Annotated in this window: 82 protein-coding genes and 3 pseudogenes; 32 read left to right on the top strand and 53 right to left on the bottom strand. The window is 66.3% G+C overall.

Going from position 1 to position 92647, the window contains the following annotated elements; genetic code table 11:
- Positions 1–513: 513 nt before the first annotated feature.
- On the bottom strand, positions 514–1413 hold the full coding sequence (gene lpxO / locus Q7C30_RS03685) for a lipid A hydroxylase LpxO (protein ID WP_029614357.1): 900 nt from the start codon (positions 1411–1413) through the stop codon (positions 514–516).
- A 204-nt stretch (positions 1414–1617) separates the two neighbouring features.
- On the opposite strand from lpxO, the gene thpR reads away from it, so the two are divergent.
- Entirely contained in the window at positions 1618–2166 is a 549-nt protein-coding gene (thpR, locus tag Q7C30_RS03680; protein WP_317870704.1) for an RNA 2',3'-cyclic phosphodiesterase, read from the top strand.
- On the opposite strand, the pseudogene Q7C30_RS03675 reads toward thpR, so the two are convergent.
- Positions 2127–2618, bottom strand: a pseudogene (locus Q7C30_RS03675) (NAD(P)H-dependent oxidoreductase); the annotation flags it as partial. The gene thpR and the pseudogene Q7C30_RS03675 overlap by 40 nt on opposite strands.
- Here Q7C30_RS03675 and Q7C30_RS03670 point away from each other — a divergent pair.
- Positions 2618–3169, top strand: a pseudogene (locus Q7C30_RS03670) (TetR/AcrR family transcriptional regulator); the annotation flags it as partial. The pseudogenes Q7C30_RS03675 and Q7C30_RS03670 overlap by 1 nt on opposite strands.
- Before the next feature lie 9 nt (positions 3170–3178).
- Here the strand turns inward: Q7C30_RS03670 and Q7C30_RS03665 are convergent.
- Positions 3179–4084 (bottom strand): AraC family transcriptional regulator, encoded by a 906-nt coding sequence (locus Q7C30_RS03665; protein ID WP_039577408.1) that lies wholly within the window; start codon positions 4082–4084, stop codon positions 3179–3181.
- A gap of 180 nt (positions 4085–4264) precedes the next feature.
- On the opposite strand from Q7C30_RS03665, the gene Q7C30_RS03660 reads away from it, so the two are divergent.
- Both Q7C30_RS03660 and Q7C30_RS03655 read left to right on the top strand, forming a co-directional pair.
- A complete protein-coding gene (locus Q7C30_RS03660; RefSeq protein WP_039577411.1) occupies positions 4265–5317 on the top strand; it encodes an NAD(P)-dependent alcohol dehydrogenase in 1053 nt (350 codons plus the stop codon).
- Between the two features lie 202 nt (positions 5318–5519).
- The gene (locus tag Q7C30_RS03655; protein ID WP_317870703.1) at positions 5520–6746 is read left to right on the top strand and encodes a sugar transporter; all 1227 of its coding nucleotides are present in this window, start codon (positions 5520–5522) and stop codon (positions 6744–6746) included.
- On the opposite strand, the gene Q7C30_RS03650 is transcribed toward Q7C30_RS03655, so the two are convergent.
- Together Q7C30_RS03650 and Q7C30_RS03645 are read right to left on the bottom strand one after the other, a co-directional pair.
- Positions 6729–7319 (bottom strand): LysE family translocator, encoded by a 591-nt coding sequence (locus Q7C30_RS03650; RefSeq protein ID WP_317870702.1) that lies wholly within the window; start codon positions 7317–7319, stop codon positions 6729–6731. The two genes, Q7C30_RS03655 and Q7C30_RS03650, sit on opposite strands and share 18 nt — an antisense overlap.
- Positions 7320–7367: 48 nt before the next feature.
- A complete protein-coding gene (locus Q7C30_RS03645) occupies positions 7368–8198 on the bottom strand; it encodes an AraC family transcriptional regulator (protein WP_295485315.1) in 831 nt (276 codons plus the stop codon).
- Positions 8199–8404: 206 nt separating this feature from the next.
- Between Q7C30_RS03645 and Q7C30_RS03640 the strand changes: the two genes are divergently transcribed.
- The gene (locus Q7C30_RS03640) at positions 8405–9205 is read left to right on the top strand and encodes a glycoside hydrolase family 16 protein (protein WP_317870701.1); all 801 of its coding nucleotides are present in this window, start codon (positions 8405–8407) and stop codon (positions 9203–9205) included.
- On the opposite strand, the gene Q7C30_RS03635 is transcribed toward Q7C30_RS03640, so the two are convergent.
- Entirely contained in the window at positions 9187–10101 is a 915-nt protein-coding gene (locus tag Q7C30_RS03635) for a LysR family transcriptional regulator (RefSeq protein ID WP_317870700.1), read from the bottom strand. The genes Q7C30_RS03640 and Q7C30_RS03635 overlap by 19 nt on opposite strands.
- Positions 10102–10203: 102 nt before the next feature.
- Here Q7C30_RS03635 and nfsB point away from each other — a divergent pair, with 102 nt between their 5' ends.
- On the top strand, positions 10204–10854 hold the full coding sequence (gene nfsB, locus Q7C30_RS03630) for an oxygen-insensitive NAD(P)H nitroreductase (RefSeq protein WP_116888110.1): 651 nt from the start codon (positions 10204–10206) through the stop codon (positions 10852–10854).
- Between the two features lie 45 nt (positions 10855–10899).
- On the opposite strand, the gene Q7C30_RS03625 is transcribed toward nfsB, so the two are convergent.
- From Q7C30_RS03625 to Q7C30_RS03610, 4 genes are all read right to left on the bottom strand, one after another.
- A complete protein-coding gene (locus Q7C30_RS03625) occupies positions 10900–11445 on the bottom strand; it encodes a cupin domain-containing protein (protein ID WP_039577429.1) in 546 nt (181 codons plus the stop codon).
- Between the two features lie 88 nt (positions 11446–11533).
- Positions 11534–12748: an MFS transporter gene (locus tag Q7C30_RS03620; RefSeq protein ID WP_317870699.1), complete on the bottom strand. Its 1215-nt coding sequence runs from the start codon at positions 12746–12748 to the stop codon at positions 11534–11536.
- Positions 12749–12824: 76 nt separating this feature from the next.
- The gene (locus tag Q7C30_RS03615; protein ID WP_317870698.1) at positions 12825–13358 is read right to left on the bottom strand and encodes a cytochrome b/b6 domain-containing protein; all 534 of its coding nucleotides are present in this window, start codon (positions 13356–13358) and stop codon (positions 12825–12827) included.
- Positions 13355–14401, bottom strand: a complete 1047-nt coding sequence (locus tag Q7C30_RS03610) for a catalase family peroxidase (protein WP_317870697.1) — start codon at positions 14399–14401, stop codon at positions 13355–13357. The genes Q7C30_RS03615 and Q7C30_RS03610 overlap by 4 nt, the downstream gene beginning before the upstream one ends.
- A gap of 129 nt (positions 14402–14530) precedes the next feature.
- Between Q7C30_RS03610 and Q7C30_RS03605 the strand changes: the two genes are divergently transcribed.
- From Q7C30_RS03605 to Q7C30_RS03595, 3 genes are read left to right on the top strand one after another with little or no spacing between them, the layout of a single operon-like run.
- Complete coding sequence (locus Q7C30_RS03605) at positions 14531–15052, top strand: sigma-70 family RNA polymerase sigma factor (RefSeq protein ID WP_039577439.1); 522 nt, start codon at positions 14531–14533, stop codon at positions 15050–15052.
- Positions 15049–15801, top strand: coding sequence for an anti-sigma factor (locus tag Q7C30_RS03600; protein ID WP_317870696.1), 753 nt, complete (start codon positions 15049–15051; stop codon positions 15799–15801). The genes Q7C30_RS03605 and Q7C30_RS03600 overlap by 4 nt, the downstream gene beginning before the upstream one ends.
- Positions 15802–15852: 51 nt before the next feature.
- Positions 15853–16269 carry a hypothetical protein gene (locus Q7C30_RS03595; RefSeq protein WP_317870706.1) on the top strand — a complete coding sequence of 139 codons (417 nt, stop codon included), beginning with the start codon at positions 15853–15855 and terminating at the stop codon, positions 16267–16269.
- Between the two features lie 3 nt (positions 16270–16272).
- Here the strand turns inward: Q7C30_RS03595 and Q7C30_RS03590 are convergent, their stop codons facing one another.
- The 3 genes from Q7C30_RS03590 to Q7C30_RS03580 all read right to left on the bottom strand — a co-directional run bounded on the left by Q7C30_RS03590 (position 16273) and on the right by Q7C30_RS03580 (position 21199).
- On the bottom strand, positions 16273–17541 hold the full coding sequence (locus Q7C30_RS03590; RefSeq protein ID WP_317870695.1) for a carbohydrate porin: 1269 nt from the start codon (positions 17539–17541) through the stop codon (positions 16273–16275).
- Positions 17542–17648: 107 nt separating this feature from the next.
- Complete coding sequence (locus tag Q7C30_RS03585; RefSeq protein WP_039577447.1) at positions 17649–20066, bottom strand: glucose/quinate/shikimate family membrane-bound PQQ-dependent dehydrogenase; 2418 nt, start codon at positions 20064–20066, stop codon at positions 17649–17651.
- Positions 20067–20284: 218 nt separating this feature from the next.
- Positions 20285–21199: an AraC family transcriptional regulator gene (locus Q7C30_RS03580; protein ID WP_317870694.1), complete on the bottom strand. Its 915-nt coding sequence runs from the start codon at positions 21197–21199 to the stop codon at positions 20285–20287.
- A 101-nt stretch (positions 21200–21300) separates the two neighbouring features.
- Between Q7C30_RS03580 and Q7C30_RS03575 the strand changes: the two genes are divergently transcribed.
- From Q7C30_RS03575 to Q7C30_RS03555, 5 genes and pseudogenes are all read left to right on the top strand, one after another.
- The gene (locus tag Q7C30_RS03575; RefSeq protein ID WP_317870693.1) at positions 21301–21861 is read left to right on the top strand and encodes a carboxymuconolactone decarboxylase family protein; all 561 of its coding nucleotides are present in this window, start codon (positions 21301–21303) and stop codon (positions 21859–21861) included.
- Between the two features lie 42 nt (positions 21862–21903).
- Positions 21904–22971 (top strand): annotated as a pseudogene (locus Q7C30_RS03570) (acyl-CoA dehydrogenase family protein); the annotation flags it as partial.
- Positions 22968–23789 (top strand): ABC transporter ATP-binding protein, encoded by an 822-nt coding sequence (locus Q7C30_RS03565; RefSeq protein WP_317870691.1) that lies wholly within the window; start codon positions 22968–22970, stop codon positions 23787–23789. The pseudogene Q7C30_RS03570 and the gene Q7C30_RS03565, both read left to right, overlap by 4 nt.
- Positions 23776–24981 carry an ABC transporter substrate-binding protein gene (locus Q7C30_RS03560; RefSeq protein ID WP_317870690.1) on the top strand — a complete coding sequence of 402 codons (1206 nt, stop codon included), beginning with the start codon at positions 23776–23778 and terminating at the stop codon, positions 24979–24981. The genes Q7C30_RS03565 and Q7C30_RS03560 overlap by 14 nt, the downstream gene beginning before the upstream one ends.
- A complete protein-coding gene (locus tag Q7C30_RS03555) occupies positions 24981–25736 on the top strand; it encodes an ABC transporter permease (RefSeq protein WP_116888118.1) in 756 nt (251 codons plus the stop codon). The genes Q7C30_RS03560 and Q7C30_RS03555 overlap by 1 nt, the downstream gene beginning before the upstream one ends.
- A 3-nt stretch (positions 25737–25739) precedes the next feature.
- Here the strand turns inward: Q7C30_RS03555 and Q7C30_RS03550 are convergent, their stop codons facing one another.
- Complete coding sequence (locus Q7C30_RS03550; RefSeq protein ID WP_317870689.1) at positions 25740–27005, bottom strand: D-amino acid dehydrogenase; 1266 nt, start codon at positions 27003–27005, stop codon at positions 25740–25742.
- 49 nt (positions 27006–27054) lie between these two features.
- The gene (locus tag Q7C30_RS03545; RefSeq protein ID WP_317870705.1) at positions 27055–27909 is read right to left on the bottom strand and encodes an EcsC family protein; all 855 of its coding nucleotides are present in this window, start codon (positions 27907–27909) and stop codon (positions 27055–27057) included.
- Between the two features lie 201 nt (positions 27910–28110).
- On the opposite strand from Q7C30_RS03545, the gene Q7C30_RS03540 reads away from it, so the two are divergent.
- The 4 genes from Q7C30_RS03540 to Q7C30_RS03525 are packed head-to-tail and all read left to right on the top strand — an operon-like array spanning position 28111 to position 30746.
- Positions 28111–28332: an MbtH family protein gene (locus tag Q7C30_RS03540; protein ID WP_029614377.1), complete on the top strand. Its 222-nt coding sequence runs from the start codon at positions 28111–28113 to the stop codon at positions 28330–28332.
- 3 nt (positions 28333–28335) lie between these two features.
- Positions 28336–29055 (top strand): alpha/beta fold hydrolase, encoded by a 720-nt coding sequence (locus Q7C30_RS03535; protein ID WP_039577466.1) that lies wholly within the window; start codon positions 28336–28338, stop codon positions 29053–29055.
- A 60-nt stretch (positions 29056–29115) separates the two neighbouring features.
- On the top strand, positions 29116–29667 hold the full coding sequence (locus tag Q7C30_RS03530; protein WP_317870688.1) for a hydrolase: 552 nt from the start codon (positions 29116–29118) through the stop codon (positions 29665–29667).
- Entirely contained in the window at positions 29664–30746 is a 1083-nt protein-coding gene (locus tag Q7C30_RS03525) for a DUF1615 domain-containing protein (protein WP_304485145.1), read from the top strand. Before Q7C30_RS03530 ends, Q7C30_RS03525 begins: the two co-directional genes overlap by 4 nt.
- A 102-nt stretch (positions 30747–30848) precedes the next feature.
- Here the strand turns inward: Q7C30_RS03525 and Q7C30_RS03520 are convergent, their stop codons facing one another.
- From Q7C30_RS03520 to Q7C30_RS03500, 5 genes are all read right to left on the bottom strand, one after another.
- Complete coding sequence (locus Q7C30_RS03520) at positions 30849–32363, bottom strand: DHA2 family efflux MFS transporter permease subunit (RefSeq protein ID WP_317870687.1); 1515 nt, start codon at positions 32361–32363, stop codon at positions 30849–30851.
- Positions 32353–33495, bottom strand: coding sequence for an HlyD family secretion protein (locus Q7C30_RS03515; protein ID WP_317870686.1), 1143 nt, complete (start codon positions 33493–33495; stop codon positions 32353–32355). Before Q7C30_RS03515 ends, Q7C30_RS03520 begins: the two co-directional genes overlap by 11 nt.
- Complete coding sequence (locus Q7C30_RS03510; RefSeq protein WP_317870685.1) at positions 33492–34937, bottom strand: TolC family protein; 1446 nt, start codon at positions 34935–34937, stop codon at positions 33492–33494. Before Q7C30_RS03510 ends, Q7C30_RS03515 begins: the two co-directional genes overlap by 4 nt.
- Positions 34938–35041: 104 nt before the next feature.
- Positions 35042–35767: a helix-turn-helix transcriptional regulator gene (locus Q7C30_RS03505; protein ID WP_116888125.1), complete on the bottom strand. Its 726-nt coding sequence runs from the start codon at positions 35765–35767 to the stop codon at positions 35042–35044.
- A gap of 145 nt (positions 35768–35912) precedes the next feature.
- Entirely contained in the window at positions 35913–37139 is a 1227-nt protein-coding gene (locus tag Q7C30_RS03500; RefSeq protein ID WP_317870684.1) for an MFS transporter, read from the bottom strand.
- Positions 37140–37324: 185 nt separating this feature from the next.
- On the opposite strand from Q7C30_RS03500, the gene Q7C30_RS03495 reads away from it, so the two are divergent.
- A complete protein-coding gene (locus Q7C30_RS03495; protein WP_317870683.1) occupies positions 37325–37525 on the top strand; it encodes a hypothetical protein in 201 nt (66 codons plus the stop codon).
- Here Q7C30_RS03495 and Q7C30_RS03490 read toward each other — a convergent pair.
- The 8 genes from Q7C30_RS03490 to pnuC all read right to left on the bottom strand — a co-directional run bounded on the left by Q7C30_RS03490 (position 37516) and on the right by pnuC (position 43782).
- Positions 37516–38808: a transporter gene (locus tag Q7C30_RS03490; protein WP_317870682.1), complete on the bottom strand. Its 1293-nt coding sequence runs from the start codon at positions 38806–38808 to the stop codon at positions 37516–37518. The two genes, Q7C30_RS03495 and Q7C30_RS03490, sit on opposite strands and share 10 nt — an antisense overlap.
- 46 nt (positions 38809–38854) lie before the next feature.
- The gene (locus Q7C30_RS03485; protein ID WP_317870681.1) at positions 38855–39601 is read right to left on the bottom strand and encodes a hypothetical protein; all 747 of its coding nucleotides are present in this window, start codon (positions 39599–39601) and stop codon (positions 38855–38857) included.
- A gap of 38 nt (positions 39602–39639) precedes the next feature.
- Positions 39640–40320, bottom strand: coding sequence for a C39 family peptidase (locus Q7C30_RS03480; protein ID WP_029614381.1), 681 nt, complete (start codon positions 40318–40320; stop codon positions 39640–39642).
- Between the two features lie 60 nt (positions 40321–40380).
- Complete coding sequence (locus Q7C30_RS03475) at positions 40381–41316, bottom strand: heme utilization protein (RefSeq protein ID WP_304485117.1); 936 nt, start codon at positions 41314–41316, stop codon at positions 40381–40383.
- A gap of 51 nt (positions 41317–41367) precedes the next feature.
- Positions 41368–41949 (bottom strand): adhesin, encoded by a 582-nt coding sequence (locus Q7C30_RS03470; protein WP_317870680.1) that lies wholly within the window; start codon positions 41947–41949, stop codon positions 41368–41370.
- 1 nt (position 41950) lies between these two features.
- Positions 41951–42400, bottom strand: coding sequence for a hypothetical protein (locus tag Q7C30_RS03465; RefSeq protein ID WP_317870679.1), 450 nt, complete (start codon positions 42398–42400; stop codon positions 41951–41953).
- A gap of 294 nt (positions 42401–42694) precedes the next feature.
- Positions 42695–43219, bottom strand: a complete 525-nt coding sequence (locus tag Q7C30_RS03460; RefSeq protein WP_317870678.1) for an AAA family ATPase — start codon at positions 43217–43219, stop codon at positions 42695–42697.
- Positions 43216–43782, bottom strand: coding sequence for a nicotinamide riboside transporter PnuC (pnuC, locus tag Q7C30_RS03455; protein ID WP_317870677.1), 567 nt, complete (start codon positions 43780–43782; stop codon positions 43216–43218). The genes Q7C30_RS03460 and pnuC overlap by 4 nt, the downstream gene beginning before the upstream one ends.
- Positions 43783–43943: 161 nt before the next feature.
- On the opposite strand from pnuC, the gene Q7C30_RS03450 reads away from it, so the two are divergent.
- Entirely contained in the window at positions 43944–45227 is a 1284-nt protein-coding gene (locus Q7C30_RS03450) for a DUF2599 domain-containing protein (protein ID WP_317870676.1), read from the top strand.
- Between the two features lie 51 nt (positions 45228–45278).
- Here Q7C30_RS03450 and Q7C30_RS03445 read toward each other — a convergent pair whose 3' ends face one another.
- Positions 45279–47024, bottom strand: a complete 1746-nt coding sequence (locus Q7C30_RS03445) for a DUF2599 domain-containing protein (protein ID WP_317870675.1) — start codon at positions 47022–47024, stop codon at positions 45279–45281.
- 91 nt (positions 47025–47115) lie between these two features.
- The gene (locus Q7C30_RS03440) at positions 47116–48750 is read right to left on the bottom strand and encodes a methyl-accepting chemotaxis protein (RefSeq protein ID WP_317870674.1); all 1635 of its coding nucleotides are present in this window, start codon (positions 48748–48750) and stop codon (positions 47116–47118) included.
- Between the two features lie 300 nt (positions 48751–49050).
- Between Q7C30_RS03440 and Q7C30_RS03435 the strand changes: the two genes are divergently transcribed.
- Both Q7C30_RS03435 and Q7C30_RS03430 read left to right on the top strand, forming a co-directional pair.
- Complete coding sequence (locus tag Q7C30_RS03435) at positions 49051–49884, top strand: undecaprenyl-diphosphate phosphatase (protein WP_295485254.1); 834 nt, start codon at positions 49051–49053, stop codon at positions 49882–49884.
- Entirely contained in the window at positions 49881–50306 is a 426-nt protein-coding gene (locus Q7C30_RS03430) for a DUF1294 domain-containing protein (protein ID WP_295485253.1), read from the top strand. Before Q7C30_RS03435 ends, Q7C30_RS03430 begins: the two co-directional genes overlap by 4 nt.
- Before the next feature lie 25 nt (positions 50307–50331).
- Here Q7C30_RS03430 and Q7C30_RS03425 read toward each other — a convergent pair whose 3' ends face one another.
- Together Q7C30_RS03425 and Q7C30_RS03420 are read right to left on the bottom strand one after the other, a co-directional pair.
- Positions 50332–50694 carry an MmcQ/YjbR family DNA-binding protein gene (locus tag Q7C30_RS03425; RefSeq protein ID WP_317870673.1) on the bottom strand — a complete coding sequence of 121 codons (363 nt, stop codon included), beginning with the start codon at positions 50692–50694 and terminating at the stop codon, positions 50332–50334.
- Positions 50687–51589: a LysR substrate-binding domain-containing protein gene (locus Q7C30_RS03420; RefSeq protein ID WP_039577497.1), complete on the bottom strand. Its 903-nt coding sequence runs from the start codon at positions 51587–51589 to the stop codon at positions 50687–50689. Before Q7C30_RS03420 ends, Q7C30_RS03425 begins: the two co-directional genes overlap by 8 nt.
- Before the next feature lie 132 nt (positions 51590–51721).
- On the opposite strand from Q7C30_RS03420, the gene Q7C30_RS03415 reads away from it, so the two are divergent.
- The 5 genes from Q7C30_RS03415 to yiaY all read left to right on the top strand — a co-directional run bounded on the left by Q7C30_RS03415 (position 51722) and on the right by yiaY (position 57032).
- Positions 51722–52330, top strand: a complete 609-nt coding sequence (locus tag Q7C30_RS03415; protein WP_039577502.1) for an FMN-dependent NADH-azoreductase — start codon at positions 51722–51724, stop codon at positions 52328–52330.
- Positions 52331–52461: 131 nt separating this feature from the next.
- The gene (locus tag Q7C30_RS03410; protein WP_295485251.1) at positions 52462–53493 is read left to right on the top strand and encodes a dienelactone hydrolase; all 1032 of its coding nucleotides are present in this window, start codon (positions 52462–52464) and stop codon (positions 53491–53493) included.
- A gap of 66 nt (positions 53494–53559) precedes the next feature.
- Positions 53560–53997, top strand: coding sequence for a PACE efflux transporter (locus tag Q7C30_RS03405; RefSeq protein ID WP_029614385.1), 438 nt, complete (start codon positions 53560–53562; stop codon positions 53995–53997).
- Between the two features lie 188 nt (positions 53998–54185).
- The gene (ilvA, locus tag Q7C30_RS03400) at positions 54186–55748 is read left to right on the top strand and encodes a threonine ammonia-lyase, biosynthetic (RefSeq protein WP_317870672.1); all 1563 of its coding nucleotides are present in this window, start codon (positions 54186–54188) and stop codon (positions 55746–55748) included.
- A 135-nt stretch (positions 55749–55883) separates the two neighbouring features.
- Positions 55884–57032, top strand: coding sequence for an L-threonine dehydrogenase (yiaY, locus tag Q7C30_RS03395; protein WP_039577513.1), 1149 nt, complete (start codon positions 55884–55886; stop codon positions 57030–57032).
- Positions 57033–57085: 53 nt separating this feature from the next.
- Here yiaY and Q7C30_RS03390 read toward each other — a convergent pair whose 3' ends face one another.
- The 19 genes from Q7C30_RS03390 to Q7C30_RS03300 form a co-directional block, all read right to left on the bottom strand.
- Positions 57086–58276, bottom strand: a complete 1191-nt coding sequence (locus Q7C30_RS03390) for a hypothetical protein (RefSeq protein ID WP_317870671.1) — start codon at positions 58274–58276, stop codon at positions 57086–57088.
- A 76-nt stretch (positions 58277–58352) separates the two neighbouring features.
- On the bottom strand, positions 58353–59972 hold the full coding sequence (locus Q7C30_RS03385; RefSeq protein ID WP_039577519.1) for an NADP-dependent glyceraldehyde-3-phosphate dehydrogenase: 1620 nt from the start codon (positions 59970–59972) through the stop codon (positions 58353–58355).
- Positions 59973–60146: 174 nt separating this feature from the next.
- Entirely contained in the window at positions 60147–63974 is a 3828-nt protein-coding gene (locus tag Q7C30_RS03380; RefSeq protein ID WP_317870670.1) for a DUF6543 domain-containing protein, read from the bottom strand.
- 78 nt (positions 63975–64052) lie between these two features.
- Positions 64053–64820 (bottom strand): ChbG/HpnK family deacetylase, encoded by a 768-nt coding sequence (locus Q7C30_RS03375; protein ID WP_317870669.1) that lies wholly within the window; start codon positions 64818–64820, stop codon positions 64053–64055.
- Entirely contained in the window at positions 64792–65934 is a 1143-nt protein-coding gene (locus Q7C30_RS03370; RefSeq protein WP_317870668.1) for a GNAT family N-acetyltransferase, read from the bottom strand. The genes Q7C30_RS03375 and Q7C30_RS03370 overlap by 29 nt, the downstream gene beginning before the upstream one ends.
- A 3-nt stretch (positions 65935–65937) precedes the next feature.
- Positions 65938–66627, bottom strand: coding sequence for an N-acetyltransferase (locus Q7C30_RS03365; protein ID WP_295485241.1), 690 nt, complete (start codon positions 66625–66627; stop codon positions 65938–65940).
- Between the two features lie 34 nt (positions 66628–66661).
- Positions 66662–68572, bottom strand: a complete 1911-nt coding sequence (locus Q7C30_RS03360; protein ID WP_317870667.1) for a hypothetical protein — start codon at positions 68570–68572, stop codon at positions 66662–66664.
- Positions 68569–69873, bottom strand: a complete 1305-nt coding sequence (locus Q7C30_RS03355; protein WP_317870666.1) for an oligosaccharide flippase family protein — start codon at positions 69871–69873, stop codon at positions 68569–68571. Before Q7C30_RS03355 ends, Q7C30_RS03360 begins: the two co-directional genes overlap by 4 nt.
- On the bottom strand, positions 69870–70880 hold the full coding sequence (locus tag Q7C30_RS03350) for a polysaccharide deacetylase family protein (RefSeq protein ID WP_317870665.1): 1011 nt from the start codon (positions 70878–70880) through the stop codon (positions 69870–69872). Before Q7C30_RS03350 ends, Q7C30_RS03355 begins: the two co-directional genes overlap by 4 nt.
- A gap of 9 nt (positions 70881–70889) precedes the next feature.
- Positions 70890–72026 (bottom strand): glycosyltransferase, encoded by a 1137-nt coding sequence (locus Q7C30_RS03345; RefSeq protein WP_317870664.1) that lies wholly within the window; start codon positions 72024–72026, stop codon positions 70890–70892.
- Entirely contained in the window at positions 72019–72984 is a 966-nt protein-coding gene (locus tag Q7C30_RS03340; protein ID WP_317870663.1) for a glycosyltransferase, read from the bottom strand. Before Q7C30_RS03340 ends, Q7C30_RS03345 begins: the two co-directional genes overlap by 8 nt.
- Positions 72981–74351 carry an O-antigen ligase family protein gene (locus tag Q7C30_RS03335; protein ID WP_317870662.1) on the bottom strand — a complete coding sequence of 457 codons (1371 nt, stop codon included), beginning with the start codon at positions 74349–74351 and terminating at the stop codon, positions 72981–72983. Before Q7C30_RS03335 ends, Q7C30_RS03340 begins: the two co-directional genes overlap by 4 nt.
- Positions 74348–75466 (bottom strand): glycosyltransferase family 4 protein, encoded by a 1119-nt coding sequence (locus Q7C30_RS03330; protein ID WP_317870661.1) that lies wholly within the window; start codon positions 75464–75466, stop codon positions 74348–74350. Before Q7C30_RS03330 ends, Q7C30_RS03335 begins: the two co-directional genes overlap by 4 nt.
- Entirely contained in the window at positions 75463–77037 is a 1575-nt protein-coding gene (locus Q7C30_RS03325; protein ID WP_317870660.1) for a lipopolysaccharide biosynthesis protein, read from the bottom strand. The genes Q7C30_RS03330 and Q7C30_RS03325 overlap by 4 nt, the downstream gene beginning before the upstream one ends.
- A gap of 17 nt (positions 77038–77054) precedes the next feature.
- On the bottom strand, positions 77055–78122 hold the full coding sequence (locus Q7C30_RS03320) for a polysaccharide biosynthesis/export family protein (RefSeq protein ID WP_052192030.1): 1068 nt from the start codon (positions 78120–78122) through the stop codon (positions 77055–77057).
- Positions 78123–78135: 13 nt separating this feature from the next.
- A complete protein-coding gene (locus tag Q7C30_RS03315) occupies positions 78136–78783 on the bottom strand; it encodes a CpsD/CapB family tyrosine-protein kinase (protein ID WP_116888151.1) in 648 nt (215 codons plus the stop codon).
- A 1-nt stretch (position 78784) separates the two neighbouring features.
- Positions 78785–79531 carry a sugar transferase gene (locus tag Q7C30_RS03310; RefSeq protein ID WP_039577551.1) on the bottom strand — a complete coding sequence of 249 codons (747 nt, stop codon included), beginning with the start codon at positions 79529–79531 and terminating at the stop codon, positions 78785–78787.
- Positions 79528–80592 (bottom strand): NAD-dependent epimerase, encoded by a 1065-nt coding sequence (locus Q7C30_RS03305; protein ID WP_317870659.1) that lies wholly within the window; start codon positions 80590–80592, stop codon positions 79528–79530. The genes Q7C30_RS03310 and Q7C30_RS03305 overlap by 4 nt, the downstream gene beginning before the upstream one ends.
- Positions 80589–81953 (bottom strand): UDP-glucose/GDP-mannose dehydrogenase family protein, encoded by a 1365-nt coding sequence (locus Q7C30_RS03300; RefSeq protein WP_039577554.1) that lies wholly within the window; start codon positions 81951–81953, stop codon positions 80589–80591. The genes Q7C30_RS03305 and Q7C30_RS03300 overlap by 4 nt, the downstream gene beginning before the upstream one ends.
- 381 nt (positions 81954–82334) lie before the next feature.
- Here Q7C30_RS03300 and Q7C30_RS03295 point away from each other — a divergent pair, with 381 nt between their 5' ends.
- Positions 82335–84035 (top strand): sulfatase-like hydrolase/transferase, encoded by a 1701-nt coding sequence (locus tag Q7C30_RS03295; RefSeq protein ID WP_317870658.1) that lies wholly within the window; start codon positions 82335–82337, stop codon positions 84033–84035.
- A gap of 43 nt (positions 84036–84078) precedes the next feature.
- On the opposite strand, the gene Q7C30_RS03290 is transcribed toward Q7C30_RS03295, so the two are convergent.
- Positions 84079–85398, bottom strand: coding sequence for an MFS transporter (locus Q7C30_RS03290; protein ID WP_295485215.1), 1320 nt, complete (start codon positions 85396–85398; stop codon positions 84079–84081).
- A 161-nt stretch (positions 85399–85559) separates the two neighbouring features.
- Between Q7C30_RS03290 and Q7C30_RS03285 the strand changes: the two genes are divergently transcribed.
- Positions 85560–86657, top strand: a complete 1098-nt coding sequence (locus tag Q7C30_RS03285) for a sugar diacid recognition domain-containing protein (RefSeq protein WP_317870657.1) — start codon at positions 85560–85562, stop codon at positions 86655–86657.
- Between the two features lie 122 nt (positions 86658–86779).
- Positions 86780–87922 carry a glycerate kinase gene (locus Q7C30_RS03280; protein ID WP_116888154.1) on the top strand — a complete coding sequence of 381 codons (1143 nt, stop codon included), beginning with the start codon at positions 86780–86782 and terminating at the stop codon, positions 87920–87922.
- 45 nt (positions 87923–87967) lie between these two features.
- Here Q7C30_RS03280 and Q7C30_RS03275 read toward each other — a convergent pair whose 3' ends face one another.
- Positions 87968–90112: a methyl-accepting chemotaxis protein gene (locus Q7C30_RS03275; protein WP_317870656.1), complete on the bottom strand. Its 2145-nt coding sequence runs from the start codon at positions 90110–90112 to the stop codon at positions 87968–87970.
- 254 nt (positions 90113–90366) lie between these two features.
- On the opposite strand from Q7C30_RS03275, the gene Q7C30_RS03270 reads away from it, so the two are divergent.
- Positions 90367–91686 carry a Na+/H+ antiporter NhaC family protein gene (locus Q7C30_RS03270; RefSeq protein WP_317870655.1) on the top strand — a complete coding sequence of 440 codons (1320 nt, stop codon included), beginning with the start codon at positions 90367–90369 and terminating at the stop codon, positions 91684–91686.
- 129 nt (positions 91687–91815) lie between these two features.
- Positions 91816–92436, top strand: a complete 621-nt coding sequence (locus tag Q7C30_RS03265; RefSeq protein ID WP_317870654.1) for a pentapeptide repeat-containing protein — start codon at positions 91816–91818, stop codon at positions 92434–92436.
- Positions 92437–92647 lie beyond the last annotated feature (211 nt).

Below are 92647 nucleotides of genomic sequence, written 5' to 3'. Positions count from 1 at the left end.
CCGGGGGTACCGCGCTTAGGGGCCATCCATGGCCCCAAGCGCTTGACGGGCATCCATGCCCGTCAACCCCCTCCATGCCACCTCTGCTCGGCCTCCTGAGGTCGCGATGGGCGGCGTCTGAACTGGCGCGCGCTTAGAAGCAGAGCGGTAGGGCAGATGTTCGGGAGCGCTGCGCGCTCAAATCGCCGTTGCCGTTGCCGTTGCTTTTGATCTTAGTTCGCGGTAGCCCAATCACCGCCAACCGCGACCTCAGGAGGCCGAGCAGAGGCGTTGCGCAGGGAGGTGACGGGCATGGATGCCCGTCAAGCGCTTGGGGCCAGGACGGCCCCTAAGCGCGGTCCTCCCGGAGCGACGCCGGCGCGAGGGAACCCCGAAGCGCAGCGTAGGGGCCGGATGCGGGAGCAAGCGGTTTTTGCCCCCTTTTTTCCAAGAAAAAAAGGGGGTCGCCGTAAAGGCGAAAAGGTGACTAAGCATCACCCCAAAATCCGGATAATCACCCAATCACCCAACAAGTCAAATATAAATAAACACCAAAACCAACCCAGCCACCACCGCCCACTTCTCGAGGTAATACCGCGTCCGATTCCGCTTCTTCAGCGCCTTCCCCCGCTCCCGAATCCTGTAAATCCGAGTAAAGAGCCGGTTGATCCCCCCAGTCTTGTCATTCGCATCATTAGGCGCCGCCGCCGCCGCCATGACATTACGACTGAACCACCGGTTGAACGCGCCGGCCCAGCGATACTTCAGAGGCCGCTCCACATCACAGAACAGAATGATCCGATTCTGTTCGGTGGTATTGGCCGCATAGTGGATATAGGTCTCGTCGAACACCACCGCCTCACCATCGCGCCAGGAATACTTCTCCCCGTCGACGTCGATGTAACAGCCATCGTCGTTAGGCGTTTGCAGCCCCAGGTGATAACGGTACGACCCCGCATAAGGATCGCGATGACGCACCAGCTTGGCCCCAGGGGGCAGGGTGGCGAACATCGCTGCCTTCACCGTGCCGATGCCTTGCAGCAACTCGGTAGTACGCGGGCACAGACTCATCGCCGACGGATGACTTTCGCCATACCACTTCAAATAGAAACGCTTCCAGCCCGTCTTGAAGAACGAATTGAAGCCAACATCGTCATAGTTATCGGACTTCTTGATCTCCCCCGCCTGCAGCAGTTGCACCGCCTCTTCGCGGATTTCCTGCCAGTGGTCCTTCAACGGTTGCAGTTCCGGGAACGACTCGACCGGCAGGTAGGGCTTGGCCGGTAGCTTGGAGAACAGGTAGAGGAAGCTGTTCACCGGCGCCAGGAAGCTGGAGTGATCGCCCAACTGACGGGTCAGCTTGTGACGGACCCGGCCGCGCAAGTGAACATAGGCGATCGAGAGGACGAAGATCAGTACGAGAGCAATTTTCATGGACGGTTACTTGTCGAATAAAAATGGCCATGCGCCATGGCCGTAGCCTGCCAGCATAAACAATCGTGCGGACGGTTTGTACCTATTGTTGCTGCGTGACGTGGCTGGCTGGCACGATCCGCCGCTGTCAGCGCAAACGATTCAACCTCGCGCGTTTCTCCCTGTTAGTCAGCCGAAGCACTTCGAGCCAGGAGGCCAGTTCCAATGATTCAGGATGTCCGGTCGGGGGGCGAGCCCTTCAAACGACTGTTTTTCGCATTCTCTTTGGCTGAGCCGCAACGCCGTGCCATAGCCCAATGGCGGCGTGCGCTCGGACTGCGGGCCGGTAAACCGGTGCCCGTTGAGAACTTCCATGTCACGCTGCTGTTTTTGGGCGATGTACCGGCCGCCCAGGTGCCGGCGCTGTGCGCGGTGGTCGAGGGTCTGAAACGCCCGGCAGCGCCTGTGCGTCTACTGCTCGACCGCCTCCAGACCTGGCGGCGCCCAGGGGTGCTGGTACTCGAGCCGAGTGACACGCCCGTTGCACTGCGCCAATGGGTCTACGCCCTGCACCAGGCACTGCTGCCGCTGGGCATCGCCGACCAGGCCCGCGATTACCGTGCACACCTGACCCTTTCCCGCGACTACCCAGGCGAGCCGCCCGAAGCAGGCGTCGCGCCCGACTTTTACCTCAATGTACGCCAGTTCGGCTTGTACGAGTCGCGCAAAGGGCGCTACCTGCCGCTGGCCGAATGGCCGCTGAGCGGCGCTTGAGCCCCGAGGTCGAACAGCGAGCGACCCAACTGATGGGCCTGCTGAAGATGCCGCGCGGCCTCGGGGCCTTCACTGTCATCGAGCAGCAGCGAAGTCGAGACCTGCGCGCCGCACCAGTCGAAGATGCCGTGCTCGATTTGCGTGCGCATGGCGCGGTCATAGCCGTGCCGCGCGAACAGGCCCTGATCGGCGCCACCGAGGGCGAGCAGATGCACGGTGAGGTGCCCGAGTCGCTTGGTGGTTCTGCCCTCGGCATCGTAGTCGAAGGCCCAGCCGTTGCTGAACACTCGGTCGATCCAGCCCTTGAGCAAGGCAGGAAACGACCACCAGTAGACCGGGTACACCAGTACCAAGGCGTCCGCGCCTTCGATGCGCCGTTGCTCGGCGACCACTGCAGCGCTGGGTGGGCCCAGGCGACGATGTACGGCCAGGTCGGCGGGGGTGAAACTCCGAACGCCGACGCCAACTGATAGCCGTGGCGTGGCAGATGGTTCGAGAGGAAGGCACCGACGCCCTGAGTCTGGGGCGACTGGCTGAACTGGCGGGCGTTACGAAACCGGTGGTGTACGACCACTTCGGTACCCGAAACGGCTTGCTGGTCGCGCTCTACGAGGAGTACGACACGCGTCAGAGTGCGCTGCTCGACAGGCTGCTGGCCGACTGTGAAGCGACGCTCCAAGCGCGTGCGGCAGTGATTGCCGCCGCTTACGTCGATTGTGTGATGACCCAGGGCCAGGAGATGCCCGGGGTGGTGGCGGCACTCGCCGGCTCACCCGAGCTGGAGGCGCTCAAGCGCGGCTATGAAGATCCTTTTCTGGACAAGTGCCGCCAGGCGTTGGCGCCGTTCGCGCCGACTGGCGATATTGGCGTTGCGGGCCTGCGCCTGCTGGTCGGAGCCGGCGATGCCTTGGCCCAGGCAGCGGCCAGCGCAGAGGTCGAGCCGGGGCTGGCGAAGGAGGAACTGAGTGCGGCGATCAGCGCGATGGTGCTTCGCCAGAGATGACCCGGGTCGTTACACCGGCAGACTCTGATAAGGCAGTTCATCGCCCGGGCTGCGGGCGAACTGGCGCTTGTACTCGCGGCTGAACTGCGAGGTGCTCTGGTAGCCCACACGATGCGCCACCTGGGCCACGCCCAGGCGCTCGCCGATCAGCATCTGCTGCGCCTTGAGCAGGCGCAGACGCTTGAGGTACTGCATCGGTGCAAGCTCCGTGCAGCGCTTGAAGTGGTCGTGGAAGGTCGACACGCTCATGTTGGCGCGGCTGGCCAGCGCCTCCACGCTCAAGGGCTCGGCATAATGTTCACGCAGGTAGGCCAGCGCCGAGCCGATGCGGGCGAAATGGCCCTGCTGTTCCACCAGCGCCCTCAGCACGCCCGCCTGGGGACCGCGCAGGGCGGTATAGAGCACTTCGCGCACCCGGGTCGGGCCCAGCACCTTGGCATCCATCGGGTCTTGCAGGCATTCGAGCAGGCGCTCCACGCTGGCGCGCATGGCGGCGTCCAGCGCCGCCGAGCTCATCGACTGTGGCGTCTGCACCTGCACCGCCGGATCCGGCGGCAGCGCCATGCTTTGCACCAGTTCGCCAAGCACCGCGCGGTCGATGTCCACCGCCACGCCGAGCATCGGCGCCTGCGCGGTGGCGAAGGTCTCGCACATGAACGGCACCGACAGCGCCTGGATCAGGTAATGCCCTGCGCCGTATTCCAGCGTGCGCGGGCCCAGGCGCGCCAGCTTGCTGCCCTGGGCGAGGATGATCAGGCTCGGCTCGTAGATCTGTGGGCTGCTGGCCACGTAATGGTCCCAGGACAGGACCTGCACCTGCGGCAAGTGTGTGGCAACGAAGCCGGGGCGCGAGGCGAGGGCGCGAATCAGTGCGCACAAAGGCGCATTGGCATCAACGTGGTGGGTCAGGTGCATGGCAAACCGCAGGCAGAGGATCAGACAGTTGGATGATCGCAGATTGACAGTCTAGCGCCAGATCGCGGTGAGCAGGTTCGGAGAATCAGGCACGAATCCCGGAGGATCGACCGTGGTCCGCGCGGTCTGAGGTGCGCAAAATGGCACGCCTGAATCGTTTCAATCTGCGAGGTCCAGAGCATGTACACCGCCATCGGCTACGCCGCCCAATCCTCCACTGCGCCCTTGGCGCCCATGACCTTCCAACGCCGCGCCCTGCGCGCCGATGACGTCGCCATCGACATCCTTTACTGCGGCGTGTGTCACTCCGACCTGCACCAGGCCCGCAACGAGTGGGGTATCGCTGTGTATCCGCTGATGCCGGGTCATGAAATCGTCGGCCGCGTCACGGCGGTGGGCGACAAAGTGGGCAACTACCAAGTCGGCGATCTGGTCGGCGTCGGCTGCATGGTCGACTCTTGCCGTCAGTGCGAAGCGTGCCACAAAGATCTGGAACAGTATTGCCTTGAAGGCCCGACCATGACCTACGCCACGCCCGACCGCGTGGACGGCAGCAACACCATGGGCGGCTACTCCAGCAGCATCGTGGTCAGCGAGCACTTCGTCCTGCGCATGCCGCAGGGCCTGGACCTGCCGAGCGCAGCACCGATCCTCTGCGCTGGCATCACCACCTATTCGCCGCTCAAGCACCACGGCGTCGGCCCTGGCCACAAAGTGGGCGTGCTGGGCATGGGCGGTCTGGGCCACATGGGCATCAAGTTCGCCAAGGCCCTGGGCGCTGAAGTCACCGTGTTCACCCGTTCCCAGGCCAAGGCTGAAGAAGCGCGTCGTCAGGGTGCCGACCAGGTGATCGTGTCCACCGACGAGGCGCAGATGCGCGCGGCAGCCGGGCGTTTCGACTTCCTGCTCGACACCATTCCGGTGCAGCATGACCTCAACCCCTACCTGGAAACCCTGAAGTTCGACGGCGTGCACATCCTGGTCGGGCTGATCGAGCCGATCGACCCGCCGGTGCACGCGGCCAACCTGGTGCTCAAGCGTCGCGTGGTCGCAGGTTCCTTGATCGGCGGCATCGCCGAAACCCAGGAAGTGCTGGATTTCTGCGCTGAGCACGGCATTACCTGCGACATCGAGATGCTCGACATCCGCAACATCAACGAAGCCTTCGAACGCATGCACAAGGGTGACGTGAAGTACCGCTTCGTGATCGACATGGCCACGTTGCACGCCTGATACGGGCTGTCCGACCGGCCTTCGGCGCTACGCCACTGCCCTGTGTGGCGCCGCAGCAGACTCCTGCGGTTGTGGCGCCTGGCCACGCCGCGTACCATGGCCGTCATTCCCCCTAACAAGAAAAACCGTGCAGCCGCCGCCCTGAACCTCGGGCGGCGCTGTGCGTCCTATCGCTTTGCCTGCGGAGAATGCAGTGGCCTCCATGAATGCACCCCTACCCGAATCCCTACCTGCTCCGGCAGGCGGCGGCAGCTGGCTGAGCGTGATCGCGCTGGCGCTGGCGGCCTTCATCTTCAATACCACCGAGTTCGTTCCGGTGGCACTGCTCAGTGACATCGGCCGCAGCTTCGACATGACCACCGCGCAGGTCGGCTTGATGTTGACCATCTATGCCTGGGTGGTGGCCCTGGCCTCGTTGCCGCTGATGCTGCTCACCCGCAACATCGAACGGCGGCGCCTGCTGCTGCTGGTGTTCCTGGTATTCATCGTCAGCCACTTGATGTCATGGCTGGCGCAGAGTTTTGCCATGCTGTTGCTGAGCCGCATCGGCATTGCCCTGTCGCATGCCGTGTTCTGGGCCATCACCGCTTCGCTGGCGGTGCGTGTGGCGCCGGCCGGCAAGCAGGCCAAGGCGCTCGGATTGCTGGCGACCGGTACGACTCTGGCCATGGTGCTGGGCATTCCACTGGGGCGGGTGGTGGGCGAAGCGCTGGGTTGGCGCGTGACCTTCCTCAGCATCGCCGGCGTGGCCCTGGCCACCATGTTGTGCCTGATGAAGTCGCTGCCGCTGCTGCCGAGCCAGAACTCCGGCTCGTTGCGCAGCTTACCTGTCCTGTTCCGGCGTCCGGCACTGGTCATCACCTACCTGCTGGTCACCTTGGTGATCACCGCGCAATTCACCGCCTACAGCTACATCGAGCCGTTCGCCCTGCACGTGGCGCAGATCAGTGGCGACCACACCACGCTGGTCCTGCTGCTGTTCGGCGGCGCCGGTGTGTTCGGCTCGGTGCTGTTCAGCCGCTACAGCGATCGCTTCCCCCAGGGCTTCCTGCTGGGTTCGATCGCCTGCCTGGCGCTGTGCCTGCTGTTGTTGCTGCCGCTGGCCGGCAGCTTCACGGCATTCGCCGTGCTCAGCATGTTCTGGGGTGTGGCGATTCTCAGTTTCAGTCTGGCGCTGCAATCGAAGACGCTGAAACTGGCGTCCGATGCCACCGATGTGGCCATGGCGCTGTTCTCCGGGATCTACAACATCGGTATCGGCGGCGGCGCACTGCTGGGCAGCATCGTCAGCAGCCAAGTGGGCGTGGCCTATATCGGCCTGACCGGCGGCGCGGTGGCGCTGATCGGCCTGGTGATTGCGGTGACCAGCGCCCAGCGGTTTCGCCAGGCCTTGGCGGCGCCTGCGGCGGCGTCAGGCTCCGCTCAGTAGTGCCGACCACGCCGACACCAGCAGCACGAGCGCCAGCAGCTGGTTGAACCGCCGCCATTGCGGCGCTGCACCCAGCCAGCGGGCGCTGCCAACGCCGAGCAGCGCCCAGGCGCCCATGCAGGGCAGGGCGACCAGCAGAAACACCAGCGCCAATTGCCATACCGGCCACTGCGGTGCGGCGAACACCCCGATCACCGCCACCGCCATCAGCCAGACCTTGGGATTGACCAGTTGCAGCGATGCTGCGCTGCCCGCGCCGAAGCGCCGGGTAGTCGAAGCCTGAACCGGCTCGCCGGCAGCGCGAAACAACTGCCAGGCCAGCAGACTCAGCCACAGCGCACCGACCCCACTCATCACGTGCTGCGCCAGTGGATAACGCAGCAGCACCTCACCCAAGCCCAGCCCGACCAGCCAGACGATACCGGCCGCCGCCGCACAGGCCGAGACGATCGGTGCCAGGCTGGCGCGCAGGCCATGTTGCGCGCCGTGGGCGAGGATCAACAGGTTGGTCGGGCCAGGGCTGATGCTGGCGACCAGGGCGAAGAGCATGAAAGGCAGCAACGAGGGCGACATGAGCGAACTCCAGAAAGACCAGTCACCAGGGTGCAGGGTGAGCGCGGTTCAGTCTGGAAGGTTTGAGCAGCGGCGGCGGTAGTCGGCCGGGGTCAGCCGGTAGGCGCGGCGGAACCAGCGCCCCAGGTGGCTCTGGTCGGCGAAGCCCAAGGCCATGGCCACCTCGCTGGGCGTGTCGCCTCGGGCCAGCAGGCGCCGGGCGCGGGTCAGGCGCAACTGGATCAGGTAGGCGTGCGGGGCCAGGCCGAACGCCGCCTTGAACGCGCGCGTCAGGCGGAAGCGGTCGACACCACAGGCCTGCGCCAGGTCGCTCAGGCCGATGTCGCTGTCCATGTGAGCGTGCAGGTAGTCCCGCGCGCGCTGGGCGCTCAGCGGCAACCGTGGGTCGGGGTTGAGCCGCTTGCGCCAGTGCAGGTGGCGCGTCAGGCAGGCCAGTAGATCGTCCAGGGCAGTCTGGCGCACGATGCGCAGTTCCCCGCCGTGCAGGGCCTGAAAGGCGCGGCTGGTCGCCCCGGCCAGGCGCGGGTCGGTGCACAGGGTATCGGCGAACGAGGGCAGGCACCCGGCCGGTGTGCTGTCGAACAGCGCATGCACCTGGTTTTCCAGCCAATGGCTGTCCAGGTACAAGGTGCAGTAGGTGAACCCCTCGTGCGTGGGCGCCTCGCCATCATGCAGATCGCCGGGTTCGAGCAGGAACACCTGTCCCGGTGTACTGCAGTGGCGCACCCGGCGGCAGTTGAACTGTTGCACGCCCTGTTCGGTGACGCCCACCAGAAAACTGTCGTGCCAGTGCGGGTCGTAGGCGTGGCCGGTGAAATGCGCGCGGACCGACTCGATGCCCGTGTCGGCGTCCTGCTTGAGGTCGATCCAGTTGCTCATGGCTGTGGCTGTCCGGAGGCGTGGTGAACTAGCGTAACTCAGCGCCGAGGGCGGTGCTTAGAACGCCTGTGCAGCGCGGCGACCTGTGGGCCTTTGCAGATTTTGTACGGGCTGTCATCTGGTAATTCTGTCAGTTTCCAACGCCTCGGTCCGGTACATAGATTTCCGCTACGGCCTTGCATCTTCAAGGTAGTCAGGGGAATCGCATGAAAAAGCTCGTTTCGCTAGGCGTTGGTGCAGCCTTCGTCCTGCATCTGCACGTTGGATCGGCCCAGGATTATTTCGTACCACCGGGCGTGTCGCCGACACCGATCTTCGTCGAGGACTTCGAGGGTGTCGAACTGGACGCGCAGCGTTGGAGTCAGCGCGTGCCAGGCCGAAAAGACCAGTGCATCAACGAGCCTTCGGCGGTGACCGTGGACAGCGGCTACTTGACCATCCGCACCTATTCGCAGGCACACGCCGACGGCGAGGTCCGACACCACTGCGGCATGATCAGCACCCAAGACGAATTCATGGCCACTTACGGCTACTGGGAGGCAGCGGTGAGGTTCAAGCACGCCCCAGGCGTGAAGGTGGCGTTCTCGGTGCAATCGCCAACGATGGGCAGCGTGATCGGTGATGCCGAGAAATCCGGCGTAGAGATGGGTGTCTTCGAGCATCTTTCCGACGTGGAGCAGAGTCAGTACGCGCATGCGCTGCAGTGGGATGGCTACGGCGCCGAGCATAAAGCCTGGTCGCACCTCGACCAGCTCCTGACCCTGGCAGACGGTGAGTTTCACACCTTCGGCCTGTTGTGGGCCCCGGACCGTTATGAGTTCTACGTCGACGGTCAACTGAGCCAGCGCGTTTCCGCCAACGTGCCTATTTCACGCACCCCGCAGGCTATCAGGTTGAGTTCGGACATTGCGCGAGCCGATGCCCCGCAAGCCGGCTATGGCGATCGGCACACGGCACAGACCGACTTCGACGTCGACTACGTCCGGGTCTATCCGTTGCTGCCCTGATCTGCGTTGCACGGACGCATCTGCGCGAACCTGTCATAGAGCCACTGGTGCAGCCTCGTCACTGCCGCAGACAACTGCTTGCGGTGGGGGCAGACCAGCACCAGCGGCCGCAGATCCCCCGGAAAGTCCGGCATCAGCACGTCGAGTTCGCCAGCCGCCACATTGGCACTGACATCCAGCCAGGACTTGAAGGCGATGCCTTCGCCGGCCACCGCCCAGCGCCGGACCACGTCGGCATCGTCACAGAACAGCGGCCCACTGACCTGCACGGTCTGATCGCCCAACTGCCACCGATCGAACACCCGCGACTGCTGCAGGTACAGCAGGCAGTCGTGGCGCTTGAGGTCCTCCGGGGTGTGCGGGCGGCCGCGCCGCGCCAGATAGGCTGGCGAGGCCACCACCACCCGGCGATTCCAGGGCACCAGCGGCAGGGCGATGTAGTTGGCGTCTTCCTCGACGCCGTAGCGGATACCGACATCCACCGGGTCGCGGAAAAAGTCGGCCAGTTCATCGGAGAGGAAGAAGCGCAGGTTCAGGCTTGGGTGCTCGCGGCGAAAGGCGCTGAGCCAGGGCAGCAGCAGGTTGCGCCCGACGTCCGAGGGCGCCGACACCTGCAGCACCCCGCGCAGTTCGCTGTGGTCGCCATGCAGGCTTTCGCGGCCCTGGCGCAGGGTTTCCAGCACGCTGTGCGCGGTCGGCAGGTACAGCTCGCCCTCGGCAGTCAGGCGCAGGCTGCGGGTGGTGCGGGCGAACAGACGCACGTCCAGTTCGCGCTCCAGGCGCTTGATCGCCGCCGCCACCTGGCCGGGCAGTACGCCGGCCTCCTGGGCGGCCGCGGTGAAACTGCCGAGCACGCTGGAGCGGATGAACAGATGGAGGTCGTCGAGGCGCAGCATTTTCACTCCAGTGATGAAAGTGTTGCTGCATTCTGCCGGTTTTTCTGGCTGACAGAAAAGATAAGATACACGCCATCACTCTCCCAGACTGGAGCCGTACCGATGGATACCGTCACCCTGGCCAAGCGCCGCTATACCACCAAGGCCTATGACGCCAGCCGCATCATCCCCCAGGCCACCCTCGATGCCCTGCTCGAACAACTGCGCCATAGCCCGTCTTCGGTCAACTCACAACCCTGGCACTTCATCGTCGCCGGCAGCGCCGAAGGCAAGGCGCGCCTGGCCAAGGCCACCGAGGCGTTTGGTTATAACACCGGGAAGATTCTCAACGCCTCGCACGTGATCGTGTTCGCCACCCGCACCTCGATGAGCGAAGCGCATCTGAACGCCGTGCTGGACCAGGAGGCTGCCGATGGTCGTTTCCGCGATGACCAGGCGCGTGTCGGTCAGGACCAGACCCGCCGTGGCTACGTGAACCTGCACCGCTACGACCTCAAGGACGAGCAGCACTGGATGGAGAAGCAAACCTATCTGGCCCTGGGCACCGCCTTGCTCGGCGCTGCGGCCCATGGTCTGGATGCCACGCCGATCGAGGGTTTCGACAGCAAGGCGCTGGATGCCGAGCTGGGCCTGCGCGAACAAGGCTTCACCAGCGTGGTGCTGCTGGCGCTGGGTTATCACAGCGAAGACGACTTCAACGCCGGCCTGAGCAAGTCGCGCCTGCCGGCCGAGACCGTGTTCACGTACCTCTGATCGACCGCGCCGGGCCCTGTGTGCCTGGGCCCGGCGCCGCATCGATCAGAAGTTGGCCGGGGTATTGGCGCTGATGATTTCCGCCTCGTCCGGGCCGATGTTCTTGAAGCTGTGGGGCAGGGTGGTGGGAATGTAGTACCCATCGCCGGCGTTGAGCACACTGACCTGGCCATCGACCCACAGCTCGACCGTCCCGCGCGTCACCAACCCGCATTCCTCGCCTTCGGCGTGCACGATCGGTTCGCCCGAATCGGCGCCCGGTGCGTACAGCTCGCGCAACATGCGCATCTGCCGGCCTTCGACGCTGGCGCCCACCAACAGCATGCGCAGACCATTGCGGCCCAGATCGGGCTGTTCACTGCCGCGAAAGACATAGCGTTCTTCGCGCGCCGGCTCATCGAAGCTGAAAAACTCGGCGAGGCTCATGGGGATGCCTTCGAGGAGTTTTTTCAGGGAACTGACCGAAGGACTGACGCGGTTCTGTTCGATCTGCGAGATCGTCGAGTTGGTCAGGCCACTGCGGCGGGCCAGCTCGCGCTGGGAGAGGTTGTTGCGTTCACGCACCAGTTTGAGTCGTGTCCCCGTGTCCATAGCCGCCTTGTGAAGTGAGTGATCGGAGGTGTCAAAAATAATGGGCAGCGCATTAGAACACACTCTGATCCGCCGCGCGCTTGGCGCGTCAATCGCTGCGCGCAGCGGGTGCTGGCCAGAGCCCGACCAACAGCAACAACGCCGCCACGGCCAGGAACGGCAGGCGCGGATCGAGGGCGTAAACCAGCGTGCCGGCCAGCGGGCCGATCACCGCGCCCATGCCTTGCGCGGCGCTGATCGAGCCTGCCGTGGCGCCTTGCTCGCTCGGCCCCATGGCGTTGGCCGCCAACGCTGAGAACGCTGGGAAAACGAAGCCCATGCCGCCTGCGGCGATGAAGAAGCACGCCCACAAGGTCGGCGCGCTATTGGCCAAGGCGGCTGCCGCAAAGCCCAGGGCGCTGACGCTGGCGCCGACACGAATCATGCGCAGCGGCGGCCACTGCAAACGACGCAGCAGCAATTGCGCGCCGATCAGCGCCACGCCGACCATCGTCAGCGCGATACCGGCGGCCTGGGCGGCATCGGTGCTGTTCAGTTGCAGGCGGTCGAGGGCGAAGAACCCTACGGTGATCTGCGACACGGTCACGCTCAGCATCGCGCTGAAGGCCACCAACAAGGGGCGACGCAAGCGTGGATCGCCCAGGCGCACCGCACTGGACACGTGGTTGTGCGGCAGCGGCCGAGGTTTGAGCTTGAGCAGCAGGACCACGAAGGCGCAGGCTGGCAGCAGCGACAGGGCGAAGAACGGCAGGCTCAGACTGTAGCGGGCGAGCAGGGCGGCGAGCGCTGGGCCGAGCACCAGGCCGACTGCGTTGGCAGCGCCCAGCAGGGCCATGGCCCGAGCCCGCTGCTGCGGCTCGACATGGTCGGCGATCAAGGCATTGCCGCCCACCGGCAAGGCGGCGTAGAAGGCGCCGATCAAGCCCCGGGCGAGCATCAGCCCGATGAACGCCAGGGTTGCGCCGGGCAGCAGGCGCAGGGCGCTGTCGATGAATAGGCACAGCAACCAGTAGGCCACCGTGAAGCCGGCACTGCCCAGCAACAGGATGCGCCGTCGGCCCAGGCGGTCGGCTGCCCGGCCCCAGGGGCGGGCGAGCAGCACCCAGACCACGCCGGACACGGTGACCGCCGCGCCGGCCTGCCAAGTGGCCATGCCCAGCAGGCGGGCAATGGGGCCGATCAGCACGACGAAGGCCATCATCGCCATGGTGCAACCCATGTTCGCCAGCAGCAGCGGTCGAAGGTCGAGCGAGTCCCGTGCGCTGTGCGGTGAAGCGGAGGCGGTATCCTGTGCAGTTGTCATCGGTACAGTCCATTGGCAAGTGAAAAAGTCGGCAATGGTAGTAAGAACGAATTAGCCACGCCGACCGTCACATGCGTCAGTCGCCGCGACGCAAAGGCCCAGGCCACATGCTGCGCATCACCCCGTCGCGGCGCACCAACGCGTGCATCAGTGCTGCGGCGATATGCAGCACAACGGTGGCGAACAGCAGATAACCGGCCCAGCCATGGGCCTGGCGCAATACGGCATACAGTTGCAGGTCATGCGGTGCGATGGCCGGCAGTTGCAGTGGCCGGGGATAGCCGCCCGCCGAGAGCATCGCCCAGCCCAGCAGCGGCATGGCCAGCATCAGGCCGTACAGCGCCAGGTGCGAGGCCGCCGCAGCGAAACGCTGAAGCGGCGGCAGATCCGCCGGTAAGGGTGGGTGCGGCAGGCTCAGGCGCAGGGCAATACGCAGCACCACCAGCACCAACAGCGCCAGACCGGTGGCCTTGTGCAGTTCGATCAGCAGCGGGTGGCGGGTGGACAGGTCGCCGACCATGCTCACACCGATGAACAGCATGGCCAGGATCAGCACGGCCATGAGCCAGTGCAGCGTGCGCGCCAAGGGGTGAAAGGCAGCGGGTTTCATGGGCGGGCTCCTGCGCCGAGGGTTTCCCGGCTGCGACGGTTGAACGATTCCGAGTAGGCGGCCGAGCGTGCGGCCAGGATCGGGTCGGCGGAGGGCTGAATGCCGTCGGGCAGGATCAGCGGGTCGAAATTCAGGTCGCGGCAGGCACCCTGTTCGGGCGCATCGACCTGGTCGATCACCAAGGTGCCAGCGTCCACGCTGCGTCGTGTCTCCGGCCACTGACTGGCCGGGTCGTCCACCGCATCGCTGGGCTCGGCAAGGGTCAGGCGCAAGGTCCAGCGCAGCGGTGCCTGGCTCAGACGGTGTTGCAGGTCGTGCTGCAGGTAGAGGTTGTCCTCGACCTTTGCCGGCAGTGGGCTGAAGGGCGTCTGCGCGACCATGCGCCAGCGTACGGCCTGGCGCTTGCCCTGGGCATCGACCAGGTAGAACGCGTTGAGGCTGTTGTAGTCGGTGTTGGCGAAGCTGTCGCTCGGTTTGGCGCTGCCGGCCCATTGGCGGAATGCCGTGCTTTCCGGGTGGGCGGCAAAGAACGCCTGGAGCTTGGCCGGGTCCGGCTTGCCGGTGCCGGGTGCCGGACCGCTGGCCAGCACCAGGTCGTAGAACCCCTGTGGATCGCTGACCGCCAGCACTGGCGGGTTGTTCATGCCGGTTCGCCACACCTGGCCATCATCGCTGCTGAACTGCACCGCCAGGCTGCGCGTCGGCACGCCGGCGTCGGGGCTGTAGGGGTTGGCGCCGCCGATGGCGAAGCGCCCGATCACCGGCACCCGCGCCTGGCTGAACACCCGTGCCGTGGACAGTGCCTGGGCCTGACCGCTGCTTTCGAACCAGCCGCTGACGCACAGGCCTTTGGCGTGGTTCTTGCGGTAGCCGGGGTGATGACCGGCTTGGGCTTCAAAGGTGTCGATGATGCGCTGTGGCGTCAGGCCGGGGCGGCCGATCCAGCCGGCGGCATAGGCGAAACCTGCGCCCAGCGCGGCCACCGCGACGGCGATGGCCGCCAGGCGCAGGGCCTTGGCCGAACCTTGCAGGGGAGTGTTCATGGTGACGTTCCAGGTCAGTGAATGAGCCGGTATGACGCAGGGCGCGAAAATTTATTCCCGCGACGGGAATAGATTCGTTCCAGCCCCGTCTGATCCTTACACTGACAGCCCGCGGGCCCGGAATCCGATATGCACGACCTGGACGAACGACAATGGCGCGATCTGCTGCAGCGTTTGCGGCGCTTCGCCCTGTGGTTGACCCGCGACAGCGCGGCGGCCGACGATCTGGTCCAGGCCACCGTCGAGCGCGCCCTGGCCCGCAGCGGGCAGCGGCGCGCGGATGAAAACCGCCGGGCCTGGCTGTTCACCATCCTCTATCGGCTGTTTCTCGACGGCAAACGTCGCGAACGTCTGCACGCGCGCTGGCTGGGTTGGTTCGGCCGAGGCGCCCAGGCCGACGAGCCGCTGGGCTATGACACCGAAAGCATCGTACTGGCCCAGGCCGACCTGCAGGCCTTCGCGCGGCTGCCCAGCGAGCAGCGCGCGCTGTTGCTGCTGGTCAGCGTGGAGGGCCTGAGTTACAAGGAAGTCGCCCAGGCCCTGGCCATCCCCATCGGCACGGTGATGTCGCGCCTGTCGCGCGCCCGCGCCGCGTTGCGCGAACTGACCGAGGGCACGCCTGCATCCCCGGCCTTGCGGAGACTCAAATGACCGACCTGATTCCCACCGAGCACGAGTTGCACACCTATGTCGATGATCGTCTGACACCTGCACGGCGGGTCGAGGTCGAGGCGTGGCTGACGGCCCACCCGGACCAGGCGGCACGCATCGAAGCCTGGCGCCAGGACGCCCGGCGCTTGCGTGCGGCCTTGGCAGGCTTCAGCGACCTGCCGCCTAACCCGCACCTGGAGCTGGCGCCCTTGCGCCAACGCCTGGCTCGGCGCCGCCGCCAGCGTCTGGCCTCGGCGGCGGTGCTGGTGCTGGCGTTGGGGCTGGGTGGGTTCGGCGGATGGCAAGCCCGAGAGTCGACCTTGTTCGCCGGCCTGCTGCCGATGGCTGATGCGGTCCAGGCGCACAAATTGTTCGCCCAGACCGCGCAGTTGGATATCGCCGCCAAGGACCCGGCGCAGTTGCAAGCCTGGCTGGGTCGCCATTTCGCCCGCGTCGGTCAACTGCCGGACCTGAGCAGCTACGGCTTGCAGCCAGTGGGGGCACGGCTGCTGGCCAATGAGGACGGTCCGGCGGCATTGCTGGTGTTCCAGGATGCCGGGGGGCAGCGCATCAGCCTGTTCCTGCGCTCGCCGGGCGCGCACTACGGGCAGATGCCCAGTGGGCAGCGCGTGGATGGCCAGCTCGAAGCGCGGTACTGGTCCCATGGCGCCTACAACTTCGCCTTGGTCAGCGCCGCCGACGACAGTCGCGGCGAGCCTGTGCGTCAGGCGCTCGGCGTGAGCCTTTGAATGCGCGTAGGGGTGGGTGACGCCAGCGCTGAAAGCGCTATGCTTGCCGGCATGTCCAGCACACCACCCCTGCGTCAGCCCTGTCCTCCCGGCGCCTGCGATTGCGGCCGCGAGCAACTGCACGGGCAATCGCCCAAGGCCCAGCGCATCCTCTTGCTGACGCGGCAGGAGGAAAAGCGCCTGCTCGAACGCCTGGAGAATCTCAAGAGTCTCGAAGACCTGCAGCATTTGCAGACCAAGCTGTACGAGCAGTTGGGCATTCGTGTGCAGGTGGCGCCAGGCTACAACGAAGTGCGCACCATGCGCGGCTTCGTCATCGAGCTGCAGGACCAGCCGGGCCTGTGTCGCAAGACCCGGCAGGCGATTCCCGCTGCTATTCGCCGGGGGCTGGAGCGCAACCCGCAGGTGGCTTACCGCCTGCTCGATGCCCATGACTTGCTCGGCGGTGGCGGGGACAGTCTGGTCTGAGCCTCAGAAGCTCGCTTTGACCTGCAAGCCGACGATCAGCGCGTTATCGATCGCTTTGCCGGAGAAGGCGCCCGGCTCGATGATGTATTGCACATCGGGGCGCAGGTTCAGCCAGGGCGTGGCCTGGTAGCCATAGCTCAACTCGATCAATTGCTCGGCGCTGTCCAGGTCCGGAAAGTCGCGACCGGCCTCGAACGCCGAGGCTTCCAGCACTTCACGGCTGCGCGGGTTGGGCACGGCGCGGCCGTAGCCCAGCGCCAAGGTGTCGCGTGGGCGACCCTCGAAGGGCTTGTACAGCACCACGCCCGCGCCGTACCAGCGGGTGAAGGGCGAGGCCGCCTTGCTCGACGCCGAATACTGCCCGAAGGCATGCAGGCTGCGCCCGGCCGAGGTCGGGTCGTTCCACAGGGCCTGGTCGATCAACAGGTAATGGCCACCGCGCCCGGCCACTTCGCGGTCGCTGCCGATGCGCCGCACATTCGAGCTGTCGTAGTAGTAGCCCAGTTTGTATTCGCCCGGCAGTTCGCCCTGGAGCTTGTACACCAGTTCCACCGGTAGCACGGTACCGGTGGTGTGCTTGGGCCCCAGGTGCCAGGCGCGGCTGGAATTGCCATTACTCTGCGGGTCGACATTGAACGCGGCCACGCGCAGTTGCCAGGACGGCGAGAAGTCGTACTTCAGGCGTGCCCCCAAGTGCGCGTTGGGGTAGTTGGTCCAGCCGCTGCCGCCGGACATGTTCAGCGGGTGACCGCAGAAACCGGCGTTCATGAAGTTGCACAGGATGCCGCTGTCCAGGCCGCCCAGGTCGTTGCCCATGGCCATGTAGCCGAGTTTCACGTTCAGTGCCGGGGTGAACAGGCTGCGTTCGTAGCTCAGTTCGGTCAGGCGGGTGTACAGGCCACCGTAGTTTTCCTGGATCGGCAGGCGGTTGCCCACCAAGTCCGCGGAGGCGCTGTTGCCGCGACGGTCATTGATCGTCAGTTGGACCTTGCCGCCATTGTCCAGGCCGTACAGCTTCGACAGGTCGAACTGCACGCCGAGCTTGACGTTTTGCGAGTAACGCGCCGAGCGGTGCAGGCCACCATGGGCGTTGTAGGCGGTTTCGCCGCTGTAGTCGCCCGTGAAGCGGATGCCGTCGGCTTCGAGCTGGGAGCGCAGGCCGCCCCAGTCGCCGCTCAGGGTGGTGCGCTGCATCAGGTCGCCGTCGGCCAGGACGGCAGTGCTGGCCAGGGCCAGTAGCAGGGTAGGGGTCATGCGGGTTGCGGATGGCATTGCGGGGTCTCGGGTAGTCTTTCAGGGCCTGTGTGCGGATAAACCCGCACCTACAGCAGTTGCGCGACTGCAGGTGCGGGTTCACCCGCGAAACAGGCGACGCGTTCTCAAGGCAAGGCGTAGGAAATCACATAGTCGCCACGGTCAGTGGACTGCCGCGCCCCACCGGCGGTGATCACCACGTACTGCTTGCCGGTCTTGGGCGACACGTAGGTCATCGGCCCGCCCTGGCTGCCGACCGGCAGACGCGCCTTCCAGATTTCCGCGCCGTTGCTGCTGTCGTAGGCGCGCAGGTAGAAGTCCTGGGTGCCGGCAATGAACACCAGCCCGCCCTGGGTGGACAGGGTGCCGCCCAGGGTCGGCAGGCCGATCTTGATCGGCAGGTGCATGCGGATACCCAGGGGACCGGTGTCCTCGACGGTGCCCACCGGCACCTGCCAGGCGATCTTCTGGGTCTTCATGTCGATGGCGGTGAGGGTGCCGTAGGGCGGTGCCTGGCACGGAATGCCGGCCACCGACAGGAAGCGGTTCTTGTTCACCGCATACGGCGTGCCCTTGAGCGGCACCGCGCCCATGCCGGTGTTCAGTGCTTCGCCGCCGGAGGTGGCCTGGCCTTTGTTCTGCGACGGGATCATCTGGATCCACAGGCCCAGGCGCATGTCGTTGACGAAGATGAAACCGTGCACCGGGTCGGTAGACAGGCTGCCCCAGTTCATGCCGCCCAGGGAGCCGGGGAAGCTCAGCGACAGGTCGGTGCCTGGCGCGGTGTACAGGCCGTCGTAGCGCATCTTCTTGAAGTCGATGCGGCACAGCAGTTGGTCATACGGGGTGGCCCCCCACATGTCCGACTCGGTGAGGGTCTGCGCGCCGATCTGCGGCATGCCGACCGATTTAGGCTGGGTCGGCGAGTACGGCTCGTTGGGGATGTTGCTCGGCTTGACCGGTACTTCGTCGACCTGGGTCAGCGGTTTGCCGGTGGCGCGGTCGAGCACGTAGATCTGCCCGGCCTTGGTGCCGATCACCACGGCGGGTACGGTGCTGCCGTCGGGCTTGGTGAAGTCGATCAGGCTGGGCTGCATCGGCAGGTCGAAGTCCCAGAGGTCGTTGTGCACGGTCTGGTACACCCACTTCTCGTTGCCCGTGGTGGCATCCAGGGCCAGCACCGAGGCGCCGTAGGTGTGGTCGAGCTTGCTGCGTTCTACGCCGTAGATGTCGGTGGACGAGGAACCCATCGGCAGGAACACGGTGTTCATCGCCGGGTCGTAGGACATCGGCGCCCAACTGTTGGGTGTGCTGCGCACGTAGGTGCTGCCGTCGGCCGGGGCCTGGCGGTCTTGTGGGTTGCCCGGGTCGAAGGCCCAGCGCATCTGCCCGCTGATCACGTCGAAGCCACGGATCACGCCGCCGGGCATGTCGGTCTGGACGTTGTCGGCCACGCGGCCGCCGACCACCACGGTGGTGCCGGCCATCAGGGGGGCCGAAGACAGCTGATAGTAGGAGTCCGGCACGTCGCCCAGGCCGGCCTTGAGGTCCACTTGGCCGTTGTTGCCGAAGCCCTGGCAGAAGGCGCCGGTGTCGGCATCCACCGCGATCAGGCGGCCGTCGATGGTGTTGGTCAGCAGGCGGCGCTGGCAGTTGGCGCCCGCCGGTACGCTGGCGACAGTGACCGGCGTGCTGTTGGGCTGGCTCGGCTGGGCGGTCGGCACGGTGGCGTCGAAGTAGGCCATGCCACGGCAACGCTGCCAGACTTTGGACTGGGCGTTGATCTCGTTCTTCCACAGCTGTTTGCCGGTGTCGGCATCCAGGGCGATCAGGTTGTTGTGCGGGGTGCAGATGAACACCTTGTCGCCGACCTGCAGCGGGGTGAGCTGGTCTTCGGCGCCGTTGCCGTCGCTCACAGCCACGTCACCGGTGTGGTAGGTCCAGGCGACCTTGAGCTGGTCGACGTTGCTGCGGTTGATCTGGTCCAGCGCTGCGAAGCGGCTGCCGCCTTCGGTGTTGCCATAGTGCGCCCAGTCTTTCTGCTCGGTGCCTGGCTTGACGGCGGTCAGGCCCGGACCGTTACCGGTGGGGGCGACACTGGGGTGAGCGACGAACATGTTGCCGGCAGCGATGACCACCGCCACCGCCAGCACCGCCGCCACGCCGAACGCGCCACGGCCGGCGCGGGCGCCAGCGGCGCTCACCAGCAGCGGGTAGATCAGCGCCACCACGACGCCGATCACGGCGAACATGAACAGACGCGAGAACAGCGGCCAGAACACCAGGCCGACGTCAGCCAGCGCCCAGATCAGGGTGCCGATCAGGAACGCCGCGTACAGCCAGGCGCCCGCGGTCTTGCGGCGGGCGATCAGCAGCCCGGACAGGGTCATGGCCGCGCCGCCGATCAGGAAGTACCAGGAACCGCCCAGGCCGGCCAGCTTGATGCCGCCGGCGGCCAGCAACAGGCCGAGCAGGGCGATGATCACGCCCAGTCCTAGAAGGATGAAGGTTGAGGCGCCGGAGGCGCGGGGTGAGTTGTTCATGCCAGGGATCTCGCAGGTGGAATGTGCGAAGTCTAAGCCCTTAGCAAGCTAATTAACAAGTTGGTACATTTTGTTTTGTGACGGATTGTCGCAGGGCTGGCAGGCGTCATTTGAGAGCGGGTGTCGACATCGAGTCGCTAAAAGAAGCGAAATACGGGTAAACGCCTCAGCAGCAGGATTCGACCAAAGTCGAGGCGCAGATCCCTCTCTGCGGCTATTCAACCTTTGAGTTCATGCTGCTTTCGATAGGCACCCGGTTGCACCCCGACCGCCTTGGCGAAGGCTCGGGTAAAGGCCGCCACCGACTGATAACCGGCCTGCGCGCCGACCTGTTCCACGGTATTGCCCGCGCGCAGCAACTGGCAGGCATGGCGCATGCGCAGCGCCAGCAGCACTTGGCCTGGCGACTGTCCGGCCAGTTCGTTGAAACGCTTGAAAAAGGCCGAGCGCGACAGACCGGCGCAGGCCGCCATGCTTTCCAGGGTCCAGGGCTGGCCCGGCGCATCGATCAGGCGTTCGAGCAGTCCGGCGAATGCCGGCTGGCGGGCGAGGGCGATCAGGCCGCCCAGCGAGTCTGCACCTTGGCCATGCTGGCGCAGCACGTAGAGGAATAACAGGTGAGTGAGGCGTTCGAGCAAGGTCTGCGACGGCGCGGGTACCCGTCGGCACTCTTGCAGGATCAACTCGAACAGCGCCCGCGCAGCGCTTCCGGCAGGGTCTTCGGCGCGCAGCACGATCCAGTCGGCCAGCCCCTCGACGATCAGCGACGACAGCCCGGACTGGAACTGGAAGAAGCCGCATACCAGGCCCACACCGTCGCCGGCCTCCAGGTCCAGGGGCTGCATGCTGCGTCGCGGCTGAGCGCAGGCGTCGTGCGCATCGGCGTCGCTGGACAGCCGGTAGGGCAAGTCGCGCAGCAGGAACACCGCATCGCCGCTGTCCAGGCGCAGCGGCTCGGGCTGGCCGTCCAGGTGCAGCCAGCAATGCCCCTGGACCACCAGGTGGAAGCTGGCGCGGCCCATCCCCTGCGTGCTGGCGTGCCAGCCGCCGCAGTAACGGCCCACGTGGAACAGGCTGGCATCGAACTCCAGACCCTCTAATAACCAATCGACGAGATGGCAAGACGAAATCATCTAATGCAAAGACTCAGGAGCAAGGAAAGGCGACTGATGAATATGGATGCAACTTCTTATAACCAACAGACTGTAGGGACACTGTCAAAGGAGACCCCTCCATGTCCTCGCGCATTACTCTACACACTCTGCAGAGCGCCCCGGAAGCGGCGCGCCCGTTCCTCGAGAGCGCGCAGAAGACTTCCGGCTTCATCCCCAACCTGCTGGGCATCCTGGCCAACGCCCCGGCGGCGCTGGAAACCTATGTGACCGTGTCGGCACTCAATGGCAAGTCCGAGCTGACCTTCGCCGAGCGCGAAGTGGTGCAGTTGATCGCCGCGACCAATCACGGCTGCGATTTCTGCGTGGCCGGCCATACCGCCGTGGCCCTGAACAAGGCCAAGCTGCCGCCCGCCGTGGTCGATGCCCTGCGCGCCCGTGGCGAGCTGCCCGATGCGCGCTACGAAACCCTGGCCGCATTCACCCGCGAAGTGATCGCCACCCGTGGCAACGTCAGCGACGCCACCTACCAGGCCCTGCGCGACGCCGGCTTCACCGAGGGCAACGCGCTGGAAGTCATCTTGGGCGTGAGCCTGGCGACGCTGTGCAACTTTGCTAATGTGTTCGCCCAAACGCCGCTCAACGACCAACTGAGCCAATATCGCTGGCAGCCCGAGGCGTAATCCGCGCCCGTTGCCGGCACCCGGCGTGATCAAAGGAGTAGGGACATGCTTGATACTGCATTTCGTCACTGGCTGGATGCCAATGCCGAGGCAATCGACCAGGGCCAGTGCGACCCACACCGGGTCCTGGCGCACATCGCCGAATCGCAGGTGCTGCGTGTCGGCATCGCGTCGGCGCTGGGCGGCAGCGGTGGCGATGTCACTGATGCGGTGGAGGCCATCGCCGCCATCGCCAGCCGTTCGCTGGCCTCGGCGTTCGTCTGCTGGGGGCAACGCGCCTTCATCGAATACCTGTTGCACAGCCCCAACGAGGCGCTGCGCGAGCGTCTGCTGGCCGACCTGCTGAGCGGTGAATTGGCCGGTGCCACCGGCTTGTCCAACGCCATGAAGTTCCTCTCGGGCATCGAGGCCCTGCAGGTGCAGGCGCGTGCCCAGGCCGATGGCTGGACGCTCGAGGGCCGCCTGCACTGGGTCACCAACCTGCGCCAGAGCGGTTTCGTGGTGGCCGCCGCGATCGAGGCCGAGCAGGGCCAGGCACCCTTCGTCATGGCTATTCCCTCCGCCAGCGTCGGTCTGGAGCGCTCCGACGATCTGCAACTGATGGGCCTGCAATCGAGCAGCACGGCTGCGCTGGCGTTCCATCAAGTGCAATTGGACCGCAGTTGGCTGCTGCACGACAACGCCCGCGAGTTCCTGCCGCGCGTGCGCCCGGCGTTCCTGGCGCTGCAATGCGGCATGTCCATCGGCCTGGCGCGACGTGCCCTGGATGAGGTGCGCGAGCACTTGCAGGGGCGTGGCTCGTTCCTCGCCGAGGCCGAGCAGGTGCTGCGCGAGCGCCTGGAAAACACCGTCGGCGAGCTCAAGCAAGGCCTGCTCGATGGGCGTTTCCTGGCCCAGCCCGCGGCGCTGTTCAAACTGCGCATCACCTTGGCCGAAAGCGCCGCCGATGCTGTGCAGATGGAGCTGCAGGCCAGCGGCGGCAAGGCTTACCTGACCGCCTATGGCGAAGGCTTCGCCCGCCGCTGGCGCGAGTCGGCGTTCGTGCCGATCGTCACCCCGAGCCTGGTGCAACTGCGCGCCGAGCTGCAGCGCCAGGCGGCCAGTGTATGACCGACGTGCTGCTCGAAGCCCGCGCCATCAGCCTGGGCTACCCGCGCGACGGCGGCTGGCAGGCGGTGCTGGAACATTTCGACCTGCGCCTGGCGCCTGGCGAGGTGGTGACCATCCTGGGGCCAAGCGGCGTTGGCAAGTCCAGTCTGCTGCGGGTGCTGGCGGGGCTGCAGCAGCCTGGCGGCGGCAGCGTGTTGCTGCATGGCCAGCCGCTGCAAGGACCGCACCCGCGCCTGGCCGTGGCCTTTCAGGACCCGAGCCTGCTGCCCTGGCTGAGCTTGGAGAAGAACGTCGCCTTTGGCCTGGATTTCGCCCGCCAACCGAAGCTGGCCGCTGATCAGCGCCGGGCGCGGATCGACCATGCCATCGAGGCGGTGGGCCTGAGCCATGCGCGCAACCAGTACCCGGCGCAACTCTCTGGCGGCATGGCCCAGCGCACTGCGTTGGCCCGCTGCCTGGCGCGTCAGCCCGAAGTGCTGCTGCTCGACGAACCCTTCGGGGCGCTCGACGAAGTCACCCGCGCCGACATGCAGCAACTGCTGCTGCAATTGATCGCCACGCACAATACCGCGGCGGTGCTGATCACCCACGACATCGACGAAGCGCTGCTGCTGTCGGACCGCGTGCTGCTACTGGGCAATCACCCGGCGCGCACCTTGGGCCAATGGCACATCGACCTGCCGCAGCCGCGTGCACAGCGGGTCGAGGAACTGGGCGCGCTGCGCATCGACATACTGAAAACCCTACGGCAGGCGAGCCGCCCCACCTCACATCCTTCCTCACCCCTGTCGTCGGAGTCCGTTCATGTGCATGGATGATTGCTGCTCTTCCTCTTCGCGTCGCGATTTCATCAAGCTCAGCGCCATGCTCACTGCCGCCGGCGCCCTGCCGATGCTGGCGAGCCTGCAGGCGCGCGCCGCCGCCGAGCCCGATGCGCCGGTGCGCATCGGCTATTTGCCGATCACCGACGCCACGCCGCTGCTGGTGGCACACAACAACGGCCTGTTCGAGGCCGAGGGCATCAAGGCCGAGCGTCCGGTGTTGCTGCGCAGTTGGGCGCAGGTGATCGAGGCGTTCATCTCCGGGCAGGTCAACGTGATTCACCTGCTGTCGCCGATGACCGTGTGGGCGCGCTACGGCAGCAAGGTGCCGGCCAAGGTGGTGGCCTGGAACCATGTCGGCGGCTCGGGCCTGACCGTGGCACCGGACATCACCGACATGAAGCAACTGGGCGGCAAGACCGTGGCGATTCCGTTCTGGTACTCGATCCACAATGTCGTGCTGCAGCAAATGCTCGCCGACAGCGGCCTTACGGCGGTCTCCAAGCCAGCCACTGCGGCGTTGGCGGCCAACGAAGTGAACCTGCTGGTGCTGCCGCCGTCGGACATGCCACCGGCCCTGGCGAGCAAGCGCATCGCCGGCTACATCGTCGCCGAACCGTTCAACGCCCTGGCCGAGAACCTCAAGGTCGGGCGCGTGCAGCGCTTCACCGGCGATGTCTGGCGCAACCATGCCTGCTGCGTTGTGTTCATGCACGAGCACGACCTGAACAACCGTCCCGAGTGGTCGCAGAAAGTGGTCAACGCCATCGTCAAGGCCCAGCAGTGGACCCGCGACCACCGCGCCGAGGCGGCTGCGCTGCTGTCCAAGGCCGGCCCGAACAAGTACACCCCGCACGAACCGGCCGTGCTGACCAAGGTCCTGGCGCCCTCGGCAGAGGACCGCGCCGCCTACCTGGCCAGCGGCGCCATTCGCCATGCACAGTGGGATGAACGGCGTATCGACTTCCAGCCGTACCCGTTCCCCAGCTACACCGAGGAACTGGTCAAGCGCCTGAAAAACACCCTGATCGAGGGCCAGAGCGATTTCCTCGCAGCGCTCGATCCTGCGCAGACGGCCCGTGATCTGGTCGACGACCGCTTCGTGCGCAACGCCATCGCCGCAGTGGGCGGGCCCTCGGTGTTCGGCATCGCCGACAGCTTCGAGCGCAGCGAGGAGTTCGCGGACTGATGCGCAAGCCTGTGATCCATGCTGCCCTGGGCCTGGCCGGACTGGTGGCGTTGTTGCTGTTGTGGTGGGCCGGGGTGCGGGTGTTCGGCGAGGCCGATGGTTTGTCGGCGCGTTTTTCACCCCAGGCCACCTTGGCCAGCCTTGCCGAGTTGCTGGCGCACGGGGAGGTCTACGGGCACATCTGGGTGAGCCTCAAGCGCATCCTCATCGGCCTGCTGCTGGCGTTATTGATCGGCGTGCCGCTGGGGCTGCTGGTGGGCAGCTACCGGCACCTGGAGGCGGCGACCACGCCGGCCTTCCAGTTCCTGCGCATGATCTCGCCGCTGTCGTGGATGCCGGTGGTGGTGATGCTGATGGGCGTGGGCGATCAACCGATCTACTTCCTGCTGGCCTTCGCCGCGCTATGGCCGATCCTGCTCAACACGGCGGCCGGGGTGCGTCAGCTCGACCCGCGTTGGCTGCAACTGTCGCGCAGCCTCAGCGCCACGCGCTGGGAAACCCTGTGCAAGGTGATCGTCCCCGGCGTGATCGGCCATGTGCTGACGGGCGTGCGCTTGGCCATCGGCATCCTGTGGATCGTGCTGGTGCCGTGCGAGATGCTTGGCGTCAGCGCCGGGCTGGGCTATTTCATCCTCGACACCCGCGACCGCCTGGCCTATTCGGAACTGATGGCGATGGTGCTGTTGATCGGTGCGCTGGGCTTTTTACTCGACGCCCTGGCGCGTGGGCTGCATCGGCGCTGGGTGCATGCCTGAGCGTCAGTTGCCCGCGCCATGGGCTGCCAGGCTGAAGGGCGCCAGGTCCACTGGCGGCTGCGTCTGGACGATCAGTCGAGCGAGGCCCTCGCCGCTGGCACAGGCCAGGGTGAAACCCAGTGGGCCGTGACCGACATTGAGCCACAGGTTGTCCAGGCCCGGCGCCCGGTCGATGATCGGCTTGCCCAGCGCAGTGGCCGGGCGCAGGCCCGCCCAGGCTTGGATCTGGCGCAAGTCCAGGGCGGGAAACACTTCGCCGACCTGCCGCTTGAGCAGGGCGATGCGGCGCTCGGGGGCGTGCGCTGTGCGTGCGCCCAGATCCACCATCGCAGCGATGCGCAACGAATCCCCAAGCGGCGCGTAGAGGATCTTGCGGCTGGCATCGGTGATGCTGATTTTCGGCAGGCTGAGGTTCTCGTTCGGCTGCACGCTCAGGGTGTAACCGCGCAGGGGGTAGAGCGGCAGGTCGATGCCCAGCGGCTTGACCAACGGGACGCTGGCGATACCGCAGGCGATCACGAAACCATCGGCCGGCAGGCGATCCTCGCCCAACCTCAATGCGGCAAGCCGCGAACCGCGCCGCTCGAAGCCGCTGACCGCTTCACCCAAGTGCAAACGCACGTTGCGCATCCCCTGTAATTGCCGTTTCACACCCTCGCAGAACAGACGGCAGTTACCGACCGCATCCCCTGGCGTGAAGATCCCGCCCGCCAGACGTTCAGCCACCGCGGCCAATGCCGGCTCCAGTACGGTGCACTCACTCGCGCTGAGCACCTGGTGACGGGCGCCGGCTGCCTGCTGACGTTCGAGCAGTCTCGCGGCAGCGCTCAATGAGGCGGCGCTGCGATGGATGATCAGCTTGCCGCTGTGGCGCAGGTCGAAGTCGATGGGGATGTGCTGCAGCAGCTCCGTCATCAGCGTCTGGCTGCGCAACGACAGGCTGAGCATTTCGCCGAAGGTCTGCTCGACCCGCGATGCCCGGCACGCTCGCAGGAACGCCAGGCACCAACGCCACTGCCGAGGGTCCAGGCGCGGGCGCAGGTGCAGGGGGGCTTCGCGCGACAACAGCCAGTGGGGCAGGTGGCCCAGCACCGACGGGTCGGCCAGAGGCGCGACGTTGTTGTAGCTCAACTGCCCGCCATTGGCGAAGCTGGTTTCCAGCGCCACGTCCTGGTTACGCTCGACCAGCGTGACCTCGAGCCCGGCCCGCGCCAGGTACAGCGCGCTCGACAGGCCAATGACGCCTGCGCCCACTACCACGACGTGCATGCCATGCCCCCCCTGATCCGTGATCCGCTCCCAAGTATGGTCGGGAATCTCAATGGGTGCGTGGTCGGCTCTGACTCAACGCGGTATACGCCGCCCTGACCTCATCGAACCCGTAGCGCGCCTCCAGTCGCTTGACGATGAAATGGCCGCGCGCCATGTCCTGGTAGAACCGGGTGAACAGGGTATTTATCGTTGCCCCGGTCACCGCGCCGATCACCGGCACGGCCTGGGCGGCGAACTTGCTGGAAATGGTCACCCCGAAGCGCGTGGCGACTTTCTCGATCAGCAGCGCCAGCCACTTGCCGGCCTGCGCCGGATTGAGGTTCTTGACCGCCGAGGCGCCCTGGCGGGCGGCGATTTCAGCCAACTCGCGGGACAACTGCTGCAAGGTGCGGCTGGTGAAACTGCGGGTCAGGTAGTAGCCGGTTTCGGCGGCGTCGTCGCTGTCGCTGGGACCACCCAAGGCGAACACTTCGATGCACGCCTGCTTGGTGCTCAGCTCGCTCAGGTCAAAGCCTTCGCTGCGCGCCACGTCCGCGACGGCGCGCATCATCAAGGTGGTGGACACCGGCAGTTCGACGAACAGCGCCGGGGCACCGAAAGCGCCGCCGAGCGCGCCGCAGGTAGCGGCGTAGAATTTATGCAGGCGCGTCGAGGCGGCCGTGTGCGGACGGTTGTCCAGGCTCCACAGCGCCGCCTCCGCCGACGTGTGCAACGCGGCCTTGACCGCGCCGTTGATGCGCTTGGCCACCGGGCCGGGCAGGGCCTTGACCGCGCCTTCGATGGGCGAGCCGATCAAGGCCGAGAGCTTGGCGGTGAGCGAAGGCGACTCGAGCAGGGCGACGGCGCGCTTGAGGTCGTTGTAGTCTTCGGGGTGGTCTTGGATAGGCACCAGAGTCTCCAGGGCGTGTCAGGCATCAGGTCGGCGGGATAGTCTTCTGACCCTCGCGTGGCGCTGATTTCACCCGCAGCGGACAGATGGATTATTTTTGCCGCAGACCGTGGCGGTCAACACGGCATAATTTTCTGCGTGCGGCTTTCGTTACCCTCAGAGCTGCCCTGGGTCCAGAAGGACCGGGCCACCATCATCCCAAGGAGATTGCCAATGACTTCCGTATTCGACCGCGACGACATCGTGTTCCAGGTTGTGATGAACCATGAGGAGCAGTACTCGATCTGGCCGGACTACAAGGCGATTCCCGCCGGCTGGCACGCTGTGGGCAAGAGCGGGCTGAAAAAAGAGTGTCTGGCCTACATCGACGAGGTATGGACCGACATGCGTCCGCTGAGCCTGCGCCAGAAGATGGCCGAAGCGGCGGCGCAGTAAGCGGTGAGCGCACTCAACCTGCTGTGCCTGCCGTACTCCGGTGCCAGCGCCATGGTCTACAGCCGCTGGCGGCGCAAGCTGCCGGCCTGGCTGCAGGTGCGTCCGGTCGAGCTGCCGGGGCGCGGTGCGCGACTGGCCGAGCCTTTGCACACCGACATGCAGGGCCTGGCCCGGCAACTGGCCAACGAGCAGCGCCTGGCCGCCAGCACGCCCTATGCGTTGCTCGGCCATAGCCTCGGTGCGCTGCTGGCCTTCGAGCTGGCCCATGAACTGCAAGCCCTGGGCTGTCCGCCACCGGTGGCGCTGTTCGCCTGCGGCACGGCCGCGCCCACGCGCCGCGAAGGCTATGACGGTGCCAACTGGCGCGAGCCCAGAAGCGACGCCGAGCTGATTGACGAACTACGTGAGCTGCAAGGCACGCCCGAAGACGTGCTGGCCAACCAGGAGCTGATGAGCCTGACCTTGCCGGTGCTCAGGGCCGATTTTCTGCTGTGCGGGCGTTACGCCTACCGCCAGCGCGCGCCGCTGCGTTGCCCGCTGCACGTGCTCGGCGGCACGGACGACCGCGCCACCGAGGAGCAACTGCTGGCCTGGAGCCGGGAAAGCCTGGGCGAGTTCTCGCTGGAGCGATTCCCCGGTGGGCACTTCTTCATCCATGAGCATGAGGACCGCGTGCTGGCCACGCTGACCGCAGCCTTGGAGCCCCATCGCCTGACAGCGTGATTGACGCGGCCCTTGTCCTGCGGGAGGCTGGGCGCTTTCTTCAGGACAAGGGCCGTCTTTATGCTCATCGATCCCCGCCAGGCCACGCTGCTCGTGGTCGATATCCAGGAACGCCTGATCGGCGCCATGAGCGACCCGCAGGGCATGCGTGAGCGCGCCCGCTGGCTGCTGGCCGCCAGCGCCGAGCTCGATGTGCCGACCGTCATCTCCGAGCAGTACCCCAAGGGCCTTGGCCCGACCCTGAGTGAGCTCAAGGCCACCACCCCCCAGGCCGAGGTGGTGCAGAAGCTGCATTTCTCGTGCGTGGCTGCCGACTGCCTGCCGCCCAGCCTGCTGGCGCGCGAGCAGGTGATCGTCTGTGGCATGGAAACCCACGTCTGCGTGCTGCAGACCGTCTTGGGCCTGTTGGCGCTGGGCAAACAGGTGTTCGTGGTCGAGGATGTCTGCGACAGCCGCACGCCGGCGAGCAAGGCGGCGGGTCTGGCGCGCATGCGCGATGCCGGGGCGCAGATCGTCACCGGCGAGATGGTGCTGTTCGAGCTGCTGGGCAGTGCCAGCCATCCGCTGTTCCGCCATATCAGCAAAACCTACCTGGTGGGAGAGCGCTCCTGAACCGCGTGTGGTTGGCCAGCGCGGTACTGCTGCTGGCCGTGCTCCAGGGCTGCGCCGGGCGTCGGGAGCAGGCGCCGAGCGCCGATCCTGCCCAGGTGCGCGCCGAGCTTCTGCGTTTGTTGCCCACCACGCTCAAGGACCGCCAGGGCTGGGCCGAGGATATTCAGGTGGCTTTCGCCGCCCAGCGCCTGGAGCCCAGCCGCAGCAACCTGTGCGCGGTGCTGGCGGTGACCGAGCAGGAGTCGACGTTCAGCGCCGATCCGCAGGTGCCGAACCTGGGGCGCATTGCCCGTGAGGAAATCGACCGCCGCGCCGCACGCTTGCACATTCCCGGTCTGCTGGTCGACGGTGCGCTCAATACCCGTTCGGCCAATGGCCAGACGTACCAGCAACGCTTGCAGGCAGTGCGCAGCGAAGGGCAGCTCAGCGCCCTGTTCGACGACTTCCTTGCCGGCCTGCCGTTGGGCGAGTCGCTGCTCGGCGGTTTCAACCCGGTGCGCACCGGCGGGCCGATGCAGGTCAGCGTCGATTTTGCCCAACGTCATGCCCAGGACTACCCCTATGCGCACGAGGGCAGCCTGCGTCAGGAGGTGTTCACCCGCCGTGGCGGCCTGTACTTCGGCATCGCCCACCTGCTGGGCTACCCGGCCCACTACGAGCGGCCGCTGTATCGCTTCGCCGACTACAACGCCGGCTGGTATGCCAGCCGCAACGCGGCGTTTCAGGCGGCGCTGAGCCGGGTGACGGGCACTGCGCTGGCGCTGGACGGCGACTTGATCGCCCCGGGCGCGTTGCTGCCGGGCACCACGGAGCGCGCCGCACGCCGCCTCGGCACGAAGCTTGGGTTGCGCAATCCGCAGATCCGCAGCCAGTTGGCGCTGGAAAACAGCCTGGCGCTGGAAGACAGCGCGCTGTATCGCGGCGTGTTCGCCCTGGCCGATGCCCAGGCCGGTAAGCCGCTGCCGCGCGCGGTGTTGCCTGGGATCGTGCTGCAGAGCCCGAAGATCACCCGCACGCTGACCACCGCCTGGTTCGCCGAACGGGTGGATGGGCGCTACCAGCGCTGTTTGCAGCGCTGAGGGGCAGGGGTGGACTTGGCCTTCTACGCGTGTGATCCATGAGCGGGCTTGATGGGTACGAGCAACGCAGGGCGCTGAACATTGAGCCCTGATCGCAACCTTTCAGGCGCTCCCAGCCCGTCTACCGCGCAGCAGCAGCGAAGCCAGCGCGCAGCCGGTGAGTGCCAGGCCCGCCAGGAAGAACGCGTCGCTGTAGGCCGTCAGGTAGGCCTCGCGACGGACCGTCGTCGCCAGCATTTCAAGCATCTGCTGCGGATGGGCCAGCCAGGTCTGCTGGCCGATCCGTTCTTGTACGCCTGCGGAAAACACCGTCACATGCTCATGAATACGCTCGCTGTGCACCCGCTCGCGGGTGGCCACGATCTGCGTCAGCACCGCCGTGCCAATGGCGCCGCCGAGGTTGCGCAGCATGGAGAACACCGCCGAAGCCGAGCCCGCCTCGCGTTTGTCCAGTCCGGCGACCGCCAGCACCGACAGCGCGACCATGATGAACGGCTGGCCAATGCCGCGCACCACAGTCGAGGGGATGATCACGTTGTCGGCGCTGTCGGCCGTGAGGCTCGCACCCAGCCAGCAGCCCAGCGCCATGATCAGAAACCCGCTGGCGACCATGAACTTGGCGCTGGTCCACTGCATCAGCCTGGGCATCAGCGGCGCCAGCAGCAGTTGCACCAGGCCATAGGCGATCAGCGCCACGCCCACGTCGCGGGCGCTGAAGCCCTGCAACTGCGACAGGTAGTTGGGCACCAGGAACACCAGCCCGAAGGTGGCCGCGCCGAAGATGAACATCGCCACGCTGGCCACGCCGAAGTTGTAATGCCCCAGCAGCCGCAGGTTGATGAAGGCGCGCTTGCCCAATAGCTGGCTGAGCACGAACACCACCAGGGCGATACCCGCCATCAGGCTCATGCCGAGGATGTAGGACGAACTGAACCAGTCCAGACGGCCACCTTCCTCCAGCACGATCTGCAGCCCGCCCAGGCCCAGCACCATCGCCGCGATGCCCAGCCAGTCGCCCTTGCGCAGCAGTTCCAGGCGCAGCGCACGGGCGTCGATGGACCAGGCGATGGCTGCCAGCAGCGCCACCCCGGGAATCAGTTGCAGGTAGAAGATCCAGCGCCACGAGTAGGCGTCCGTCAGCCAGCCGCCCAGCGACGGGCCGGCGGCCTGGGCCACGCTGTTGGCCAGGCTGAACAGCGCCATGCCCATGGGCATGCGGCTGGGCGGCAGCTCGGTGATGATCAACTGGAACGACAGCGGAATCAGCACCGCCCCCGCGGCGCCCTGGATCACACGCAGGAGGATCATCGCCTCCAGGTTCGGCGCCCAGGAGCAGGCCACCGAGGCCAGCAGGAAAATGAACGAGCCGGTCCACATCACCCGGCGCAGGGCGAACACCTCCACCAGCCAGGCCGTCAGCGGAATCATGACGATTTCCGCCACCAGGTAGGCCGTGGAGATCCACGAGCCTTCCTCGAAGCTGGCGCCCAGCGAGCCGCGGATTTCCGGCAGCGCCGCGCTGGTGACGTGTACGTTCATCCCGGCCATGAAACAGCCCAGCAGCCCGCCCAGTACCGCCACCCAGGCGCGCAGCGAGACCGTGCGTTCAGTGCTCATCGCCAGGCTCCGCGCGGGTGTCGACGCTGGTCAGCACCGACATGCCGGGCAGCAGGGTGATGCCCTCGGCGGGGTTGTCGAGCAGGATACGCACGGGAAAGCGCTGGACGATCTTGGTGAAGTTGCCGGTGGCGTTGTCCGACGGCAGCAGGGCGAAGACATTGCCCGAGGCCGGCGAGAAGCTGGCGACCCGGCCGTGCAGGCGCGCCTCGGAAAAGCTGTCGACGCGGATCTGCACCGGTTGTCCGGGGCGCATACGCGCCAATTGGGTTTCCTTGTAGTTGGCCACCACGTAGGCCTGCTGCACCGGCACCACTGCCAGCAGCGGTTGGCCCGGCACCACGTATTGACCGGCACGCACGCGGCGCTGGCCGACCACCCCGGCGATGGGCGCGCGGATCAGCGTGTCCTGCGCGTCCTGCTCGGCCAGCGTCTGCCGCGCCTGGGCCTGGACCAGCGCCGCCTGCTGCTGCTCGAGCACTGCGCCCGCCTCGGTGGCGCGCGCCTGGACCATGGCCAGGGTCGAGCGCGCCTCGCGCCACGCCGCCTGCGCGCCTTGCCAGTTGGCCTCGGCCTGGTCCGCACTGGCACGGGCGCTTTCCAGGCGCTGGGCGGTCGCGGCGTGGTCGCGCACCAAGCCACGATAGCGCGTGAGGTCCAACGCACTGCGGCGACGTTCGGCGGCGGCACTGCGTTGCGTGGCCTCGGCCTTGAGGATCGCCTCGCGCTGTTGATGGATGCCCTCGGCGGCGATCTGCTGTCTGGCCTTGGCGACGTTCAGCGCGGCCTGCGCTTGCGTCACCGCCGCCTGCGCCTGGTCGAGACGGGCGCGGTAATCGTCGCTGCGCAGCTTGACCAGCACGTCGCCGGCGTGCACCGGCTGGTCGTCTTCGACCATCACCTCGGCCACATAGCCGGCCACCCGTGGGCTCAGGGCCACCCAGTCGGCGCGCACGTAGGCATCGTCGGTGGTTTCCAGATAACGCCCGGTGCTCCACCAGTGGCCGCCGTAGGCCAGCACGGCGAGGCCCGCCAGGCCGGCCGCACCGGCCCAGAACAGGCGGCGACGGGCGGCCTGACGCTTGGCATGGGCGGTGGCAAGCGCATCGTCAGGGGTTACGGCAGTGTTCATGGTCGCACGTCCATTTCGGTGGTTTGCCAGCGCCCGCCAAGGGCGCGGAACAGGTTGACCTGGGCCTGGGCCAGGCGACCGCGCGCCAGCACTTGCGTGGCGCGCAGGGTGATCAGCTCGCGTTCGCTGTCGAGCAGGGCGAGGCCGTCCAGGCTGCCGGCGCGGTAACCGGCGTCAGCCAGGGCGTAGCCGCGCTGGCTGTGCTGCAGCGCCGCATCCAGGCCCTGCACGTGGCGTCGTTCGCCGTCGTAGCGAGCCAGCGCCTCGCGCACGTCCTTGAGGGCGGCCAACGCCACGCTGCGGTAGTGCGCCACTTGGCCGTCGGCCAGCGCCCGGGCCTTGTCGAGGCGAGCGCGGTTGGCCTTGAGGTTGGGAAACTGCCAACTGATCAGCGGGCCGATGGCGAAGGTCATGGCGCGGCTGCTGCCGAGCCGATGCGGGTGTGAGTCGGCGGCGGTGAATGCGGCGCCGAAGCTCACCTGCGGATACAGGTCGGCCTGGGCGATGTCGATCTGCAGCCGGGCAGCGCGCAGTTCGCGCTCGGCCTGACGCACGTCGGGGCGACGTTGCAGCAGGTGCCAGCCATCGCCCACGGGCAAGGGCGCGGACAGCGTGGGAATGACCGTGCAGCGATCGAGCGGGCGGGCATTGGCCTGGCCGCTGAGCAAGGCCAGCTCGAAGCGGGCAATCTGCTGCCGGGCTTCGAGCATCGGCATGCGCGCGCGCACCTGCTCGCGCAGGCCCAGCAGCCGCTCGCTGTCCAGTTGGGTGGTCACGCCGGCCTGCACTTGGCGCTCGCTCAGGCGCACGCTGCGTTCGAGCGAGTCCAGGGACTGCCGGGCCTGGACCAGGCTGGCGCTGGCCACGCAGTGGTCGAGGTAGGCGCGGGTCGTCTGGGTGGCCACTTGCAAGCGCACCTGTTCGAGGGCGGCGCGGCCGGCCTGGGCCTGGGCGCGTGCCCGTTGCAGGCTGGCCTGCACTTGGCCCCACAGGTCGAGCTGGTAAGCCAGTTCGATGCCGGGGCTGAACTGCCACTGGCTCGGCGCGTGGCGGTCGTTGACCTCGGCCAGGGTCTGCTCGTCGCTGCGCTTGCCGTAGGTGGCGCCCAGGGTCAGCTCGGTCGACGGCCAGCGCCTTGAATCGATTTCGCCAATGCCTGCCAGCAGGGCCTGGACGTTGGCTTCGGCCTGGGCCAGGTCCTGGTTGTGCGCCAGGGCCTGCTCGACCCAGCGGTTGAGCTGCGCATCGTCGAACAGCGCCCACCAGCGTTCGGGCAACGGGCGTTGCTCAAGACCGGCTGGCAGATCACGCAATGGCCCGTCCGGTATCACGGCAGGCGGGTCTTGCGGCGCAGGTGGCCCGGCGCAGGCGGCGAGCAGGACGAGCGCGCCAAATGTAAGCCCGCAGCGGGCAGGGTGGCGCAAGGGAAAAGGCGGAAACATCGCATCGGTCGCTTGAAAGGTCGTGCTGCAAGCTTAAGGAGCCCGACCCCCAGGGTGCTGTCGCCAACGGGACAAGTCCGCGCGCGCTAAGGACAACCTGAGGCTCAGCGATCCTGCGCCTGCGCACCGCCCAGCACACCAAGCTGCCAGTCGCTGGGTGCATGCCCGAGAATGCGTTTGAACATGGCGGCAAAGGCGCTGGCGCTCTGATAGCCATGCTCCAGCGCCACGGCCAGGATCGGCCTGCCAGCGGCCAGGTGCTGCTGACTGAGCATGACCCGCGCCCGCGCGCGCCATTCGCCGCAGGACATGCCCAACTCGCGCTGAAACAGCCGCGCCACGTTACGGGCGCTCATGTTCAACTGCGCACCACAAGCCTCGAGGCTCAGTTCCTGGGAAGGCTCTTCGAGGAAGCGCTCGCACCAGGCGCGCAGACGGGCATGCTCGGGCATCGCCACGAACCCTTCGACGCGCCGGGCATGGGCCAGTTCACGGCGGATCAGTGCCCGCACATGTTCGCCTTCCTGCGCGCCGAGCATGCGCGAAGCGGCGAGGATCAGCTCGCGCAGCAGCCCCGATACCACGATCAGTTGGCAGCGCTCGGCCTGGCCGTCGAGCAGCAAGGTCCGCAGGCACACCGCACCTTGCATGTGCAGGGCGTGGCTGACCCCGGCCGGCACCCACAAGGCGTGGCCGCCGGGAATCACCCAGTTGCCGCGTTCACTGCTCACGCGCATCACGCCGCAGGCGGCGTAGAGCAGTTGATCTTCGGCGTGACAGTGGCTGGCGATGTGTTCGCCAGATCGGTAGTCCATCTCCAAGGCTTGCATGCACGAGGCTCCAATTGATTGGATCCAATCATACGTGGGCGCAGCGGGCATGGCTTGCTAAGAGTGGTGTGGATTTGAGATCAATCGCCTGTGTGTGCCGTCCCTGGCGCTCAGAAGGGTGAATTATTGCGTGATCCAGGCCAGTTCAAGCAGGTTGCGTGGCAGCGCTGTTGCTCACGTGGCGCCCAAGCACCAGCACGGTGACGAAGCCGCAGCCGACCAGAGCCGTGGCCAGGCTCAGCAGCATCGGGCTGCCGAACTGATCGACGATGCGCCCACCGAAGAACGAACCCAGGGCGATGATGACCTGGAACATCGCTACGAACAGCGGCATGCCGCGCTCCACATCCTTGGGCGCGACCACGAACATCCAGATGTTGGCGCAGGCTGGAAACGCGCCGAAGGCGAACCCCCACAGGGCAATCAGCATCAGCGCACCGGTCAGGCTGGTGGCAAAGGTGGGGAACAGCGCGGTACTGGTGCCGATCAGCAGGGCCACCAGCAGCAGGGTGTAGCGCACGCTGCGGCTGGCGGCATAGCCGGCGAACAGGTTGCCGATCACTCCGGCCACGCCATAGAGCAGCAGCAGCGAGCCGATGGTCGGCCCGTCGAAGCCGGCGCGTTCCTTGAAGAACGGCGCGACGTAGGTGTAGGCGGCGAAATGTGCCAGGCCGATCAGCAGCACGGCGATCAGGCCCACCCGCGCCAAAGGATTGAGGAACAGGGCCGGCAGGTCGCTGACCCGAATGGCCTTTTCCGGGGTCAGCCGTGGCAGCAGGAATACCTGGGCCAGCAGCACCGGCACGCCCACCAGCGCCGTGACCAGGAAGGTCATGCGCCAGCCCATGAGGCCGCTGAGCCAGGTGCCCACCGGCACCCCCAGCACGGTGGCGAGGGTCACGCCGGCCATGATGATCGAGTTCGCCTGGCCGACGCCGACGCCCCGTGGCGCCAGGCGCCCGCTCAAGGCGATGGCGGTGGCCCAGAAGCCGCCGATGCTGATGCCCAGCAGCACGCGGCCGAGCAGCAGCAGGTTGAAGTCGCTGGCGTAGGCCACCACGGCGTTGGCCACGATCATGTTGAACGTCAGGCCTACCAGCAGGTAGCGGCGATCCAGCGCGCCGATGCTCACCGACAGCAACGGCGCAGCGAGGGCAGCCATGATGCCGGGCAGGGTGACCATCAGCCCGGCGTGACCGGCGCTGATACCCAGGTCGGCGGCGACATCGTTGAGGACACCGACCGGGAGGAATTCGCTGGTCACCAGGGCAAAGGCGCCGACGGCCACCGAGAGGATCGCCAGCCATTGCTGGAGCAGGCTTTGTTGCGCATGTTCGGGACGGCCCTGATGGGCCGGGTTCGGGCTTGGCATGATACAGATTCCAAGAAGAGGTCGCCTGGGGCAGGCGAGTGAGGCGGGGGAAAAATGGAAGGCGATTATAGGAGGGCCTGCGGCCTGCTCCATAAGCAGGCCGTTCGATAGTGATCATCAGTCAGATCGATGGATCATGCTGCGGTGCGGCGTCGACCGCGGGTCAGGCCACCGTTTCGCTGAGCTTGACCAGGTTGCCGTCGCGCATCGCCCGGATCTTCTGCGAACTGCCGCTGGACCGCCCGCTGAAGAGGGTCGGGCTACCGTTCGAGGTGCCCGACTTCGAGGTTGCCCTGTACTGGCACTCGCGCAGCGAACGCTCGACGGCGCTGAGCTGGTTCTTCGAGCAGATCGTCGCGGCGCTGGTGGAAGCCGATCAGAAGTAGTACGGGAATTTCAGGCTGAAGGTGAAGTCCGGCGCGTCCTCGGTGAGGCCGATCGACAGGTTGGGCACGATGGTCAGGTGATCGCTGGCCGCCAGGGTCATGCCGACGTTGAAGTAGGCCGCGTTGGCGTCGCTGCTCTTGACGTCGGTCCAACTGTCGCCGGTTTCCGCAGATTTGATCCGCGAGCGCTTGGCGATCAGGTCCGAGACCGAGAACGACATCGACATCTTCTCGTTCAGCGCGAAGGCCACACCGGCCCCGACCTGGAAACTGTCGCCGATCTTCACCTTGCCCGGCACTTTCTGGTTGAGCGTGGAACTGACGTCGCCGAACGATTCCTCGAAGGTATGGGTATACGACAGGCTGCCGAACAGCACCGCCGGGTCGAAGGTCTTGACCAGCGAAATGCCTGGGCTGATCGACCACACGCCGTTGCCGGTGGGTAGGTCCTCGGGGTAGCTGAGGCTGTCGTTGGCGGTGTCGCGGCGCAGCTTGATGCCGAACGGGTCTTTGCCGGTCGGCGCCTTGACGCGCAGGCTGAACACCGCATCCGGGGTGTTCTCGGACTCGTCGAGGAACTTGTAGGCGACTCCGAAGTTGACGTCGCCCAGGGTCGGGTCGCGGGTCACGCTGCGTTCGGAAATGCCTTGGGCGTTGTTGCCGACGCCGCCGGACTGGTAGGTCGATTCGCGGTAGATGATCGGGGCGTTGACGTCGAACTGCCAACGGTTGTCCAGGTTGTAGCGGGCGGTGAGGTCCAAGGTCCAGTTGTCGGCCTTGATCCGGTCCAGGTTGATGTTGCCGAGGAAGATCGAGTCCAGCGCCAGGAAGCCGTTGAGGATCAGTTGGCGGGTGTCGTAGCGGGCATAGCTGATGCCGGTCTCGACGCTGAAGCGGCCGCCGCCGAAGAATCCGCTGGCTTCGTCGTACAGGTTGGAGACGCTTTGCGCCGGCGCCGAATCGTCCTTGAGCGATTCGCCATAGGACGCGCCACTGGCGCTGCCGGTGCTGCCTGCCGCGGCGATCGCTTGGTTGTTGCGCGGCGCTGAAGCCGGCGAGCGGGTCAGGCGCTTGGGAGGCGGCGCTGCCGGTTGCTCCTCGACCTGGCGCACGCGCTGCTCCAACACCATCAGCGCTTGTTGCTGCGCGTCGTAACGCTGCTTGAGCGCGGCCAATTCAGCCTTGAGCGCTTCCACCTGGGGATCGTTCGCTGCATACAGCAGCGACACCGGCAGCAAGGTTCCCAGGCACACAACTGCCCCCAACGACAACGATCGATGCATATGTCAGCCGTCCCTTCCAACCCCGTTGATTGAAGCGAAGCGTAGATCAGTATCCGGTGACTCGAAGGCCTTTGAGCGGGTCGAGATTACAGTTCAAAGCGCCCGAGGACGGCAGGTTGTCGCGCAGCACCACATTGAGCTGGGTCAGGTTGCTGACGGCGTTGTTGCCACCGAGCAAGGTGGTGGCCTGGAGCATGCCGCCATTGGCCAGGCGTTGCAGGCTCTGGCCCTGGTTGTCATTGGCCTGGATGGCCATCTGGATGCCGTTGCCGCTGTTGGAGACGCTGAGCGTGCCGGCCGCATTGCTGTTGCTCAGCGTGGTGCCGGCAGGCAGCGGCTGGCCTTGGGGCAGGGCGGCGTCGCCCACCTGGCTGGCTTGGCGGACAGTGATCGCCACGTCGTTGTAGGCACTGTTGTTGTCCCCGGCGGCGCGCACCGACTGGGTCACGCCCTGGGTAGCGTTGAGCAGCCCGGCGCCACCTTCCACCAGACCGTTGCCGTGGGTGGGCAACTGCCCGGTGCCTTTCTCGCCGGTCATGGACACGTAGAACTGCGGCTTGATCACGTTTTGCTGCACCTGCAGGCGGGTGGTCGCGCCGATGCGGTCACCCGCAGCGTTCTGCCAGGTGCTGCTCATGACGATGCCGAAGCTGATGATGCGCCCCGGCATCACGTATTTGCCACGCAACTGCGCCAGCTCCTGGTCCTTGACCTCGACGGGCTTGAACACCTGTGCGTGGACGGGAAGGCTGGTCGCCAGGCAGGCGGCGACCAGCCAGTTGATCGTCTTCATCGCTGCTCCCGGGGACTTGGCGCCCCTTGTGTTGATGGTCAGAAGAAATCGCTCTGGATGAAACCGAACTCCATCAGTTGCGCGTCCTCGACCGGGTAGAAACCGTCGATGCGCCGCTTGGCGGTCAACGGCGCCGGAGGGTCGAGCAGGGCATTGGCCTTGTCGTAGCCGGGGCCGATCACGGCGAAGATGATGCCGTTCCAGCCTTTGCGGAAATCCTCGAGGGTGTAGCGCTTGTGGCCCAGCACCGGATCGCCGATGTAGACCCAGCCCCTGTCGATGCGCTGTAGCACCACGAAGTGCTTGTAGCCGCGAATGTCCATCAGCACGATCACCGGGATACTGAGTTTATCCAGGGTGTCGGCTTCGATCCGGTAGCCACGGGCGCGCATGCCGATGCTTTCGACGTAGCGCTTCATGTCGAGCATGGAAAAGCCCTGGACCTTGACCGTGTCCTGGTCGGAGTGGGCAAGCATGCCCTCGATCACCTGGTGTTCATCGACATCGAGCCAGTAGGCCTGTTTGAGTACCGTGGCCAGGGCGGCGGCGCCGCAACTGAAGTCGGTCTTCTGCTGCACCAGGTCGGCGAAGCGGCGTTCGCGCAGGCTCTGCACCGGCTTGTAGACCAGCGTGCCGCCGGGCAGGGCGGCGATGGGCATCTGCGTCGCTTCGGCGTGGCCTGCAAGCAACAGCAGTGTGGCAATCAGCACAACGCGCATGACGTTCTCCACCGCATACACACACGCAAAGGGGCCCCGCAGGGCCCCGTACCACAGGCGTTACATGCAGGCTTTGCACCCTGCGGCGATGGACAGCGAGTTGGTCTGCTGGTTGCCGACACCCGCCGAGACGTTGGCGCCGACGTTGCCCGAGACGTTGTTCAGCGAGTTGTTCAGGTTGGCGTTGTTGGTGACCGGGTTGCGCCAGCCGGTGGGGGTCAGCACTTGATAGGAGGCGACGCCGGCCAGGTCGAACGTGCCTTCTTCGTGGAGTTTGACCGGGCTCTTCTCGACGCGGGTATTGCCATACCAGTCGCGGCTGCTCTGCTCCACATAGCCGGAACCGGTGCCTTTGTAGGTGCCGGTGGATGAGTAGCTGGAGTTGAGGGTTTCGGTGCTGTAGGTACGGTCGGCCTTGTTGTCGACGCTCAGGCCGCCGACGTTCTGGTTGGCCGCGCCAGTGGCGGCGGCGACCCGACCGCCGGACACGGCGATGGCCAGGTTGTTCTTCTGCTGGTTGAAGTCGCCGGCACTGACGTTGACGCCGATGTTGCCGGAGCTGCCGTTGGCCGAACCGTAGAGGTTGGCGTTGTTGGTCGCGGAAAGGTTCTTGACGGTATTGCCGGTGTTGCTCTGGGTGGCCTGGGACATGGCCACGGCGCTGCCGAAGATGAACTTCTCATCGGCGGTGGCGATGGCGGCGACGTTGTCCTGCTGGTTGCCGGTACCGGCCGCGACGTTGGCACCCAGGTTGCCTTGGGAGCCGTTGGCCGAGTTGTCCATGCGCGCGTCGTTGCGAGTGCCCTGATTGAGCGACCGGTTGCCGGCGTTGCTCTGGGTGTCGAGCACGGTGGCGGCAGAACCGGCATTGGTCAGCAGTGAGCGCAGGCTCTCCTGACCGGCGTTGCCAGTCGCGCTTTCGTCCGCCTGCGCCGCCACTGCCATGACCGCAGCGAGGGCGAATACCAGAGGCTTGAGTGCCATTTTAGGTTTCATGGTGTTTCTCCGCTTGTCGTTTGGTTGTCGAGTGTTGGGCTGTATCGAGGGTCAATCCGCGACCCGGACGCTCAGGGTGTTGGCCATTCGGTTGCCCACCCCGGCGCTCTGATTCAACTGGACCACGCCACGGCTGCCGGTGAAGGCCTGATCACTGGTCGTGACCAGGCGACTGCCGGGTGTGCGATCCGTTGCCTCGGAGCTGTTGGCCAGCGCGACGTTCTGCTGGCTGAGAATGCTGTCGTCGATGCCTTGCGGTGCGGCGCTGATGCTGATGCGCACGGCGTTGGCCTGTTGCGTGGCGGCGCCGGCCGCCTGGTTGATGCCGAGCATGCCGTTGCCTTGGCTGAAGGCAGCGCCGTCGATCCGTACTTGGGCATCGTGGCCGACATCGGCGCGCGCATCGTTGCGCTGGTCGATCTGCGTGCGCGCCTGGCCTTGGGTGCCGATGGCGATGGCTTTCACCGTGGCCTGCTGCAGGGCATGGCCGGCGGCCTGGTTGATGTCGAGGTTGCCCTGGTAGGCGCGGCCGCTGCTGTCGAGGGTGGCGTTGTCGATCACCGGCGCGGCGGCCAGCCCAGCGCCGCTCACGGCCAGGCCGAGACACACAAGGCACAAGCTGATGCTGCCCATGTCATTGGCCTCGGGTCAGGATTTGCAGGGGCGCCAGGCCACGCTGGACGTTCTGGTTCACCGTGCCGGCCAGGCTGCCGGTCGCCGATGCGCCGGCACTGGAGCCGCCGGCCATCCCCGGCAACGGCGATGAATGGCCACCCAGGCCGCGCAGGTTGTTGCCGTTGTCGGGCAGCAGTTGGCGGCTGACGCGGGTGCCACTGGCCACCTGGGCGAAGTCGCCGTCGGACAGCTCGTTGGTCTGCGCTTGTACGCGCGCCGAGGGGTTGGTATTGACGGTGGTCGGGTAGGGGTCTGGGGTGCCGGTGCGGCGGTCCGCCTGGCGGGGCTGGACATCGCGAGTCAGCACCACCACGCCGTTGCCCGCCGCGAAGGCGGGGAGCGCACAGGGGATGGCCACGAGTCCGGCCAGCGCGAGCAGTGCAGGTATTGTTGTGTGCTTGATCCCCACGGCATCACTCCTTTGCTGTGCGCTGGCCTTTGGGCGTTGCGCGAACAGAGGGAGCGAAAGCCGTGCCGCTTTCGGCTTTACCCGCGAAATCAGGTACTTGAGCGGTGCGTTCGATGACAGGGCGGTGACGCTGTCTCACGGTCGAGACAGCGAGGGCGGCAGCAGAGCTGGTAACGCGCCCAGCAGCGCCAGGTGGCAGGGCGCTGCATGTGTATCACCACTGATACAACTGCCGTGGGCGCATCGAAAGGCCTTGAACGGTGCGGATTTGCGAGGGGGAGGTGTATCGCCGACTTAACAGGCGAGCAGTGCCGCAACCGCCGTGAAGGCTTCCTCGCGGCGGTGCGACCAGTCGCCGCCGATCACTTTGAAGGGCTGGTTGTGCGAGCGCAGCCACAGCAGGCTGTCGTCGAAGAACGCCTGGCGCTCTTCGAGCCGCGGTTGGCAGCGTTGACCGTCGGCGATCCACTCCACGCCTTCGGGGCTCAGCAGCAGGTGCAGGTCGTAATGGCGTTGCAGCAACGCCTGCTCCAGCCAGGTCGGGCAGTCACCGAACAGCGCGCGGCTCCAGAGCAGGTTGCTCAGCAGGTGGGTATCGAGGATCAACAACTGCGGGGCCTGAGCGCGCGCCTGATCTTCCCAGGCCAATTGCCCCTGGGCGATGGGCGCAATGTCGGCGTAGCAGGTATCGCGCTGCTCGACATCGATGAAATGGCGCACGTACTCGCCCACCGTCACGCCGCCGAAGCGTCGTTGGATCTCGCCGCTCAGCCAGCTCTTGCCGCTGGACTCCGGGCCGCACAACACCAGAACCTTCATGCGCTCGCCAGCGCCGGGTCGCGCCGCCACGCCACCCAGCCGCGCACGGCGATCAGGGTGAACAGAGCATAGAGTGCCGCCGTCAGGTACAGGCCCTTGTACAGGAACAGGCCGACGAAGATCACATCGACCACGAACCACAGCGCCCAGCACTGCAAACGCTTCTGCGCCATCCACACTTGCGCCACCAGGCTGAAGCCGGTGAGCGCCGCATCCAGCCAGGGTTGCGCGGCATCGGTCCAGTGCGCCATGGCGGCGCCCAGGGCGATGCTGGCCAGCAGTCCCACGCCCAGGCCGCGCATGAGTGTCGGTGTATCCAGGCGCGAAACCTGACGGGCCTCTTCGACTCGGTCGGGACGTGTCCACTGCCACCAGCCGTACAGGTTGAGGACGGCGTAGACCAGTTGCAGGAGCATGTCCGAGTACAGCTTCACGTCGTAGAAGATCCAGCTATAGAGCACCACCATCACCAGGCCGATCGGCCAGCACCAGATGTTCTGCCGGACGGTGAGCCAGACAGCAATGACGCCGAGCACGGCGGCGAACAGTTCGAGGCCGGACATCGGCGCTCCTTGGGGAGGGGAAAGGGCGCGATTGTAACCTGCAAATGCGTGGCCGGTAACGGCCGTCTCGGGTCCGCCAGAACTGATATTTCTGCCAGTAGTGACGCGCGCAGGTGGGTCATAGGATGACTTGACACCTGATCAACCGAGGGTTGTCACCCATGAAACGATCACGATTCCCCTTCATCCTTGCCTGCGCAGTACCCATGTGCGTGTCTACCGGCGCGATATCGGCTGACCAATGCGAGGCCGTCGCCAGCGAGGTGACCCAGTGGTACAACAAGACGGTCGATGCCTGCGGGCGCAACCCGGCCGTCGATTGCTCCGGCGTGATGATCCGCGGCACCCAGCGCGCCGATGCCCACAAGGGCGAGCGCTACGACGTGTGGAACCCCAGCCCAGCTTCTGAAAAGTCGGGAGGCGTGTCGGTGTCGTGGATGCGTGCCGACAAGATCGGCTACGAGGATCCCGGCCTGGGCTATACCGATGGCATGATCTTCACCCCACGCGATTATGTGGGCAAAGGGCAGAAGAAACTCGACGTCTATTGTGCCTTTCCCGTCGATGCCTGGACCGATGACCGCGACAGTCGGGGTTGCGGCGACAACCGCACCACTCGACGGACCGAGGCCAGTTGTCAGTCGGCCAAGCTGATGAATGCCCAGGATTGGCGCAAATACTTCGACGCGCTGTACGAAGACAAGGGCGGTCGGCACCGTCGCCAACGCCAGTGCTCGTTCGACATGAACGGACGCCTTGATGCCAGCGCCCGGCGCGATGCGTTCGCCTCCTTCATCAAGGCGCGCCAGTCGATCGCCGATACTCGGACCGGGCGTGAAGTGCAGACCGAATTGCGTCTGGTGAGCTGGAAGGCCGATGAACCTGTACCGATCGCCGCCTTCTTCTACAGCGAGTCGCGAGGATTGGGCGCAGCGCAGCGCAACCAGCAGGACTATTACGCGAAGACCGGCAACTGGGTGCCGGTGATGCGGATGGACTTTCCCAAGGACGCTTCTGCCAAGACGCGGTTCGCCTGTGAGTCCAATGCCCAGTTCCTCAAGGCCGACGGCAGCCGCGCTAACGCTACGTGCAGCCAGTACGTGGAAAGTGCCGAGTGGATCCGCCGCTACGATCCGGGTTTCCGCAAGAATGTCTGGACCCTGTCGGTCAAACCGACCCGTTGCGGACGCAATATCGAGCGCTCCGAAGTCGATGCGATGTACGCCGAGCTCAAGAGCCGGTACGGCAGCGACTCGCGCTGGAAAGATTACGACCGAGGTTCACGGCGCAACTCCATGGCCACTCAATTGAGTTGCCATGTGTTCGGCAAGGACAAGGTCGGCAACCCGATCCGCTACAAGTCCACTTATAACCTGGAGCCGGTACGGCCCTTCGTGAACGAGGAGCAGGCGGAGAAAGTCGGTTGCAATCCCGTTTCAGCGTGAATGACTCGGCCCACCGTCCGCCGTTTGCGCGGGCACTGGGCCGATGCACGTTCACGGGTTGCACTTGGCCTTTTCGGTCTGCGCCGACGAGGTGGCCAGGCGGTAGGGCTCCAGGTTCCAGTCGGCCTTGCGGTTGTAGAGTTTGTGCAGGCAGGCCAGTTGCAGGTCCATGCTGCCGGCAATGCCCTCCTGCCAGCGCGGATCGAGGCCTTCCTGGCGGTACAGCTCGGCGTACAAGTCCTGTGCACTGGCTTGCCGGCCCAGCGCGGTTGGCACCACCCGCAAGCCGAACAGCGCCTCGCCGCTGTCTTCGGATGTGAGCGGCTGACCTTTTTCAGTCAGCACCGTCCAGCGGGTCGACTCGATCAGCCTGCGCACCGGGTTGCAGTTGGCCTTTTGCATGTCGGTGGACGAGAGCACCGGACGCCAGGGTTCGAGCTGCCATTGGGCATTGTTCGGGTGACGCACGGCCAGGCACTGCAGTTGCGCACGCATGCTGCCGGGATGGATTTCATCGTGCAGCCATTGCGGACTGTCGCCGTAGCGGGCTTCCAGGTCCGCATAGATGGCCTCGACATTGTCGGTGCTCAATTTCACCCCGGGTGCCAGCTTGAGGAGCAAAGACTTCTCGGCACGGCCCATGCCCAGTTCGTTCGGCTTGCGCTCGATCCAATCGGCGGAGGCGATCAGCATGCCCGGCTGCGGCGCCGCAGGTGCAGGTGGGGTGGGCGTTGGCGCATCGCTCAGCGGCACCACCTGATCCTTGGGCTCGTAGCTGAAGCGCTGGCTGGCAGGCTGAGTGAAGTCCAGGCGCAGGATCGGCACCGCGTAGCCTTGCGCGTACAGCTTGCGCTGGAACGCCTGGGCCGGCGCGAGACCGACCGTGGGCCGGGCCTTGCGCGTATCGCCGCGGGTGCTGGCCACATAGGTGCTATTGACGTCCCAGACGAAGGCATCGATGTAGGGCAGGCGGGCGCTGCCGTCGTCGGGGGTCTTGCCGGACTGGTCATTGCGCAGCAGGAACTCGTTGAGCAGTTCCTTGCGTGCAAAACCGTCCCGATGGCGGGTGCCGGGGGCTTGGTGGACGTCGATCATGGCATTCCAGTCTGCGGCCTGTTCGGCGTTCCACGAGCACTGCTGGACTTGGATGCGGTTCAGGTTGTTGGGCGCCAGTGCAGGTGGCCTGAGGTGGCCGAATTGGCTGCGCCACTGCGCCGCGGTATCGATCTTGCGCAGGTCGCACGAGCCCCAGGCCAGGGCGGCGTTGGCGTTGGGCGGAGTGGTTGCCGAGCGCAGTTGGTAGCCCTCGGGGCGGGTGTCGGACCAGCGCGTGCCTTTTACAGGCTGCTTGAGCGTGCCGCAGCCCCACGCTTGGCGATCCGGCCCGGTGAAGCCGTCGAAGGCGTAGATGCACATGAAGCCGGTTTCCATCACCGGTGCCTGCAACCGCCGGGCGTCCTCGGGCGTGCGCAGGATGAACCCTGCCGGGCGAATCAGGCGGCTGGTGCTCAGGTCCTTGCGGATCCAACTGAACGAGGTGGCGCCGGTGCTGATGGCGTAGGGGCTGTAGTCCCAGGGATTGAACGGTCCGTCATCGACCATGCGCAGGGTGACACCGCTGCAGTAGTAGTGGCCGCGCGGCGCGCCTCCCGGCTCCTTGCACGCGTTGTCGATGCGGTTGTAATTGTCGTTGATGCGCCGCAGCGTTTCCTGTGGTGTGCCCACCTCGATGGGCGCGGCGGCCAATGCGCTCGGCAACCCCAGGACCAGGGCTGCGGCCAGGCTGTACCTGAACATGTCGATCTCCAGTGGTGGCATGGAGGCTCAACGGTCTGCCAGGTCCGGCTGGGCGGTCTACTGGCAGAGTTGTCAGGTGGGACAGGGCCGCTCAGACCCTGAACTGGCGCAGCAACTGCTCGAGCTCCTCACTCAGACGGGCCAGTGCCGTACCGGCGTCGCTGGACTGGCGCGCGGCCTCGGCGGTCTGCTGGGACAGGCCGGCGGTGTCGAGCACGTTGCGGTTGATCTCCTCGACCACATGGGTCTGCTGCAAGGTGGCGCTGGCAATCGAGGTGTTGAGCGTGGCCAGGGTGTGCAGCGCCTGCTCGATGGCGGTCAGCCGGCTGCCGGCCTCGCGGGCCTGGGCGACGGTCTGGCGCGAGGCCTCGCTGCTGGTGTCGATGGCCTTGACCGCCGCGTCCGACTGACCTTGCAGGTGCTCGATCATGGTCTGGATCTCGGCCGTGGACTGAGCCGTGCGCTGGGCCAGCAGGCGCACCTCGTCGGCCACCACGGCAAAGCCGCGACCCTGTTCGCCCGCCCGTGCGGCTTCGATGGCGGCGTTCAAGGCGAGCAGGTTGGTCTGCTCGGCGATCGAGCGGATCACTTCCAGTACGCCGCCGATGCGCGTGCTGTGCCCGGCCAGGTCGCGAATCACGCCCTGCGCCTGGTCGATGGTCGCCGACAACCGGTCGATCTGCTGCAGGCTGCCTTGAATCGCCTGCTGGCCCTGGTCCACTTGTTCCTGGGCGGTGCGCATCTCGCTGGCGGCCTGTTCGGCATTCTTGGCCACGTCCTGCACCGCGTAGGTCACTTCATTGACCGCAGTGGCCACCTGGTCCATCTGCAGCGATTGGCTGGCGCTGTGCTGCTGGGCGCTGCCGGCGTTGTCGCCGACCTGCCCGGCGGTCTGGGCCAGGGCATGGGCGGTGCCTTGCAACTGTCCGATCACGCCCTGCAGCTTGCCGTTGAAGCGGTTGAAGTATTCGCCCAGGTGAGTGATCTCGTCGCGGCCGTGGGTGTCCAGGCGCCGGGTCAGGTCGCTTTCGCCGCTGGCGATGTTACCCATGGCCTGCACCGCTTCCTGTAACGGACGGGCGATGCTGCGGGCGATCAGCCAGACCAGCAGGCCCATCAGCGCGGCGATCGCCAGCCCCAGCAGCGAGGCGTCGCGCACCTGGCGGGCGAACTCGGCCTGGACGTCGTCTACGTAGACCCCCGAGCCGATGATCCAGCCCCAGGGTGTGAACAATTCGATGTACGAGGTCTTGGCCACCGGCTCACTGGCGCCGGGCTTGGGCCAGTGGTAGTTGACAGGCCCCGCGCCCTTGGCTTTGGCCAGACTCACCATCTCGTTGAACACGGCGAAGCCGTTCGGGTCGCGGATCGCCGAGAGGTCTTGGCCGTCGAGCTTGGCATTGACCGGGTGCATGATCATCTTTGGCTGCAGGTCGTTGATCCAGAAATAGTCGTCCTTGTCGTAGCGCAGCCCGCGCACCACTTGCAGCGCCTGCTGCTGGGCGCTTTGCCGATCGAGCGTGCCGGCGGCTTCCAGGCCTTGGTAATAGGCCAGTACGCCCACGGCGGTCTCCACCACGTGGCGGGTCTTTTCCGCCTTGGCCTGGTACAGGTCGCCGTGGATCTGGCGCAGCAACAGCAGCCCGAGCACCAGCAGCATGGCCAGGGACACCAGCAGGATCAGCCATAGACGCCGGCTGATCGACATCGATCTCAGTGTGTTCATCGAAAGCTCACTCCATTGCGTTGTTCTTTTTATACGAGCGACATCCAACCACGGTTGGCGTCCGGCAACCCAGTCGACCGACGTCGGGCGACCTTCCCTGTTGCATCCCGCACGCGCCTGCGCACGGGTCTCTGTTAGGATCTCGGCCGCGCAAGATGAAACCTTTAGTCTGCGCGAACTTTTTCGCTGGCGTCCGGACCAACAGACGCTGTAAAACAGCGACGCCGCGCGGGCGGTGCACATCTGTAATGGAAAAAAACTAGGATGCCGCCAACGAGCGGTATTCACTTGGGGGAGTTGATGGATTTTTGGAGTGCCTTTCAGGCAATCATTCTGGGTATCGTCGAGGGCCTGACGGAGTTTCTGCCGATTTCCAGTACCGGTCACCAGATCATCGTGGCCGACCTGATCGATTTCGGCGGCGAGCGCGCAATGGCGTTCAACATCATCATCCAGCTCGGCGCCATTCTTGCCGTGGTGTGGGAGTTTCGCAGCAAGATCTTCCAGGTGGTGCAGGGCCTGCCGACGCAGCCCAAGGCCCGGCGTTTCACCGCCAACCTGCTGATCGCCTTCATGCCGGCGGTGGTGCTCGGCGTGCTGTTCGCCGATCTCATCCATGAATACCTGTTCAACCCGATCACCGTGGCCGTGGCGCTGGTGGTGGGCGGTGTGATCATGCTCTGGGCCGAGCAGCGCGATCACCGCATCGCGGTGGAGCATGTCGATGACATGCGCTGGAGTCACGCCCTGAAAGTCGGCCTGGTGCAGTGCCTGGCGATGATTCCGGGCACCTCGCGCTCGGGCTCGACCATCATCGGCGGCCTGCTGTTCGGCCTGTCGCGCCAGGCGGCCACCGAGTTCTCGTTCTTCCTGGCGATGCCGACCATGGTCGGGGCCGCGGTGTACTCGGGCTACAAGTACCGTGACCTGTTCCAGCCGGCCGATCTGCCAGTCTTCGCCATCGGCTTCGTGGTGTCGTTCATCTTTGCCATGATCGCGGTGCGCGCCTTGCTCAAGTTCATCGCGCATCACAGCTATGCGGTGTTCGCCTGGTACCGCATCGCCTTCGGCCTGCTGATCCTGGCGACCTGGCAGTTCGGCTGGGTCGACTGGGCGACGGCGCACGCCGGATGAAACGTGATCCAGCCGCCGCCCGGCCTGGCCCTGGTCGGGCTGGGGAGGGCGCTGTGCGCTACCTGCGCCTGAAATTGTTGGTGTTGCTTGGCCTGTGCCTGCTGCCAGGTGCAGGTATCGCACGCATGGCCTGGAACGGGCAGTCCTGGTTGCCGTTGGCGCTGTACCCCCTGGCCAGCCTGGTGTGCCTGGCGCTGTACTGGCAGGACAAGCGCCAGGCCCGCCAGCTGGGTCGACGCATCCCGGAGAAGGTGTTGCACGCCAGCGAACTGCTGGGCGGCTGGCCGGGGGCACTGGTGGCCCAGCAACTGTTTCGCCACAAGACACGCAAGGTGTCTTACCAGGTGGTGTTCTGGGGCATCGTGGTGGTGCACCAGGCGGTGTGGGCGGATTACCTGTGGCTGGGGTGGCTGGGGCGTTGAGGGGGGCTGACCAACTGCTCTGTACTCACTCGATCACCAACCCCACCTGCAACCGCTTGGCCAAGCGCCGCACCACCAACTGGTGGGAGCGGCGCAACAACTCAGTGAGTTCTTCGCGGCCGAGGGCGTAGGGCGGCGCCACGCTGATCCAGTGCGCGCGCGCCAGGTAGGGCGCCGGCCGCACGCCGGGACGGTCGCAGTAGCCGAGAAAAAGTGTGTCGTCCACTTTGAACGACAGGCCGGCGCCCGCCAGGTCTTGCACGGCGAACATCTTGTTGCCTGCCACCGAGAACACCCGCACTCCGCCCCATTTGTAATCCTCCTGTGCTCCGGGCAGGCTCAGGCAAAAGGCCGCGGCCTGTTCGGCCGTCAGGTGTCGTTCAGACATAGCGCTCTCCACAGGCCTCGAACGAGGCCGCCAGATGATCGATCCATACCCGCACCGCCGGCAGCACGCCGCGTCGATGGGGGTAGACCGCTTGCAGGAACCCGCCGGGCAGCGACCAGTCTGGCAGCAGGCGGACCAGTTCGCCACGCGCCAGCTCCTCTTCGCAGTACATGCTCGGCAGTGCGGTGAAACCAAGGCCCGCACAGGCCGAGGCCTTGCGCACGATGAAGTCGTCGATGGCCAGGCGCGGTTCCAAGGCGATGTCCTGCGCCTGGCCATGGGGCCCGATCAGGCGAAAGTGCACCAGCCGATCGGCTTCGGCGGCGCCCAGCACCGGCAGGCTCAGCAACTGCGAGGGGTGCTCCAGGCCGACGGCGAAACCCGGCGCGGCCACCAGGTGCATGCGCGCCTGGCGCAGGCGGCGGGTGGCCAGGGCTGGGTCTTCGTCGCCCACGTCACGCACGCGCAAGGCAACGTCGATGCCTTCGGCGATCAGGTCGACGCGGCGATTGAGCAGCACCATGTCCAGTTGCACCTGCGGATACTGTTGCAGAAAACGATTGATCACCGGTGGCAGGAACGCGTGCGCCAGCGCCACCGGCGAAGACACCCGCAGCCGCCCGCGCGGTTCGCTGGTCATGCTGGCCACCGCTTCGTCGGCCATCTCGGCCTCCAGCAGCATCGCCTGGCAATGGTGCAGGTAGCGCTCACCCACGGCGGTCAACTTCAATTGCCGCGTGGTGCGCTGCAACAGGCGCGTGCCCAGGCGTTCCTCGAGCTCGGCGATGCGCCGTGACAAGCGCGATTTGGGAATGCCCAATTGACGGCCGGCCGCAGCGAAGCCCCCGGCTTCGACCACGCGGGCGAAATAGAAAAGGTCATTGAGGTCTTGCATGTTCGGTCCCACCGTTCCACCAGTGGAACAAACTAATGCACTTTTGCTCACTATTCACCTATTCAACCCTTCTGTAGCATCCTGCCCATCCTGATCGCCTCACTGCGCGGTCGTCATTCACAGGAGATTCCCATGAAACTGTTGCACATCGACTCGAGCATCCTGGGCGACAATTCCGCCTCCCGTCAGTTGAGCCGCGAAGTGGTCGAAGCCTGGAAAGCGGCCGACCCGAGCGTGGAAGTCACCTACCGCGACCTGGCGAGCGATGCCATCAGCCACTTCTCCGCCGCGACCCTGCTGGCCGCCGGCACCGCCGAAGAAGCCCGCGACGCCGCTCAAGCTCACGAAGCACGCCTGAGCGCCGAGACGCTGGCCGAGTTCCTGGCGGCCGACGCCGTGGTCATCGGCGCGCCGATGTACAACTTCAGCGTGCCGACTCAGCTCAAGGCCTGGATCGACCGCGTAACCGTCGCCGGCAAGACCTTCCGCTACACCGAAGCCGGTCCCGAAGGCCTGTGCGGTGGCAAGAAGGTGATTCTGGTCTCCACCGCTGGCGGTCTGCACCAAGGCCAGCCGACCGGCGTCGGCCACGAAGAATTCCTCAAGGTACTGTTCGGCTTCCTGGGCATCACCGATCTGCAGATCGTCCGCGCCGAAGGCCTGGCCTACGGTCCTGAGCAGCGCAGCTCGGCCATCGCGGCCGCACAGGCGCAGATCGCCGGCGAACTGTTCGCCGCCTGATTCAGCGCTGCTGAAAAAGCCGGTTGTCGTGGCGCACGACAGCCGGCTTTTTCATGGATCTTTCATCTGCACCCACGCGCTGCGCTTCTATGCTTGTGCTACTCGTCCACCTCCAGGGGAGAGCCGCCGCGATGAAGACCCGTGCCCTGTTGACCCTGCTCCTGCTCGGTGGCCTGCTGGCCCGCGCCGACGCTGCGCCCTGGGTGGCCGGCCTGCATCGTCTGGCCCTGAGCGACCCGCTGGATGCCCAGCCCATGCAGGCACTGGTCTTCTACCCCAGTAGCGCCACGGCGCATCAGACGCGTATCGATGGCTATACGCTGCGCGTGGCCGAGGAAGCGCCGGTGGCCCTGGGGCAATTTCCGCTGTTGGTGATCTCCCACGGCAACACCGGTACGCCCGTGGCGTTGCATGATCTGGCCACGTCACTGGCGCGACAGGGTTTCGTGGTGGTGGCGGTGACCCATCCCGGCGACAACCTGCACGATCACAGCCGTCTTGGCACCCTGAGCAACCTGTATGGACGCCCGCTGCAGGTGAGTGCCGCGATCAGCGCCGCACGCGCCGACACGCTGCTGGGGCCGTATCTGAACCCCGGCAAGGTCGGTGTGATCGGCTATTCGGCCGGTGGCGAGACCGCGCTGATCCTCTCCGGCGCCCGACCAGACTTGGAACGCTTGCGCAACTACTGCCTGGAGCGGCCGTTGGACGCCGATGCCTGCAAGACCCATGGCGTGCTGATCTCCGATCGCAGCGAGCTGGCGCCCCAGGCCGATCCGCGGGTCGGGGCGGTGGTGCTGATGGCCCCACTGGGGCTGATGTTCGGTCGCCATGCCCTGGCCAATGTGCAGGTGCCGGCGCTGATCTACAGCGGCGATCAGGATCAACTGCTGGCCGTGGAGCGCAATGCCAGCGCCCTGGCGCGCAAGCTGCCGGTCACCCCTGATTACCGTCTGCTCTCCGGTGCCGGCCATTTCGTGTTCATGGCGCCGTGCGACGACGAGCAACGCCAGCGCATGGCCGTGCTGTGCAAAGATGCCGATGGCGTCGATCGGCGCCAAGTGCACCGCAGCCTGCAAAGCGAGACCGCCGCCTTCTTCAGCCAGGCACTGGGCGCCCCAGAGCCGGCCGAGCGCTCGGCGGCAGTGGGGGATGCGCCGTAGCGCATCGCTTGAACCGCACGCTGAACCGGGGTACCGTCGTTGTCCGTTTACGCGAAGGAACGCCCCATGCAAGGCAAGGCTCGCAAGGTCGTCCAGGCCATCCTCTATGAAATCATCGCCGTCGCCTGCGTCGCGCCCGCGCTGGCGCTGATGTTCGAGACCAGCATGGCCCATTCCACGTTGCTCTCGGTGCTGATGTCCGGCATCGCCATGAGCTGGAACATGGGCTACAACTGGGCCTTCGAGCGCTGGGAAGCGCGCCAGGCACAGCGTCGCCGGACCTGGCTGCGGCGCCTGCTGCATGCGTTGGGCTTCGAAGGCGGGCTGGTGCTGATCCTGCTGCCGCTGGTGGCGTTCTGGCTGGACATCAGCCTGTGGAGCGCTTTGCTCACCAACCTGGCGCTGTTCGTGTTCTTCTTCGTCTATGCCTTCGTATTCCAGTGGGGCTTCGACAAGGTCTTCGACGTGCCGCTGTCCGCCCAGCAGCGCACGGCGGAGTGTTGACTTCCTACGAGTTGGCGGGATAAGTTCCTACCCCATGAATACCTCCCTGCCAGCGCGCACCTTCGGCCTGATCATTATTACCGCCATCATCGGATTGGCGGGCTAGCGCGCACTGGCACCGAACCCGCCCTGGAGGCGGGTTTTTTCTTCTCGACTCCTGGGCACGTGAAACCACCCAGGAGTCATCGATGAGCAATCTCAGCGTCAGCCCCCGTACCGCCGTCACGCCCCAGCAACTGCTGTCGGAGCAGGTGCGGCGCATTCTTGCGGCGCCCGTGTACGACCTGGCCATCGAAACACCGCTGCAGCCCGCCCCGGCGCTCTCGACGCGTCTTGGCAATCAGGTGCTGCTCAAGCGCGAAGATCTGCAACCGACGTTCTCCTTCAAGATCCGCGGTGCCTACACGCGGTTGTCGCGCCTGTCCCAGGCCGAACGCGCGCGTGGCGTGATCACCGCCTCGGCCGGCAACCATGCCCAAGGCGTAGCCCTGGCGGCGGCGCACCTGGGCATGGTGGCGACCATCGTCATGCCCACCACCACGCCGGAGCTGAAAATCGCCGGTGTGCGCGCCCGGGGTGGTGACGTGGTGCTGCACGGCGACAGCTTCCCCCACGCCCTGGCTCACGCCTTGCGCCTGGCCGACGAGCAAGGCGCGACCCTCGTACCGCCGTTCGACGACCCGGATGTGATCGCCGGGCAGGGCACTGTGGCCATGGAAATCCTGCGCCAGCAGCCGGGTGCGCTGGACGCGATCTTCGTGCCGGTCGGCGGCGGTGGGCTGATCGCGGGCATCGCCGCCTACGTCAAGTACCTGCGCCCGCAGGTCAAGGTGATCGGTGTCGAGCCGCATGACGCCAACTGCCTGCAAGCGGCGTTGGCCGCCGGGCAGCGCGTGGTCCTGCCCCAGGTCGGCAGCTTCGCCGACGGCGTGGCGGTGGCCCAGGTCGGCGCCCATTGCTTCGAGTTGTGCCGGCATTTCGTCGACGAGGTGATCAGCGTCAGCAGCGACGAGCTGTGCGCCGCGATCAAGGACATCTACGACGACACCCGCTCGATCACCGAGCCGTCCGGCGCCCTGGCCGTGGCCGGGATCAAGAAATACGTGGCGCGCGAGGGTGCGCGCGGGCAGACCCTGGTGGCCATCGACTCTGGCGCCAACGTCAATTTCGACCGCCTGCGCCATGTGGCCGAACGCGCCGAACTGGGCGAGCAGCGCGAGGCGGTGATCGCCGTCACCATCCCCGAGCGCCCCGGCAGCTTCCGGGCCTTCTGCCAGGCCCTGGGCCGGCGCCAGGTGACCGAATTCAACTACCGTTGCCAGCCCGGCAAGCCGGCCCGGCTGTTCGTCGGTGTGCAGACCCACCCACAGCGCGACCCGCGCACGGGGTTGCTCGACAGCCTGCGCGAGCAGGGCTACGAGGTGCTCGACCTCACCGACAACGAGTTGGCCAAGCTGCATGTGCGCCATACCGTCGGCGGGCATGCCGCGCCGCAGATCCAGGAGCGGGTACTGCGCTTCGAGTTCCCCGAGCGCCCTGGCGCACTGCTGGGCTTTCTCGAACGGTTGGGCCGGCGCTGGAACATCAGCCTGTTTCACTACCGCAACCACGGCGCAGCCCAGGCGCGGGTGCTGGCGGCGCTCCAGGTGCCGGACGATGAGCAGGCGACCCTGCCGCAGGCGCTGCAGGCCATGGGCTACGAATACTGGGATGAGACCGACAACCCGGCCTACCGCCTGTTCCTGGGCTGACGCCGGCCGCTCATCGACGCTTCCCAGCGTCGATGACTGGGCAGTCACGGACATTGTCCTGGATCAACATCCGGGCGCGAAAAGCGGAGGATGCTCGCCGCCAGAGAGACAACAACCAGAGAGAGGAACTCGGCCGTGAGCAGCACATTCTTCATTCCAGCGGTGAACATCATGGGACTCGACTGCCTGGGCGAGGCCATGACGGCCATCGCCGGCTACGGCCTGCGCAAGGCGCTGATCGTCACCGACGCCGGCCTGGCCAAGGCCGGGGTGGCCTCGCGCATCGCCAGCCTGCTGGCCGAGCGCGACATCGACTCGACGATCTTCGACGGCGCCAAGCCCAACCCGAGCATTGCCAACGTCGAAGCCGGCCTGGCGCTGCTGCAACGCGAGCGCTGCGACTGCGTGATCTCCCTGGGTGGCGGCTCGCCGCACGACTGCGCCAAGGGCATCGCCCTGTGCGCCACCAACGGCGGCCACATCCGCGACTACGAAGGCGTGGACCGTTCGGCCAAGCCGCAACTGCCGCTGATCGCCATCAACACCACTGCCGGCACCGCCAGCGAGATGACCCGCTTCTGCATCATCACCGACGAAGCACGCCACGTGAAAATGGCCATCGTCGACCGCAACGTCACGCCGATGCTGTCGGTCAACGACCCCGCGCTGATGGTCGGCATGCCCAAGGGCCTGACTGCCGCCACCGGCATGGATGCGCTGACCCACGCCGTCGAAGCCTATGTATCGACCGCTGCCACGCCGATCACCGACGCCTGCGCGCTGAAGGCCGTCACCCTGATCAGTGACAACCTGCGCCAGGCGGTGAACGACGGCCAGGACCTGCAGGCACGGGAAAACATGGCCTACGCCCAGTTCCTCGCCGGCATGGCCTTCAACAACGCCTCGCTGGGTTACGTGCACGCCATGGCCCACCAACTCGGTGGCTACTACGACCTGCCGCACGGGGTGTGCAACGCGGTGCTGCTGCCCCATGTGCAGCGCTTCAATGCCCAAGTCAGCGCAGCGCGTCTGCGTGACGTGGCCAAGGCGATGGGCGTGAAGGTGTGCGGCATGACCGAGGCGCAGGGCGCCGATGCCGCGATTTCAGCCATCGAGCAGTTGTCGGTGGCGGTGGGCATTCCGGCTGGTCTCCAGGAACTGGGCGCCAAGCGTGAAGACGTGCCGGTGCTGGCCAGCAACGCGCTCAAGGACGCCTGCGGCCTGACCAACCCGCGCAGCGCCAGCCAGGCGGAGATCGAGGCGATTTTCGCCGCAGCATTCTGAGACGCGGTTTTCACTGGGGCCGCGCTGTGGCCCCTTTCTCACGGGCGGCCGGATCACCGCTCGCGCATGAAGAACCCTGCCACGTACTTGCGAAACGTCTCCGCGCTCTTGAAGTCGGCGTAGCGCTTGAAATGCTCCATCTCAGGCTCAGGCCCCACTGGCTCTTGCAGCAACGACACCGACAGCACCCGGTCCTGGTCGGACGTGAGCACCAGCTCGTCCATCACCTCGCCGCCGATCACCGGACGGCGCATCAGCACCTTCACACCTTTACCCGCCATCCAGTCGATCAGCGACACCAGCGCCTTCAACGGCTCGCGCTCTTCATCCCGGTACACCGGAAACAGCTGCCCACGCGACAGCACCGGCACACTGGCGACGTGGATCAGTTCATAGAACTGGCTGCCGGCGGTCGCCGGTGAGTAGAGCGCCAGGGCCAGCAGCGGGCCGCCGGTTTTACTGCCACCCCAGAGCAGGTGATGGCCTTGGAAATCGAAACCGTCCTCGCTGGCGGCGGTGAACACCTTGCGTCCGGCGATGCGCTCCACGCAGTCGAGCAGCAAGCCATGGCGGCGATGCTCGCCGAACAGGCTGGAATCGCGCAGACGCGCCTTGAGCCGCATCATCGACTTCATGTCCAGCCGCGTTTCCAGGTAGTTGCTGGCTGGCACGCGCGCCAGCAGCGGATAGCGCGCAGCCACGCCACGCAGTTCGGCGAACTGCGCGGTCAGGTCCTTTTTCAGGTGGGTGGCGTAGACATTCAGTCCGCTGGCTTCGATCCAGCTCAGCAGCAACGACAGCAGGCGCTGCTGTTCACGCCGAGGCGTGCCATCGCCCAGCGCAGCGCCACTGGCGACGCTGTCCTGACGAAAATCGCCCAGCAGTCGCAGCGGCGTATCCGGCGCCAGCCAGGCCGCCGGCGCTACCTGAGGCTCGGCGTGGCCGCCCGATTCACGGGCCTCCTTGCTGAACGGGCAGCCTGGCGCGTGCTCGGGCGTCTCGGGGTTGTTGCGCAGAAACAGCGTCCCGCTATTGCCATTGAGGCTGACATTGAGCACCGGCAGCGCGTCGCGCCGACAGTCGCACCCCAACCACTGGTTGGCGCTGCGCACCCTCATCAGCCACTGGTTGGCTTGCAGCAGCCGCGGCCCAACCAGGCTCCCCGTCACGAACGCCACCAGCAGTTCTTCTTCAGCCGCAGTGAGACTGCGCACCGACGCCCCGTTCTTCTCGATGATTCGCATGAAGCAGCTCCAAGCTGTAAGCGGCAAGCGCCGAGCCAAGCCGCGACTCTAGCAGCTTGCCGCTGACAGCTCACCGCTAAAAGATGTAGTCGGTGGTGAGGAAGCTGGACTGGCGGTTGCGGATGATCTCGCTGATCAAGGTCTTGTTGGCGTCCTGGAACTTGGTGGCGACCAAGGTGCGGATCGAGAATACCCGCAGCGCATCGTGCACCGACAGGGTGCCTTCGGCGCTGTTCTTGCGTCCGTTGAACGGGTAGGTGTCCGGGCCGCGTTGGCACTGGGCGTTGAGGTTGATGCGCCCGACCTGGTTGGCGAAGGTGTCGACCAGCTCGCCGATGGTCTGCGGGTCGTTGCCGAACAGGCTCAACTGCTGGCCATAGTCGGAATCCAGCACGTAGTCGATCACGGTGTGCAGGTCGCGGTACGGCACCACGGGCACGACCGGACCGAACTGTTCTTCATGGTAGACACGCATGGCGGCGGTCACGGGATAGAGCAGGGCGGGATAGAAGAACGAGCCACGGCTTTGGCCGCCGCCGGGGTTGATCACCTGCGCGCCATGGGCCTTGGCATCGCTCACCAGGCCATTGAGGTAGTCGACCTTGCCAGGTTCAGGCAGCGGCGTCAGGGCCACGCCTGGCGCCCAGGGCATGCCGGGCTTGAGGGCGGCCAGCTTGTGCTGGAATTTTTCCAGGAAGGGCTCGACCACATCCTCGTGGACGAACAGGATCTTCAGGGCCGTGCAGCGCTGGCCGTTGAACGACAGCGCACCGGTCACGGCCTCGTCCACGGCGTTGTCCAGGTCCACCTGCGGCAGGACGATGCCGGGATTCTTCGCATCAAGGCCCAAGGCCGCACGCAGGCGGTGCGGTCGTGGGTGCAGTTTCTTCAGGTCGCTGGCGGCCTTGTGGGTGCCGATGAAGGCGAAGACATCGACCTTGCCGCTGGCCATCAGCGCGCTGACCGTCTCGCGGCCGCGACCGTAGATGACGTTGATCACCCCCGGCGGGAAGCTGTCGCGGAAGGCTTCGAGCAGGGGGCGGATCAGCAGCACGCCGAACTTGGCGGGCTTGAACACCACTGTGTTGCCCATGATCAGCGCCGGAATCAGGGTGGTGAAGGTTTCGTTCAGCGGGTAGTTGTAAGGCCCCATGCACAGCGCCACGCCCAGTGGCGCGCGGCGGATCTGGCCGAGGGTGCCCTGTTCGAGCTCGAAGCGGCTGGAGCGACGGTCCAGATCCTTCAAGGCGTTGATGGTGTCGACGATGTAGTCGCAGGTGCGGTCGAACTCTTTTTCCGAGTCCTTGAGGTTCTTGCCGATCTCCCACATCAGCAGCTTGACCACCGCGCCGCGCTGCTCGCGCATGCGCGCCAGGAAGCCCTCGACATGCTGGATGCGCTCGGCCACGCGCATGTTCGGCCAGGCGCCGCGGCCTTTGTCGTAGGCCTGAACGGCGGCATCGAGCGCGGTGAGCGCAGTGTCGGCGTCGAGCAAGGGGGCGCTGCCGAGCACCACCTGGCGTTCGCCGTCGCTGTGCTTGAGCCAGACTGGACTGCGGACGGTGGCCAGTGGCCCTTGCCACTGCCTGAGTTCGCCGCCTACGAGGTAGTCGCGTTGTTCCAGCGGCTCGCCCAGACGCCAGGTGTCGGGAATGTCTTCAGGGGCGGGGAAAAGTGCATCGAGCAGACGGTCCATGGTTACTGCGCCTCACGTGGCTGAGCGAATGAAACGTTTCAGCCGAGCATGCACCGGCTGCCACAAAGTTTCCAGTGTGGCCCAACATCGGTGAAGGCGCGCTGCTGGTGATCACGCGCGGGTGTTCGCGGCGCCGACCTGCTGCCCAGCTCGGCAGCAGGTCGGCGCCTGCGATCAGCTTTGCTCGATCGGGCGGTCCAGCAGATTGATCGCCGGTTGGGCCAGGACCCGCCGTCGGTAGTACCGGTCCTGGTCCTGCCGTTCCAGGCGCCGCCAGGTCTCGGTGCGGGTGTGGGGCAGGCCGTCCAGGTAACGGTCGCTTTCGAGCAGTTCGCGCAGATCGCGGCGCCAGGCCAGTGGCAGCCGCGACCAAATGCCCAACTGGGCGTCGTTCGCTTCGGCCAGCAATTCCTCGTAATCGCTGTCCGGCACCAGCAGGTCGATGCCTGTGGCGCTGTAGAAGGCGTCGATCTGTTCGGCAGCGACCGCGCTGAGGGTTTCGCTTTCCAGGCGCAGGGTGCGCGCGATCCGGTCGGGCAGGGCGAAGGCCGGCGGTAGCGTTTGCAGCGGATTGCGGGAAAAGTCCAGCAGCAGCGGATCGAGCAGATGCTGCAAGCCCGTAGGCAGCGTCGACAGCAGGCAATTGTCCATGTACAGCGTGCGGATCTGTACGTGGCGGGACAGGTCGGGGGCGCGGGTCAGCGGGCAGTCGGAGAAGTCCACCACGCGCAGGTTGAGGTAGCGGTCGAAGTCTGCTTGCTGAGCGGGGTCCCAGGTGATCGGATTGCGGTCCATTTCCAGCCAGACCAGCGCCTCTGGCCGGGTCAGCCGTGGCACGCGGGAGAAGCCGCAACCCCGTAGCTTCAGGCGTTGCAGCGCCGGAAAGCGCTGCAGCCAGTGCTCGGGCAGGCGGCTGAGGGCGGCGCTGTGGGTCAGGTCCAGCTCGGTGATGTGGCGAAAATCGTCCGGCAGGACCAGGCTTTCCAGGCTCGCGTTGTCCAGGCCGATGCCGGAAAGGTCCAGCACGTGCTGGGCAGTACCGTCGATCAGCCTGACGATCGAACTGCCGCGCTGGGCGTCGACGATGCGCTGCATGGCTCGCTGGCGCCGGGCCGAGGTGCCAGCCCAACTGCTCAGTTGCGCCTGCAGGTCGCGCAGGCGGGCCTCCAGGCGCGCCACTTCGATCTCAGGTACACGCAGCGCGGCCTGCCAGTCGCGCAGGGTCCGTTGGGCGTCTTCCAGGCTGGCCAACGGGTACAGCCGCCGCAAGCGTGAGGCCAGCGAATGGTGAGAGAAATCGTCAGGTCGCTGCGGCGTCGGGTCCAGGCCGCCCAGCAGGCGTAGTCGGCTGCGCCAACCTGGGTGCTCGGGGGCGAGCAGACGCTGCCTGAAGGTGCCTCGGGCAGTGCCGATCAGTGTGCGCAAGCGTACACGCAGCGCATCTGCACCGCCTTGGGCGAGCGTCGTGCCCAACTCCTGCGGCAGGGTCCACAGCAACGCTTGGAGCAGGTCGTGGCTGACCCTGCCCGGTGCTGGGCGTTCGCCCAGGTCGGCCTCGTAGCCCGTCGCCGACTTGATCAGGCGCAGCCGGCGCGGTGCCAAGGGCACGCCGCACTCGCGCAGCAGCGCACCGTGCGGGCTGGCAGCGCGCAACGCCAGGTGCAGGTCCTGCGGCCAGTCCGGCAGGCGGGTCAGGCTGGCGAACAGCAGGCGCTCGCTGGATTCCCCCGCCAGGATGGGCAGGTGTAAACCTTCCAGGCCACGCGCCAGCGGCAGCTCGCAGCGCAGCCGGTCGAGTGCCTGTCGTAGCGACGGGGGCAGGGTATCGGTGCTGCGCCACAGGGCACGTTCTTCGGCCGGTAGGGCGTTCACCAGCCGCCGCGCCAGGGGGGCGGGCACGTCGGGATAGCGGTCCAGCAGACGCGCGGTATCGGTATCGATGGTCACAGCGCCATAGCGCTCGGCGATGGCGTCTACCCAGGCCTGTGCCGTCTGGCCGGGCAGATCGGCTGCCACGTCTCGCGCGATCTTCAGGCGCTCCAGGGTGTCGGCCAGCAACGGCGGTGTTGGCAGGTTGTTGAGGTGGATCTCACGCAACGCAGTGCTGTTCAGCCCGGTAATGTCCAAGGCCATGAGCGCCTCGGCTGCGCTGATATCGGCCAAGGCTGGACCCAGCCGCTGTACCAGCTTGTGTACATCCCACGCCTGCGGCTGTTCATGCTCGACGCGCCAGGCGCCGTCGCCGTTGTGCTCAAACAAGGGGGCGTAGGCGTGCGCGTCGTCTGGGTGGACCAGGCGCCAACGTTGCAGGACCGGGTCCAGGCGCTGCTCGTACAGCTGGCCATCGAGGCGGATGAAGTGGCGTCCCTGGTCGACGAACTGACCTCGGGCATTGGCGGGCAGCGCTTGCGGCAGTTCGACCTGACTGCGGTAGCCCGTCAGGTCGGGCAACCACAGGCGCTGTGTGCCATCGGCCAGCTCGACGGGCATCAAGCGCTCCATCAGCGGTGTGCTGGCGAGCTTGCCGGCCACGGCACCGGCAGCGCCGAGTCCGGCGATCAGCGCCAGGTTCAGGCCAGTGGTTTCCAGGTGCTGCAAGGCTTCTCGGCGATCGCCCACGCTCCAGGCCTGGTAACCGGTGTATACCTCGTCGAGCAACTGATACGCGGTGACCAGCAGCATCAGGCCGCCCACTGCCGGGACGAAGAATCCAGCGGCCATCAGCGCGTTGAGGCCCAGGCTCTGCCACAGCGCCAGGCGATGTTTACGCGCCTGCTCGTCGGCTTCGGCGGTGGGCACGGCGAGCAGGCGCGCTTCGGCTTTGAGCCGCGCCACATGGTCGTCGAAGAGGAAGTCGAACAGCGATGTGTCGATGCCCAGCACACGCAGGTGCAGATCGGCGTCGGCGGCCAGGCTCCAGGCCTGGTCCATGCCACTGTGCCCACTGTCGAGGTTCTGCTGTGCGCGGTCGAGCAAAGCGCCCCACTGGGCTTTGTCGACGTAGGCGCTGAACGCCTGGCGTGAGGCCGGTGCCAGCAAGGCCTGTTGCAGGTGCGTGCGCACCGCCTCGAGGCCGTCGAACTGACGCAGCATCGTTTCGTGACCGGGCAGGTAGAGCAGCAGGCCGGCATCGCCCGCATCGATCAGCAACGCCTCGTGCAGCCTCACACCGAACAGCTCCAGTTGCTGGCAGGTGATCCCGTGCTGTCCGTCGATCAGTCGCTGCACGGCGTCCAGTGCAGCGCCGCTGATCTGGTGCCGCACATGAGCCAGGTCGGCGCTGGCGCGCAGGCTGTGCTGGTACAGGGCAATGGCGGCGGGGCGAACCGCAGGTGCGGCGAAGTGGCTGTCCAAGTGCGCCTGATACTGCCCGCCCAGGTCGAGGCGTCGGCACGTGTCGGCGAAATCGGCGGGGGACAAGGGCAACGCCGTGATCTCGAACTGCTCGGAGTGCAACGGGATGTCCACCAGGGTTTCACTGTCGCCCAGGGTGGTTTTACCGATGACCGTGACCGGCCGGCATGTGGCATGGCCTTCGAGCGCCAGGGCGCTGTCGGCGCTGAAGCTGACGTCGTCGGCGAAATTATGCAGTGCCGCTTCCAGCAGCGAACGGCGCTCATGGGTGGTGACGTAGACGTCGTGGGTGAACAGATGATGCAACCAGATCAGTTCCGTGCTGCGCAAAGGGGCCGCGAACTGGTGTTCCTCGCGCAGACGCTCGCCGAGTCGAGGTTCGGCGAAGGCGCTGATCTGCTCCAGGCCGGTCAACGCTTCGGCCAGTCGATGGCGCGCAGCGTCCAGGCGCGACTGGCTTGACAGCAGCGCTTCGCGCAAAGCAGGCGCTGCGTTGGCGAACCAGTCGGCCTCGGCGCCAGGTTCGCCCTGGGGCGGTGTGAGGCATGCGCCCAGGGCCTGCCAGTGGGCCGCGTGCAGCGTCGCGGCCCAGGCGGGCAGCCGGGCGGCGAGGAAGTGCTGGTGGGGATGGGTAGCGCTCGAAGGCATGGGCCGGTCTCCTGTTCGGGAAGGCCACAGGAGACGCCACGCCCAGCGACGCGCGGTGGTAGATAGAGGGCACCCGCCTCAGCGATCCCCCAGCCCGGCGTAGCCCACTCGCTCGACGCCTGACAGGTGCTGGTCCAGCAGTTGCACCAGCGATTCGCCCGGTGGCAGATAGGCGTCGCCGAAGTCATGCCTGTCCAGCGCACTGGGATGCGTCACCACCTCCAGCACGCCGTGGCTCGGCGCCAGACCGTGCTTGAGGTCCAGTGGCGTGCAGACATGGTCGGCGGTCACCGCGCACAGCTGTTTCAGGCGGCGGTTGAGCAGGGTCTTGAACACCCGCTTGAGCGGGCCGATGTTGGCGCCGATGTTGCGCGCCAGGCGCACTGGCACGCCCTGCTCGCGGGCGAAGCGCGCCACCACGTCGCCGACCGGCCAGATATTGTGCACGTGCTGGTGCGAATCCAGGTGACTGGGCCTGACGCCATGGGCCAGACAGCGTTGCCACTGGGCATCGAGCTCCTGGCGCACGGCCTCGCGCTCACCGGGTGACAGGCTCAGGGTGCGCTGGCGCAGTTGCAGGTCGAACCCGCCCTGGGCATCGCACAGCCGCCGTTCGGCGCGAATCGCCCGGCTCAAGGGCGAGCCGTAGGTGAGGTTGACGTGCAGGCCGATGCGCCCGGCGAGCGTGGGTTGTTGCGCCAGTTCGCACGCCGCCTCGAAGGCCGGCATGTTGGCCATCAGCGTCGCCGAACTGATCAGCCCGGTCTGGAAGGCCCGGACGATGACGGCGTTGACTTCGTCGTCCAGGCCGAAATCGTCAGCGTTGACTATGACCCGCAATGGCATCGGCGCGCTCCTGTGCTGGGGGGGAAGGGGTGTCGGGTTTACGCCGGCGCTTGAGCCAGCGCCAGGCGCGCAGGGCCAGGCCCAGGGCGATGCCGTCGAGGCGCCAGCTGTAGCAGCTCAGGCGCCATTGCTCGAGTTGTCCGGTCTGGCGTTCGTGCAGTTGGTGGCTGGAGTTCTCCAGGCTCACCCGCGACGCGTCGACCCAGCTCCAGCCGTCGTCCAGGCCCCAGTGAATCCACTCTTCGAGCAGCACCCGGCCGCTGCCCAGGTCGCGCTGTTCGGGGACGAAGGCCAGGTTGTAGTCATACACCCGGCCCCGTTCGAGCAGGCCCAGGCGATAGCTGATGCAGCGCCCGTCCAGTTCCAGCAGCACCAGGCACACCAGGCCCTCGGCGGCCAGCGCCGTGAAGGCCTGGTACATCCATTGGCGGCGCAGGGGGCCACTGAAGATGCCCACCTCGTCATCGCCTTTCCAACTGGCCGCCTCGACGGCGCTCACCGCATCGAGCCAGTGCTCGATGTCAGCGCGCGTCGGCATGATCCGGCGTACCTGTGCGCCGCAGGCGGCGATGCGCTTGCGCGCACGGCGCAGCTTGTAACGCGGGTCGCCGCTGACTTCCTGGCGGTCGGCCTGGCTGATACGGTGCACCGGCACGCGGCAGGTCAGGCGGCGCTCGAAGGTCGAGCTGGCGGCTGCCCACTGTTGCAGCCAGTCGCTGTCGCCGTCGGGCACTTCGCTCAGTTGCAGCAGGGCGTGCGGCAGCCTGCCACGGATGGCCTTGAGTACCGCACCGGCGTGGCTGACCGGCAGGTCCAGCAGCAGGGCGATCCGGTCGCTCAGCGGATGGCCCAGGTGGCGCACCACCGGCACGTTCAACGGCCCCAGCGGCTGGCGTTCGCGTACCAGGGGCAGGCACAGGCACAGGCGTCCGTCCAAGTGGCCAAGCAACACCTGCAACTGCTGCCCCGGCTGCAAAGCCGCTTCGGCGGCGCGCAGCCAGCCCAGGTGATTGAAGGGCGTGCTGGCGGCCACGCGCTGGCGCAGCGCTTCGTAGCCGGCCGCCGGAAAGCTCGGGGTGCACAGCGAGGCGCACCAACTCAATTGCAGGGCCACCGCTCAGGACGCCGTGGCCGTGGTGTGTTGCGCGGCGTGCTTGCGCAGCGGCGCCAGGCGCGAGTCGCGATAGCGGCTTTCGCGGAAGAACTTCCAGCGCCCGAACAGGCAGTAGACATGCATGATGCGACCTTGCTCCTGATAGCCCATGCGCAGGTGCAGCTTGAGCGCCGGGATGTTGTGTTGTTCGCAGACGTCCACCACGGTCGTGCAGCCCTGCGCGGCCATGGCTTGCCACAGCGCCACCTGCAGGTCCACCGACAGTCGCGTGCCCCAGTAACGACGGATCAGTTCGCCGCCGAACTCGAAGAACTCGCCCGGGCCTACCGGGAACCAGCAGCCGTAGTAATGGCGGTCGTGGTAATGCCGGGCGCTGCCCCAGATGAAGGCGACCGCATCGCCTTCGTCGTCGAGGAACATCAGCCCGGTATGGCCTTCGCCGGCCAGTTCGCGCATGGTCTCGACGCGGTCGCCGAAATACCGGGCGAAAGCCCTGACGTTGGTCATGCTGATGTTTTCCAGGCGCAGTGGCGGGTAGGGCTTGAGCCGGTGCGGCGGCACGGGAGCCTGCAGGTCGCGCTGCATCCACAACAGTTCCCAATGATAGAAAACGTAGCGCCGCCAGGCGCTGGCTAGGGTGTTGCGCAGGCCCTTGCGCTGGATGCGTTCGCGGATCTTGCTCAGTGCACGCATGCTTCCTCCGGTGGGTGACGGCTCGTCCAGCGTCTTACGACGCGTTCCAGGTCAGGGCGAACAGCGTCTGCCCTGGCAGTTGAAAACTCAGGCGCCCCTGGCGGCAGTCGAAACGGCCGACGCGCGGGCGATTGTCGGGGCCGAACAGCTCCAACTGCCCGCTGGGGCAGCGCTCCAGGGACAGTTCGACCTGTTGCTGCCGGTCGGCCTTGTTCACCCCCAGCAGGCTGCGCTGGCGACCGTCGGCCATGGCCAGGGCGTCGACCTCGAAGGCGTCGTTGTCCAAGGCCAGCACCTGGGTCAGCCAGTGGCGCTGGATGAACTGCTGGGCCAGGCCCACCGGCTTGAGCTCGAAGCGCGTTTCACCGAGCACACGGACCATGCCCTTGGGCCACTGCGGCTCGTCGGCGACGTGAAACCAGTTGAGCATGTCCAGCAGGCCGTCGGACGAGGCGTTGATCACCACCGAGGCCCACCACAGGCCGGCGTAGTGGGTGTTCTGCTCGTAGGGGCTGAGGGTCGAGCCGCTGGACAGGTTGGTCTGGTCGATCAGTAGCGCCTTGCGCGGTCGACCCTGGGCGTCGAGGCCGACCAGGTCGGCGGCCTGGCGCACACTGTCGCGGTAGCTGCGGGTGGCCAGCAGGTCGCGCACCATCCACTCATGCCAGGCCAGGGCGTCGATCTGCGCGCCTTGTTCCTCCAGCAGGCGGCGCGCCCAGTCCAGGCCGCGGCGCTGCTGACTGGCGCGGGTGAACGGCCCGCCGATCAGGCGCGAGGAGGCGGGCATGGCGATGCGCACGCCCGCTTCGCGAGCGCCAGGCCAGGCGCGCACGCGTGCGGCCATGGCGCTGAAGAAATCGCGGTAGCTGGCGTAGTCGCGATAGTTGAGGTTGGGCTCGTCGGCGAAGGCCAGGTAGTGCAGGCCCTTGCCGCCCAGCCGCGCGGTGGCGGCCAGCCAGGCCTGCAAACCGTCGTGGCTGGTGCGGTCGGCCGCCAGGTCGGCGCGCCGGCCGGTACCGGCCAGCAGGGTGATGTCCTGGCCAATGGCGAAACGCTCTTGATACAGGCGCCGCCAGGCGTCCTCGTAATCGGGCTGGCGCGCCAGCACGTCCATTAAACTGTAGTAGCCGGCCGCCTGCGGGCGCAGCGCATCGAGCACGGCGAAACTGGACGGCGGTGGCAGGACATAGGGCAGGTTCAGCCCCAGCAGCGGCGTGCGTCCGATCACCTTGGCCTGTAGGCGCAGGTGCACTTGACCGGGCAGGTCGGGCACGTCGCTCAGGTCCTCGGTGCGCTGGGCGAACAGGTTGGCGCTGCCGTCGAGCCAGAACGCCGCCTTACCGCGCCCTTGCAGGCGCAAGCGCCAGGTTTCGTCGCGGCGACTGGGCGGCAGCGCTTGCTGGTCGAACTGCCAGTAGGCCGAGTAAGGCTTGAGCGTCAGGTTCACCTGCTGGCCATCGCTCAGGCGCTGGGCCCAGAGGCCGCGCACGCCGCCGTGGTACTTGCCGGCCAGGGTGGCCCGTTCGCCCGCCTTGACCCGGAAGTACAGGGTCACGTCCGGCCCGACCTCGGCGCTGAAGTGCACCTTGGCCGGGGCGAATTGCGCGCCGGTGCTGTCCGCGTGCTCGGCCTGGTAATCGCGAAAACTGTAGCCCGGCACTTCCAGACGGTACGGTCCGGCGCCGGGCGTCAGCGGCCAGCGCTGCTCGCCATGCACCTCGGCGGCGGCGATGCGGCGCTCGCCGCGCAGTTGCCCGTGGCCGTCGAGCAGGTACAGGTGCTCGCTGTTGGCATCGGCCTGCCAGGCTGGGCGCCAGCGCACCAGCAGGGTGTCTTCGGCGCTCGGTTGCAGGTACAGGCTGCCGTCGCGGAGGTCGCCCCACTGCAGCTCGGCGGCCTGGAGCCATGGCGCACCCAGGACCATCAGCAGCAGCCAGCGCTTCATGCCGGCCTCCGTTGCAGCAACTGGCGCAATGGGATGCAGTCGCTGGGCAGCATGATCAGGGTGTGCCACAGCGGCACGCCGCTGAGCCGGCAGTACAGCACCAGCATGGCCAGGGTCACCGCCAGGTAGGCGATGGAGGACGCCGCGGCCGCGCCGACGATGCCCCAGTGAGGAATCAGCAGCAGGTTGAGCAGCAGGTTGAGCGCAGCGCCGGCCGCCATCATCAGCGACACCGCGCCAGGGCGGTTCTTGCCCAGCAGGTCCAGGCGCAGGATGCTCGCGTAGCACAGCCCCAGCAGGCCCGGCAGCAAGGCCAGCAGCGCCGGATAAGCCGGCTGGTAGGCGATGCCGAACAAGGTGACGATCAGCCAGTCGCCGATCAGCGCCATGCCCAGGCAGGCACCGAGCATCACCGTGGCGGTCAGGCGCAGGGCCAGCGGCGTCAGCTTTTCCATGCCGGCGTCCTGTTGCAGCAGGCGTTTCATCAGTGGCGTGGTGACCGCCTCGGGCACGATCAACAGCAGTTCGGCAGCGGCGCTGGCCATGGCGTAATGGCCCAGTGCGGTGCTGCCGAGCAGGGCGCCGATGAACAGGTAGTCGGCGCGCAGGATCAGTTGCTGACAGAGCAGGTCCGGGTGGCTCTTGGCGCTGTAGGCGAGCAGTTCGCGCTGGCCGCTGCGGTCCCAGCGCAGGCGCAAGGGGTGCTGGCGGCGCAGCCACCACAGGCCGAGCACCAGCACCAGCGCGAGGCCGGCCAGCCAGCTGATCAGCGCCGCCTCGAGCGCCTGTTCGCGCCACATCCAGAACAGCCCGAGAAACAGCAGCAGCGGCGCCAGCGATTCGCTCAGGCGCAGCAGGTTGAAGGCGCCGACGTCGCCGCTGGCGTTGTGCAGGGTCAGCAGCCCGCTCTTGAGTACCGTCATCGGCACCGCCAGCAGCAACAGCCAGGCCAGCAGGCCCAGTTGCAGGGTGATGTCCAGCTCGCCGCCGAATGTGCGCACCAGCGCCACGCAGGCCAAGGTCAGCAGGCCAGCCAGCAGGCAGCCGTAGATCAGCACCTGGGCCAGCAGCAGGCCCATGTCGCGCTGCTTGGCCGCCTGGTAACCCAGGGCACTGTTCAAGCCGCCGCTGGTGGCGGCGCTGATCAGGTCGGGCAGGGTGCTGAGCAGGGCGAACAGGCCGCGCTCGCTGGGGCCGAGGATCCGCGCCAGCAACACATTGCGCAGCAGGCGCAGGGCGATCATCGCCAGCTTGGTGCCCATGCTCAGCGCCAGGTGGCGCAGGTAGTGGTTGCGGCTCATGGGCGGCTGCCCCGGGCGATACGCCAGCCCAGCAGCGAAGGGTGGCTGGCGCTGCGCTGACTGACGCCGATGCGTGGCAGCGCCAGGGCATCGTCCCGGCCCTGGCAGATGCCGGGGCGGGTGCTCAGGGCAAAGGGGTAGTGGTGGGCGGCGATGCGCGCGCGTACGCGTGGGTCATGGTCGCCATTGGGGTAGCAGTACACCGGCAGCGGCTGGCGACAGCCTTGCTGCAAGGCGTGGTGGCTGCGCTGGATCTCCGCGTTCAGGCCGTTGTCGTCCAGGCCCGGCAGCAGCGCATGGCTGGCTCCGTGGGGGCCGAAGCGCACCAGGCCGGACGCTTCCAGTTGGCGTACTTGATGCCAGTCCATGGCCTGGGGCAGGGCGTCTGCGGGGCAGGCGTCGGTCAACTGCAGCAGGGTCGCTGAATCGAGGGTCTTGAGGCTTTGCAGGTAATGCGCCAGGGCCAGGCTGCGCGCGGGCGTCTGCTCGGCCAGCGCCGCAGCGGGCGGCAGCGGGCGGCCGAGATCGTGCAACGCGTCGATGAGGGCGCGTCGGGTGGGTTCGCCATGGCTGCCCCACAGGGTTTCGCCGACGCTCTCCCACCAGAAGCGCTGGCGGCTGCCGATGTAGTCGGTGGACAGGAAGATGCTCGCCGGGGTCTGGTACTGGTGCAGCAAGGCGAAGGCGTGGCTGGCGTTGTCGCGCCAGCCGTCATCGAAGGTCAGGGCGAGTTTCGGGCGCTGGTCTTCGCGTGGGCGGCCGTGAGGCTGCAGCAGGTCCATGAGCCCGACGCAGTCGAAGTGTCGTGGCAGCCAGCGCAGCAGGCGCTCGAAGGCGCGCGGACCGACGCACAGCTCGTTGCGGTGAGGCAGCGCCGCACTGGCGTCATCGGCCAGTACCCGGTGCAGCATCAGGATCACCCCGGCGCCGCGCAATTCGGCGCGCCCTTGGGGCGATCTGAGGTAGAGCCAGCCACTGGCCTGTTTGATCCGGGTCTTGATCGGCATGTCCATCGCTCATCGATTCTGGTCGGGGTTCCACTGCTTGTAGCTGTGCCCGCGCAGGAATTGCCACAGGCCCACGCACATGCCGGCCAGGGTCACCAGCACGAACGACGCCAGGCGCAGCACTTTGGGCGGGCGCGCCGCGGGGTACAGCAGGCCCGCCAGCGCCGCGCCGTAGCCCAGCACCTGCAGCGCGAGGGTCAGTTGGTAGAAGGGCGATTGGCCGATCAGGCACAGGTTGGCCAGCAGCAGCGGCAGCAGCAACACCGGCGCCAGGCGGCGGATCAGCTTGTGGCTGATCAGGGCGATGGCGTACAGGCCGTGGCGCAGGGGATTGAGCAGTTCGCGGCGCGCAGCCAGGCTCTGCAGACCGCCGACGGTGACTCGCTGGCGACGGCGGAACTGCTTGTCGGCCTCGTCGACGCCCTGGTCGAGGACGATCGCCTGCGCCACGTAGACGATGCGTTTGCCCGCCACCGGCGCACAGGTGCTGATGTGGAAGTCGTCGTTGACCTGCGGCGGGATCGGTTGGAACAGCGCGCGACGCAGGGCCAGCAGTGCGCCGTCGGCCGAAACCATGCAGCCGGTGCGGTTTTCCACCTTACGCACCCACGCCTCGTAGTGGCGGTACAGGCTGTCGCCCAGGCTCAGGCCTTTGCCGGGGTCGGGGATGATCATGTGCCCGGCGCTGGCACCTACGTCAGCATCGGCGAAGGGCGCCAGCAGCAGACCCAGGGTGTTGCCGGCCCATTGATTGTCGGCATCGGTGAAGACCAGGATGTCGCCCCGACAGTGCGCCACCGCCGCGTTCAGCGCGCCGGGTTTGCCCAGGCGCGGCAGGTCGAGCACCTGCACCCGGGGGTCGTTCAAGGCCCGCGCCAGCGCCACGGTCTGGTCGCTGGAACCGTCGCTGGCCACCAGCACCTGCAACTCGGCGGCCTGGTAATCCTGGTTCAGCACGCTGTTGAGCTTGGCCTGGATATGGCGTTGCTCGTTGTGTGCGGCGATCACCACGCTGACCCGTTGCGCGGGCAGCGCTGCGCGCCTGCGGCTGGGGAACAACGGCGCGGCCAGCGACAGCAGCAGCGGATAGCCGACCCAGGCGTACAGGGGCAGCGACAGGCACAGCCAGAAGATGAACTCAGCCACGGGCGGGCCTCCTTGCGCTGCGGTTGAGCAGACTGAGCACGAAGGCCGCGCCGGCGATGTGCAGGCGCAGCCAGTGCAGAATAAAGAGTTGCAGGGTGAACAGCGCATCGCGCTGGCGCAGGCTCTGGCGCACCGCCAGGGCCACGGCGGGTAGGGCGCCGCCAAGCAGCAACCCCAGGGCCAGGCCGGCGAACCCGCACAGCAGCGCCGAGAGCGCGAGCGCGTCGATCAACCACACGCCCAGCGACAGCAGCGGAAAGCGCAGCAACCGTAAGCTGGCGCCGTGGCTGCGCAACAGTTGCAGGTGACTGCCCTGGCGCCACAGCTCCTTGCCCAGCCATTCGCCCCAACTGCCCTCGAAGCCCCAATGCAGCACCGTCGGTTGGCACACCAGGCGCAGCCGCGCCCCAGCCTCGTGCAGACGCAGGGTGAAGTCCTTGTCCTCACCGGTGCGCAGGGCCTCGTCGAAGCCGCCCACCTGGACGAACCAGGTGCGGCGCATGAGCAGATTCGGCGTCGGCAGCCAAGTGTGCGACTGCACCGGCTGGCCGCCGCGCAGGGTACGGCGTTGCCAGGCGTGGGCGAACCACGGCGCCTGGCCTGGGGTGGCGCAGTCGAGGGCGAAGACGTCGCCGCGCTCCTGCTGGTGCAGGTCCATCAGCAAGGCCAGCCAGTTGGCGGGCACCTCGATGTCGGCGTCGACGAACGCCAGCCACTCGCCACGGCTGACCTCGGCGCCGCGGTTGCGCAGTGTGCCGATGGACACGCCCGGCAGGCTCAGCACCTGCGCGCCATGGCGGCGGGCGATGGCCGGTCCGTTGTCGCGCGAACCGTTGTCGACCACGATCAGCTCGCACTCCAGCCCCGCGAAACGCGCGGCCTGGCGCGCGGCATCCAAGGTCCGGCCAATGTGCCGGGCTTCGTCGAACATGGGGATGACGATGCTGACCACACTCATGCCTTGGCCTCCGCCAGCTGGGGTTCACGGGCCTGGCGCAGCAGCACACTGGACAGCGCCAGCATCATCCACAGGTACTTGTGGCTGGGCGCGCTGAGGAACATCAGGAACAGCCCGATGGCCAGCATGCACATGGTCAGGTGGGTCATCAGGTCGGCGCGCGCCACATCGCCCGTCGCGCGCCAGGCCGCGCGGGCCTGCCAGAAATTGCGCAGGGCCAGGGCGATCATGCCGACGAAGGCCAGTCCGGCCGGTACGCCGGTTTCGCTGAACAGCTCCAGATAGGTGTTGTGGGCGCGGCGGTAGAGGTCGGTGGTCTTGCTGTTCTCCGGGGCGAAGGCCTTGGAGAAGCCGGTGTCGGCGTAGTGCAGCGGGAAGGTGCCGGGGCCGGTGCCGAGCAATGGGCTGTGGCTGATCATGCGCTGGCCGACCACCAGGTAAGAGGAACGCCGCCCCAGGGACTCGTCCTGGTGCGCGTTGACCCCGGACTTGAGCAGCATCAGCGACTCGATGCGCTCGGCGTAGCCCGCCGGCATCAGCGCTGCGCCCAGCGGCAGCACCACGGCGATACCGAGCAGGGCGAAGCCCAGGTGTCGGGGGCGGATGCGGGTGAGCTGTTCGCGGTAGTTGTAGAGCACGATGCCCAGGCTGATCAGCAGTACCACCAGTCCCGAGCGCGACTCGGTCTTGGTCATGCCCACCAGCAGCAGTACGCAGCAGCCAGCCCAGAACAGCTTGAGCAGGATCTGCCGGGTCTTGATCGTCAGCCACAGCCCCAGCGGCATGGCGATGGTGATCAGCAGGGCGAAGGCGTTGGGATCGAGCATGGCCGAGGCACGGCCTTGCTCCTGGTATTTGGTGGAGAAGATGGCGAACAGGCAGGTGACGCAGACGCTGACGGTGATCAGCCTGGCCAGCATCGGCAGGTTGAGGTCACGGCCCACCAGCAAGGTGATGACGAACACGATCAGCCCCACCAGTAGTTCGCGCAGGTGTACCAACGACAGGGCCAGGCTGTCGCTGGTCCACAGGCTCAGCAGGTACAGGGCCATGAACGGCAGCAGCAGGCGCCATTGATTGCTGCGCAGGCGCTCGCCCGGCAGTTGGCGCACCGCCAGTTGCAGGGTGAGGATCAGCACCAGGCCCAGGCCGATCAGCTTGGCCCCGGAGACCAGGCTGTCCTTGAGCAAACCTTCCAGCGGTACCAGCGCCGCGATGGCCAGCAGACCCCAGGCGGGCTTGCGGTACAGCACCAGCGCACCGGCCAGGCCGACCACGGCGCCCGGGGCGAGGAAGGGGTAGGGGCTGGCCAGCAAGCCGAGCGACAGCAGGGCCGCCAGGCCCACCAGCGACAGTGGCACGATCATGCGACGACCTCCTGGGTGGCACCCCGGTACACCAAGGCCCAGTGCTGGGCCAGGGTGGGCAGGTGATGGCGCTCGCGTTGGGTCTGGCGGGCGCGGGCGACCAGTTCCTCGGCCTGCTGCGGGTCGTCCAGCAGGGCGTGCAGGTGAGCGCCCAGTTCCTCGACCGCGAGCGGCGCGGCGAGCAGGCCGCTGCGCCCGTGCTCGATCACGTCTGGGATGCCGCCGACGCCGAACGCCACCACCGGTACGCCGTCCTGCATGGCTTCGAGCAGGATCATCGGCGTGCCTTCGGTGCGCGAGCTGATCACCAGGGCATCCAGGCGCTGCATCCAGGCCTGCATGTCGTGCTGGAAACCGGGCAGGGTGATGCGTTCGCCGAGCCCGGCTGCGTCGATGCGTGCCTGCAAGACAGTGCGCTCCGGGCCTTCGCCGAGCATCACCGCGTGCACGTGCGGCTGGCGTTGGCACAGCGGGATCAGCGCGTCGAGGAACAGGTCCGGGCCTTTCTCGCTGGACAGCCGGCCGACGTAGCCTGCCAGCCAGTGACCCGTGCGCGCGCTGTGTCCATGCGCTTGGACCCGCTCCTGGGGCGCGCCCGCGCCGACGGGCTCCGGCAGGCCGTTGGGGATCACTTGAATCTTGCTGGCGGCCACCCCGGCCTGGCGGTGAATGCGGGCGATGCTCTGGGCCACGCATACCACGGTGATGACCGTCGGCGTGCGGCACAGTTGCAGACTCAGCCAGGTGTAGAAGCGCTGCTTGCGGCTGCGCGGGGTGAAGCCGTGCTGGGTGGTCACCAAGGGCAAGCGCCAAACTGTGGCCGCCAGCCAGCCGAACAGCAGCCCCTTGAAATTGTGGCTATTGAGCAACGGCCGGGCGCCGCGCTGCGTCGACACCACCCTGAGCACCTCGCCCAGGCCGTTGCACACCTGGCACTGGATACCGGCCTGGCGAAAGCGCGCCAGCAAGGCGTCCGGCGCGCCGAGGAACAGCACCTGGTGCCTGCCAGGGGTGGCCAGGCAGTGGTCCAGGAGCATGCGCTCGGCGCCGTAGAACCCGCCGCTGCCGAGCAGGTGCAGGATCGGCCGGCCAGCGGCGGGCAGGGCGGCGTTCAATGCCGCACCCAATGCAGCAGGCGCGGCAACGACCAGCCTTTATGCGGATTGGGCTGCGCCGGGTTCTGGTCGTTGATCACCAGCAGCACCGGCAGGTTCAGCGCCTGGCCGATCTGCGCCGGGTGCTTGAAGCGGTGGTCGAAGAACTCTTTGACGTAGACCAGGGCAATGGCCAGCAACAGCCCGGTGACCAGACCGAACGGAATGATCAGCCCCGGTTTGGGGAACGAGGCATTGGCCGGCTCGTAGGGCGCGCTGAGAATCCGCGCATTGGACTGGCTGCCGTCGAGCAGGCCCTGGCCACGGCTTTCCTCGTAGCGCTGGGCATAGGTGGAAAAGGCCTTGTGCAGGGCGTCGATCTCGGTGTCGAGCTGGCGGGTCTTGCTCTGGGTTTCACGCAGTTCGGTGATGCGCTGCTTGTAGTCGGCGATGCGCTGGGTCTTCTGGTCGATCACCTGCTGGGTCACGGCCAGGTCCTGCTGGCGTTCGCGGATGCGGTTCTCGACGATCTTCAGAAATTGCGCGCGCAGTTGGGCGATCTGCTGGCGGGCGATGATCATTTGCTCGGCGCCGGGCTGGAACACCGTGGCGTCGCCATTGTAGCGGGCCAGTTGGGTGGTCAGTTGCTCGCCCAGTTGCTTGATCTCACGGTCTTCGAAGGCGATGTTGTCGACCGTGGTGGTGAAGGTGTAGGGGAAGGCGTAATCGGCCATCTTCGCCTTGCTCGCCGAGGCCAGCGCCGTTTGCAGGTAGTCCAGCCACTGCTGGTTTTCCAACTGGCGATCACGTTGCAGGTTGAGCGCCTGTTCCTCGGTGTTGATCGCGTTGAGGCGGAAGGTGATTTCCTCTTTGGGATCGGACGAGGCCACGGCCGTCAGCAGGCCCAGGCGCTGGCCTTCGAGGTCGTCCAGACGCGCCTGGTAGTGCAGTTTCTTCTGCTCGTAGAAGGTCTCGGGCAATTCGTTGGACTGCAGGTCCTGGCGGTTCTTCAGGAAGTTGTCCAGCAGACGTGCGACGAACAGGGTGCCGACATGGGCGTCGTCGGCGCTGTAGGTGATGGAGATGACGTTGGAGCCGGGCAGGGTTTCCACCTTCAGGTCCTTGACCGCCTGGTCGGTGAGGTCGTCGAGCTGGGTGTCGCGCTCGTCGGCCACGTTCTTGCCCAGCGCCCGTTGCAACGGCTCGATCACAGCATGGCGCAGCGGGTCGATCAGGGTCCGGCGCAGCAGGCCCGGCTCTACCGGATACTGGCCTTCCTGGCGCAACTGGCCGATGGTCTGGCGGATCAGCGTGGGCGAGCGCAGGATGTTGCTTTCGGTCTCCATGTCGGCCAGCGACGGCGGGATGAACTGGTCCGCCTGCTGCGCCAGGGACGAGCTGGTGTCGCTCTGCGACAGCTTCTTGGACTGGACGATGACCTCCGCGGTGATGTCGAAGCTCTGCTTGAGCACCAGCGGCAGGATCAGCGCGATCACCGCGAAGATCAGGAACACCCGTTTCACCAACTGGCGGTTGGCGAAGAAGATGCGGAAGAACTCGTGCACGTAGTTCTCTTTCGGTTGCGTGGTCATGGTGGCTCCGTCCCCGGTCATTGGCCTGATGCCGCGCCATTGGCGGTTGAACTGCGGCGGTCGTTGTTGTCCTTGTTGTCCAGTCGGTAGCCGAAGCTCACGCCGATACCCTGGAACAGGATCACGTCAGCCAGTTGGCGCGACAGCTCGCCGGCGCTGGCCAGAGCGGTCTTGGGCACGTAGAGCATGTCTTCGGGCTGCAGGTAGGCGATGCTCTGGCTCTTGCCCGACAGGGCCTGGTCGACGTCGTACTGGTAAGCCTGCACGGTGTTGCCGGTGCGGCGCATGATCATCACCGAGCCGAGCTTGGCCTTGATCGTCGGGCCGCGGGCCAGGGTCAGCGCTTCGAGCACCGACACCGGACGGCGGATCTCGAACGCCCCAGGCTGGCCGACTTCGCCGAGCACGTAGATTTCGTTGGCGGCGGTGGACTTGAGCAGCACATCCACGCTCATGCGTCCCGGCAACTGCGCGTAGCGCTCGTTGAGGTAGTCGCGCAACTGATTGACGGTCATGCCTTGCAGCGGCACCGAGCCGATTTCCGGGAAGGTCGCGCGGCCGTCGTTGCCCACGGTGATGTCGCGGCTCATGCCGGTGCCCGGATGGGTGAGGGCGTTCTTCAGGTTGATCTCGTCGGTCATGGGGCTGAGCACCCGTACCGTCACCTGGTCGCGGTTGGGCTTGAATACGCGCTTGTCGTTGTAGGCCTGGCGAATGGCGTTCTCGGCGTCGCTCGGGGTCAGGCCTTCGACGCGCACCGAGGCGTTGGTCGAGGGCAGGGTGATGCTGCCGTCGGGCTGCACCAGTTGCTGGCCGTTGAGGCTGCTGGCGGCCATGAAACTCAGGTCCAGGGTGTCACCGGACTGGATGCGGTAGACCCCGGCGGTGCGGTTGCTGACATGGAAGATCACTTCCAGCACGTCCTGCGGGCGCAGCACCTGTTCGCGCCGGGCCACCTCGGTGGCCTGGTTCTCGGTCGGCGGGGCGGTGAGGATCTGCACCGGCATCTGCCGGCCCTGCGGGCTGCTGCAAGCGGCCAGGGCCAGCACGCACAGGGCAATCGTGGGGTATCTCAGGGCGATCATCGTGTGCGTCCTCTCAGAGGTGGTCGTACAGCCACTTGGGCATGTAGTACTTGCGTTGGTTGAACACGCTGCCGATCAGCCGCGCGCCGGCCTGGCCCAGGCGCTGGGCGGCGGCCTGGGCCACTTCGAAGCGGGTGTCCTCGGCGCGCACCACCAGGATCACGCCGTCCACCAGCGGACCGAGGGTCAGGCTGTCGGCGCTGGCGTAGATCGCCTCGCCATCGATCACCACGAAGCGGTACTGGGCGGCGAACTGGCGCAGCAGCACCCGCACTCGCTCCGGGTCCAGGCGTTGGCGGCCGCGTTTGAAGGTGCCTGCCGGCAGCACGTCGAACGGCTGATCGGCCAGGTGCACCACGCAGTCCTGGGCCAGCGGCGGGGTGTCCAGGTCGAATTGCAGGTCGCTGTAGCCGCGCAGTTTGCCCAGCCCCAGTTGCTGGCTGAGGCTGGCGTTGCTGGCGCTGGCGTCGACCAGCAGCACGGCACCGGCGCTCATCTGCGCCAGTTGGCTGGCGAAGGCCAGGGCGCTGGTGCTAGTGCCGGTACCGGTGTTGGCGGCGGTCAGCAGCAGGGTGCGCTGGTCGAGGTCCAGGACGGTGGCGGTGAGGTTGGTCTCGCTCGGGTTGGCGATACGCAGGCTTCTAGAAGTGGAACCGTCCATCTCAACTTGCTCCATGGCCAGTGAATACCTTGAACGGGGTCTTGAGCAGGATCTTCAGGTCCAGCATCAGGCTCTGTTCGTTGATGTAGTTCAGGTCCAGCTCGACGCGCTGGTCGAAATCGATGTCGCTGCGCCCGGAGATCTGCCAGAGGCCGGTCATGCCGGGGTAGATCGCCAGCCGCGCCAGGTGGTTGTCCTTGTAGCGGTAGGTGTTGAACGAGGTGGGGCGTGGGCCGACCAGGCGCATGTCGCCGGTGACCACGTTGATCAGGTTGGGCAACTCGTCCAGGCTGCTGCGGCGCAGCCAACTGCCCACGGGGGTGATGCGCGGGTCTTTGTCGATCTTGAAGTCGATGGCGTCGGCGCCGTGCTTGTTCAGGTGGCGCACCGAGTCTTTCAAGGCTTCGGCGTTGGCGACCATGGTGCGGAACTTGAACATGCCGAACAGGCGACCGCGGTAGCCGGTGCGTTGCTGCACGAAGAACACCGGGCCTGGGCTGGAGCGTTTGACCAGCAGCGCCAGCACCAGCAACAGGGGCGACAAGACCACCAGCAGCAGCAGCGCGGCCACGCACGACAACACGCGGTTGGTGCGCGACAAGGTCCACGGGCGCCCGCCGATGCGGCCGGTGATCCAGCCTCGACCTTGCATGTGGATGGCCGCATCGATGCGCTGGCGGTGCGCCGGATCCATGCGTTTGTCCTGGTACAGCGCCTGTAGCGGGGCGCTCTTCGGTTGTCCTGTCATATCACCCTCCGTTGTTGCGACAGCTCATCAGCAGGTTCGCCGTCTGCCGCGGCGTTCGAGTAGTAGGCCTGGAACCAGGCGACGAAGCGCTCCAGGCCTTCGTCGAGGCTGACCTGGGGGGTAAAACCGGTGACCCGGGCCAGGGCGCTGGCATCGGCGCAGGTGGCCAGGACATCGCCCGGTTGCAGCGGCAGCAGCTCGATCACCGCGCTGCGCTGCAGGTGCTGCTCCAGCAGGGCCAGGTAGTCGAGCAGTTCCACCGGGCGTTGGCCGCCGATGTTGAACAGCCGCCAAGGCGCCTGACTGCTGGCTGCATCCGGGGCGAAGGCGTCCCACTGCGGGTCGGCGTGGGGCGGATGGGGCATCAGCCGCACCAGGCTTTCGACGATGTCGTCGATGTAGGTGAAGTCGCGCTGATGGCGGCCATGGTTGAACAACTGGATCGGTCGCCCTTCGCTGATCGCCCGGGCGAACTGCATCGGCGACATGTCCGGGCGGCCCCAGGGGCCGTACACGGTGAAGAAACGCAGGCCGCTGCTGGGAATGCCGAACAGGTGGCTGTAGCTGTGCGCCATGGCCTCGTTGGCCTTCTTGGTTGCGGCGTACAGCGACAGCGGGTGATCGACGCCGTCCTCGACCCGATACGGGGTGCGCTGGTTGGCGCCGTAGACCGAGCTGGACGAGGCGTACAGCAAGTGCTGCACCGGATTGCGCCGGCAGCCTTCGAGGATGTTGAGAAAACCGGCCAGGTTGCTGTCCAGGTAGGCCTGGGGGTTTTTCAGCGAGTAGCGCACGCCGGCCTGGGCGGCCAGGTGGATCACCACGTCCGGGCGCTGCTCGGCGAACAGCCGCGCCACGGCATCGCGGTCGGCCAGGTCCAGGCGGTGCAGCGGGAAGTCGCCCGCCTGCTGCTGCACCCACTGCACGCGGGCCTGCTTGAGCGCCGGATCGTAGTAGTCGTTGAAGTTGTCCAGCCCCAGTACCTGGTGGCCATCGCGCAGCAGGCGCAGGCAGGTGTGCGCACCGATGAAGCCGGCAGCGCCGGTGACCAGCACTTTCATGGCGCGCCGACCTGCCAGTCGGCCTGCTCCGGCGCGACCTGGCGCAGGCCGATGCCGCTGTAATGCAGGCCGTGGGCGGCGACCTGGTCGGGGTTGTAGAGGTTGCGGCCGTCGATGATCACGCGGCTGCGCAGCTTGTTGGCCAGCAGCGCGAAGTCGACCACGCGAAAGTTCTTCCATTCGGTGCAGATCACCAGGGCATCGGCGTCCTGCAGGGTGTCGTCGCGGGTGGCGCACAGTTGCAGGTCGTCCCGGTAGCCGTACAGGCGCCGGCATTCGTCCATCGCTTCAGGGTCGTAGGCGCGCACCGTGGCGCCTTCGGCCCACAGCGCTTCCATCAGGTAGCGGCTGGGCGCTTCGCGCATGTCGTCAGTGTTGGGCTTGAAGGCCAGCCCCCACAGGGCGATGGACTTGCCGGCCAGGCCGCCCAGGCGCTGCTTGAGCTTGGCGAACAGGATGCGCCGCTGGTGATCGTTGATGTCGTTGACGCTTTGCAGCAGGCGCAGTGGCATGCCGCTGTGCTCGGCGGTGTGCAGCAGGGCCTTGATGTCCTTGGGGAAGCACGAGCCGCCGAAGCCGCAGCCGGGGTAGATGAAGTGGTAGCCGATGCGCGGGTCGGAACCGATGCCACGGCGCACCGCTTCGATGTCGGCGCCCAGGTGCTCGCTGAGGTTGGCCAGCTCGTTCATGAAGCTGATACGGGTGGCGAGCATGGCGTTGGCGGCGTACTTGGTCAGCTCGGCGCTGCGGTTGTCCATGAACATCAGCTTTTCATGGTTGCGGCAGAACGGCGCGTAGAGCTCGGCGAGCTGCGCATGGGCCAGCGGGTCGCGGGTGCCGACGATGATTCGGTCCGGGCGCATGCAGTCGGCCAGGGCGCTGCCTTCCTTGAGAAATTCCGGGTTGGAGACCACCCGCACGTGCAGGTGGTCCTTGCCCAGGCTGTGCAGGCGTTCGCGGGCCAGGTTCATGACCTGGTCGGCGGTGCCCACCGGCACCGTGGATTTGACGATCAGGGTGCGGTCGGCGTCCATCAGTTCGGCAATCTGCCGGGTGACGTCGAGCACATGGCTCAGATCGGCCGAGCCGTCCTCGTCGGGCGGGGTGCCGACGGCGATGAAGATCAGCTCGGCGTGGCTGACCGCGTCGCTGGCCTGGGTGCTGAACAGCAGGCGGCCTTCGCGGATGTTGTCTTCCAGCAGCGAGGACAGGCCCGGCTCGCTGATCGGCGGGACGCCTTGGCGTAGTTGGTTGATCTTGTGGGCATCGACGTCCACGCACAGGACCCGGTGACCCACGTCGGCCAGTGCCGCCGCTTGTACCAGACCTACGTAACCTGTGCCAAAAACGCTCACGTCCATGTCGGCTTTCCTCATGAGAATGAGTAAGGGGGGTGAAACAGTGTGTTGTCGGTATAGCGCACCCTAACAGAAATGCGTCAAAGCAATGGCATGTTTCGTCAAACTTACAAGCGCTAATGATAAGGCCACTTGCCACTAACCCCTTGTATGACGCGGCTTTGGACTGAAAAGCGAGAAAAAAGAGATGAAACGTTTAGCCGATGAACGGTTGAAAGCCACGAATATCAAGGGTTGCGTTGATAGAAGGAGCAATGTGAAGGATTTTTTTCAGGCCGGAATATGGCGTCAGGATATCGACGGAAAATTGACTTTTTCATGTTGAGATTTGTTTCAACAGTGCTACGGTTGGCAAAATCACCCCGTCATCGGAGCGTTGGGATCATGCGCGGATGGATCAAATTGGCCCTGCTGCTGGCCTATCTGGCGAGTTTTCATGGGTATTACGCCGAGCGCGTCGAAGCGCTGGGGCTGGGCGTACCGCTGGTGCTGTACTTGGGGCTGGCGGCGCTGTTGACGGCGGGTCTGTTGCTGTCGGCGTGGATCCGTCAGGCCTGGCTGCGTTGGCCATTGGCGCTGGCGTTCGCGGTCGGTGGGCTGTTCTTCGACGCCTACCTGCGGATCACCGATTCGTACCTGACCTACAGCGCGTTCGTCTCGATGGTGTATGCCGGCGGCTTCGTCCAGGAGGCACTGGAGCAGTACCACTATGCGATCACCCTGGCGGCCGCCAGCTCGGTGTTGGTGCTGCTGGGCGTCGGACTGCGGCCTGGGCCGGCGCCGCGCCTGCCCCAGTGGCTACCGATGGGCGCGCCGCTGCTGGCGCTGGCGCTGCTGATCGGCATGCTGTTCGTGCGTGCCGGCGAGGGTGCCCGTGGGCTGCCGGTGATGTACACGCCGCTGGCGTACCTGAGCCTGTTCGGCTACGAAGCCTTGCACGACCGGGTGGGACCGCGCGAGCCGGTAACGCTGGCGCAGTCGAGCGCGCCGCTGGCGCGTGACATCGTGCTGGTGATCGACGAAAGCATTTCCGGCAACTACCTGGACCTGAACACACCGACGGGCGTACCCAGTCATCTGCTGCAGACATACCCCGGCGTGGACATCGTCAATTTCGGCTATGCCGCCTCGGCCGCCAATTGCAGCGCCGACACCAACGTCACCCTGCGCTTTGGCGGCACCCGTGAGGACTACCTGCGCATCAACTCGACGCAGCCGTCGATCTGGCAGTACGCCAAGCGTGCGGGCATGGGCACGGTGTACATCGATGCGCAGCGCACCGGTGGCAATCTGCAGAACCTGATGACCGACACCGAGAAGCAGGACATCGACCGTTTCATCCAGTTCGACACCACGCCAGTGGTCGACCGCGACATGGCCGCGTTGCAGCAGTTGATCGGCCTGCTGGGCGACGGCAAGCCGCAGTTGATCGTGATCAACAAGCTCGGCGCGCACTTCCCGGTGCACGACAAATACCCCGACGCCTTCATGGCTTATCAGCCGGCGCTGCCACGCGGGCGCTTCCAGGACGTGGCCGATACCGGTTCGCGCGAAGGCTTCAGCGGCACCGCGCAGGACTGGGTGCTATACCGCAACGCCTATCGCAATACCCTGGGCTGGAACGTCGGCGAATTCTTCCGCCGCCTGTTCGCCCAGGCCGACCTGAGCCAGGCCGTGCTGATCTACACCTCCGATCATGGTCAAGACCTGCACGAGCGTGGCAATCCCGGGCTCAACACCCATTGCGACAGCGATCCGGTGATGGAGGAGGGCCTGGTGCCGCTGGTGGTCATCCAGGGGCAGGGGGTCAAGGCGCTGGACTGGCAGGCGTACCTGGCGCAGAACCGCAATGCTTCAAGCCATTACAACCTGTTCCCGACCTTGCTCAAGCTGATGGGTTATGACGCCTCGGCGGTGGCGGGTGCGTATGGCCAGGCGCTGGATGTGCCGACCCACGACCCGTTCACCTTCAACGCCCGCTACAACGCACGCCTGGGCGGCAAGCCGGATTTCCGGCACATCGACCTGAGCCGGATCGTGGTGCCGCCGCCGCGCGAAACCGAGGAAGTGAATGTCGCGCGTTGAGTGAGTCAGTCCCCGCCGCCCAAAGGCGGGCGGGGATTCGGGCTCAGGACGCCTGGGCATTCCCTGCGCGCGACACGCGCAAGGCCACCACGCTGCCGACCACGATCAAGCCGGCCAGCGAGTACAGCGCGGCGTCGGTCGAGCCGGTCTGGTCCTTGATGAAGCCGACCAGGTAGGGGCTGAGGAAGCCTGCCATCTGGCCGACCGAGTTGATGATCGCCAGGCCCGCCACGGCCGCGCTGGCGCTGAGCAGCGCCGTGGGCATCGGCCAGAACATCGGCAGGCCAGTGAGCGCGCCCATGGTGGCGATCGACAGACCGAGGATGGCAATCGCGGGGTTGCCCGCGAAATTCACCGCGATCAACAGGCCCAGGGCGCCCATCAGCATAGGCACCACCAAGTGCCAGCGGCGCTCGTTGCGCAGGTCGGCCGAGCGCCCCACCAGGATCATGAACACCCCGGCCAGCAGGTAGGGAATTGCGCTCAGCCAGCCGATCAGCAGCGGGCTGTCGAAGCCCAGGCTCTTGATGATCGACGGCAGCCAGAAGTTGATCGCGTAGACGCCGCTCTGGATGCAGAAATAGACGAAACCGAAGGTCCAGATCAGTGGGTTGGTCAGCACCGCCAGCACGCTGTCGCCGGCCGTGGACGGTTTGCTGGCTGCATCACGGGCGAGGTCGCGGGCGATCAGTTGGCGCTGCGCTTCGCTGAGCCACGTGGCTTTCTGATAACCGTCGCTGAGCAGGAACACCGCGAGGATGCCCAGCGCCACGGTGGGCAGGCCCTGGATCAGGAACATCCATTGCCAACCGGCCAGGCCGTGTTGACCGGCGGCGAAATGATCGAGGATCCAGCCGGAGAAGGGTCCGCCGAGCAGTCCCGAGACCGGAATCGCCGACATGAACAGGGCCATGATGCGACCGCGACGGTCCGCCGGGAACCAGCGCGACAGGTACAGCACCACGCCCGGGAAGAAGCCGGCTTCGGCGGCGCCGGTGAACAGGCGCAGCACGTAGAACTCCATGGGCGTGGTGACGAACAGCAGGCAGGTCGACAGGCTGCCCCAGGCGATCATCATCACCGCGATCCAGCGTCGCGGGCCGAAACGGTTGAGCGCCAGGTTGCTGGGCAGGCCGCAGAGCACGTAGCCGATGAAGAAGATGCCGGCGCCCAGGCCATAGATGGTTTCGCTGAACTTCAGCGCGTCGAGCATCTGCAGCTTGGCGAAACCGACGTTGACGCGGTCCAGGTAGTTGAACAGGTAGCAGATGAAAATGAACGGGATCAGTCGCAGGGTGATGCGCCGGTAGAGCGCATCGCGGCTGGCGTCGTGGCCTTGGTCAGGGGCTGGGCTGTGTGCCATGATGAAATTCTCTGTTGTTATGATTGTCACCGCGGCGCCTGTACCGACGCTCGCCCGAACGAGTCTCGGCGAGCCAGGCGCTGCTGTCTTTGTGCGTCTGCACAGCGCCGGGCGCCGACGATTGTGCCGCGCAACGAAGTCTGCCACTGCAAGGAACCCACATGTTCGAACTTGACCACGAGCTGGCCCAGGACATCGTCGACCGGGCGATGGCAATCCTGCCCTGCAACGTCAACGTCATGGACAGCCAGGGCCTGATTCTCGGCAGTGGCGAGCCGGAGCGCATCAACACCCGCCACGAAGGGGCGCAACTGGTGCTGGCCAACGGACGCATCGTCGAACTCGACGGCGAGGCGGCCAAGTGCCTCAAAGGTGTGCAGCCGGGCGTTAACCTGCCGCTGATGCTCGATGAGCGGTTGATCGGCGTGCTGGGGCTGACCGGCGATCCGCAGCACCTGCGCACCTACGCCGAACTGGTGCGCATGACCGCCGAGATGCTGCTGGCGCAACGTAACCAGCAGGTCGAGCAACAGTGGCGACGTCAGCGTTGCGACGACCTGCTGGCCTTGCTGCTGGGCGGTAGCGGCGAGTCGCCCCGACTGGTCGACGAAGCCCGGCAATTGGGGCTCAAGCCGCAGTTGCCGCGTATCCCGTGCCTGTTCGAGTTGGAAGCCGGGCCGCCGGCCGAGTTGTTGTCGGCCTGGCTGAGCAGTCGCTATCCCGACAGTTGGTGCGTCAGCCCGGCGCGTCAATCGCTGTTGTGGTGTCGGCCAGCCTCGATGGCGCTGGATGAGGCTCGCCTGCTCGAACGCTTGCAGCGTCACGGTTGGCAGGTGCAGCGCCTGGCCTTGGGCGGCGCGGCGCAGAGTCTCGATCAACTGCGCCGGGGCTATCGCCGCGTGCGCGACCTGTTGGCCTATGGTCGCGAGGTGGTGCCTGGCGAGCGTTTGCTGAGCCTGTCGCGGTATCGCCTGCCGGCGCTGCTGTGGCGCCATCGCCATGACGATGCGCTGGACGAGTTGCTCGAGCCGCTGCGGCGCATTGCCGTCAAGGACGCCAGCGGGCAGTTGCTGGCCACCCTGCGCGCCTGGTGCGCCCATGATGGGCAGAGCCAGACCTGCGCCGATGCCCTGGGCATCCACCGCAACAGCCTGCGCTACCGGCTCGAACGCATCGCCGAGTTGAGTGAGGTCGACCCCCTGCGCCTGGACGGCATGCTGAGCTTGTACCTCGGCTTGCAGTTGCTGCCGGCCGAGTAGCGCCAACGGCTTGATACTCACGGGCATTTGCCCAAACCCGGCCAGGCGCTTTTGTGCAGCGGACAGAAGCCGCGCCGATCGGCAACTGTCAGCATGCCCTGCAACAGGACAGGAGAATCCCCATGAAAATCGTCATCGCCCCCGATTCGTTCAAGGACAGCCTCGATGCCGCCGGCGTCGCCCGGGCCATCAGCGCTGGGCTGGCCAAGGTGTGGCCTCAGGCCGAGCGCATCGAGTGCCCGATGGCCGACGGCGGCGAGGGTACCTTGGAGGCGATCGTCGCGGCCACCCAGGGCGAATTGCGCCGGCAAATGGTGCGCGGCCCCTTGGGGGCGCCGGTGGAGGCGAGCTGGGGCTGGCTGGCGCAGGAGCGCACGGCGGTCATCGAGATGGCCCAGGCCAGCGGGATACAGTGCATCCCCAGCGCCGAGCGCGACGCCTGTCGCAGCAGCACCTGGGGCACCGGCGAACTGGTGGCGGCGGCGCTCGCGGCAGGGGCCCGACGCATCGTCCTGGCGATCGGCGGCAGCGCCACCAACGATGCGGGCAGCGGCATGCTGCGCGCGCTCGGCTTGCGCCTGCTGGACGCCGACGGTCAGGCGCTGGCCGAGGGTGGGCTGGCATTGGCCGCTCTGGCGCGAATCGACGCCAGCGATCTCGACCCGCGCCTGGGCGAAGTGCAGTTCGAGGTGGCGGCCGACGTCGACAATCCGCTGTGCGGCGGCAATGGCGCATCGGCGGTGTTCGGCCCGCAGAAGGGCGCCTCACCCGAGCAGGTGCAGGCACTGGATCAGGCGCTGGGGCACTTTGCCGACCATTGCGCGCAGTTGCTCGGCGAGGACCTGCGTGATTTCCCCGGCTGCGGCGCGGCCGGTGGCATGGGCTTCGCGGCCAAGGCGTTCATGGGCGCGCGGTTCCGTCCTGGGGTCGAGGTGGTGGCCGAGTTGGCGGGTCTGGAGGCCGTGGTGCAGGGCGCCGACCTGGTGATCACCGGCGAGGGGCGCTTCGACGCCCAGACCCTGCGCGGCAAGACCCCGTTGGGCGTGGCGCGAGTGGCCAAACGCCACGCCGTGCCGGTGGTGGTGATCGCCGGCACCCTGGGCGAAGGGTTCGAAGCGTTGTACGCCCACGGCATCGACGCGGCATTCGCCCTGGCCAGCGGCCCGACCAGCCTGGAGCGCGCCTGCAGCGAGGCGGGCGTGCTGCTCGAAGCGCGGGCCGAGGCCATCGCGCGCTTGTGGCAGGTGGCGCGCAGCCGCGACTAACCCTTTCTACACGTCGGCGCGCCCTGTTCAGGCGCGCCTGGGCACTCACACGCGGAACTGATCCATCAACGCCTGCTGCTGGTTGGCCAGGCTGTTCAACGACTGGCTGACCCGTGCCGATTCGTTGGCCTGGCCCGACAGCGACTCGGTCACGTCACGGATGGTCGCCACGTTGCCGGTGATTTCCTCGGCCACCGCGCTTTGCTCCTCGGCGGCCGAGGCGATCTGCAGGTTCATGTCGCTGATCACCGTGACCGCGTCGCCGATACGGCGCAGGGCGCTGACTGCATGGCCGACCTGTTCGACACCGCCTTGGGCCTGGCGGTGACTGCTGTCCATGGCACCGACCACCTCGCGAGTGCCCGCTTGCAGCGACTCGATCACCTGGCGGGTTTCCTCCACCGACTCCTGGGTCCGTCGGGCCAGGTTGCGCACCTCGTCAGCGACCACCGCGAAGCCGCGCCCGGCCTCGCCGGCGCGGGCGGCTTCGATGGCCGCGTTGAGCGCCAGCAGGTTGGTCTGCTCGGCGATCGAGCGGATCACCTCCAGCACCGAGCCGATCTTCTCGCTGTTCTGCGCCAGGCCCTCGACCTGAGACATGGCGTTGCTCATGTCGGTCGCCAGGGCACCGATGCTGTCGGTGGTGCGGTCGATCACCGCCAGACCTTCACGGGTGGCCTGATCGGCCTCGCGGGCCGCCTGCGCCGCCTGGGCCGCGCTGCGGGCGACGTCCTGGGCGGTGGCGCTCATCTCCTGGGAGGCGGTGGCCACCTGATCGACCTGGCGGTATTGCTGCTCCATGCCGGCGCTGGTCTGGCTGGCGATGGCCGCCGACTGATCGGCGGTGCCGCGTGCGTCCTGCACCGAGCGTTTGACCTCGGCAATGGTCGGTTGCAGCTTGTCGAGGAAGCGGTTGAACCAGCCGGCCAGTAGGCCCAGTTCGTCACGTTTGTCGTAGGTCAGGCGGCGGGTCAGGTCGCCTTCGCCGCTGGCGATGTCTTCGAGCATCGCGGCGACGCCGAGAATCGGTCGGGTCACGCCACGCGCCATCAACCACACCGCCAGCAGCCCGGCCAGGGCGGCGCCCACGCCCAGGGCCAGTTCGAGCAGGGTGCCGCTGGTGTTGAGGGTATCGAGCTCTTGCTTGAGGGCGTCGGCCGGGCCAGTGAGGGCACTTTGCGGCGCGTCGAGCAGCACGCCCCACGGCCTGCCGCCGGGAATCGGGGCGAAGGCCGCCAGCACTTTCAGGCGTTTTTCGCCCTGCAGCACCTGCAGTTTGCCTTCGGCCAGCTTGCTGACCAGTTCTGCGCCCTGGCGCGTGTCGACCTGGTCGAAGCGTTTGGCCAACTCGCTGGCGTCGGCGCTGTAGCCGGCCAGCAGCCCGGCGGGGCTGAGAATGCCGACCCGGGTGCGGCCTTCGTACAGCTCGCGGCTGGCATTTTCGGTCAGCGCCTGCAGGCTGTTGAGGTTGGTGTCGATGGACAGGGTGGCGATCACTTTACCGTCGACCGACAGCGGGAAGACGATGCTGGTCATCAGCACTTGCTGGCCGGCGATTTCGTAGAAGTAGGGCTCGACGATGCAGACCTTGCCAGTGGTGCGCGGGCAGGTCCACCAGGTGTTGGCCGGCTCGCCGCTGGGGCCGGTGGTGGTGTCGGCCATGTCGTGTTCGGGCAGGGCCATGGAGGTCAGTTGGCCGGCCTTGGGCTGCGACCAGTACAGGGCGAAGCGGCCGGTTTCGTTGCTGCCCAGCTCGGCCTGGCCGCCGAACAGGCTGTCCTTGCCGTCGAGCGCGTTGGGCTCGAAGGTGAGCGACAGGCCGAGCAGGTCGGGGTTGGCCTGCAGCGCGGCACGCACCTGGGCGGTGAGATCCTGGCGCAGGTCATAGGCGTCGATGAAGCGCTTTTCCGCCTGCTCGCGCAGGAACAGCACCTGGCGGGCGAAGCCTGCGCCGTACTGGTAGGCGTCCATGAACTGACGGCGGATGCGTTGTGCCTGCACTTCGCCCTGAGCTTCGATACGGGCCTGGGCCGACTCGGTGAGCATCTGCGTACTGCTCGCCTTGACCAGCGCCGAGCTGTGCTGCATGCGGTACAGCGACAGGCCGACGAGCAGGGTGACGATGCTGGCCAGGCACAGCCCGGCGAGCAGGGTGATCTTCCATTGGATGGACAGTTGACGCAGCGGCATGGTGAATCATCCCTTATAGGAACAGAGCGGGGGTCGCCGGATATGTCGGCGTGGACGCTGGTTTCTTTACGTGAATATTCGATGACGTGGGCGTGTTTGGCGTAAATGCCCTGGGTCGGCAGTTTTGACATCCCTGGTCGAGTGCTTCAGAGTGTGCGCCCTCCAGAACCACACCCCCTGTTCCGGCCACTGCCTCGCGCAGTCTGTCGCCGGACGCTGGTTTTTCGTCTGTCGTCAACGAGGTATTGCACACCATGAATGCAGTGATTGCCGCGGTCGGGATCATGCTGATACTGAGCCTGTCCCGCGTGCATGTGGTCATCGCGCTGATCGTCGGCGCCCTGGCCGGTGGACTGGTCGGCGGCCTGGGCATCGAGGGCACGCTCGCCGCGTTCAATGGCGGCCTGGGCGGCGGCGCGCCGGTGGCGCTGTCGTATGCGCTGCTGGGCGCCTTCGCCGTGGCCATCGCCAAGTCGGGGCTGGCCCATGCCCTGGCCGACCGCGCCTTGGCGATGATCGACCGTCAGGGTCATGACCACAGCGGTCGGCTGAAATGGCTGCTGATTGGCCTGATGTTGGTGGTGGCGGTGGCGTCGCAGAACGTGCTGCCGATCCACATCGCCTTCATCCCGCTGCTGGTGCCGCCGCTGCTGTACGTGCTGACGCGCCTGCGCATCGACCGTCGGCTGATCGCCTGTGTGATCACCTTCGGGCTGATTACGCCTTACATTTTTCTGCCGGTTGGGTTCGGCAACATCTTCCTCAATCAGATTCTGCTGGCCAACGTCAGCCGTGCGGGCGTGGATGTCAGCGGGATCAACGTCACCCATGCCATGGCACTGCCAGCGGCGGGCATGTTGGTTGGCCTGCTGCTGGCGGTGTTCGTCAGCTACCGGCGCAAGCGTGACTATGACCTGGCGCGGATCGAAGAGGTGGAGCAGGTCAGCGTGCGCTACAACCCGGTGACCTTGCTGGTGGCGGGGGTGGCCATCGCGGCGGCGTTCATCGTTCAGCTGTGGCTGGACTCGATGATCATTGGAGCGATGGTGGGGTTCCTGATCTTCTCGCTGTCGGGGATCGTGCGTTGGAAGGACACTGACGATCTATTCACCGAAGGCATGAAGATGATGGCAATGATCGGCTTCATCATGATCGCTGCTTCCGGGTTTGCCGAGGTGATGAAAGCGACGGGTGAGGTGAAGAGCCTGGTCGAGACGGCGGCGCAGTGGATCGACCATAGCAAGGGTATTGGCGCCTTGTTGATGCTGCTGGTGGGGTTGCTGGTGACCATGGGGATTGGGTCGTCGTTTTCCACGGTGCCGATTCTGGCGGCGATCTTCGTGCCGCTGTGTGTGCAGCTGGGGTTCGATCCGTTGGCTACCGTGTGTATTGTCGGGACGGCGGGGGCCTTGGGCGATGCGGGGTCGCCTGCTTCCGACTCTACGTTGGGGCCGACTTCGGGGTTGAATGTGGACGGGCAGCATCATCATATCTGGGACACGGTGGTGCCTACGTTCATTCACTACAACTTGCCGTTGCTGGGCTTTGGGTGGGTGGCGGCGATGGTGCTCTAGGGGGTAGCTTTTAGCTTGTAGCTTGTAGCTTGTAGCTTGTAGCTTGTAGCTTGTGGCTTCCAGCTTGTCCCTTGAACTGAAGCAGCAGGTCGCTATGGTGTTTCGATTGAGCGTTTACAGGCTTGTTGTGTGAATCAGGTAAAAGACAAGTGGCGCAATCGTGAGTACCTGGACAGTGTGGCTGGCTGTGTTGATTCGATTGTGGCGGGGCGGGCAGTTATTGAGCATGTTGATCTCTCGGGAATCGTTATTGGTCCGGGCGCTGTATTGAACGAGTTGAAGGCTGTCAATCTCTTTGAGTCAGAACTACGTGGGGTTGATCTGTCTGGCTCGAAAATATCGGGGAGTCTGAGTGACAGCGTGTTTGTGGGTGTCAACTTTGAGCGCGCATCCTTAGATAGGGCACTGATGTGTAATGTCGAAATGAAAGGTTGTGATTTCTCGAAGAGCAGGCTCTTGATCAACATGGATGATGCTGTCTGTGAGGACACCGCCTTTGTTCGCGCCAGATTCTTGGGTGGGGGATCTGGGGTGGAGTATGGCGGGCGTCGGGTGACATTTATTGGCTGTGATTTTACAGAAGCGGTTTTCGACAGGGTTGAGTTTAGGGCTTCTAAGTTTGTTGAATGCACGTTTACTGGGGCGGCATTCAAACGATGCGACTTTCGCGGGGTTAAGTTTCAAGGTGGGATTTTGCCGTTTGCTCACCAGTTTGAATCTATGGACGTACCTGACGTGGGTTTGCGCTGAATCAGTCGAGGGGGGCGATTTTTTTGGGCTTATCCGTTTGCGGTGGTGAGGCTTAGTCACCTTTTCGCCTTTACGGCGACCCCCTTTTTTTCTTGGAAAAAAGGGGGCAAAAACCGCTTGCTCCCGCATCCGGCCCCTTCGCTGCGCTGCGGGGTTCCCTCGCGCCGGTGGCACTCCGGGGGTACCGCGCTTAGGGGCCATCCATGGCCCC

Origin of the sequence: Pseudomonas sp. RAC1, from assembly GCF_030658255.1 — a bacterium.
Lineage (GTDB): Bacteria > Pseudomonadota > Gammaproteobacteria > Pseudomonadales > Pseudomonadaceae > Aquipseudomonas > Aquipseudomonas boreofloridensis.
The sequence above is the reverse complement of the archived record's forward strand: the minus strand, read 5'-3'. Positions and strand labels throughout refer to the sequence as shown.

What these genes read in the sequence shown, in the direction of transcription:
- lpxO (WP_029614357.1), bottom strand. Translation starts at nt 1,413, where the DNA reads ATGAAAATTGCTCTCGTACTGATCTTCGTCCTCTCGATCGCCTATGTT.
- thpR (WP_317870704.1), top strand. Translation starts at nt 1,618, where the DNA reads ATGATTCAGGATGTCCGGTCGGGGGGCGAGCCCTTCAAACGACTGTTT.
- Q7C30_RS03665 (WP_039577408.1), bottom strand. Translation starts at nt 4,084, where the DNA reads ATGCACCTGACCCACCACGTTGATGCCAATGCGCCTTTGTGCGCACTG.
- Q7C30_RS03660 (WP_039577411.1), top strand. Translation starts at nt 4,265, where the DNA reads ATGTACACCGCCATCGGCTACGCCGCCCAATCCTCCACTGCGCCCTTG.
- Q7C30_RS03655 (WP_317870703.1), top strand. Translation starts at nt 5,520, where the DNA reads ATGAATGCACCCCTACCCGAATCCCTACCTGCTCCGGCAGGCGGCGGC.
- Q7C30_RS03650 (WP_317870702.1), bottom strand. Translation starts at nt 7,319, where the DNA reads ATGTCGCCCTCGTTGCTGCCTTTCATGCTCTTCGCCCTGGTCGCCAGC.
- Q7C30_RS03645 (WP_295485315.1), bottom strand. Translation starts at nt 8,198, where the DNA reads ATGAGCAACTGGATCGACCTCAAGCAGGACGCCGACACGGGCATCGAG.
- Q7C30_RS03640 (WP_317870701.1), top strand. Translation starts at nt 8,405, where the DNA reads ATGAAAAAGCTCGTTTCGCTAGGCGTTGGTGCAGCCTTCGTCCTGCAT.
- Q7C30_RS03635 (WP_317870700.1), bottom strand. Translation starts at nt 10,101, where the DNA reads ATGCTGCGCCTCGACGACCTCCATCTGTTCATCCGCTCCAGCGTGCTC.
- nfsB (WP_116888110.1), top strand. Translation starts at nt 10,204, where the DNA reads ATGGATACCGTCACCCTGGCCAAGCGCCGCTATACCACCAAGGCCTAT.
- Q7C30_RS03625 (WP_039577429.1), bottom strand. Translation starts at nt 11,445, where the DNA reads ATGGACACGGGGACACGACTCAAACTGGTGCGTGAACGCAACAACCTC.
- Q7C30_RS03620 (WP_317870699.1), bottom strand. Translation starts at nt 12,748, where the DNA reads ATGACAACTGCACAGGATACCGCCTCCGCTTCACCGCACAGCGCACGG.
- Q7C30_RS03615 (WP_317870698.1), bottom strand. Translation starts at nt 13,358, where the DNA reads ATGAAACCCGCTGCCTTTCACCCCTTGGCGCGCACGCTGCACTGGCTC.
- Q7C30_RS03610 (WP_317870697.1), bottom strand. Translation starts at nt 14,401, where the DNA reads ATGAACACTCCCCTGCAAGGTTCGGCCAAGGCCCTGCGCCTGGCGGCC.
- Q7C30_RS03605 (WP_039577439.1), top strand. Translation starts at nt 14,531, where the DNA reads ATGCACGACCTGGACGAACGACAATGGCGCGATCTGCTGCAGCGTTTG.
- Q7C30_RS03600 (WP_317870696.1), top strand. Translation starts at nt 15,049, where the DNA reads ATGACCGACCTGATTCCCACCGAGCACGAGTTGCACACCTATGTCGAT.
- Q7C30_RS03595 (WP_317870706.1), top strand. Translation starts at nt 15,853, where the DNA reads ATGTCCAGCACACCACCCCTGCGTCAGCCCTGTCCTCCCGGCGCCTGC.
- Q7C30_RS03590 (WP_317870695.1), bottom strand. Translation starts at nt 17,541, where the DNA reads ATGCCATCCGCAACCCGCATGACCCCTACCCTGCTACTGGCCCTGGCC.
- Q7C30_RS03585 (WP_039577447.1), bottom strand. Translation starts at nt 20,066, where the DNA reads ATGAACAACTCACCCCGCGCCTCCGGCGCCTCAACCTTCATCCTTCTA.
- Q7C30_RS03580 (WP_317870694.1), bottom strand. Translation starts at nt 21,199, where the DNA reads ATGATTTCGTCTTGCCATCTCGTCGATTGGTTATTAGAGGGTCTGGAG.
- Q7C30_RS03575 (WP_317870693.1), top strand. Translation starts at nt 21,301, where the DNA reads ATGTCCTCGCGCATTACTCTACACACTCTGCAGAGCGCCCCGGAAGCG.
- Q7C30_RS03565 (WP_317870691.1), top strand. Translation starts at nt 22,968, where the DNA reads ATGACCGACGTGCTGCTCGAAGCCCGCGCCATCAGCCTGGGCTACCCG.
- Q7C30_RS03560 (WP_317870690.1), top strand. Translation starts at nt 23,776, where the DNA reads ATGTGCATGGATGATTGCTGCTCTTCCTCTTCGCGTCGCGATTTCATC.
- Q7C30_RS03555 (WP_116888118.1), top strand. Translation starts at nt 24,981, where the DNA reads ATGCGCAAGCCTGTGATCCATGCTGCCCTGGGCCTGGCCGGACTGGTG.
- Q7C30_RS03550 (WP_317870689.1), bottom strand. Translation starts at nt 27,005, where the DNA reads ATGCACGTCGTGGTAGTGGGCGCAGGCGTCATTGGCCTGTCGAGCGCG.
- Q7C30_RS03540 (WP_029614377.1), top strand. Translation starts at nt 28,111, where the DNA reads ATGACTTCCGTATTCGACCGCGACGACATCGTGTTCCAGGTTGTGATG.
- Q7C30_RS03530 (WP_317870688.1), top strand. Translation starts at nt 29,116, where the DNA reads ATGCTCATCGATCCCCGCCAGGCCACGCTGCTCGTGGTCGATATCCAG.
- Q7C30_RS03520 (WP_317870687.1), bottom strand. Translation starts at nt 32,363, where the DNA reads ATGAGCACTGAACGCACGGTCTCGCTGCGCGCCTGGGTGGCGGTACTG.
- Q7C30_RS03515 (WP_317870686.1), bottom strand. Translation starts at nt 33,495, where the DNA reads ATGAACACTGCCGTAACCCCTGACGATGCGCTTGCCACCGCCCATGCC.
- Q7C30_RS03510 (WP_317870685.1), bottom strand. Translation starts at nt 34,937, where the DNA reads ATGTTTCCGCCTTTTCCCTTGCGCCACCCTGCCCGCTGCGGGCTTACA.
- Q7C30_RS03505 (WP_116888125.1), bottom strand. Translation starts at nt 35,767, where the DNA reads ATGCAAGCCTTGGAGATGGACTACCGATCTGGCGAACACATCGCCAGC.
- Q7C30_RS03500 (WP_317870684.1), bottom strand. Translation starts at nt 37,139, where the DNA reads ATGCCAAGCCCGAACCCGGCCCATCAGGGCCGTCCCGAACATGCGCAA.
- Q7C30_RS03490 (WP_317870682.1), bottom strand. Translation starts at nt 38,808, where the DNA reads ATGCATCGATCGTTGTCGTTGGGGGCAGTTGTGTGCCTGGGAACCTTG.
- Q7C30_RS03485 (WP_317870681.1), bottom strand. Translation starts at nt 39,601, where the DNA reads ATGAAGACGATCAACTGGCTGGTCGCCGCCTGCCTGGCGACCAGCCTT.
- Q7C30_RS03480 (WP_029614381.1), bottom strand. Translation starts at nt 40,320, where the DNA reads ATGCGCGTTGTGCTGATTGCCACACTGCTGTTGCTTGCAGGCCACGCC.
- Q7C30_RS03475 (WP_304485117.1), bottom strand. Translation starts at nt 41,316, where the DNA reads ATGAAACCTAAAATGGCACTCAAGCCTCTGGTATTCGCCCTCGCTGCG.
- Q7C30_RS03470 (WP_317870680.1), bottom strand. Translation starts at nt 41,949, where the DNA reads ATGGGCAGCATCAGCTTGTGCCTTGTGTGTCTCGGCCTGGCCGTGAGC.
- Q7C30_RS03460 (WP_317870678.1), bottom strand. Translation starts at nt 43,219, where the DNA reads ATGAAGGTTCTGGTGTTGTGCGGCCCGGAGTCCAGCGGCAAGAGCTGG.
- pnuC (WP_317870677.1), bottom strand. Translation starts at nt 43,782, where the DNA reads ATGTCCGGCCTCGAACTGTTCGCCGCCGTGCTCGGCGTCATTGCTGTC.
- Q7C30_RS03450 (WP_317870676.1), top strand. Translation starts at nt 43,944, where the DNA reads ATGAAACGATCACGATTCCCCTTCATCCTTGCCTGCGCAGTACCCATG.
- Q7C30_RS03445 (WP_317870675.1), bottom strand. Translation starts at nt 47,024, where the DNA reads ATGTTCAGGTACAGCCTGGCCGCAGCCCTGGTCCTGGGGTTGCCGAGC.
- Q7C30_RS03440 (WP_317870674.1), bottom strand. Translation starts at nt 48,750, where the DNA reads ATGAACACACTGAGATCGATGTCGATCAGCCGGCGTCTATGGCTGATC.
- Q7C30_RS03435 (WP_295485254.1), top strand. Translation starts at nt 49,051, where the DNA reads ATGGATTTTTGGAGTGCCTTTCAGGCAATCATTCTGGGTATCGTCGAG.
- Q7C30_RS03430 (WP_295485253.1), top strand. Translation starts at nt 49,881, where the DNA reads ATGAAACGTGATCCAGCCGCCGCCCGGCCTGGCCCTGGTCGGGCTGGG.
- Q7C30_RS03425 (WP_317870673.1), bottom strand. Translation starts at nt 50,694, where the DNA reads ATGTCTGAACGACACCTGACGGCCGAACAGGCCGCGGCCTTTTGCCTG.
- Q7C30_RS03420 (WP_039577497.1), bottom strand. Translation starts at nt 51,589, where the DNA reads ATGCAAGACCTCAATGACCTTTTCTATTTCGCCCGCGTGGTCGAAGCC.
- Q7C30_RS03415 (WP_039577502.1), top strand. Translation starts at nt 51,722, where the DNA reads ATGAAACTGTTGCACATCGACTCGAGCATCCTGGGCGACAATTCCGCC.
- Q7C30_RS03410 (WP_295485251.1), top strand. Translation starts at nt 52,462, where the DNA reads ATGAAGACCCGTGCCCTGTTGACCCTGCTCCTGCTCGGTGGCCTGCTG.
- Q7C30_RS03405 (WP_029614385.1), top strand. Translation starts at nt 53,560, where the DNA reads ATGCAAGGCAAGGCTCGCAAGGTCGTCCAGGCCATCCTCTATGAAATC.
- ilvA (WP_317870672.1), top strand. Translation starts at nt 54,186, where the DNA reads ATGAGCAATCTCAGCGTCAGCCCCCGTACCGCCGTCACGCCCCAGCAA.
- Q7C30_RS03390 (WP_317870671.1), bottom strand. Translation starts at nt 58,276, where the DNA reads ATGCGAATCATCGAGAAGAACGGGGCGTCGGTGCGCAGTCTCACTGCG.
- Q7C30_RS03385 (WP_039577519.1), bottom strand. Translation starts at nt 59,972, where the DNA reads ATGGACCGTCTGCTCGATGCACTTTTCCCCGCCCCTGAAGACATTCCC.
- Q7C30_RS03380 (WP_317870670.1), bottom strand. Translation starts at nt 63,974, where the DNA reads ATGCCTTCGAGCGCTACCCATCCCCACCAGCACTTCCTCGCCGCCCGG.
- Q7C30_RS03375 (WP_317870669.1), bottom strand. Translation starts at nt 64,820, where the DNA reads ATGCCATTGCGGGTCATAGTCAACGCTGACGATTTCGGCCTGGACGAC.
- Q7C30_RS03365 (WP_295485241.1), bottom strand. Translation starts at nt 66,627, where the DNA reads ATGCGTGCACTGAGCAAGATCCGCGAACGCATCCAGCGCAAGGGCCTG.
- Q7C30_RS03360 (WP_317870667.1), bottom strand. Translation starts at nt 68,572, where the DNA reads ATGAAGCGCTGGCTGCTGCTGATGGTCCTGGGTGCGCCATGGCTCCAG.
- Q7C30_RS03355 (WP_317870666.1), bottom strand. Translation starts at nt 69,873, where the DNA reads ATGAGCCGCAACCACTACCTGCGCCACCTGGCGCTGAGCATGGGCACC.
- Q7C30_RS03350 (WP_317870665.1), bottom strand. Translation starts at nt 70,880, where the DNA reads ATGCCGATCAAGACCCGGATCAAACAGGCCAGTGGCTGGCTCTACCTC.
- Q7C30_RS03340 (WP_317870663.1), bottom strand. Translation starts at nt 72,984, where the DNA reads ATGAGTGTGGTCAGCATCGTCATCCCCATGTTCGACGAAGCCCGGCAC.
- Q7C30_RS03335 (WP_317870662.1), bottom strand. Translation starts at nt 74,351, where the DNA reads ATGATCGTGCCACTGTCGCTGGTGGGCCTGGCGGCCCTGCTGTCGCTC.
- Q7C30_RS03325 (WP_317870660.1), bottom strand. Translation starts at nt 77,037, where the DNA reads ATGACCACGCAACCGAAAGAGAACTACGTGCACGAGTTCTTCCGCATC.
- Q7C30_RS03320 (WP_052192030.1), bottom strand. Translation starts at nt 78,122, where the DNA reads ATGATCGCCCTGAGATACCCCACGATTGCCCTGTGCGTGCTGGCCCTG.
- Q7C30_RS03315 (WP_116888151.1), bottom strand. Translation starts at nt 78,783, where the DNA reads ATGGACGGTTCCACTTCTAGAAGCCTGCGTATCGCCAACCCGAGCGAG.
- Q7C30_RS03310 (WP_039577551.1), bottom strand. Translation starts at nt 79,531, where the DNA reads ATGACAGGACAACCGAAGAGCGCCCCGCTACAGGCGCTGTACCAGGAC.
- Q7C30_RS03305 (WP_317870659.1), bottom strand. Translation starts at nt 80,592, where the DNA reads ATGAAAGTGCTGGTCACCGGCGCTGCCGGCTTCATCGGTGCGCACACC.
- Q7C30_RS03300 (WP_039577554.1), bottom strand. Translation starts at nt 81,953, where the DNA reads ATGGACGTGAGCGTTTTTGGCACAGGTTACGTAGGTCTGGTACAAGCG.
- Q7C30_RS03295 (WP_317870658.1), top strand. Translation starts at nt 82,335, where the DNA reads ATGCGCGGATGGATCAAATTGGCCCTGCTGCTGGCCTATCTGGCGAGT.
- Q7C30_RS03290 (WP_295485215.1), bottom strand. Translation starts at nt 85,398, where the DNA reads ATGGCACACAGCCCAGCCCCTGACCAAGGCCACGACGCCAGCCGCGAT.
- Q7C30_RS03285 (WP_317870657.1), top strand. Translation starts at nt 85,560, where the DNA reads ATGTTCGAACTTGACCACGAGCTGGCCCAGGACATCGTCGACCGGGCG.
- Q7C30_RS03280 (WP_116888154.1), top strand. Translation starts at nt 86,780, where the DNA reads ATGAAAATCGTCATCGCCCCCGATTCGTTCAAGGACAGCCTCGATGCC.
- Q7C30_RS03275 (WP_317870656.1), bottom strand. Translation starts at nt 90,112, where the DNA reads ATGCCGCTGCGTCAACTGTCCATCCAATGGAAGATCACCCTGCTCGCC.
- Q7C30_RS03270 (WP_317870655.1), top strand. Translation starts at nt 90,367, where the DNA reads ATGAATGCAGTGATTGCCGCGGTCGGGATCATGCTGATACTGAGCCTG.